Annotated in this window: 111 protein-coding genes, 2 tRNA genes, 1 other RNA gene and 1 pseudogene (2 of these 115 cut by a window edge); 72 read left to right on the forward strand and 43 right to left on the reverse strand. The window is 68.1% G+C overall.

Features of this window, described 5'->3' with window-relative positions:
- Window positions 1-888, reverse strand: the 5' portion of a protein-coding gene (locus tag H6900_09390) for an alanine--glyoxylate aminotransferase family protein (GenBank protein MCC0073489.1). It extends 240 nt beyond the left edge of the window; only the first 888 of its 1128 coding nucleotides appear in the window; it begins with the start codon at window positions 886-888; its stop codon lies beyond the left edge, outside the window.
- Window positions 889-918: 30 nt separating this feature from the next.
- A complete protein-coding gene (locus tag H6900_09395) occupies window positions 919-1638 on the reverse strand; it encodes a polysaccharide deacetylase family protein (GenBank protein MCC0073490.1) in 720 nt (239 codons plus the stop codon).
- 154 nt (window positions 1639-1792) lie between these two features.
- Here H6900_09395 and H6900_09400 point away from each other — a divergent pair.
- Window positions 1793-1866, forward strand: a tRNA-Gly gene (locus tag H6900_09400).
- Between the two features lie 12 nt (window positions 1867-1878).
- On the opposite strand, the gene H6900_09405 is transcribed toward H6900_09400, so the two are convergent.
- Both H6900_09405 and H6900_09410 read right to left on the reverse strand, forming a co-directional pair.
- A complete protein-coding gene (locus tag H6900_09405; GenBank protein ID MCC0073491.1) occupies window positions 1879-3237 on the reverse strand; it encodes a phosphomannomutase in 1359 nt (452 codons plus the stop codon).
- Between the two features lie 10 nt (window positions 3238-3247).
- Window positions 3248-4696 carry a mannose-1-phosphate guanylyltransferase/mannose-6-phosphate isomerase gene (locus H6900_09410; protein ID MCC0073492.1) on the reverse strand — a complete coding sequence of 483 codons (1449 nt, stop codon included), beginning with the start codon at window positions 4694-4696 and terminating at the stop codon, window positions 3248-3250.
- Between the two features lie 261 nt (window positions 4697-4957).
- Between H6900_09410 and recA the strand changes: the two genes are divergently transcribed.
- Together recA and H6900_09420 are read left to right on the forward strand one after the other, a co-directional pair.
- A complete protein-coding gene (gene recA / locus H6900_09415) occupies window positions 4958-6025 on the forward strand; it encodes a recombinase RecA (GenBank protein MCC0073493.1) in 1068 nt (355 codons plus the stop codon).
- Window positions 6022-6630 carry a hypothetical protein gene (locus tag H6900_09420; GenBank protein MCC0073494.1) on the forward strand — a complete coding sequence of 203 codons (609 nt, stop codon included), beginning with the start codon at window positions 6022-6024 and terminating at the stop codon, window positions 6628-6630. The genes recA and H6900_09420 overlap by 4 nt, the downstream gene beginning before the upstream one ends.
- A gap of 220 nt (window positions 6631-6850) precedes the next feature.
- On the opposite strand, the gene H6900_09425 is transcribed toward H6900_09420, so the two are convergent.
- The 3 genes from H6900_09425 to acnA all read right to left on the reverse strand — a co-directional run bounded on the left by H6900_09425 (window position 6851) and on the right by acnA (window position 12794).
- On the reverse strand, window positions 6851-7156 hold the full coding sequence (locus H6900_09425) for a DUF1330 domain-containing protein (protein MCC0073495.1): 306 nt from the start codon (window positions 7154-7156) through the stop codon (window positions 6851-6853).
- A gap of 1 nt (window position 7157) precedes the next feature.
- Window positions 7158-9818, reverse strand: coding sequence for an alanine--tRNA ligase (alaS, locus tag H6900_09430; GenBank protein ID MCC0073496.1), 2661 nt, complete (start codon window positions 9816-9818; stop codon window positions 7158-7160).
- Between the two features lie 285 nt (window positions 9819-10103).
- The gene (gene acnA, locus H6900_09435) at window positions 10104-12794 is read right to left on the reverse strand and encodes an aconitate hydratase AcnA (protein MCC0073497.1); all 2691 of its coding nucleotides are present in this window, start codon (window positions 12792-12794) and stop codon (window positions 10104-10106) included.
- A gap of 263 nt (window positions 12795-13057) precedes the next feature.
- Here acnA and H6900_09440 point away from each other — a divergent pair, with 263 nt between their 5' ends.
- A complete protein-coding gene (locus H6900_09440; GenBank protein ID MCC0073498.1) occupies window positions 13058-14047 on the forward strand; it encodes a DUF1223 domain-containing protein in 990 nt (329 codons plus the stop codon).
- 64 nt (window positions 14048-14111) lie between these two features.
- On the opposite strand, the gene H6900_09445 is transcribed toward H6900_09440, so the two are convergent.
- The 4 genes from H6900_09445 to fabG form a co-directional block, all read right to left on the reverse strand.
- On the reverse strand, window positions 14112-14999 hold the full coding sequence (locus H6900_09445; GenBank protein ID MCC0073499.1) for a lysophospholipid acyltransferase family protein: 888 nt from the start codon (window positions 14997-14999) through the stop codon (window positions 14112-14114).
- Between the two features lie 32 nt (window positions 15000-15031).
- Entirely contained in the window at window positions 15032-15949 is a 918-nt protein-coding gene (locus H6900_09450; protein MCC0073500.1) for a lauroyl acyltransferase, read from the reverse strand.
- A gap of 115 nt (window positions 15950-16064) precedes the next feature.
- Complete coding sequence (locus tag H6900_09455) at window positions 16065-16298, reverse strand: acyl carrier protein (GenBank protein ID MCC0073501.1); 234 nt, start codon at window positions 16296-16298, stop codon at window positions 16065-16067.
- 393 nt (window positions 16299-16691) lie between these two features.
- The gene (fabG, locus tag H6900_09460) at window positions 16692-17429 is read right to left on the reverse strand and encodes a 3-oxoacyl-[acyl-carrier-protein] reductase (protein MCC0073502.1); all 738 of its coding nucleotides are present in this window, start codon (window positions 17427-17429) and stop codon (window positions 16692-16694) included.
- A 153-nt stretch (window positions 17430-17582) separates the two neighbouring features.
- Here fabG and fabF point away from each other — a divergent pair, with 153 nt between their 5' ends.
- The 21 genes from fabF (at window position 17583) to cysE (ending at window position 35470) form a co-directional block, all read left to right on the forward strand.
- Window positions 17583-18845, forward strand: coding sequence for a beta-ketoacyl-ACP synthase II (gene fabF / locus H6900_09465; GenBank protein ID MCC0073503.1), 1263 nt, complete (start codon window positions 17583-17585; stop codon window positions 18843-18845).
- Window positions 18845-19996 carry an endolytic transglycosylase MltG gene (gene mltG, locus H6900_09470; GenBank protein ID MCC0073504.1) on the forward strand — a complete coding sequence of 384 codons (1152 nt, stop codon included), beginning with the start codon at window positions 18845-18847 and terminating at the stop codon, window positions 19994-19996. Before fabF ends, mltG begins: the two co-directional genes overlap by 1 nt.
- 166 nt (window positions 19997-20162) lie before the next feature.
- Window positions 20163-20510 carry a hypothetical protein gene (locus H6900_09475; GenBank protein MCC0073505.1) on the forward strand — a complete coding sequence of 116 codons (348 nt, stop codon included), beginning with the start codon at window positions 20163-20165 and terminating at the stop codon, window positions 20508-20510.
- Window positions 20419-21780 (forward strand): DNA-packaging protein, encoded by a 1362-nt coding sequence (locus H6900_09480; GenBank protein ID MCC0073506.1) that lies wholly within the window; start codon window positions 20419-20421, stop codon window positions 21778-21780. The genes H6900_09475 and H6900_09480 overlap by 92 nt, the downstream gene beginning before the upstream one ends.
- A 157-nt stretch (window positions 21781-21937) precedes the next feature.
- Window positions 21938-23149 (forward strand): phage portal protein, encoded by a 1212-nt coding sequence (locus H6900_09485; GenBank protein ID MCC0073507.1) that lies wholly within the window; start codon window positions 21938-21940, stop codon window positions 23147-23149.
- Window positions 23146-23394 carry a hypothetical protein gene (locus tag H6900_09490; GenBank protein MCC0073508.1) on the forward strand — a complete coding sequence of 83 codons (249 nt, stop codon included), beginning with the start codon at window positions 23146-23148 and terminating at the stop codon, window positions 23392-23394. The genes H6900_09485 and H6900_09490 overlap by 4 nt, the downstream gene beginning before the upstream one ends.
- A 9-nt stretch (window positions 23395-23403) precedes the next feature.
- Window positions 23404-23937 (forward strand): HK97 family phage prohead protease, encoded by a 534-nt coding sequence (locus H6900_09495; GenBank protein ID MCC0073509.1) that lies wholly within the window; start codon window positions 23404-23406, stop codon window positions 23935-23937.
- A gap of 108 nt (window positions 23938-24045) precedes the next feature.
- A complete protein-coding gene (locus H6900_09500; GenBank protein MCC0073510.1) occupies window positions 24046-25254 on the forward strand; it encodes a phage major capsid protein in 1209 nt (402 codons plus the stop codon).
- A gap of 174 nt (window positions 25255-25428) precedes the next feature.
- Window positions 25429-26016 carry a hypothetical protein gene (locus H6900_09505; GenBank protein ID MCC0073511.1) on the forward strand — a complete coding sequence of 196 codons (588 nt, stop codon included), beginning with the start codon at window positions 25429-25431 and terminating at the stop codon, window positions 26014-26016.
- The gene (locus H6900_09510) at window positions 26016-26351 is read left to right on the forward strand and encodes a head-tail adaptor protein (protein MCC0073512.1); all 336 of its coding nucleotides are present in this window, start codon (window positions 26016-26018) and stop codon (window positions 26349-26351) included. Before H6900_09505 ends, H6900_09510 begins: the two co-directional genes overlap by 1 nt.
- The gene (locus H6900_09515; GenBank protein MCC0073513.1) at window positions 26348-26755 is read left to right on the forward strand and encodes a DUF3168 domain-containing protein; all 408 of its coding nucleotides are present in this window, start codon (window positions 26348-26350) and stop codon (window positions 26753-26755) included. The genes H6900_09510 and H6900_09515 overlap by 4 nt, the downstream gene beginning before the upstream one ends.
- A 27-nt stretch (window positions 26756-26782) precedes the next feature.
- Window positions 26783-27241: a phage major tail protein, TP901-1 family gene (locus H6900_09520; GenBank protein ID MCC0073514.1), complete on the forward strand. Its 459-nt coding sequence runs from the start codon at window positions 26783-26785 to the stop codon at window positions 27239-27241.
- A complete protein-coding gene (locus tag H6900_09525; GenBank protein MCC0073515.1) occupies window positions 27238-27573 on the forward strand; it encodes a gene transfer agent family protein in 336 nt (111 codons plus the stop codon). The genes H6900_09520 and H6900_09525 overlap by 4 nt, the downstream gene beginning before the upstream one ends.
- Window positions 27570-27911 (forward strand): phage tail assembly chaperone, encoded by a 342-nt coding sequence (locus H6900_09530; protein ID MCC0073516.1) that lies wholly within the window; start codon window positions 27570-27572, stop codon window positions 27909-27911. Before H6900_09525 ends, H6900_09530 begins: the two co-directional genes overlap by 4 nt.
- Window positions 27808-28431, forward strand: coding sequence for a phage tail tape measure protein (locus H6900_09535; protein ID MCC0073517.1), 624 nt, complete (start codon window positions 27808-27810; stop codon window positions 28429-28431). Before H6900_09530 ends, H6900_09535 begins: the two co-directional genes overlap by 104 nt.
- Before the next feature lies 1 nt (window position 28432).
- On the forward strand, window positions 28433-29065 hold the full coding sequence (locus H6900_09540) for a DUF2460 domain-containing protein (protein MCC0073518.1): 633 nt from the start codon (window positions 28433-28435) through the stop codon (window positions 29063-29065).
- Window positions 29062-29925 carry a DUF2163 domain-containing protein gene (locus H6900_09545; GenBank protein MCC0073519.1) on the forward strand — a complete coding sequence of 288 codons (864 nt, stop codon included), beginning with the start codon at window positions 29062-29064 and terminating at the stop codon, window positions 29923-29925. Before H6900_09540 ends, H6900_09545 begins: the two co-directional genes overlap by 4 nt.
- Window positions 29918-30349, forward strand: coding sequence for a peptidase (locus tag H6900_09550; GenBank protein ID MCC0073520.1), 432 nt, complete (start codon window positions 29918-29920; stop codon window positions 30347-30349). Before H6900_09545 ends, H6900_09550 begins: the two co-directional genes overlap by 8 nt.
- Before the next feature lie 17 nt (window positions 30350-30366).
- Window positions 30367-34305, forward strand: coding sequence for a glycoside hydrolase/phage tail family protein (locus tag H6900_09555; GenBank protein ID MCC0073521.1), 3939 nt, complete (start codon window positions 30367-30369; stop codon window positions 34303-34305).
- Window positions 34306-34308: 3 nt separating this feature from the next.
- On the forward strand, window positions 34309-34593 hold the full coding sequence (locus tag H6900_09560) for a hypothetical protein (protein ID MCC0073522.1): 285 nt from the start codon (window positions 34309-34311) through the stop codon (window positions 34591-34593).
- Between the two features lie 73 nt (window positions 34594-34666).
- Window positions 34667-35470: a serine O-acetyltransferase gene (gene cysE / locus H6900_09565; GenBank protein ID MCC0073523.1), complete on the forward strand. Its 804-nt coding sequence runs from the start codon at window positions 34667-34669 to the stop codon at window positions 35468-35470.
- Window positions 35471-35571: 101 nt separating this feature from the next.
- Here the strand turns inward: cysE and H6900_09570 are convergent, their stop codons facing one another.
- The 4 genes from H6900_09570 to H6900_09585 all read right to left on the reverse strand — a co-directional run bounded on the left by H6900_09570 (window position 35572) and on the right by H6900_09585 (window position 40955).
- Window positions 35572-37971 (reverse strand): UvrD-helicase domain-containing protein, encoded by a 2400-nt coding sequence (locus tag H6900_09570; protein ID MCC0073524.1) that lies wholly within the window; start codon window positions 37969-37971, stop codon window positions 35572-35574.
- A 67-nt stretch (window positions 37972-38038) separates the two neighbouring features.
- Window positions 38039-38920: a fatty acid desaturase gene (locus H6900_09575; GenBank protein ID MCC0073525.1), complete on the reverse strand. Its 882-nt coding sequence runs from the start codon at window positions 38918-38920 to the stop codon at window positions 38039-38041.
- Window positions 38921-38987: 67 nt separating this feature from the next.
- Window positions 38988-39782, reverse strand: coding sequence for a class II glutamine amidotransferase (locus tag H6900_09580; GenBank protein ID MCC0073526.1), 795 nt, complete (start codon window positions 39780-39782; stop codon window positions 38988-38990).
- A gap of 180 nt (window positions 39783-39962) precedes the next feature.
- On the reverse strand, window positions 39963-40955 hold the full coding sequence (locus tag H6900_09585) for an asparaginase (GenBank protein ID MCC0073527.1): 993 nt from the start codon (window positions 40953-40955) through the stop codon (window positions 39963-39965).
- A 170-nt stretch (window positions 40956-41125) separates the two neighbouring features.
- Between H6900_09585 and H6900_09590 the strand changes: the two genes are divergently transcribed.
- From H6900_09590 to H6900_09600, 3 genes are all read left to right on the forward strand, one after another.
- Complete coding sequence (locus tag H6900_09590) at window positions 41126-41653, forward strand: hypothetical protein (protein MCC0073528.1); 528 nt, start codon at window positions 41126-41128, stop codon at window positions 41651-41653.
- An 88-nt stretch (window positions 41654-41741) separates the two neighbouring features.
- Window positions 41742-42917, forward strand: coding sequence for a 23S rRNA (adenine(2503)-C(2))-methyltransferase RlmN (gene rlmN, locus H6900_09595; GenBank protein MCC0073529.1), 1176 nt, complete (start codon window positions 41742-41744; stop codon window positions 42915-42917).
- A gap of 5 nt (window positions 42918-42922) precedes the next feature.
- Window positions 42923-43159 (forward strand): GlsB/YeaQ/YmgE family stress response membrane protein, encoded by a 237-nt coding sequence (locus tag H6900_09600; GenBank protein ID MCC0073530.1) that lies wholly within the window; start codon window positions 42923-42925, stop codon window positions 43157-43159.
- Between the two features lie 33 nt (window positions 43160-43192).
- Here H6900_09600 and H6900_09605 read toward each other — a convergent pair whose 3' ends face one another.
- Both H6900_09605 and H6900_09610 read right to left on the reverse strand, forming a co-directional pair.
- Window positions 43193-44497, reverse strand: a complete 1305-nt coding sequence (locus H6900_09605) for a trypsin-like serine protease (GenBank protein ID MCC0073531.1) — start codon at window positions 44495-44497, stop codon at window positions 43193-43195.
- A gap of 81 nt (window positions 44498-44578) precedes the next feature.
- The gene (locus H6900_09610; GenBank protein MCC0073532.1) at window positions 44579-46336 is read right to left on the reverse strand and encodes a hypothetical protein; all 1758 of its coding nucleotides are present in this window, start codon (window positions 46334-46336) and stop codon (window positions 44579-44581) included.
- 245 nt (window positions 46337-46581) lie between these two features.
- On the opposite strand from H6900_09610, the gene H6900_09615 reads away from it, so the two are divergent.
- Window positions 46582-48312, forward strand: a complete 1731-nt coding sequence (locus H6900_09615; protein ID MCC0073533.1) for a methionine--tRNA ligase — start codon at window positions 46582-46584, stop codon at window positions 48310-48312.
- Between the two features lie 87 nt (window positions 48313-48399).
- A complete protein-coding gene (locus tag H6900_09620) occupies window positions 48400-49347 on the forward strand; it encodes a hypothetical protein (GenBank protein ID MCC0073534.1) in 948 nt (315 codons plus the stop codon).
- 534 nt (window positions 49348-49881) lie between these two features.
- Here H6900_09620 and H6900_09625 read toward each other — a convergent pair.
- Window positions 49882-50103 (reverse strand): DUF1127 domain-containing protein, encoded by a 222-nt coding sequence (locus H6900_09625; GenBank protein MCC0073535.1) that lies wholly within the window; start codon window positions 50101-50103, stop codon window positions 49882-49884.
- 313 nt (window positions 50104-50416) lie between these two features.
- Between H6900_09625 and H6900_09630 the strand changes: the two genes are divergently transcribed.
- The 8 genes from H6900_09630 (at window position 50417) to H6900_09665 (ending at window position 59840) form a co-directional block, all read left to right on the forward strand.
- A complete protein-coding gene (locus H6900_09630) occupies window positions 50417-51517 on the forward strand; it encodes an Mrp/NBP35 family ATP-binding protein (GenBank protein ID MCC0073536.1) in 1101 nt (366 codons plus the stop codon).
- 704 nt (window positions 51518-52221) lie between these two features.
- On the forward strand, window positions 52222-52737 hold the full coding sequence (locus H6900_09635; protein ID MCC0073537.1) for a cell division/cell wall cluster transcriptional repressor MraZ: 516 nt from the start codon (window positions 52222-52224) through the stop codon (window positions 52735-52737).
- Between the two features lie 11 nt (window positions 52738-52748).
- A complete protein-coding gene (gene rsmH, locus H6900_09640; GenBank protein MCC0073538.1) occupies window positions 52749-53741 on the forward strand; it encodes a 16S rRNA (cytosine(1402)-N(4))-methyltransferase RsmH in 993 nt (330 codons plus the stop codon).
- Window positions 53741-54073: a cell division protein FtsL gene (locus H6900_09645; protein ID MCC0073539.1), complete on the forward strand. Its 333-nt coding sequence runs from the start codon at window positions 53741-53743 to the stop codon at window positions 54071-54073. The genes rsmH and H6900_09645 overlap by 1 nt, the downstream gene beginning before the upstream one ends.
- Window positions 54070-55845 carry a penicillin-binding protein 2 gene (locus H6900_09650; GenBank protein MCC0073540.1) on the forward strand — a complete coding sequence of 592 codons (1776 nt, stop codon included), beginning with the start codon at window positions 54070-54072 and terminating at the stop codon, window positions 55843-55845. The genes H6900_09645 and H6900_09650 overlap by 4 nt, the downstream gene beginning before the upstream one ends.
- A gap of 44 nt (window positions 55846-55889) precedes the next feature.
- Window positions 55890-57347, forward strand: coding sequence for a UDP-N-acetylmuramoyl-L-alanyl-D-glutamate--2,6-diaminopimelate ligase (locus tag H6900_09655; protein ID MCC0073541.1), 1458 nt, complete (start codon window positions 55890-55892; stop codon window positions 57345-57347).
- Between the two features lie 2 nt (window positions 57348-57349).
- Window positions 57350-58750 carry a UDP-N-acetylmuramoyl-tripeptide--D-alanyl-D-alanine ligase gene (locus tag H6900_09660; GenBank protein MCC0073542.1) on the forward strand — a complete coding sequence of 467 codons (1401 nt, stop codon included), beginning with the start codon at window positions 57350-57352 and terminating at the stop codon, window positions 58748-58750.
- 4 nt (window positions 58751-58754) lie between these two features.
- The gene (locus H6900_09665) at window positions 58755-59840 is read left to right on the forward strand and encodes a phospho-N-acetylmuramoyl-pentapeptide-transferase (protein MCC0073543.1); all 1086 of its coding nucleotides are present in this window, start codon (window positions 58755-58757) and stop codon (window positions 59838-59840) included.
- Between the two features lie 5 nt (window positions 59841-59845).
- Here the strand turns inward: H6900_09665 and H6900_09670 are convergent, their stop codons facing one another.
- The 3 genes from H6900_09670 to H6900_09680 form a co-directional block, all read right to left on the reverse strand.
- A complete protein-coding gene (locus tag H6900_09670) occupies window positions 59846-60106 on the reverse strand; it encodes a hypothetical protein (protein MCC0073544.1) in 261 nt (86 codons plus the stop codon).
- Window positions 60107-60169: 63 nt separating this feature from the next.
- On the reverse strand, window positions 60170-61090 hold the full coding sequence (locus H6900_09675) for an alpha/beta hydrolase (GenBank protein ID MCC0073545.1): 921 nt from the start codon (window positions 61088-61090) through the stop codon (window positions 60170-60172).
- Window positions 61091-61093: 3 nt separating this feature from the next.
- A complete protein-coding gene (locus H6900_09680) occupies window positions 61094-61381 on the reverse strand; it encodes an SCP2 sterol-binding domain-containing protein (GenBank protein MCC0073546.1) in 288 nt (95 codons plus the stop codon).
- A 169-nt stretch (window positions 61382-61550) separates the two neighbouring features.
- On the opposite strand from H6900_09680, the gene H6900_09685 reads away from it, so the two are divergent.
- The 8 genes from H6900_09685 (at window position 61551) to H6900_09720 (ending at window position 70537) form a co-directional block, all read left to right on the forward strand.
- A complete protein-coding gene (locus H6900_09685; protein MCC0073547.1) occupies window positions 61551-62018 on the forward strand; it encodes a tetratricopeptide repeat protein in 468 nt (155 codons plus the stop codon).
- A 36-nt stretch (window positions 62019-62054) separates the two neighbouring features.
- Window positions 62055-64955 (forward strand): helicase, encoded by a 2901-nt coding sequence (locus H6900_09690; GenBank protein ID MCC0073548.1) that lies wholly within the window; start codon window positions 62055-62057, stop codon window positions 64953-64955.
- 1 nt (window position 64956) lies between these two features.
- Complete coding sequence (locus H6900_09695) at window positions 64957-65337, forward strand: RNA-binding S4 domain-containing protein (GenBank protein ID MCC0073549.1); 381 nt, start codon at window positions 64957-64959, stop codon at window positions 65335-65337.
- A 55-nt stretch (window positions 65338-65392) separates the two neighbouring features.
- Window positions 65393-65731 (forward strand): ferredoxin family protein, encoded by a 339-nt coding sequence (locus H6900_09700; GenBank protein MCC0073550.1) that lies wholly within the window; start codon window positions 65393-65395, stop codon window positions 65729-65731.
- Window positions 65732-66000: 269 nt separating this feature from the next.
- Window positions 66001-66510 (forward strand): CarD family transcriptional regulator, encoded by a 510-nt coding sequence (locus tag H6900_09705; GenBank protein MCC0073551.1) that lies wholly within the window; start codon window positions 66001-66003, stop codon window positions 66508-66510.
- 157 nt (window positions 66511-66667) lie between these two features.
- The gene (locus H6900_09710) at window positions 66668-67408 is read left to right on the forward strand and encodes a YebC/PmpR family DNA-binding transcriptional regulator (GenBank protein ID MCC0073552.1); all 741 of its coding nucleotides are present in this window, start codon (window positions 66668-66670) and stop codon (window positions 67406-67408) included.
- A gap of 268 nt (window positions 67409-67676) precedes the next feature.
- On the forward strand, window positions 67677-69419 hold the full coding sequence (locus H6900_09715) for a DUF839 domain-containing protein (GenBank protein ID MCC0073553.1): 1743 nt from the start codon (window positions 67677-67679) through the stop codon (window positions 69417-69419).
- 119 nt (window positions 69420-69538) lie between these two features.
- A complete protein-coding gene (locus H6900_09720; GenBank protein ID MCC0073554.1) occupies window positions 69539-70537 on the forward strand; it encodes an aldo/keto reductase in 999 nt (332 codons plus the stop codon).
- On the opposite strand, the gene H6900_09725 is transcribed toward H6900_09720, so the two are convergent.
- Complete coding sequence (locus H6900_09725) at window positions 70528-72078, reverse strand: AMP-binding protein (GenBank protein MCC0073555.1); 1551 nt, start codon at window positions 72076-72078, stop codon at window positions 70528-70530. The genes H6900_09720 and H6900_09725 overlap by 10 nt on opposite strands.
- A 267-nt stretch (window positions 72079-72345) precedes the next feature.
- On the opposite strand from H6900_09725, the gene rpsA reads away from it, so the two are divergent.
- The 9 genes from rpsA (at window position 72346) to H6900_09770 (ending at window position 78792) form a co-directional block, all read left to right on the forward strand.
- Entirely contained in the window at window positions 72346-74019 is a 1674-nt protein-coding gene (gene rpsA, locus H6900_09730) for a 30S ribosomal protein S1 (GenBank protein MCC0073556.1), read from the forward strand.
- A gap of 218 nt (window positions 74020-74237) precedes the next feature.
- Window positions 74238-74525, forward strand: a complete 288-nt coding sequence (gene ihfB, locus H6900_09735) for an integration host factor subunit beta (protein MCC0073557.1) — start codon at window positions 74238-74240, stop codon at window positions 74523-74525.
- Between the two features lie 9 nt (window positions 74526-74534).
- Entirely contained in the window at window positions 74535-74900 is a 366-nt protein-coding gene (locus tag H6900_09740; GenBank protein MCC0073558.1) for a LapA family protein, read from the forward strand.
- Window positions 74897-75544 (forward strand): phosphoribosylanthranilate isomerase, encoded by a 648-nt coding sequence (locus tag H6900_09745; protein MCC0073559.1) that lies wholly within the window; start codon window positions 74897-74899, stop codon window positions 75542-75544. Before H6900_09740 ends, H6900_09745 begins: the two co-directional genes overlap by 4 nt.
- 6 nt (window positions 75545-75550) lie before the next feature.
- Window positions 75551-75886: a hypothetical protein gene (locus tag H6900_09750; GenBank protein ID MCC0073560.1), complete on the forward strand. Its 336-nt coding sequence runs from the start codon at window positions 75551-75553 to the stop codon at window positions 75884-75886.
- A gap of 107 nt (window positions 75887-75993) precedes the next feature.
- Window positions 75994-77226, forward strand: a complete 1233-nt coding sequence (gene trpB / locus H6900_09755) for a tryptophan synthase subunit beta (GenBank protein MCC0073561.1) — start codon at window positions 75994-75996, stop codon at window positions 77224-77226.
- A 267-nt stretch (window positions 77227-77493) separates the two neighbouring features.
- Entirely contained in the window at window positions 77494-77787 is a 294-nt protein-coding gene (locus H6900_09760; protein ID MCC0073562.1) for a hypothetical protein, read from the forward strand.
- Between the two features lie 102 nt (window positions 77788-77889).
- Window positions 77890-78258 carry a hypothetical protein gene (locus H6900_09765; GenBank protein ID MCC0073563.1) on the forward strand — a complete coding sequence of 123 codons (369 nt, stop codon included), beginning with the start codon at window positions 77890-77892 and terminating at the stop codon, window positions 78256-78258.
- A gap of 15 nt (window positions 78259-78273) precedes the next feature.
- Window positions 78274-78792 (forward strand): helix-turn-helix transcriptional regulator, encoded by a 519-nt coding sequence (locus tag H6900_09770; GenBank protein ID MCC0073564.1) that lies wholly within the window; start codon window positions 78274-78276, stop codon window positions 78790-78792.
- Window positions 78793-78795: 3 nt separating this feature from the next.
- Here the strand turns inward: H6900_09770 and H6900_09775 are convergent, their stop codons facing one another.
- From H6900_09775 to H6900_09790, 4 genes are all read right to left on the reverse strand, one after another.
- On the reverse strand, window positions 78796-79197 hold the full coding sequence (locus tag H6900_09775; GenBank protein ID MCC0073565.1) for a group III truncated hemoglobin: 402 nt from the start codon (window positions 79195-79197) through the stop codon (window positions 78796-78798).
- A 49-nt stretch (window positions 79198-79246) separates the two neighbouring features.
- Entirely contained in the window at window positions 79247-79624 is a 378-nt protein-coding gene (locus H6900_09780) for a DUF2237 domain-containing protein (protein ID MCC0073566.1), read from the reverse strand.
- 134 nt (window positions 79625-79758) lie between these two features.
- A complete protein-coding gene (locus H6900_09785; protein ID MCC0073567.1) occupies window positions 79759-80001 on the reverse strand; it encodes a CDGSH iron-sulfur domain-containing protein in 243 nt (80 codons plus the stop codon).
- Between the two features lie 3 nt (window positions 80002-80004).
- The gene (locus H6900_09790; GenBank protein ID MCC0073568.1) at window positions 80005-81180 is read right to left on the reverse strand and encodes a serine hydrolase; all 1176 of its coding nucleotides are present in this window, start codon (window positions 81178-81180) and stop codon (window positions 80005-80007) included.
- Window positions 81181-81371: 191 nt separating this feature from the next.
- On the opposite strand from H6900_09790, the gene H6900_09795 reads away from it, so the two are divergent.
- The 3 genes from H6900_09795 (at window position 81372) to H6900_09805 (ending at window position 86847) form a co-directional block, all read left to right on the forward strand.
- Complete coding sequence (locus H6900_09795; GenBank protein ID MCC0073569.1) at window positions 81372-82313, forward strand: methyltransferase domain-containing protein; 942 nt, start codon at window positions 81372-81374, stop codon at window positions 82311-82313.
- Between the two features lie 79 nt (window positions 82314-82392).
- Entirely contained in the window at window positions 82393-85167 is a 2775-nt protein-coding gene (locus H6900_09800) for a glutamine-synthetase adenylyltransferase (GenBank protein ID MCC0073570.1), read from the forward strand.
- A gap of 78 nt (window positions 85168-85245) precedes the next feature.
- Entirely contained in the window at window positions 85246-86847 is a 1602-nt protein-coding gene (locus tag H6900_09805; protein MCC0073571.1) for an FAD-dependent oxidoreductase, read from the forward strand.
- A gap of 46 nt (window positions 86848-86893) precedes the next feature.
- Here the strand turns inward: H6900_09805 and H6900_09810 are convergent, their stop codons facing one another.
- Together H6900_09810 and H6900_09815 are read right to left on the reverse strand one after the other, a co-directional pair.
- Window positions 86894-87598 (reverse strand): VIT family protein, encoded by a 705-nt coding sequence (locus H6900_09810; GenBank protein ID MCC0073572.1) that lies wholly within the window; start codon window positions 87596-87598, stop codon window positions 86894-86896.
- Window positions 87599-87707: 109 nt separating this feature from the next.
- Window positions 87708-88523, reverse strand: coding sequence for a crotonase/enoyl-CoA hydratase family protein (locus H6900_09815; protein ID MCC0073573.1), 816 nt, complete (start codon window positions 88521-88523; stop codon window positions 87708-87710).
- 279 nt (window positions 88524-88802) lie between these two features.
- Here H6900_09815 and H6900_09820 point away from each other — a divergent pair, with 279 nt between their 5' ends.
- From H6900_09820 to H6900_09855, 8 genes are all read left to right on the forward strand, one after another.
- Window positions 88803-90461, forward strand: a complete 1659-nt coding sequence (locus tag H6900_09820) for an NAD+ synthase (protein ID MCC0073574.1) — start codon at window positions 88803-88805, stop codon at window positions 90459-90461.
- Between the two features lie 152 nt (window positions 90462-90613).
- Window positions 90614-91816, forward strand: coding sequence for an SPOR domain-containing protein (locus H6900_09825; protein MCC0073575.1), 1203 nt, complete (start codon window positions 90614-90616; stop codon window positions 91814-91816).
- 64 nt (window positions 91817-91880) lie between these two features.
- Entirely contained in the window at window positions 91881-93029 is a 1149-nt protein-coding gene (locus H6900_09830; GenBank protein ID MCC0073576.1) for a D-alanyl-D-alanine carboxypeptidase, read from the forward strand.
- Window positions 93026-93670, forward strand: coding sequence for a dTMP kinase (tmk, locus tag H6900_09835; GenBank protein MCC0073577.1), 645 nt, complete (start codon window positions 93026-93028; stop codon window positions 93668-93670). Before H6900_09830 ends, tmk begins: the two co-directional genes overlap by 4 nt.
- Window positions 93663-94766 carry a DNA polymerase III subunit delta' gene (locus tag H6900_09840; GenBank protein MCC0073578.1) on the forward strand — a complete coding sequence of 368 codons (1104 nt, stop codon included), beginning with the start codon at window positions 93663-93665 and terminating at the stop codon, window positions 94764-94766. The genes tmk and H6900_09840 overlap by 8 nt, the downstream gene beginning before the upstream one ends.
- Before the next feature lie 11 nt (window positions 94767-94777).
- Complete coding sequence (locus H6900_09845; GenBank protein MCC0073579.1) at window positions 94778-95563, forward strand: TatD family hydrolase; 786 nt, start codon at window positions 94778-94780, stop codon at window positions 95561-95563.
- Window positions 95560-96357 carry an MBL fold metallo-hydrolase gene (locus H6900_09850; protein ID MCC0073580.1) on the forward strand — a complete coding sequence of 266 codons (798 nt, stop codon included), beginning with the start codon at window positions 95560-95562 and terminating at the stop codon, window positions 96355-96357. The genes H6900_09845 and H6900_09850 overlap by 4 nt, the downstream gene beginning before the upstream one ends.
- 18 nt (window positions 96358-96375) lie before the next feature.
- Window positions 96376-97305, forward strand: coding sequence for an AEC family transporter (locus tag H6900_09855; protein ID MCC0073581.1), 930 nt, complete (start codon window positions 96376-96378; stop codon window positions 97303-97305).
- Here the strand turns inward: H6900_09855 and H6900_09860 are convergent.
- On the reverse strand, window positions 97302-98258 hold the full coding sequence (locus tag H6900_09860) for a DUF1295 domain-containing protein (protein MCC0073582.1): 957 nt from the start codon (window positions 98256-98258) through the stop codon (window positions 97302-97304). The two genes, H6900_09855 and H6900_09860, sit on opposite strands and share 4 nt — an antisense overlap.
- A gap of 119 nt (window positions 98259-98377) precedes the next feature.
- The gene (gene efp, locus H6900_09865) at window positions 98378-98944 is read right to left on the reverse strand and encodes an elongation factor P (protein MCC0073583.1); all 567 of its coding nucleotides are present in this window, start codon (window positions 98942-98944) and stop codon (window positions 98378-98380) included.
- A 113-nt stretch (window positions 98945-99057) separates the two neighbouring features.
- On the opposite strand from efp, the gene genX reads away from it, so the two are divergent.
- Complete coding sequence (genX, locus tag H6900_09870; GenBank protein ID MCC0073584.1) at window positions 99058-100092, forward strand: EF-P lysine aminoacylase GenX; 1035 nt, start codon at window positions 99058-99060, stop codon at window positions 100090-100092.
- A 68-nt stretch (window positions 100093-100160) separates the two neighbouring features.
- On the opposite strand, the gene H6900_09875 is transcribed toward genX, so the two are convergent.
- Window positions 100161-100237 (reverse strand) — tRNA-His (locus tag H6900_09875).
- Window positions 100238-100288: 51 nt separating this feature from the next.
- Window positions 100289-100765: a GNAT family N-acetyltransferase gene (locus tag H6900_09880; GenBank protein ID MCC0073585.1), complete on the reverse strand. Its 477-nt coding sequence runs from the start codon at window positions 100763-100765 to the stop codon at window positions 100289-100291.
- 96 nt (window positions 100766-100861) lie between these two features.
- Between H6900_09880 and H6900_09885 the strand changes: the two genes are divergently transcribed.
- The gene (locus tag H6900_09885; GenBank protein ID MCC0073586.1) at window positions 100862-101089 is read left to right on the forward strand and encodes a hypothetical protein; all 228 of its coding nucleotides are present in this window, start codon (window positions 100862-100864) and stop codon (window positions 101087-101089) included.
- A 9-nt stretch (window positions 101090-101098) separates the two neighbouring features.
- Here H6900_09885 and ffs read toward each other — a convergent pair.
- Window positions 101099-101196, reverse strand: an RNA gene (gene ffs / locus H6900_09890) — signal recognition particle sRNA small type.
- Between the two features lie 156 nt (window positions 101197-101352).
- Between ffs and H6900_09895 the strand changes: the two genes are divergently transcribed.
- Complete coding sequence (locus H6900_09895) at window positions 101353-101988, forward strand: TetR/AcrR family transcriptional regulator (GenBank protein ID MCC0073587.1); 636 nt, start codon at window positions 101353-101355, stop codon at window positions 101986-101988.
- Window positions 101989-102666: 678 nt separating this feature from the next.
- Here H6900_09895 and H6900_09900 read toward each other — a convergent pair.
- From H6900_09900 to H6900_09945, 10 genes and pseudogenes are all read right to left on the reverse strand, one after another.
- Window positions 102667-103101 (reverse strand): annotated as a pseudogene (locus H6900_09900) (IS5 family transposase).
- Between the two features lie 154 nt (window positions 103102-103255).
- A complete protein-coding gene (locus tag H6900_09905) occupies window positions 103256-103489 on the reverse strand; it encodes a hypothetical protein (GenBank protein ID MCC0073588.1) in 234 nt (77 codons plus the stop codon).
- A complete protein-coding gene (locus H6900_09910) occupies window positions 103486-103683 on the reverse strand; it encodes a hypothetical protein (protein MCC0073589.1) in 198 nt (65 codons plus the stop codon). Before H6900_09910 ends, H6900_09905 begins: the two co-directional genes overlap by 4 nt.
- The gene (locus tag H6900_09915) at window positions 103673-104050 is read right to left on the reverse strand and encodes a hypothetical protein (protein MCC0073590.1); all 378 of its coding nucleotides are present in this window, start codon (window positions 104048-104050) and stop codon (window positions 103673-103675) included. Before H6900_09915 ends, H6900_09910 begins: the two co-directional genes overlap by 11 nt.
- On the reverse strand, window positions 104047-104598 hold the full coding sequence (locus tag H6900_09920) for a hypothetical protein (protein ID MCC0073591.1): 552 nt from the start codon (window positions 104596-104598) through the stop codon (window positions 104047-104049). The genes H6900_09915 and H6900_09920 overlap by 4 nt, the downstream gene beginning before the upstream one ends.
- Complete coding sequence (locus tag H6900_09925; GenBank protein ID MCC0073592.1) at window positions 104598-105368, reverse strand: ATP-binding protein; 771 nt, start codon at window positions 105366-105368, stop codon at window positions 104598-104600. Before H6900_09925 ends, H6900_09920 begins: the two co-directional genes overlap by 1 nt.
- A complete protein-coding gene (locus tag H6900_09930; GenBank protein MCC0073593.1) occupies window positions 105365-107482 on the reverse strand; it encodes a Mu transposase C-terminal domain-containing protein in 2118 nt (705 codons plus the stop codon). The genes H6900_09925 and H6900_09930 overlap by 4 nt, the downstream gene beginning before the upstream one ends.
- The gene (locus tag H6900_09935; GenBank protein MCC0073594.1) at window positions 107479-108330 is read right to left on the reverse strand and encodes a ParB N-terminal domain-containing protein; all 852 of its coding nucleotides are present in this window, start codon (window positions 108328-108330) and stop codon (window positions 107479-107481) included. The genes H6900_09930 and H6900_09935 overlap by 4 nt, the downstream gene beginning before the upstream one ends.
- A gap of 2 nt (window positions 108331-108332) precedes the next feature.
- Complete coding sequence (locus tag H6900_09940; GenBank protein MCC0073595.1) at window positions 108333-108689, reverse strand: hypothetical protein; 357 nt, start codon at window positions 108687-108689, stop codon at window positions 108333-108335.
- An 821-nt stretch (window positions 108690-109510) separates the two neighbouring features.
- Entirely contained in the window at window positions 109511-109756 is a 246-nt protein-coding gene (locus tag H6900_09945) for a hypothetical protein (GenBank protein ID MCC0073596.1), read from the reverse strand.
- A 413-nt stretch (window positions 109757-110169) separates the two neighbouring features.
- Between H6900_09945 and H6900_09950 the strand changes: the two genes are divergently transcribed.
- From H6900_09950 to H6900_09960, 3 genes are all read left to right on the forward strand, one after another.
- Window positions 110170-110541 carry a S24 family peptidase gene (locus H6900_09950; protein ID MCC0073597.1) on the forward strand — a complete coding sequence of 124 codons (372 nt, stop codon included), beginning with the start codon at window positions 110170-110172 and terminating at the stop codon, window positions 110539-110541.
- Window positions 110542-110700: 159 nt separating this feature from the next.
- The gene (locus H6900_09955) at window positions 110701-111600 is read left to right on the forward strand and encodes an SEC-C domain-containing protein (GenBank protein MCC0073598.1); all 900 of its coding nucleotides are present in this window, start codon (window positions 110701-110703) and stop codon (window positions 111598-111600) included.
- A gap of 123 nt (window positions 111601-111723) precedes the next feature.
- Window positions 111724-111999 carry the 5' end (the start) of an IS1182 family transposase gene (locus H6900_09960; protein ID MCC0073599.1) on the forward strand. 1110 nt of this gene lie beyond the right edge of the window, so 276 of the gene's 1386 nt are visible here — the first part of the coding sequence; it begins with the start codon at window positions 111724-111726; the stop codon falls past the right edge of the window.

A 111999-nucleotide genomic window follows, 5' to 3' on the forward strand; every position in this document is an offset into this window, starting at 1 on the left:
CAGCGGTTTGTGGCCATAGGCGGCCAGCAGGGCGCGCGCACCCTTGCCCAAGGCGTGCTGCGCCTGCTTGGCGGCGTCAAAGCCCATGGCGCGGGTTTCCATCATGGCGTCGCGCAGCCCGACCAGCGCGTCGGTCGGCATGGTCGCGTGATAGGCGTGGCCGCCGTCCTCATAGGCCTTCAGGATCGCGCGCCATTTTTTCAGGTCCAGCGCGAAACTGTCCGAGGTCGTCTCCTCGAGCCGCTTTTCGGCGCGCGGACCAAGCACCACGATCCCGGCCGAGGGCGAGGCGCTCCAACCCTTTTGCGGCGCCGAGACCAGCACATCCACGCCGAGCGCCTTCATGTCCACCCAGGCCGCGCCCGAGGCGATACAGTCGAGCACCATCAAGGCCCCGACGTCATGCGCCGCGTCCGCCATGGACTTGATGTAATCGTCCGGCAGGATCATGCCCGCCGAGGTTTCGACATGTGGCGCAAAGACCGCCTGCGGGGCCTCGGCGCGGATGCGGGCGGTGACTTCGGCGATGGGGGCGGGGGCAAAGGGGGCCTGCGGGTCGTTGCCGGACGGGCGCGCCATCAGCACCGAGGCGTCCTCGGTCAGGTGGCCGGCGTCGAAGATCGCGCTCCATCGAAAGCTGAACAGACCGTTGCGCACCACCAGGCATTTGCCCCGCGCGAACTGCCGGGCCACGGATTCCATGGCAAAGGTGCCGCCACCCGGCACCAGCGCCACGGCCGTGCCGTTGTAGACCTCTTTCAGCATCCCCGAGATGTCGCGCATCACCTGCTGGAACCGCTGCGACATGTGGTTGAGCGATCGGTCGGTGAAGACGACCGAGAATTCTTCCAGCCCCTCGGGGTCGATATGGTCATGAAGCGCGGGCATCGGGGTCTCCGTTTCTGGTTGCGCGTCACACTAGGGCGCGACGGGGGCCGGCGCAACGCCGCCGGCGCGCAGCAGTTCGGGCACGGTAACCAGCCGGAAGCCTCGCGCCCTGAGCCCGTCGATGATCGCGGGCAGGGCCGCGCGCGTGGCGGTGCGGGCGGCGGCCATGGCGTGCAGCAGGATGATCGACCCGGGCCGCGCCCCGGCCAGGGCCTCGCGGGCGATGGTGTCGGCGTCGGCGGCGGGGTCGGAATCGGGCTCGACATCCCACATGATCGTCAGTCGGCCCTGCCGGGCCAGAACCCAGGGCAGCACGAACAGCTTCTTGCCGTAGGGCGGGCGGAACAGGATCGGCCCGGTTTGCCCGGCGGCGCGGATCGCCGCATCGGTCAGCGCCAGTTCCTGACGCACCCACGAGGGCCGGGCCAGCACCATGCGCCGGTGGCTGAAGGCGTGGTTGCCCAGCACATGCCCGGCCGCGACCAGGGCGCGGGTCTCGGCGGGCAGGGATTCGGCTTGCTGGCCGGTGACAAAGAAGGTGGCGCGCACGCCCCGGCTGGCCAGCAGGGCGATCAGGGCCTCGGTCTGGCCGGCGGTGGGGCCGTCGTCAAAGGTCAGCGCGACCAGGGGTTCGCGGATATCCACCCGAGACACCAGCGGCGCAAAGAGCTGATAGTCGCGCGCCCGCGACAGGTGCCACAGGCCCAGTGGCACCGCGATCAGGACAAGGGCAAGCAGGACGACCTTCATCGTGCGAATCTGATCCCAACCCCTGCCGGGGTCCAGTCACACCGGGTCACAACTGCGAGGGAATGCCCGGGTGTCGGGGCCGGGCGCCAATTGCGGGCGGCGCCATTGCGCCACTTGCCCTCGGATCGCCGAGACGCTATCTGAACCCCACCTGGCGGGTATGGTGTAGTGGTAGCGCCTCAGCCTTCCAAGCTGATGGGGCGGGTTCGATTCCCGCTACCCGCTCCAGGTTTTTTCCGGTCAGGCTTGCAGCAGCGCGGTGATCGCCGCCAGATGCGCCGCAAGCGGCTGGCCGCGGCTTTCCATGTTCAGCCGCACCACGGGTTCGGTGTTGGAACTGCGCAGATTGAAGCGCCAGTCGCCCATGTCCAGGCTGATGCCGTCGGTTTCATCGACCGCGCGCGCCTGCGGTTCATGGGCGGCGCGCACCCTGGCGATGGCAGCGCCAGGGTCGGCGGGGTGAAAGTTGATCTCGCCCGAGGATGGAAAGGCCCGCCGCCGCGCCGCCACCAGGTCCGCCAGAGGGCCCTTGCGGCTGACCAGTTCGGCCAGCACCAGCCAGGGGATCATGCCGCTGTCGCAATGAACGAAATCGCGGAAATAGTGGTGGGCCGACATTTCGCCCCCATAGACTGCGCCGGTGTCGCGCATCGCCTGCTTGATGAAGGCGTGCCCGGTGCGCGCCTGCACGGCGATGCCGCCGGCCCGTGCCACGACGTCTTGCGTGTTCCAGATGACGCGCGGGTCGTGAATGATGCGCGCGCCCGGCTCGCGGCTCAGGAAGACCTCGGCCAGCAGGCCGACGATGTATTCCCCGTCCACGAAGGCGCCGGTATGGTCAAAGAAGAAGCAGCGGTCGAAATCGCCGTCCCAGGCGATGCCCATGTCCGCCCCCTCGAGGCGGACACGCGCGGCGGTGGGGGGGCGGTTTTCGGGCAGCAGCGGGTTGGGAATGCCGTTTGGAAACGCGCTGTCGGGCTGGTGGTGCATCCGCACGAAGCGCAGCGGTGCACCCTGGCGCGCCAGCGCGTCGGCGAGCGCGTCAAAGGTCGGCCCGGCCGCGCCGTTGCCGGCATTGACCACGATCGTCAGGGGTTTCAGCGCGGTGACATCGACGAATCGCAGCACCTGCGCGACATAGGCCGCGCGGGCCTCGGTCGCGATGTCGCGCCGCGTGCCCCCGGCTTTCGCGGGGCCAAAGGCGTCGCCCTCGGCCAGCGCCTTGATGCGGTGCAATCCGGTGGCGGCGTCCAGCGGTGCCGAACCCGCGCGCACCATCTTCATGCCGTTGTAATCCATCGGATTGTGCGAGGCCGTGACGCACAGCCCGCCGTCGGCTTCGAACCGGGTGGTGGCGAAATACATCTCTTCCGTGCCGGAAAGCCCCAGGTCCAGGACTTCGCACCCTTCGTCCATCAGCGCGCGGGCGACGGCGCCGGCGAGAGCGTCCGAACTGGCGCGGATGTCGCGGCCCAGGACCACGCGCCGGGCCGCCAGCACGCGGGCAAAGCCGCGTCCGATGCGATAGGCGATGGCGTCGTCGAGGTCCACGCCCAGACGGCCGCGGATGTCGTAGGTTTTGAAGCAGGTCAGGTTCATGCGCGGATTCTCATCCCTTGGCGCCCTGGCCGCGGGCATAGACGTCTTCGTAACGGATGATGTCGTCCTCGCCCAGATAACTGCCGGTCTGAACCTCGATCAGGGTCAGGGGCAGCTTGCCCGGGTTCTCCATCCGGTGCACGGCGCCCAGCGGGATATAGACCGACTGGTTCTCGCTCACCAGTTGCACGGTGTCGCCGATGGTCACGCGCGCGGTGCCCTCGACCACGATCCAGTGTTCGGCCCGGTGATGGTGCGATTGCAGGCTCAAGGCCGCGCCGGGGTGCACGACGATCCGCTTGACCTGAAAGCGCGGGCCCATGGCGAGGCTTTCGAACCAGCCCCAGGGGCGATGATCGCGCGGGAAGGTCTCGGCCTGTGGGGACCCCTTGGCCTTCAGCGCCGAGACCGCCTTGCGGACCTCTTGCGCGCGCGATTTGTGGGCGACCAGAACCGCGTCGGGCATGGCGACGGCGATGATGTCGGTCAGGCCGATGCCGACCAACTCCTGACCCGTCGATTCCGATCGCAACAGCGTATCCGTGCAATCGATCGCCTGCGCGGGGCCTTTGGTGACCACCCCGGTGGCGTTGGGCCCGGCCTCGCGCCAGACGGCTTCCCATCCGCCGAGGTCGGACCAGGCCCCGCCATAGGGCACCACCGCCAGGTTGTCGGCCTTTTCCATCACCGCATAGTCGATCGAGATGTCCGCGACCTTGTCCCAGGGGGCAGGAGCGAGCCGGGTAAAGGCCAGGTCGGATTCGGCCCCGGCGACGGAGGCGCGCACCTGGTCCAGGATCTCGGGTTGCAGCGCGGCAAAGGCCGCGACCAGCGTGTCGGCGCGGAACAGGAAGATGCCCGCGTTCCAAAGATGCCGGCCGCCATCGAGCATCGCCTGCGCGCTTGGCAGGTCCGGCTTTTCGACAAACCGTGCCAGCGGTTGCGGCACGGGGCTGAATTCGGGGTCGGGGCAGGTCGTCAGTTCAAGCCAGCCATAGCCGGTTTCCGCCCGGTCCGGCCGAATGCCGAAGGTCACCATCTGCCCTTGCTGCGCGACGGGCAGCGCGCCCAGCACGGCCTCGCGGAACCGCGCGCCGTCGGGGATCACATGATCTGACGGCGCGACCAGCATGACGGCCCCGGGGTCCTGCCGTTGCAGGATCAGCGCCGCCGCCAGGATCGCCGGCGCCGTGTTGCGCGCCGCCGGTTCGATGAGGATCGCGGCGGGATCGAGATGCGCCTGCGCGAGTTGTTCGGTGACGATGAAGCGGAAATCCGACCCCGTGACGATCACCGGTGCTGCGAAACCCGGCCCGGACAGCCGCCGGGCCGAGGCCTGGAACAGGCTCTCGTCCCCGATCAGCGACGAGAACTGCTTGGGGTAGGATTTGCGCGACAGGGGCCACAGGCGCGTCCCCGAGCCACCGCACAGTAGAACCGGATGAAGCGAAGAAGTCATAAGCGGGCCATATGCGAAAGCTGCGAACTGGTCCGCGGTATCGCTGCAAACATGGGCGAAAGCGTGGCGCGGGCGGGGTAATGGCGAGGGCCGGGGCGGGGTCGTGCCGGTGTGAACGGTTTCTTAACCCTTCGCGATCAGCGTGGGATTCGTCAAAGACTGCTTGAAATGTTCTCATTTTGTCCGCATAAGGTGAGAACATTAAGGAAACAAACACTGTATTGCCGCCCAGAATGGGCTATGGGATAAGGGGTCGAATTCATGGCAACCGCGAGCCTTCTCGACATGCAGGACAAACGTGCACAGGACAAGCAGAAGGCGCTCGACTCGGCGCTGGCGCAGATCGAACGGCAGTTCGGCAAAGGGTCGATCATGCGCCTGGGCGCGGACAATCCCGTGACCGAGATCGAGGCGACGTCAACCGGTTCCCTGGGGCTGGATATCGCGCTGGGGATTGGCGGTCTGCCCAAGGGACGGATCGTCGAAATCTACGGACCCGAAAGCTCGGGCAAGACCACGCTGACGTTGCATGTCATTGCCGAAGAACAGAAAAAAGGCGGTGTCTGCGCCTTTGTAGACGCCGAACACGCCTTGGATCCGCAATACGCCAAACGGCTGGGCGTCAACCTTGAGGACCTGCTGATCTCGCAGCCCGACACCGGGGAACAGGCGCTGGAAATCGTCGATACGCTGGTCCGTTCGGGCGCGGTATCGGTGGTGGTGATCGACTCGGTTGCGGCGCTGACGCCGAAATCCGAACTCGAGGGCGACATGGGCGATTCGAGCGTCGGCGTGCACGCCCGCCTGATGAGCCAGGCGATGCGCAAATTGACCGGTTCGATCAACCGTTCGAACTGCATGGTGATCTTCATCAACCAGATCCGCATGAAGATCGGGGTCATGTTCGGTTCGCCCGAGACAACGACCGGCGGCAACGCGCTCAAGTTCTACGCCTCGGTGCGTCTGGACATCCGGCGCATCGGATCGGTCAAGGACCGCGAGGAAGTCGTGGGCAACCAGACCCGCGTCAAGGTGGTGAAGAACAAGGTCGCGCCGCCCTTCAAGCAGGTCGAATTCGACATCATGTATGGCGACGGGATCTCGAAGACGGGGGAACTCCTCGATATCGGCGTGAAGGCCGGTGTCGTCGAGAAATCGGGCTCGTGGTATTCCTATGGGGACGAGAGGATCGGTCAGGGTCGCGAGAACTCCAAGAACTACCTCAAGGCGAACCCCGCCGTCGCGATCGAGATCGAGGACAAGATCCGCGCGGCCAACGGGCTGGATTTCCACATGAGCAGCGACGATTCCGAAGTGCTGGACGAATGAGCATGACGGCCGCGCCGAACCCGGTGTCCCGGATCGAACTGGACGCGGCCGTTCCCCATATTCTGGCCGCGCCCAAGGATGGCGCGGTCATCGAGCAATTGTGCCTGCGCCCCGGCTACAATCAGCGTCGGTTCGTGGACGCGATCGAAATGACCCGCACCGGCGGCATTTCGGGGGAACGCTGGGCAAGCGCCCCCTGGCTGCGTTTGCCCGACGGACGCCCCCATCCCGGCATTCAGGTCTGCATTTTGCAGAAGCGAGTGCTCGATCTGGTGTGGCGTGACCGCGCGCGGACGCCGCACCCCGGCGATACGTTTGTCGTGGACATGGACCTGAGTGTCGCCAACCTTCCCGAGGGCCAGTTGCTGCGCGCAGGCGAGGTGGTGTTGCGCGTATCGAGCGTGTTCAACGACGCTTGCGTGAAATGGAAGGCGCGCTATGGCGCGGATGCCAAGGACTGGATCACCGCGCCGGGCAATCCCCCGCTGCGGTTGCGCGGCGTCCTGTGCAGCATCGTGACCGACGGCACGGTGCGCAACGGCGACAGATTGGCAAAGGTGGTCACGTCGGCAGTGGCCAGGGAATCGGCCGATCCGTCAGACTGACCGCGCAGGGGCCATCGCGTCCGCGTGAATGCCTGGGTGAATGCCTGGCGGGCCCGCGTGTCAAATTGCAACGCGCCGCGCCCCCTGCGCTGGTGACCTCCGGCAGGCTCCAGGCGACCTGGGGGATACCAGATTTCCCGGATCGGGGCGGACCGCACAAGCCGCCCGCCAGGATATCCGAGGGGCTGGATCTGCCCCTTGGCCGACGAAGACCGTGGTGCTAGAGGCTCGCGTCGTCAACGAGTTCGACGATGACCAGATCCCGAACCGATGCCCCGCGGGCATGATCCAGCGCCGCCTGATAGGCCGGCGAGTGATAGCAGGCCTCGGCCGCCTCGAGGGATGGAAAAACGCTCACCACATGGCGCGCGCGATCCGCCCCTTCGAGCGTCACATACCGCGCCGCACGGGCGATGAACTTGCCGCCATGCGCCGCAATCGCCGGGCCAGCGCCCTCGGCATAGCGGGCATAGGCCTCGGCATCCGTCACGGCCACATGGGCAATCCAGAGCGCCTTTTTCGTCATCTCATACCCTCCCGACCAAGGCTTCGGCCGCGGCGATCGCCTGCTCGGCGCCGGCCATATCGGTGCCGCCACCCTGTGCGAGGTCCGCGCGGCCGCCGCCACCCTTGCCACCCAGTTCCACCACCGCGGCCCTGAGCACGTCAACCGCTGAAATCCGTGCGGTCAGGTCGGCCGTCACCCCGGCCGCGACCGCGGGCTTTGCCCCGGTGTCGGCGATCAACACCACCACGCCCGAACCGATCCGGCCTTTCAGCGCGTCCACCATGGCCGGCAGGTCCTTGCCGGTGACCCCGGTCAGGATCTGGCACAGAACCTTGATACCATTGACAGTCTTGGCCTCGACAACGCCACCGCCACCGCCGCCGCCGCCCATGGCCAGATCGCGCTTGAGTTGCGCCACCTCGTTGGCCAATTGACGACGTTCTTCGGCCAGGGATTTCACGCGGTCCACCACGTCAGACATCGGTGTCTTCAAGAGCTGGGCAACCTCGCTCAACCGGCTCTCCTGGGCCCGCAGATGGCTGAGCGCCGCATCGCCGGTCAGGGCCTCGATCCGGCGAACGCCGGCTGACGAAGCCGAATCACCCAACATCACGAACGCCCCGATGTCACCCGTGCGCGTCACATGCGTGCCGCCACACAGCTCCAGCGAATAGGTGTTGCCCTGCGCACCCTTGCCCGAGTCCAGCAGCCGGCCCATCGAGACCACGCGCACCTCGTCGCCGTATTTCTCGCCGAACAGCGCCTGCGCACCGAGCGCGCGCGCATCGTCGGGGGTCATGATGCGGGTTTCGACCGCGCCGTTCTGGCGGATGAACGCGTTCACCTCGATTTCGACGCCGGCCAGTTCCGCCGGCGACAAGGCCTTGGCGTGGCTGAAGTCGAAGCGCAGTCGATCGGGCGCGTTGAGCGACCCGCGCTGCGCGACGTGGTCGCCCAGGGCACGGCGCAGGGCCTCGTGCAGAAGATGGGTCGCCGAGTGGTTCGCGCGGATCGCGCGGCGACGGATGTGATCGACCTCGAGCTTGACCGGCGCGCCGCGCTTCAGCGTGCCTTGCAGCACCTGAGCCGCGTGGACGAAGACGCCGTTCACCTTGCGCGTGTCGGTGATCTGCGCTTCGCCGCCGTCCCAGCGCAGGAACCCGGTGTCCCCGACCTGGCCGCCGGATTCGGCGTAGAAGGGGGTCTGGTTCACCACGACCGAGACCAGGCCCGAGGCCGCGTCCACCAGCGTGTCGCCCTCGACCAGCGCCAGCACCTGCCCCTCGGCGGTTTCGGTGTCATAGCCCAGAAACTCGGTCCCGCCGTGCTTTTCGGCGACGTCGAACCAGATCGCCTGGTTCGCGGCCTCGCCCGAGCCGGCCCAACTGGCGCGGGCCTTGGCCTTTTGTTCGGCCATCGCTGCCTCGAACCCGGCGGTATCGACCGCGCGGCCCTTTTCGCGCAGCGCGTCCTGTGTCAGGTCCAGCGGAAAGCCAAAGGTGTCATACAGGCGGAACGCCGCCTCGCCGGGCAGGTCGGCGCCGTCGGCCAGCTTGTCCAGTTCGCCGTCCAGCAGCTTCAGCCCGCGGTCCAGCGTCTGGCGGAAGCGCGTTTCCTCGATCCGCAGCGTTTCGGTGATGAGCGCCTCGGCCTGTTTCAGTTCGGTGTAATGGCCGCCCATGGCGCGCACCAGCGCGGGCACCAGTTTGAACATCACCGGGTCCTGCGCGCCCAGCATGTGCGCGTGGCGCATGGCGCGGCGCATGATCCGGCGCAGCACATAGCCGCGCCCTTCGTTCGAGGGCATCACCCCGTCCGCGATCAGGAACGAGGTCGAGCGCAGGTGATCGGCAATCACCCGGTGGTGGGTCTTGCCGGGGCCGTCCGGTGCGCCATCGGTCAGGTTGGCCGAGGCCTCGATCAACCCGCGCATCAGGTCGGTGTCGTAGTTGTCGTGCTTGCCTTGCAGCAGGGCGCCGATCCGCTCCAGCCCCATGCCGGTGTCGATCGACTGGCGCGGCAGGTCGATCATCGCGCCCGAGTCGAGCTGCTCATTTTGCATGAACACGAGGTTCCAGATCTCGATGAACCGGTCGCCGTCCTCGTCGGCCGATCCGGGCGGGCCGCCCCAGATATGGTCGCCGTGGTCGAAGAAGATCTCGGTGCAGGGGCCGCAGGGGCCGGTCGGGCCCATGCGCCAGAAGTTGTCATCGGTGGGAATGCGGATGATGCGGCTGTCGGGCAGACCGGCGACCTTCTTCCAGATATTCGCCGCCTCGTCGTCGGTGTGATAGACCGTGACCAGGAGGCGGTCCTTGGGGATGTCGAAATCCTTGGTCAGCAATTCCCAGGCAAAGGGGATCGCATCCGATTTGAAATAGTCGCCGAAGCTGAAATTCCCCAGCATTTCAAAGAAGGTGTGATGCCGCGCGGTGTAGCCGACATTGTCCAGGTCGTTGTGCTTGCCGCCTGCGCGCACGCATTTCTGCGCTGTGGTGGCGCGGTTGTAGTCGCGGTGCTCCAGCCCGGTGAAGACATTCTTGAACTGGACCATGCCCGAGTTCGTGAACATCAGCGTCGGATCGTTGCGGGGAACCAGCGGCGAGCTGTCCACGACCGCATGGCCCTGGCGGCGGAAATAGTCGAGAAAGGTCGAGCGGATGTCGTTGAGGCTTGCCATCGGCGGAAGGGGCCCTTGCCTGAGGTGGGTCGCGAAACGCGCGGAGTCGGGGGTATTTACTGGATTTTCGCGCCGTGGTCCAAGGGGGAATTCAGCGGCCCCCGGGCTGCCCGGTTGCCAGGCGTGACGGGTTCGAGGGATTTCTTCGCGAATGCCCCCTCTTTGTGCCGGAAATATCCCGGGGGGTGAATTGCCGCAGGCAAGAGGGGGGCTGGCCCCCCTGCGCCGCCGGCCAAAGGAAAAGGCCCCGCCACGGGGCGGGGCCTTTCCGGAATTTCGGACCGGTCAGCTTTTGGCCAGGTCGCGCAGCACATAGTGCAGCACGCCGCCATGCTTGACGTAATCGACCTCGATTTCCGTGTCGATCCGGCACTTCAGGGTGATCGTCTTCACCGTGCCGTCCTTGTAGGTGATCGTGCAGGGCACCGCGGACAGCGGCTTGATGTCATCCGACAGCCCCTCGATCGCGATCACCTCGTCGCCGGTCAGGCCCAGCGACTTGCGGGTATCGCCGCCGGTGAATTCGAACGGGATGACCCCCATGCCGACCAGGTTCGAGCGGTGGATACGCTCGAAGCTTTCGGCGATGACCGCCTTGACGCCCAACAGGTTGGTGCCCTTGGCCGCCCAGTCGCGCGATGACCCCGCGCCGTATTCAATGCCGCCGATCACGACCAGCGGGGTGCCTTGCGCGATGTAATCCATCGCCGCATCGTAGATCGAGGTCTGCTGACCGTCGGGGCCCTTGGTATAGCCGCCCTCGACTCCGTCCAGCATCTCGTTCTTGATGCGGATGTTGGCGAAGGTGCCGCGCATCATGACTTCATGGTTGCCGCGGCGCGAGCCGTAGCTGTTGAAGTCCTTTACTGGGACCTGGCGTTCGGTCAGGTATTTCCCGGCCGGCGTCGTCGCCTTGAACGAGCCCGCGGGAGAGATGTGGTCGGTGGTGATCATGTCGCCCAGCAGCGCCAGAACGCGCGCGCCCTCGATCGGCCGGATATGGCCTTTCTCGGCGCTCATGCCCCGGAAATAGGGCGGATTCTGGATATAGGTCGAGGTCGGCGGCCAGTCATAGGTTTCCCCGCCGGCGACTTCGACCGCCTGCCATTTGGCGTCGCCCTTGAACACATCGGCGTATTTGGACTGGAAGGCCGCCCGGGTCACGACACGGTCCACCAGATCGGCGATTTCCTTGTCGGTGGGCCACACGTCTTTCAGATAGACGGGCTGGCCGTCCTTGCCGGTGCCCAGGGGTTCGGTCGTCAGGTCGATGTTCATGTCACCGGCCAGCGCATAGGCCACGACCAGCGGCGGCGAGGCCAGGTAGTTCGCGCGCACGTCGGGGCTGATGCGGCCCTCGAAGTTGCGGTTGCCCGACAGCACCGCGGTGGCGACCAGATCGCCCTCGGCGATCGCAGCCGAGATTTCCGGTTGCAGCGGTCCCGAGTTGCCGATGCAGGTGGTGCAGCCGAAGCCGACAATGTTGAAGCCGATGGCATCGAGATCGTCCTGCAGGCCGGCGGCCGCAAGGTATTCCTGCACGACTTGCGATCCGGGTGCGAGCGAGGTCTTCACCCAGGGCTTGCGGTTCAGGCCCAGTTCGCGGGCTTTGCGCGCCACCAGCCCCGCGCCGATCAGCACATAGGGGTTCGAGGTGTTGGTGCACGAGGTGATCGAGGCGATCACCACCTTGCCCGAGGTCATCGCATAGTCTTCGCCCTTGACCGCGACGGCCTTGTCCAGCGGGCGCTTGAAGGTCTCGGTCATTTCCCTGGCAAAGGCCGCCTTGGCACCGGTCAGCGGCAGGTAATCCTGCGGGCGTTTGGGCCCCGAAATCGCCGGCACGATGGTGCCCATGTCCAGGTCCAGCGTCGAGGTGTAGATCGGCGCATAATCCGCCCCGCGCCAGAAGCCGTTTTCCTTGGCGTAAGCTTCGACCAGGGCCACGCGGGCCTCGTCGCGGCCGGTGTTGCGCAGGTAGCGCAGGGTTTCGTCGTCGATCGGGAAGAAGCCGCAGGTCGCACCGTATTCGGGGGCCATGTTGGCGATGGTGGCGCGCTGAGCCAGCGGCAGATGATCCAGCCCCTCGCCGTAGAATTCGACGAACTTGCCGACCACGCCGTGCTTGCGCAGCATCTGCACGACTTTCAGCACCAGGTCGGTGCCGGTGGTGCCTTCGACCATCTTGCCGGTCAGCCGGAAGCCGACGACCTCGGGGATCAGCATCGAGATCGGCTGCCCCAGCATCGCCGCCTCGGCCTCGATCCCGCCGACACCCCAGCCCAGGACGGCCGCGCCGTTGACCATGGTGGTGTGGCTGTCGGTGCCGACCAGCGTGTCGGGATAGGCGATTTCCGTGCCGGTCTGGTCCTTGTCGGTCCAGACGGTCTGGGCCAGGTATTCCAGGTTCACCTGGTGGCAGATGCCGGTGCCCGGGGGCACCACGCGGAAGTTCTGGAACGCGCCCTGACCCCATTTCAGGAACTGATAGCGTTCCATGTTGCGTTCATATTCCAGATCGACATTCCTCTGGAATGCGCGGGGATTGCCGAACTCGTCGATCATGACCGAATGGTCGATGACCAGATCGACGGGCACCAGGGGGTTGATCTTCTGTGCGTCACCGCCAAGCGCCTTGATGCCGTCGCGCATCGCCGCCAGGTCCACCACGGCGGGCACGCCGGTGAAGTCCTGCATCAGCACGCGGGCCGGGCGATAGGCGATTTCGCGCGGGTTCTTGCCGCCGTTCGCGCCCCATTCGGCAAAGGCCTTGATGTCGTCGATCGAGACGGTGAAACCGCCATCCTCGAAGCGCAGCATGTTTTCCAGCACCACCTTCAGCGAGGCCGGAAGCTGGCTGAAATCGCCCAGGCCCGCGGCCTGCGCGGCGGGGATCGAATAATAGGCGAGGGTCTTGCCGCCGACGCTCAGCGATTTGCGCGTCTTGGCGGTGTCTTTTCCGACGATCACGGTCATGGGGAGGCTCCCTTCGGGTCAAGAGGGGTTTGGCTGAGGCTGCTCATGCCTTATCTGCTGCCGCCGATCAAGGGGGGCGGGCGTATTTTGTATACCATTGTGCACAAAAAAGCCTGGAACCCCTCGCGGTGCGTCCAGAGGGCGGTCACAGGGCGTTGCCAGGCTGTCACAAGCTGGTGTAGGCCGCTGGCCCCGGTCTTGCCCCGGCTTGCGTCGTGGGTCATTTGCCGGTTCATTAGACGCAGTCTTCAGGAGTGGGGTGCATGGCGCTGATCGCGAGATCGCGGGCTGAGGGAAAGCTGCGCAACGGTGCGCAGGCCGCGTCCGGGTGGTTGGTCGCGCTGCTGCTGGTGTTGGTGCCGCCCGGCCCGGTGCGGGCCCAGTCGGCGCCGGCGCCCGCGCCGGTCGCGGAACCGGCTGACGCCGGGTCTGGTGCCGGGTCTGGTGCGGCGGTCGTCGATCATCCCGTCCTGCTGGAGCTTTACACCGCGCAGGGCTGTGCCTCGTGCCCGCCTGCCGACGACATGATGGTGGATCTGGCGCAGCGCGACGACGTCGTCGCCCTGGCGCTGCATGTGGATTACTGGGACTATATCGGCTGGGCCGACACGTTTGCCGACCGCGCCTTTACCGAACGCCAGCAACGCTATGCGCGCCGCTTCGGTCATTCCACGATTTACACCCCGCAGGTGGTCATCAATGGCACCCAGGTGCTCGAAGGTTTCCGCGTGGACGAGGTTCTGGACACGATCCTGAGCCAGCACGCCCGCCCGCCAGAGGTCACGCTGTCGCTGACCCGCACCGATGCCGGCGCGCTGGAGATCAGTGCGGTTCCCGCCGCCGATGCCGCGCCGCAGGTGGTGATGGCGTCGCGCCGCTCGGCGGTGGCGGGTGTGCAACTGAATTCGGTCGTGGGCACGTTGAGCATGGGCGCCCCGGCCGAGACCGAAAATCGCAGCCAGCCGCAGGCCGACACCGCGGCGGTGCCGCCGCCCGTGCCCAGCGCCGGTGGTCCCTATACGGTGCAACTGGTCCGCTACCGCCCCGAGGCGACGGTCGATATCCTGGATGGCGAGAACGCCGGCCGGGTGGCCGATTACGCCAATATCGTCACCAGCTGGCAGGTGATCGCCGGTTGGGACCTGCGCGCTCCGCTCTATCTGACGGTGCCGCTCGATGGGGACGATCCGGTCGTGGTGCTGGTGCAGGAGGCCGGGCAGGGCGAGGTTCTGGCCGCGGCGCGGTTGCGCTGATCGTCACGGCCTGCGACGGTCCGGTCGGGTTTGGCCCCGGGGCCGTGTCCCCTTGGGGTGGGGGTCACCCTGCTTCGGTGTTCTTCCAGCGTCGATGCAGCCAGAACCATTGCCCGGGGTGGGCGCGCACGCGGGCCGAGGTGCTGTCATTCAGCGCCTGGGTCATCGTCAGCGCGTCGGTGTGCGGGATCGGGGCCTCGACATCGATGGTGAAGGTGATGCCGTCGGCGTTGCGCGTGGCATAGAGGGGCACGAGAAGGGCCTTGTATTTCAAGGCCATTTTCGCGGCCGAGGTCGCGGTCCAGGCGGGTTTGCCCAGAAACGGCAGCAGGTCTCCGCGCGCCATGTAATGATCGCCCAGCAATCCCAGCATGCCCCCGGACCTGAGGAAGCGCAGCATGTCGGTCATGCCTTCGGACCCGCGCGGGAACAGCGGCGCGGCGATGCTTTCGATCGTGTCCACATAGCGGCGGTTCGCCAGCGGATTGGTCATCGGCATGTAGAGCCCGCCGACCCGGAACCCCCGCGCCGCCAGACCCGCGCGCCAGGCATCGTAATTGCCGAAATGCGCCGAGACCAGCACCACGGGTTGCCCCTGGGCATGGGCCTGATCCAGCGCGGCCAGCCCCGGCCCGCCGATCGGCAGCGTGGCGGCAAAGCGGGCGAATTCGGGCCCGGAATGCAGTTCGATGAAGCTGCGGCCGAAATTGTCGGCAACGCCGGTGCAGATCGCCGCGACCTCGGTCTCGGGGAGGTCGGGAAAGACCAGCGCCAGGTTTTCGCGGACGCGCCGGTTCAGCGCCAAAGGGCCCAGGATGCGGCGGAAGAACCAGCTCATCGCCGCAAGGCGCCGGCGATAGGGAAGCAAGCGCACCGTGCCGATGATCGCCGCCGTCGCCGCGTCTTCCAGGCGGTGGCGCAGGGTTGGGCGGTCTGGGGCTGGGGTGGGCATCGGATCTGACGGACTGGGACGGTCCCGGGGTTCTAGCCCCGCGTTGGATCGCTGTCCAGCGGCGCGGCGGCGGGGTGCGTGGCCTTCCGCCGGTTGTGCCACCAGACCCATTGTTCAGGGTGCGCGCGGACCTGAGCGGCAAAGGCGTCGTTCAGCGCCTGGGTCATGCCGCGCGCGTCCGAGGGCGGCACGGGGGCGTCGATCCAGACCCGGAATCCGGGCGCGCCCCGGGTGCGGATGCCCCAGATCGGCACCAGAAGCGCGTCGTATTTCAGCGCCATTTCGGCCATCGACAGCACGGTGCGGGTGGGCTGGCCGAGAAAGTCCAGCATCACCCCTTGGGGCCGGTCCAGATCCATGAGGATGCCCAGCATCCCGCCGCCCCTGAGGAACCGCACCAGCGCCCTGAGCCCTTCGCCGGTGTCGGGGAACATCGGCGCGCCGGACGCCTGCACCGCGCGCAGGTAGCGGTCGTTCAGCGCCGGGCTGCCCAATTCCTTGAAGTAGCCGCCGACCGGGTAGCCCTGGGCGATCAGCGCCAGGCGCCAGGCGTCGTAATTCCCGAAATGCGCCGAGACCAGGATCGCCGGGCGTTTGTCGGCCCGGGCCCGGGCGAGGGCCTCGGCGCCGGGCCCCACGAGCGGAAGTCCCGCCACGCGGGCGGCCAGATCGTCGGCCGAGATCACCTCGGTGATCATGCGGGCGAGGTTGCCGGGCACGGCGGTGGCGATGCGGCGCACCTCGGCATCGGAAAGGTCGGGCAGGAAGTGGCGGACGGCCTCGGCCACGCGGCGGCGCATCGACGACAGCCGACCGATCCCGCGGCCGATCGCGCCCGCCAGGCGCACGCGCAACGGATAGGGCAGGCGCATGAGGGCCGCGACCAGCCCCAGCAACACGCGGTCGCGGGGGCGTTCTGGGCGCGGAGACTCGTCTGCGGGCAGGGTCATGGGGGCGGCGGGACCGGCGTCAAAGACGAACGCGGCCGCTCCGGGTCAGGAACGGCCGCGCGGACTGTCGTGGCGTCAATTCGGCGCATCGCGGAGCGGCCAGCGCCGCGCCGGATCACACCGCTTCGCTGATGAACTTCACCGCGTCGCCGAAGGTCTGGATGTTCTCGGCGGCGTCATCGGGGATTTCGATGCCGAACTCTTCCTCGAAGGCCATCACCAGTTCGACGGTGTCGAGCGAATCGGCACCCAGATCGTCGATGAACGAGGCGTTCTCGGTGATCTTGTCTTCTTCGACGCCGAGATGCTCGACCACAATCTTCTTCACGCGATCAGCGATGTCGCTCATGTTCTGTCCTCGTCTACCTTCGGCGGGAGCCGCCGTGATGTTGAATGCGTACTCGCAGCTGTGACGACCGCGCCGCGCTTCTGGGCGATCGGGCCGGACCAGCACGGGCGGGCCCGTCTCGATCAGCGCCGCCTATAGCACAAGCTTGACACAAGGCAAACGCTTTCCCGATTGCGTGATCGGTTCCGGCGCGGGGCGTGATCGGGGCGGTCATCAGCGGTCACAGGCGTGAAAACGTAGGGGAAAACCGCCACCGCCGCGCCGGCGTTGCGACAAAATTACCGGGCGGATCGTGATCGCGGTGGGCGGGCGGCGCAGCGAAAACCGGCTGCGCCTGTCGCGGGGTGATTCCGCGGCCCGCGTCCCCCTGCGTCGTCGCCGCCCGCGCCCGTGTCACATCATCGCCATGCCGCCGTTGACGTGCAGCGTCGCGCCGGTGACGTAGCCCGCCTCGGGCGAGGCGAGATAGAGCACGGCGGCCGCGATCTCTTCGGGCGTGCCCATGCGGCCGGCCGGGATCTGGCCGTTGATCCGGTCCTTTTGGTCGTCGGTCAGCTTGTCGGTCATCGGCGTCGCGATGAACCCCGGCGCCACGGCGTTGGCGGTGATCCCGCGTGAGGCGATTTCGGCCGCGATGGATTTGGTCAGGCCGATCATGCCGGCCTTTGACGCGGCATAGTTCACTTGCCCCGCGTTGCCGGTTGCGCCGACGACGGACGAGATATTGATGATCCGGCCCCAGCGCCCCTTCATCATCGGCCGCACCACCGCGCGGCACAGGCGCATGGTCGCGGTGAGGTTCACGTCGATCACCGAGGCCCAGTCGTCGTCGGACATGCGCATGAAGATCTGGTCGCGCGTGATGCCGGCGTTGTTGACCAGGATGTCGATCCCGCCCATCGCGTCGATCGCCTGTTTGGGCAGGGCCTCGACCGCGGCCGGGTCGGACAGGTTGCAGGGCAGGACATGGGCCCGGTCCCCCAGCTCGTCGGCCAGCGCCTTGAGCGGCGCCTCGCGCGTGCCCGACAGGCCCACCGCGGCCCCCGCGCCATGCAGCGCGCGGGCGATGGCGGCCCCGATGCCGCCCGAAGCGCCTGTGACGAGGGCGCGTTTGCCGCTGAGGTCGAACATTGCAGGGGTCCTTTCGTCTGGTCTCGGTGGTTGGAGCGGTTCTATCAACCGATTGGGAACCGCGCCAGCACGCAGGAACCTGCCGGGCGGGCTTTTCCAGCCGGGAAACAATGTGTATGTGGCTTTCAAAGGCTTTTGGTCGGAGGAACATAGATGCGCCGAGTCGTGGTGACGGGTCTGGGAATGGTCACGCCGCTGGCTTGCGGGGTCGAGGAAACCTGGAAGCGGCTCATTGCCGGGCAGTCGGGCGCGGGTCCGATCACCCGTTTCGACGCGAGCAATCTGGTGACGACCTATGCCTGCGAAATTCCGTTCGGCGACGGCAGCGACGGGACCTTCAACCCCGACGACTGGATGGAGCCCAAGGACCGCCGCAAGGTGGACGATTTCATCCTTTACGGCCTGACCGCCGCCGCCCAGGCCGTCAAGGATGCCGGCTGGACGCCCGAGGACGAAGAAAGCCGGCTGCGCACCGGGGTGATGATCGGTTCGGGGATCGGCGGGTTGACCTCGATCGCGGAAACGGCGGTCCTCATCAAGGAACGCGGCCCCAAGCGGGTCAGCCCGTTCTTCATTCCGGGCAGCCTGATCAACCTGATCTCGGGGCAGGTGAGCATCCGCTACGGGTTCAAGGGGCCAAACCATGCGGTCGTCACCGCCTGTTCGACCGGCGCCCATGCCATCGGTGACGCGGCGCGGCTCATCATGCTGGGCGACGCCGACGTGATGGTCGCGGGCGGGGCCGAGGCGCCGATCAGCGAGATCGGCATCGCCGGCTTCAACGCCTGCAAGGCGCTCTCGACCAAGCGCGGCGCGGAACCGCAAAAGGCCAGCCGCCCCTATGACGCCGACCGCGACGGGTTCGTGATGGGCGAGGGCGCGGGCATCGTCGTGCTGGAGGAATACGAGCACGCCAAGGCGCGCGGCGCCAAGATCTATGCCGAGATCCTGGGCTACGGCCTGTCGGGCGACGCCTATCACATCACCGCGCCCGCCGAGGATGGCGACGGCGGCTTCCGCAGCATGTCGGCGGCGCTGGCGCGTGCCGGGCTGACGCCGGCGGATGTCGATTACATCAATGCGCACGGCACCTCGACCATGGCCGACACGATCGAACTGGGCGCGGTCGAGCGCCTGATGGGCGATGCCGCGTCCAAGGCCACCATGTCTTCGACCAAGTCGAGCATCGGTCACCTGCTGGGCGCCGCCGGTGCCGTCGAGGCAATCTTCTGCGTGCTGGCGATCCGTGACCAGGTGGCGCCGCCGACGATCAACCTGGACAACCCGGCGGTCGCGCCGAAGCTGGACCTGGCCGCCAATCAGGCGCGCCATCGCAAGATCGACGTGGCGCTGTCGAATTCCTTTGGCTTTGGCGGCACGAACGCCAGTCTGGTGTTGGGCAAGGTCCGCGACTGATGTGGAAGCACATCGCCGCCAATGCGCTGACGCTGCTGATCGTGGCGTTCGTCCTGCTGGGTGGGTTGGTGGCGATGGGGCAGCACGCCTTCACGGCGCCGGGGCCGCTGTCTCAGGCGATCTGCCTGCGGGTCGATCAGGGCGCCAATCTGCGCAGCGTGGCGCGGTCGCTGGATACCCAAGGCGCGATTTCCAGTCCGATGCTGTTCCGGGTCGGTGCGCAATATGACGGGCGCGACAGCCGTCTGCGGTTCGGCTCGTATCTGGTGCCGGCCGGGGCCTCGATGCAGGAGATCCTGGATATCGTGACGCGCGGGGGGGCCTCGACCTGCGGCACCGAGGTGGTGCTCAGGATCGGCATCACGCAAAGCGAATACCAGGTGCGCGAACTGGATCCGGCCACCAATCGTTTCCAGGAAACGCTGGACCTGCCGCTGGACACCGCCGAATTCCCGGCCGAATACCAGCGCGTGGCGCAGGCCCCCGACACGCGCTTTCGGATTGCCATCGCCGAGGGCACGACAAGCTGGCAGATCTGGACCGCGCTCAACGGCGCCGAATTCCTGACCGGCGACCTGCCCGAGGTTCCGGCCGAGGGGACACTGGCCCCCGACAGCTACGAGGTGCGCCGCGGGGGCGACCGCGCCGCCCTGGTTGCCGAGATGGAGTCGCGCCAGTCCGCGATCCTGGCCCAGGCCTGGGCCAACCGGGTCGAGGGCCTGCCGCTGGCGACGCCGCAAGAGGCCCTGACGCTGGCCTCGATCGTGGAAAAGGAAACCGGCGTGGCCGAAGAGCGGCGCGTGGTGGCCAGCGTGTTCATCAACCGTCTGCGCGCGCCGATGCGGTTGCAGACCGACCCGACGGTGATCTATGGCATCACCCACGGGCAGGGTGCGCTTGGCCGGGGTCTGCGGCGGTCGGAACTGAATGCCCGCACGCCCTACAACACCTATCAGATCGATGGCCTGCCACCGACGCCGATCGCCAACCCCGGCCGCGCCGCGATCGAGGCGGTGCTGAACCCCGAGGCCACGGACTATCTGTATTTCGTGGCGGATGGCACGGGCGGGCATGTGTTTTCCAGCACGTTGGCCGAACACAACGCCAACGTGGCCCGCTGGCGCCAGATCGAGGCGGGGCAGGACAACTAGGATTTTAGGGATATCGGCCTTACAACCGTGGCGCGAAAAACTTGACTTTGCGCACGCCATGGTGTAAACCTTTTGGCACGCTGGAAGAATTGGGCAAGCGGTTCGGGGAATCCCGGGCCGCTTTTCCTTTTGGATCGCACGGGGCAGCGAAACAGCGGGCACACGCATGAAGCAACGAGACCCCAGGACGGGGGAGGACACGCCGCGCCATCTGGTGACGCAGGCGGAACGGCAATTGGCCGCCTACGGCGCAGAGCTGGACGCGGTGATCGAAGACATCAGGGCCGGGAAATTCGGACCGTCGCGCGAATTGGCGACGGTCGTCTCGGCGTTGCGCAAGGCATTGGAGGCCGTGTTCAGTGAGCGTGCGAAACTTGAAAAGATCGTCGAGCAATCCGGAAAGCGCGGGGGCGGAGACATGGATCTCGCCGCAGCCCGCGCCGAGGTCCGACGCCGAATGGATCGCCTGCGCGCCGCGTTCGGTGCGGGAGAAATTTCTCAAGAGCCTGAGTAGGAACGCGTTGCTGGGTCTGCCCTGGCTGTTCGACTTCTGGGCCTTGCCGCATCAACGCGCGCCCCAGGGGGACTGGCGCAGCTGGCTGTGCATGGGCGGGCGCGGCGCGGGCAAGACGCGGGCGGGCGCGGAATGGGTGCGCGCCCAGGTCGAGGGGGCGCGCCCGGGCGATCCCGGCCGCGCCCGGCGCGTGGCGTTGCTGGGCGAGACCTACGACCAGGTGCGTGAGGTGATGATCCTGGGCGACAGCGGCCTGATGGCCTGCTGTCCGCCCGATCGCCGACCGCGCTGGGAGCCGACGCGCCGGCGGCTGGTCTGGCCCAACGGCGCCGAGGCGCAGGCCTTTTCCGCGCAGGAATTCGAGGCCCTGCGCGGCCCGCAGTTCGACGCCGCCTGGGCGGATGAACTGGGCAAGTGGAAAAAGCCGCAAGAGGCCTGGGACATGCTGCAATTCGCCCTGCGCCTGGGTGACGATCCGCGCTGCGTCGTGACCACGACGCCGCGCAACCAGGGCCTGCTGAAGGATCTGTTGGCACGCGACACCACGGTGGTGACGCAGGCCCCGACCCACGCGAACAAGGCTTGGCTCGCGGCCTCGTTCCTGGCCGAAGTCGAGGCGCGCTACGGCGGCACGCGGCTGGGCCGGCAAGAACTGGAGGGCGTGCTTCTGGACGATGCCGAGGGCACGCTGTTTCCGCAGGCCCTGATCGACGGGTGCCGGGTGGACCAGGCCCCGCCGTTCAGCCGCGTGGTGGTGGGGCTGGACCCGGCGGTCACGGGCAACGCGGGGTCCGATCTGTGCGGGATTGTCGTGGTGGGCGCGGTGACCGAGGGGCCGCCGTCGGACTGGCGCGCGGTGGTTCTGGAGGATGCCAGCATCCGCGCCGCCAGCCCCAGCGACTGGGCCCGCGCGGCGTTGGCTGCGATGGCGCGGCACGGGGCCGAACGGCTGGTGGCCGAGGTGAACCAGGGCGGCGATCTGGTGGCCGAGGTTCTCAGGCAGGTGGATCCGCTGGTCGCGGTCACCGCCGTGCACGCAACGCGCGGCAAGGCGGCGCGCGCGGAACCCGTGGCTGCGCTTTATGAGCAGGGGCGGGTGCGCCACTTGCGGGGCTTGCAGCCGCTTGAGGAACAGATGGCGCAGATGACCGCGCAGGGCTTCAAGGGCCCGGGCAGCCCCGATCGCCTGGACGCGCTGGTCTGGGCATTGCACGCGGTGATCCTGGAACCCGCGGCCCGATGGCGGCAGCCACGGGTTCGGGTGCTGTAAGGGGGGCTTCGGCCCCCCCCTTTTTTATCTGCCGGTGTTGCGCGTGCGGCGGGCACCGCGCGCTGACCCCGGCCTTTCTTAGAGAATCGCTGCGATAACCCGCTTCAAGGCCGAAGCACCGGAGCCATCCGGGGCCACGCGACAAGGAGGCAGAGGCATGTTCGATTTTCTTCGCAAGCCGGCGGCGGTGACCGAGGCCAAGGCCTCGGCCGTGGGGCCCTTGACGGCGGGCGTGATCGGCGCCGGTGCGGGGCGCGCGGCCGCGGTTCAGGCGGCGACCGCGCAACCGCGCTGGACGGCGCGCGACACGGTCTCGTTGACCCGCGCGGGGTTTCTGGGCAATCCGGTGGGCTTTCGTGTGGTGCGGCTGATCTCGGAAGCTGCGGCCGCGCTGCCCCTGGTCTTGCAGGACGGCGAGCGCCGCTACGAGGTCCATCCGCTGCTGGCGCTGTTGCGCCGTCCCAACCCGGCGCAGGGCCGTGCCGAGTTTCTGGAAGCGATCTATGCCCAGCTTCTGCTGTCGGGCAACGCCTATGTCGAGGCCGTCGCGGCCGAGGTTGGCGGCGCGCCGGTCGAGCTGCATGTGCTGCGTTCGGACCGGATGGCGGTTGTGCCGGGCGCCGATGGCTGGCCGACAGCCTACGACTATGCGGTCGGCGGCCGCAAGCATCGCTTCGTGATGGCCGAAAGCGCGGCGCCGATCTGCCATGTGCGCGCCTATCACCCGCTGGACGACCATTACGGTCTGTCCCCGATCGAAGCCGCGGCGACGGCGGTCGATGTGCATAACAGCGCCTCGCGCTGGTCCAAGGCGCTGCTGGACAACGCCGCGCGCCCCTCGGGGGCCATCGTGTTCAAGGGCGCCGACGGGCAGGGCGGCATGTCGAACGAACAGTTCGAGCGACTCCAGGCCGAGATGGAGATGCACCATCAGGGGGCGCGCAACGCCGGTCGGCCGATGCTGCTGGAGGGCGGTCTGGATTGGAAGCCGATGGGCTTCAGCCCGTCCGATATGGAGTTCCACAAGACCAAGGAAGCCGCGGCCCGCGAGATCGCGCTGGCCTATGGTGTGCCGCCGATGATGCTGGGGATCCCCGGCGACGCGACCTATGCGAATTACCAGGAGGCGAACCGCGCCTTTTACCGGCTGACGGTGCTGCCGCTTGCGGCCAAGGTGACGGATTCGCTGTCGCACTGGCTGTCGGGGTTCATCGGCGAGGCGCTGGCGCTGAGGCCCGACCTGGACCAGGTGTCCGCGCTGGCGGCGGAACGCGACGCCCACTGGCGCCGGGTCGCCGAGGCCGGCTTCCTGACCGAGGCCGAGAAGCGGGCGCTTCTGGGGCTGCCCCCCCGGGCAGACGAGGCATGAGTGCACAGCGCAAGGCCGCCGTCGGGGGGTCACGGTTCCTTTACGACAGTTTCGACCTTGCGCAGGCCCGTATCGACGCCCAGCAGCGCGTCGATGACGAGCGCCGTGCGGGGCTGGAATACCGGTTGGGCAAGATCGAGGAAACGCTGGAACGGCTGGAGAAACGGCTGTGGCTGGCGGTCTACGGGGTGGCCTCGGGGGTGGTGGTGCATGGCGCGCTGGCCCTGGTGGCGGCGCGGTTCTGAGGAGGCGTCATGCAGGGACTCGAGACGAAATTCCACCAACCGGGCGCGGTTGCGCTGGACGGTGAGGCGGTGATCCGGGGCTATGCCTCGGTCTTCGGGGTGGTCGATCAGGGCGGCGACCAGGTGATGCCGGGCGCCTATACGGCCTCGCTTCGCAGGCTGAAGGCGGCGGGCGGCAAGGTGCGGATGCTGTGGCAACACGACCAGGCGCAGCCGATCGGCGTGTGGGACGAGGTCGTCGAGGACGCCCACGGGCTGCGCGTCACCGGGCGGCTGCTGACCGAGGTCGAAAAGGGCCGCGAGGCAGCGGCGCTGATGGCGGCGGGGGCGGTGGACGGTCTGTCGATCGGCTACCGCACGCTGAAGTCCGAAAAGCGGACGGACGGCGGGCGCAACCTGATCGAGCTGGAGCTGTGGGAGGTGTCGCTAGTGACCTTTCCGATGCTGCCGGTGGCGCGGGTCGCGGCCAAGACGTCGGTGCCGGGGCTGATCGGCACCTTCGCGCAAGGGATCGAGGCGGCGCGGCTGGCCCTCAGGGGATGAGGGCGGCGGCATGGCACAGGAACGGCGCACGCCCCGGCAAGGGCGTGCGATGGGGGCGGGTGCCCGGCGAGGAACCCGCGGATTGGCAACCATGAAAGGATGGATGCGATGAGCAGCGAAGTTCCCGGCCTGGGCCGGGATACGGGCGCGACGCGGGAGCCGGTCGGCGAGGCGGCGCAACTGAAGACGGCGCTGGATGGGTTCGTGACCGAAATCAAGACATTCCGCACCGATGTGATGAGCAATCTCAAAGAACAGGACGAGCGACTGACCATGCTGGACCGCAAATTCTCGACCAAGACCGCCCGCCCCGTGCTGGCACAAGCCGACGCGGGCGAGGGCCTGCATCTGAAAGCCTTTGACGCCTATCTGCGTTCGGGCGACGACGACGGGCTGCGCGGCCTGGTGCTGGAGGGCAAGGGCCTGAACACCGCCGTCAATTCCGAGGGCGGCTACCTGGTCGATCCGCAGACCTCGGACCGCATCCTGGGGGTGCTGACGTCCTCGGCCTCGATCCGGGCCATCGCCAGTGTCGTGCAAGTCGAGGCCGGCTCGTTCGACGTGCTGGTGGACCACGGCGACGTGGGGTCGGGCTGGGCGACGGAATCCTCGTCCGTCTCGGAGACGGGCACGGCGGCGATTGACCGCATCTCGATCAAGCTGCACGAGCTGAGCGCGATGCCCAAGGCATCGCAGCGCCTCCTGGAAGACAGCGCCTTTGACGTCGAGGGCTGGCTGGCCGAACGCATCGCGCTGAAATTCGCCCGCGCCGAAGCGTCGTCCTTCATCTCGGGGGATGGCGTGGACAAGCCGCGCGGCTTCCTGGACCATACCATCGTCGCCGATGGCACCGAGGTCTGGGGTGAGCTGGGCTATGTGCCCACCGGCGCGGCGGGCGATTTCGACGCCACCAACCCGGCCGACGCGATCGTCGATCTGGTCTATGCGCTTGAGGCCGGCTACCGCGCCAATGCGACCTTCGTGATGAACTCGAAGACCGCGGGCGCCGTGCGCAAGATGAAGGACGTGGACGGCCGATTCCTGTGGTCGGACGGTCTGGCGGCGGGCGAACCCGCGCGGCTGATGGGTTATCCTGTGCTGATCGCCGAGGACATGCCCGACATCGCCGCCGACGCCCACGCCATCGCCTTTGGCGATTTCCACGCGGGCTATACCGTGGCCGAGCGTCCCGACCTGCGCGTGCTGCGCGATCCCTTCAGCGCGAAGCCGCATGTGCTGTTCTACGCGACCAAGCGCGTGGGCGGCGACGTGACCGACTTCAACGCGATCAAGCTGCTGAAGTTCGCGGCGTCCTGATCCGGGCGAAATTGGGACGGCCCCATGGGCGGGGCCGTTCCGATGGCGGCGCAGGCGCGCTGGGCGGGCCAGAAGGGCCCAACGCCCCGCACCGTCCGGCTGCTCCCCTCCGTGCGAGCGGTGTCGGGGGGCGCGTCTGCGCCGGTTTTCAGCCGGGGTTCACAGGAGGCGAGCATGGACCTGATCGAAACCAGCGCGGTTCTGGACGGCGACCTGCCGGTTGCCGAATTCCGCGCGCATCTGCGGCTGGGCACGGGCTTTGCCGACGACACCTCGGGCGATGCGCTGTTGCTGCGGTATCTGCGCGCCGCCATCGCCGCGATCGAGGCGCGCACCGGCAAGGCGCTGATGGCGCGCGGTTTCCGCCTGACGCTGGACCGTTGGCGCTGGGCCGATAGCCAGGCCCTGCCCGTGGCGCCGGTGACGGCCGTCGGGGCGGTGACGCTGATCGACGCGGCCGGCGCCGAGACGGTCGTGGCGGCCGATCGCTGGCGGCTGGTGGTGGACCGCCACCGCCCGCAGATCCTGGCCACGGGCGCGGTGTTGCCGCAAGTGCCCACGAATGGCGCGGTGACGGTGGATTTCACGGCCGGGTTCGGCGCCACCTGGGACGCGGTGCCCGACGACCTGCGCGAGGCGGTGCTGCTTCTGGCCGCGCAATATTACGAAGGGCGGACGGGGGGCGACCCCATCCCGGGCTCCATCGCCGCGCTGGTCGCGCGCTGGATGCCGGTGCGGGTCACGGCCGGGGGGCATCGCTGATGGGTTACGCGTTGAACCGGCCGATGGTGCTGGAACAGGCTGGCACGGTGGCGGACGGGGCGGGGGGCTACACCACCACCTGGACGGCGCTGGGCACGCTTTGGGCCGAGGTCCGCGCGGGCGCCGGCAGCGAGCGGCGCGGCGTGATCGCGCCCGAGGGGCGGATGCTGTTCCGGGTCTATCTGCGTGCCGCCCCCCAGGGCAGCCCGCAGCGCCCACGCCCCGATCAGCGTCTGCGCGAGGGCGAGCGGATCTTCACCATCCTCGCCGTGAGCGAGGCCGACACGGCCGGCGCCTATCTGGTCTGTCACGCGCGCGAGGAGGTTCCGGCATGAGCTATCAATCGGCGGCGGCGGTGCAGGTCGCCTTGTTCGACCTGCTCCAGGGCGACGCCACGCTGGCGGGTCTGGTGCCGGGGGGGATCTTCGATGCCCCGCCGCCCGCGACGCCGCAGGGCACTTATGTGGTGCTGGGCGACGAGGATGCGATCGACCGGTCGGACGGCTCGGGGCCGGGCACCGAGCACCGCGTGCTGGTGTCGGTCCTGAGCGACGCGACCGGCTTCCTGACCGCCAAGACGGCGGCGGCCCGCATATCCGAGATCGTCACCGGTGCGACGCCCGTGCTGGGCACGGGGCGGGTCGTGGCGATCTGGTTCCACCAGGCGCAGGCGCGCCGGGCCGAAGGGGGCGTCGTGCGGCGCATCGACCTTCGGTTCCGGGTGCGCGTCGAAGGTTGAGTTTCATCGAACAAAGGAGTGGCCGGCATGGCTGTGCAAAGCGGCAAGGATCTGCTGATCAAGATGGACATGACCGGGGCCGGTCAGTTCGAAACCATCGCGGGGCTGCGGGCGACGCGCCTGAGCTTCAACGCCGAGACGGTGGATGTCACCAGTCTGGACAGCCAGGGGGGGTGGCGCGAGCTGTTGGCGGGCGCGGGGGTCAAGGCGGCGTCGATCTCGGGCTCGGGTGTGTTCCGCGACGCGGCCACGGACGAGCGCGCGCGCGCGGTCTTCTTCAACGGCGAGATCCCGGCGTTTCAGGTGGTGATCCCCGATTTCGGCACCGTCGAGGGGCCGTTTCAGATCACCGGGATCGACTATGCCGGCAGCTACAACGGCGAGGCGACGTATGAGTTGTCTCTGGCCTCGGCCGGGATGCTGGGCTTCGTTTCGGCAGTGCCGCTGGCCGCCGATCCGATGGATTACGATCCGAGCGTGCTGTGACCGGCGCGACCGCGAATCCCTGGGCGGGCGAGGTGGCCCTGATCCTGGACGGCGAGCGTCACACGCTGAAACTGACGCTGGGCGCGCTGGTCGAACTGGAGCAGGCGCTGGGCGCGGACAGCCTGATGGCGCTGGTCGAACGCTTCGAGGGGGGGCGCTTTTCCGCCCGCGACGTGATGGCGGTGCTGATGGCAGGGCTGCACGGCGCGGGGCATCCCGTCAGCGCCGCCGCACTGGTCGCGGCCGAGATCGCTGGCGGCCCGATCGAGGCCGCGCGCGCCGCCGGCCAGTTGTTGGCGCGCGCCTTTGCCCTGCCCGAGGACCAGGCATGACGGGTCTCGATTGGACCGGTCTGATGCGGGCAGGGCTGCATGGCCTGGGCCTGCGCCCGGCCGAATTCTGGGCGCTCACGCCGGCCGAACTGATGGTGATGCTGGGACGCGACGAGGCCGCGGCCGGCGGGTTCACCCGCGCGCGCTTCGACGCGCTCATGCGGCGGTTTCCGGACGTGCCGCGCAATGGAAAGGAAGCGGTGGATGGCGACGATGGACGAATTGAATGCGCAACTGGCCGAGCTGGAAACGCGGATGGCGGCGACTTCGGACCAGGTGGCGGCGCTGGATTCCGGTCTTGCCGACATGGTCCGCGGCCTGGCGGACAGCAACCGTGAGATGGCGGGCCTGTCGCGCGCGCTGGGCGGTGGGCTGAGACGCGCTTTTGACGGCGTGATCTTTGACGGCCAGCGGTTGTCCGACGCGATGCGCGGCTTGGGCAAGTCGATCTCGGATGCGATCTATTCGGCGGCGATGCGCCCGGTGCAGACCGCACTGGGCGGTGCGCTGTCGTCGGTGATCGGCGGGGTGATGTCCTCGGTCCTGCCGTTCGCGAATGGCGCGAGCTTCAGCCAAGGCCGGGTCACGCCCTTCGCTCAGGGCGGAGTCGTGTCCTCGCCGATGACCTTTCCGATGCGTGGCGGCACCGGCCTGATGGGCGAGGCGGGACCGGAAGCGATCCTGCCGCTGGCGCGCGCCGCCGATGGCAAGCTGGGTGTGCGCGCGGGGTCCGGGGGGCGGCCAGTGAGTGTGGTCATCAACGTGACCACCCCCGATGTCACCGGCTTCCAGCGGTCGCAAAGCCAGATCGCCGCGCAGATGCAGCGCCTGCTGGCGCAAGGCCAGAGGAATTACTGACATGGCGTTTCACGAGATCCGCTTTCCCGCCACGTTGAGCTTTGGCTCGCTGGGCGGGCCCGAACGCCGCACCGAGATCGTCACGCTGGCGAACGGACACGAGGAGCGCAACACCCCCTGGGCGCAGGCGCGCCGGCGCTATGATGCCGGGCTTGGATTGCGTTCGCTCGACGATGTCGAGACGCTGATCGCCTTTTTCGAAGCGCGCCAGGGCATGTTGCACGGGTTCCGCTGGAAGGACTGGGCCGACTACAAGACGTGCAAGGCCTCGGGCAAGGTCACGGCTCTGGATCAGTCGCTTGGCTATGGCGACGGCGAAACGCGCGTGTTTCAGCTGGTCCGGACCTATCGTTCGGGGGCCTGGTCGGTGAGCCGGGTCCTGACAAAGCCGGTGCCGACCACGGTTCGCGTCGCCATCGCGGGCAGCGAACTGGACGAAGGGCTGGAATGGTCTGTCGATACCGCGACCGGCCTGCTGAGTTTCGTCAGCCCCCCCGGCGTCGGCGCCGAGGTGACGATGGGCTGCGAATTCGACGTGCCGGTGCGCTTCGATACGGACCTGATCCAGGTCTCGGTCGCGAACTTTCAGGCCGGTGACGTGCCCAAGGTCCCGGTGATCGAGGTGCGTCAATGAGCGATCTGACCACCACGCGCGCCCGGGCCTGGGCGCTGACGCGGCGCGACGGGGCGGTGATGGGGTTCACCGATCACGACCGCGACCTGGCGTTTGACGGGCTGTCGTTTCGCGCGGGCACCGGCATGACGGCGGCCGCGGTGGTGCAGGGCACCGGATTGGCGGTGGACAACACCGAGGCCGCGGGGGCCCTCAGCGACGCCGGCCTGACCGAGCGCGACATCCTGGCCGGGCGCTACGACGGCGCCGACCTGACGATCTGGGAGGTGGACTGGACCGACCCGTCCTGGCGCCGGGTGCTGTTTCGCGGCACGCTGGGCGAGATCGCCCGCGCGGGCGGCGCCTTCAAGGCCGAGCTGCGCGGTCTGACCGAGCCCCTGAACAAGACCGGCGGACGGGTGTTCGGTGCGCTCTGTCCGGCGGTTCTGGGCGACGCGCGCTGCGGGTTCGATCTGTCGCAGCCCGGCTTTTCGGCGCAGGCCGTTCTGGTCGCGGCGGCGGACCGGGGTGCGATTCTGGATGTGCCGTCGTTGCCCGAATTCGCAGACGGCTGGTTCGTGGATGGCCGGGTCCGGTTCCTGTCCGGCGCCGCCGAGGGGCTTTCGGTGCCGGTGCGCCGCGAGGAGCTGCGCGCCGCGACCCGGCGGCTGCACCTGTGGTCGGCGCCCGGCATCGAACCGGCTGCCGGCGACGCCCTGCACCTCGAGGCCGGTTGCGACAAACGGTTCGTGACTTGTCGGCTCAAGTTTCTGAATAGCCTGAATTTTCAGGGCTTTCCGCATGTTCCCGGCGATGATTGGCTGCTTTCGACGCCGCGCGCCGACGGCGACAACGGCGGCGGCAGCCTGCCCCATGGATGACACGCGCGCCCGGATCGTGCGCGAAGCGCGGCGCTGGATCGGGACGCCCTATTGCCATCAGGCCTCGACCCTGGGGGCGGGCTGCGATTGCCTGGGACTGGTGCGCGGTGTCTGGCGCGCGGTTCACGGCGCCGAGCCGGTGCCCGTTCCGCCCTATGGTCCCGACTGGGCCGAAACCGGCGGGACCGAGGCCCTCTGGCAGGCGCTTGCAACCCTTTGGCCCGCGGCCACCGGGCCGATGCGCCCTGGCGAGGTGCTGCTGTTCCGCATGAGGGCGGGCAGCATGGCCAAGCATCTGGGCCTGGCGACACAGGCTGGACCCGGGGCCCGGTTCGTCCACGCCTACAGCGGCCACGGCGTCGTCGAAAGCGCCCTGAGTGCCCCTTGGGCGCGCCGGATCGTGGCGCGCTTTGACATGACCTGATCGAAAGGAGCCATGCAATGGCGACTCTGCTTCTGTCTGCCGCCGGCGCGGCGCTGGGTGCGAATTTCGGCGGCGCGGTGCTGGGCCTTTCGGGTGCGGTGATCGGCCGCGCGGTCGGTGCAACGCTTGGCCGCGCCATCGACCAGCGCCTTTTGGGGGCGGGGTCTGGCAGCGTGCAGACGGCCGGCATCCAGCGGTTGCAGGTCACCGGCGCGGGCGAGGGCGTCGCGCTGCCCCGGCTTTGGGGGCGGATGCGGGTTTCGGGCCATGTCATCTGGGCGTCGCGGTTTCAGGAGATCCCGGGCCGTTCACGGCGCACCAAGGGGGGGCTGGGACCGACGGTCACCGAACAGTCGCGCTATGTGGTCAGCCTGGCGATTGCGCTGTGCGAGGGCGAGATCGGTGGCATTGGCCGGATCTGGGCCTATGGCGACGAAATCTCCCGAAAGGATCTGAACCTGCGCGTCTATTCCGGCACGATGGACCAGGCGCCCGATCCCGTGATCGAGGCGGTCGAGGGCGCGGATGCGGCGCCAGCCTATCGCGGCACGGCCTATGTGGTGATCGAGGATCTGGACCTCGCGCCCTGGGGCAACCGGTTGCCCGCGTTGTCCTTCGAGGTGATCCGCGCGGCCGAGGCCGAGGGCGTGACCACCTTGCAAGATGCGGTGCAGGGCGTCGCCTGGATGCCGGGTTCGGGCGAATACGCGCTGGCAACCGAACCGGTGCTGCTGGGCGCGGGCGGCGGCGACGCTTTTGCCCCGGGGTTCAGCCTGGACGCGGCGACCGGGCAGGCGCAGGCGAATGTCCATTCGCCGGGCGGGCTGGCGGATTTTCCGACCGCGTTGCAGGCCTTGCAGGCAGAGCTTCCCAAGGTGCAGTCGGGATTGCTGATCGCGTCGTGGTTCGGTGACGACCTGCGCTGCGGCGCCTGCACGATCCGGCCCAAGGTCGAGTTCGCCAGCCGCGATGGCCAGAATCAACCCTGGAGCGTGGCGGGCGTCAGTCGCGCCGGTGCCGAGGAAGTCGTGCGCCTGGGCGGCGATCCGGTCTATGGTGGCACGCCGTCGGATGCATCGATCCTCCAGGCGATCGCGGCCTTGCGGGATGCCGGGCAGGCGGTGGTCTTCTACCCCTTCGTCTTGATGGAACAACTGGCTGGCAACGGCCTGCCCGACCCCTGGTCGGATGCCCCGGACCAACCCGCGCTGCCCTGGCGCGGCCGGATCACGCTGGGCAAGGCGCCAGGACAACCCGGCACAACCGACCGAACAGCCGCCGCGGCCGCCGAAGTCGCGGATTTCTTTGGCACCGCGCAGGCGGCGGATTTCACCGTCAGCCCCGGCGCGGTGGTCTACACCGGCCCCGAGGAATGGTCCTATCGGCGTTTCATCCTGCATTATGCCGCGCTCTGCGCCGCCTCGGGCGGTGTCGAAGGGTTCTGTATCGGATCCGAGATGCGGGCGTTGTTGCAGATCCGCGGGGCCGCCGACAGTTTTCCGGCGGTCGCGCAGATGGTCGATCTGCTGCACGAGGTGCGCGCGCTGCTGGGCCCGTCGGTCAAGCTGGTCTATGCCGCCGACTGGTCGGAATACGCGGGCTATGACGCGGGCGAGGGGAACCGGTATTTCCACCTCGATCCGCTGTGGTCCGACCCTGACCTCGATGCGATCGGGATCGACAACTACATGCCCCTGTCCGACTGGCGCGAGGGCGTGGACCACGCCGATTTCCGCGCAGGCTGGCGCGATATCCACGACCCGGCCTATCTGGCGGCCAACATCGCCGGCGGCGAGGGGTTCGACTGGTATTATCCCGATGCGCCCGAGCGAGACGCGCAGGCCCGCCTTGCCATTACCGACGACGAGGGCGAGCCCTGGATCTGGCGCGTCAAGGATCTGCGCGCCTGGTGGGAGAATTCCCACACCGAACGCCTGAACGGCGTGCGCGCCGCCGAGCCCACCGATTGGCAACCGCGGTCGAAACCGGTCTGGTTCACCGAATACGGCTGCGCCGCCATCGACAAGGGGGCGAACCAACCCAACGTCTTCCTGGATCCCAAGTCCTCGGAATCGCGGGTTCCCCACTATTCGACCGGCGCGCGTGACGATTTGATGCAGATGCAGTATCTGCGCGCCATGCACGGGTTCTGGACCGATCCCGCGAACAACCCGCCGTCGCCCGTTTATGGCGGGCCGATGGTCGATTGGTCGCGCAGCCACGCCTGGGCCTGGGATGCGCGGCCCTGGCCGTGGTTCCCGGCGAACAGCGATTTGTGGTCGGACGGCGCGAACTGGTTGCGCGGGCACTGGCTGACCGGGCGGGCCTCGGGGCAGCCGCTGGCGGCGGTGGTCGCGGAAATCTGTCAGCGCGCCGGCGTCGTCGCGATCGACGTGCGCGGCCTATATGGCGTGGTGCGAGGCTATTCCGCAGCCTCGACCGCGACCGGCCGCGCGGCGTTGCAACCCTTGATGCTGGCCTACGGGTTCGAGGCGGTCGAACGCGACGGCACGCTGGTCTTCCGGATGCGCGATGCGCAGGACGCCGTGGCGCTGGAGCCCGGGCTTCTGGTGGCCGATGACAAGGGCGACCTCGAGGTGGTGCGCGCCTCGGACCCGGCCACGGTCGGGCGCCTCAGGCTGACCTATGTCGAGGCCGAGGGCAGCTTCGAGACCCGCAGCGCCGAGGCGGTTCATCCCGACGATCCGGCGGGCGATGTCGCGGACAGCGAGCTGCCGTTGACGCTGACCCGAGGCGAGGCCCGCACGGCGGTGAAACGCTGGTTGAGCGAGGCCCGGATCGCGCGCGACACGGCCCGGTTCGCCCTGCCGATGTCCTCGACCCTCAGGGTCGGGGACGTGGTGACGCTGCCGCATCAGGGGCTGGCGCGGCATTACCGCATCGACCGCATGGACCTGACCGGCGCCCGCCTGATCGAGGCCGTGCGGGTCGAGCCCGGCCTCTATCGGCACCGCGACGCCTCGGACGATCTGCCGGTGACGGGGGCCTATACCGCGCCGGTGCCGGTGCTGCCGCTGTTTCTGGACCTGCCGCTCATGCGCGGGGACGAGGTGCCCCAGGCACCGCATCTGGCGGTGACCGGTCGGCCCTGGCCCGGGGTCGTCGCCTGCTACGATGCGCCGGCGTCGGGCGGCAGCTTCGATCTGAACACACTGATCGGCGTGCGGTCCACCGTGGGCCAGACCCGGACGCCGTTGTTCCGTGCCGTGCCCGGGCTGTGGCAACGCGGCGCGGGTGTCGAGGTCGCCTTTGCCGACAGCGCGGTGCTGGCCTCGACCGACGCGGCGGCGTTGCTCGACGGGGCCAATCTGGCGGCGATCGGCGCCGGGGCCGAGTGGGAACTGTTCCAGTATCAGGACGCCACGCTGGTGGCGCCGGGCCTTTGGCGGCTGGGCGGATTGTGGCGCGGCCAGTTCGGCACCGAACCGCTGATGCCAGACAGCTGGGCGCCGGGCGCGCTGGTCGTGCTGCTGAATGGCGCGCCGCGGCAACTGGACCTGCCGGACTCTGCCCAGGGCGTCGCACGGCGCTGGCGGATCGGGCCGGCGGCGCTGGCGTATGACGATCCCGTCTATGTCGAAAGCACCGAGGCCTTTGCCGGCAACGGGTTGCGGCCCTACGCGCCGGTGTTCCTGCGGGCCGAGCGCGACGGCGCCGGCGATCTGGCGCTGTCCTGGATTCGCCGCACCCGCCTGGGTGGCGACAGTTGGGACGCGCCCGACGTGCCGCTGAGCGAGGAAAGCGAAGGCTACCTGCTGCGCGTGTCGCAGTCGGGCAGCGTGGTGCGCGAGGTCACGCTTGGCGCTCCCGCGTATGTCTATACGGCCGCCGATCAGGCCGCCGACAGCGTCTCCGGCCCCTTTGTCGTCAGCATCGCGCAGGTTTCGGCCCGTTATGGCGCGGGTCTCTTTGCCGCGATCCCGGTTCCGGGCTGACCCATGCGCCCGGTCACTCTGACCGACCTGGCGGCCGCCGCGCGCGTGCTGCTGGCGCTGCCCGAAGACCGGCGCGCCGCGGGGTTGGCGGCGCTTCTGGCCCGCGCCGAGGCGGCGGATCACCACCGCCGGACCACCGGCCGGGCGCACCCGGCCTATGGCAACGGCACGCTGCTGGCCGCCGCGCTGGCCCACCCCGCGGCCGACCCCAGCTCGGCCGGCGACCGCGCCTATCTGCTGTGCCTGGCGCAGGTCCTCGACGCCGTCGTGCGCGCGAATTCGTCCTGACCGCTGCCGGCACCTCTGGAAAAATCCCGCCTATCGGCTATCTTTTCCTTCAGGAAAGACCCGGAGGTGCTTCATGCCCGAACTCAAGGCCCGCGTTGCCGCTCTCGATCCCGTGTGGCAGCGCCTCTGCGACGAGGCGCGGCAGGTCGTTCTGGACGAACCCCTGCTGGGGGGCGTCATGCACAACAACCTGCTGCACCACCCGTCGATGGAGCGCGCGCTGTCGTTCCGCTTTGCGCTGAAACTGTCCTCGCCCGAGATCAGCGCCCAGATCCTGCGCGAGATCGCCGAAGAGGCCTATGCCGATGCCGCCTGGCTGGGCGAGGCCGCGCGCGCCGATCTGGTCGCCGTGCACGACCGCGACCCGGCCTGCCATCGCTTCCTGCAACCCCTGATGTATTTCAAGGGCTACCAGGCGGTTCAGGCCTACCGCGTCGGCCACTGGCTCTGGCGCAAGGGGCGGCGCGACATGGCGCTGTTCGTGCAGATGCGGATCTCCGAGATGTTCGGCGTGGACATCCATCCTGCCGCCCGGATCGGCAAGGGCATCATGATCGATCATGCGCATTCGATCGTCATCGGCGAAACCGCGGTGGTGGGCGACAATGTGTCGATGCTGCATTCCGTGACGCTGGGCGGCACCGGCAAGGAAGACGGAGACCGGCACCCCAAGATCGGTGACGGGGTGCTGATCGGCGCGGGGGCGAAGGTGCTGGGCAACATCCATGTCGGCGCGAACAGCCGCATCGCCGCGGGTTCGGTCGTTCTGGCCGATGTGCCGTGCTGCAAGACGGTCGCCGGGGTGCCGGCGCGGATCGTCGGCGAGGCCGGCTGCGCGCAGCCCTCGCTGTCGATGGATCACCGCCTGAAGGAATGAGCGTCGGGGGGCTGCCGCCCCCCGAACCCCCCGCCCAAAGGGGGTTTTCCACCCCCTTTGGATACCCCCGAGGATATTTCCGGCACAAAGAAGGGGGGCGGTCAGAACGGCACGTCGTCCATGCCGTCCGCCGGAACGACGAAGCGCGCGACGATATGCTTGTCGCCGGCGCGGTCAAAGGCCACGCCCAGTTTGTCGCCATCGACCGAGACCACGGTTCCGGTTCCGAATTTCTGGTGGAAGACCCTCTCGCCCGGGGCATAGTGCACATCGCCGCCCTTCGGCCCCTGGGCGGGCGCTGCGGGGCGGCTGGCTGCGGCGTTGCGCTGCATGCGCTGCCAGCCGGGCGCGTTGTAGACATCGGCCTTGGCGACCCGGTCTTCCAGGGAATCGTCCTGTGTGGCTGGCATCGGTGTCGCGAAGCGTCGCGCCCCGCCCGCCAGTCCGGGCGGTGACTGGATCTCGACATGCGCGGGGGGCAGTTCGTCGATGAACCGGCTGGGGATCTGGCTTTGCCAGCGGCCGTAGACCGGGCGGTTCGCGGCGAAGGAGATCACGCAGAGCGTCTCGGCCCGGGTGATGCCCACATAGGCGAGCCGGCGCTCTTCCTCGAGCCCCTTGAGGCCGCTTTCGTCCAGGCTGCGCTGGCTGGGAAAGAGCCCGTCTTCCCAGCCCGGCAGGAAGACCACGGGAAACTCAAGCCCCTTCGCGGCATGCAGCGTCATGAGGGTGACCTTCTGCGCGCTGTCCTCGGTGTCGTTGTCCAGCACCAGCGCGACATGGTCGAGGAAATCCTGCAACGAGCCGAACTGGTCGAGCGTGTTCACCAGTTCCTTGAGGTTCTCGAGTCGCCCGTCGGCCTCGGGCGTCTGCTGAAGCTGCCACATTTCGGTGTAGCCCGATTCGTCCAGGATCGCGCCGGCGAGATCGACATGGTTCCGGCCCGGATCGGGGGTGTCGGTCTCGATCACGGCGTCGTCCCGGGCGGGTGCCACCGGGTTGCGCACCAGCGCGTGCCAGCGCGCCATGTTCTCGAGGAAGGCCCGCAGGTTGCCCGCGGCCTTTCCGCCCAGCAATCCGTCGCGCAGAACCAGCGCCGCGCCTTGCAGAAGCGACACCTCGTTTTCGCGCGCCACGCGCTGGATGGTCTGCTGGGCCTTGTCGCCGATCCCCCGCTTGGGCGTGTTGACGATCCGCTCGAAGGCCAGGTCGTCGGTCGGCGAAACAGCCAGCCGGAAATAGGCCATCGCGTCGCGGATTTCGAGACGCTCGTAGAAACGCGGCCCGCCGACGACACGATAGGGCAGACCGATGCTCAGAAACCGGTCCTCGAAGGCACGCATCTGGTGCGAAGCCCGCACCAGGATCGCCATGCCATTCGCGCCGATCGGTTCGAGCCCGCGCGCGCCGCGTTCGAGCGCCTCGATCTCGTCGCCGACCCAGCGCGCCTCGTCCTCGCCGTCCCAATGACCGATCAGGCGCAGCTTCTCGCCCTCGGTCCGCTCGGTCCACAGGGTCTTGCCCAGGCGCCCCTCGTTGGCGCTGATCACCCCTGAGGCTGCCGCCAGGATATGCGGGGTCGAGCGGTAGTTCTGTTCCAGCCGGATCACCCGCGCGCCGGGGAAATCGCGTTCGAACCGCAGGATGTTGCCCACTTCGGCCCCGCGCCAGCCATAGATCGACTGATCGTCGTCGCCCACGCAACAGATGTTGCGGTGGCCCTGCGCCAGCAGTCTGAGCAGCAGATACTGGGCGACGTTGGTGTCCTGGTATTCGTCCACCAGAAGAAAGCGCAGCCGCCGCTGGTATTGGGACAGCACGTCGGGGTGGCGCTGCAAGATGGTGACCACATGCAGCAGCAGGTCGCCGAAATCGCAAGCGTTGAGGGCGCGCAGCCGGTCCTGATAGGCGGCGTAAAGCTCGGTGCCGCGGTTGTTGAACTTGTCGGCCTCGCTGCCGGGGACCTGATCGGGCCGCCAGGCGCGGTTCTTCCAGCCGTCGATGATGCCGGCCAGGGCGCGGGCCGGCCAACGCTTCTCGTCCATGTTCCAGGCGACGATGAGCTGCTTCATCAGCCTGAGCTGGTCGTCGGTGTCCAGAATGGTGAAATTCGGCTTCAGCCCCACCAGTTCCGCGTGCCGCCTGAGGAACCGCACGCCGATCGCGTGGAATGTCCCCAGCCAGGCCATCCCTTCGGCCTCGTTGCCCAGGATGGCGCCGACGCGGGTCTTCATCTCGCGCGCGGCCTTGTTGGTAAAGGTCACGGCCAGGATTTCGCCGGGCCGGGCGGTGCCGGTGGCGATCAGATGCGCGATCCGGGCGGTCAGGGCGCGCGTCTTGCCGGTTCCCGCGCCCGCCAGCATCAGCACGGGGCCCTCCAGCGTCTCGACCGCGGCGCGCTGGGGGGCGTTCAGCCCCGCCATGTAATCGACGCGCGCAGAACCGCCCAGGACCCCCGCGAGGGCCTGCCGTGCCAGGCTGGTCGGGTTGCTGTCGCTCATCGTCGTTCCCCACTTGTTCCACAGATGCCCGTCTTGGCGCCCGGGTGCAACCCCTTTCACCGCCGGCTCAGCGGCGCCGGGCCAGATAGGCGCGCGAAAACGCGACATAACCCGGCGCCGTCACCCGAAGGTGATCGCGCATCAACCCGTGCAGCGCCGGCAGCTTGTCGAAGGGGACAGAGGGAAAGACGTGATGTTCGACATGATAGGGCATGTTCCAGGCCAGGAACCTGACCAGCCCGGTGGTGAAGGTGGTGCGGGTGTTGGCGAACATGTCGGCGACGCGCGGGCAGTCGCCATGCTCGGCCAGCAGATAGAGGCGCAGAACGGGCTGGCCCAGCAGGATCGGCACCAGCCAGACCCACAGCAGCAGCGGCGAGACGGCGAGACTGCCCAGCGCCAGCGCGAGGAGCGCCAGCAACACCCGCGCCTCGCGTTCGGCCCTTGGACGGGCACGATCCGGCAGATAGGGCGGTCGCTCGGTGCCCAGCGCCAGGCGGGCCAGCAGCCGCAGGGACGCGCCCCAAAGCGGCAGACCCGACACATGCCAGAGCCATTGCGCGCGGGTTTGCGGTTTGGCGCTGTCCAGTTCCGGGTCGCCCGGCAGATTCGTCCAGCGGTGATGGGCCAGGTGGAAATACCGAAACCACAGGAACGGATTGAGGATCAGCGCCCCGCAGACATGACCCACCGCGTCGCACAGCCAGTCGCTGGCAAAGGGCGTGCGGTGGGTGCATTCGTGCTCCAGCGTGAACAGGAAGACGATCAGCACCCCTTGCACGGGCAACAGCAGCGGCCAGCCAGGCGCGTGGGCGCCGATCAGCCCGCCGCAAACCACGATCGCACCCAGATGCCTCGCCAGGTGCCAGACCCCGCGCGCCCTAGGCCGCCTTGTCAGCGCGGCGCGGGTTTCAGGGGGCAGCGATCTCAGAAAGGCGACGTGATCCATGCGCCGACGCTGGGATCCCGCAACGCGCTTGTCAACAGGTCCCGCCCCCGGGGGATCCGCGCGCGGATCAGGCTGCCAGCGCGCGCGCCTCGGGGTCGAAGGGCCGGATCTCGAACGCCTCGCCCCGGAACGCGCAGAACGATCCCTGCGGCACCGCCTGCCAATCGGTTTCGTCCGCTTCCAGTGGCTCCGAGACGACCGCGCGGCCGCCCCGGCTGTCCGACCACCGGTGCCACAACGACGGCGCCGCCGCGTCCGAGGCGTAGCGCACCGCGTAAAGCGTTTCGCCATCGCTGAACGCGGCGGTCAGGCGCAGATGCGGCGCGGCACCCTTGGCCCGGCTCAGCGCCATCAGCCGCCCTGCCGCGCGTTCCAGCGCGCCCTGCGGGTCGTCCTGCAAGCCTTCGGCCAACGCGATCAGGAACAACGCCTCGCTGTCGGTCGCGCCCTTGCGCTGGGCGTAGAGGTCCTCGGGGATCATCATGTCGGCATCGCGTCGGAACCCGTCATAGCCGCCCACCTGGCCGTTGTGCATGAACGACCAGCGCCCCACGACGAACGGATGACAGTTGTTGCGACTGGTCGCGGTGCCGGTCGAGGCCCGGACATGCGCCAGAAACAACCCCGAGCGCACCTGCGCGGTGATCGAGCGCAGGTTCGGGTCCGACCAGGCGGGATAGATGTCGCGGTAAAGCCCGGGCTCCGGCCGTTCCCCATACCAGGCGATCCCGAACCCGTCGGCGTTGATGGCGCTGGAACACTGCGTGGCACAATGACTCTGGCGGATCAGCGAATGACCGGGGCGGCTGACGATCTCCTCCAGGAAAATCGGCGCCCCGCTATAGGCGGCCCAACGGCACATGGAACGGCTCCGGTTCTGTCTGTGACACCGTGTTTATCACGCCCCGCCCCGGCCCCGCCAGCCCGTCCTGCGGGCCGCGAACGCCCCGCGCATCATCTTGTCGTCAATACGCACGGGGTTTCCAAAGGGGGGCGTGCCCCCCTTTGGGCGGGGGGTGCGGGGGGCGGCAGCCCCCCGCCGCTAACAGAAACCGGCACTCAGCCGGACCTCGCCCCAGGCGAACCCGCGCCAGTTGCGCTGTGGCGCGCCCAGCCGCTTCAACGCCGCCGGGTGGCCCGCGTCCAGCACGCCCAGCCGCGCCAGCAGCCCGACGATCGCCGCTTCCGAGGCGCGGGTGCCGCCATCGACCACCTTCAACGCCACGCCCAGCCCCTTCGACGGCACGATCGCCACGAACACCGCCTCGGCGCCGGTCTTGATGGCGACGCCGTCCATGGCGCGCATCAACTCGGTGCAGGCCCGCGTCTCGCCCGCGACCATCTCGGGGTGGCGCGCCATGGCGCTGCGCAGACGCACCATCGCGCGACCGCGCGCGCCGGTTTCCTCCGCCGTGGCGAAGCGCGCCATCGCGCGGGCCAACCCGCCGAGCGAGGTCGCGAAATTCGGCGCCGAGCAGCCGTCGATGCCATAGCCCGGGCTGTCCTCGCCCGTGACCTCCTCGAATGCGGCGCGCACGGCCTTTTGCACCGGGTGGTCCACCTCGACGTATTCGGTGCCGCCACCAAGATGCCGGTTCAGCATCAGAAAGCCCGCGTGCTTGCCGGAACAGTTGTTGTGCAACTGGCAAAAGGCGTCGCCGGTGCAGATCAGGCGGTTCCTTTCGGGGATGTCCGTGGGCTCGTGCGCGCCGCAGCGCAGGTCCGCCTCGGCCAGGCCCATCTCGGCCAGCCAGGCCGACACCGCCGCGACATGCATCGCCGATCCCTGATGCGAGGCACAGGCCAGCGCCAGCCGCCGGTCGTCCAGCGCGGCGCCCGCTCCCGACTCCAGCAACGGCAGGGCCTGCAGCATCTTGCAGGACGATCGCGGGTAGATCACCGCCCCGGGATCGCCCCAGGCCTCGACCACACCCGAGGCATCGCAGACCACGGCGTGGCCGCGATGCTGGCTCTCCAATCGTCCGCCGCGCCAGATATCCACCAGGGGCACGGCCCCAGCCCCGACGTCGCTCATGCGGGAACTCCTTCACAGTTGCGCAATTTTCCGCCAACGGGGGTTTCTCAAACCCCTGTTTTCGCGGTATGAGGCAGTCTAGCGGGCAAACCCCTGTTGCGCCAGATCGAAGCCTTGTGCGAAAAGGCCGGCGCCGGGGAAGTGGAAACAGGCTGGAGGCTATGAGGTACATGGCAGCAACGTTCAAGTTCAGCGTGGCAGCGGCGGCTTTGGCGCTGGTGGCGGCGGGGGCCGCGACGGCGCAGGAGTCCACCAACCGCGTCGCCGTCGAAACCGCCTGGAGCGTGTTCGTCGATGGCACGCCGCGCGAATGCTGGGCGGTGTCCGCGCCTTCCGAGACCCTGAACACCCGCGACGGCCGCGCGGTGTCGGTGCGCCGGGGGGACATCCTGTTCTTCGCGACCTACCGCCAGGGGCAGGGCGCGGTCGGCGAGATCTCGTTCACCGGCGGTTACCCGTTCGCGGCCAACTCGACCGTCGATGTGGTCATCGGCTCCGACACGTTCCACCTTGTCACCGATGGCGAATGGGCCTGGGCCGCGGTCGGCGACGACCAGCGCATCCTGGACGCGATGCGCCGCGGCCAAAGCGCGGTCCTGACCGCGCATTCCTCGCGCGGGACGCAGACACAGGATACGTTCAACCTGTTCGGCCTGACCGCCGCGACCGAGGAAGCCCAGCGCCGCTGCGCCCAGTAACCGCACGCGCCGCGACAGTTTCAGGCCGCCGGGCTGTTCTGCCCGGCGGCTTTTTCCTATATCCTGCGGCGATGCCATGGAGACCCGCATGACTGCCCCGATCACGCAAGACGTCCTGACCCTGCCGCGCCAGACGCCCGCGGGGATGAAGCCCAATCTGATCGGCCTGACCCGGCCGCAGTTGCGCAAGGCGCTGATCGACGCGGGCACGCCGGACAAGCAGGCAAAGATGCGCGAGGGGCAGATCTGGCAGTGGCTCTACCACTGGGGCGTGCGCGACTTTGCCGCCATGACCAACCTCAGCAAGGACTACCGCGCCTTTCTGGAACAGACCTTCGACATCCGCGTGCCGTCGATCGTCACCCGGCAGGTGTCGGCGGACGGGACGCGCAAGTATCTGCTCAGGATCGACGGCGGGCACGAGGTCGAAACCGTCTACATCCCCGAGGAAGGGCGCGGCACGCTGTGCATCTCCAGTCAGGTCGGATGCACGCTGACCTGTTCCTTTTGCCACACCGGCACGCAGAAACTGGTTCGCAACCTGACCGCGGCCGAGATCGTCGGCCAGGTGATGGTCGCCCGCGACGATCTTGCGGAATGGTCGGTGCCCGGCCAGCCAAAGCGCGAAGAGCGCCTCATCTCGAACGTGGTCCTGATGGGGATGGGCGAACCGCTCTACAATTTCGACAATGTGCGCGACGCGATGCAGATCGTCATGGACGGCGAGGGGATCTCGCTGTCGCGTCGGCGCATCACCCTCAGCACCTCGGGGATCGTCCCCGAGATCGCCCGCACGGCCGAGGAAATCGGCTGCCTGCTGGCGATCAGTTTCCACGCGACCACGGATGCCGTGCGCGACCGTCTGGTGCCGGTGAACAAGAAGTGGAACATCGACACCCTGCTGGGCGCGCTGCGCGACTATCCGCGTCTGTCCAATTCCGAACGCATCACCTTCGAGTATGTGATGCTCAAGGGCGTGAACGACAGCGACGAGGACGCGAAACGCCTGGTCAAGCTGATCCGCGGCATCCCGGCCAAGATCAATCTGATCCCGTTCAACGAATGGCCCGGCGCGCCCTATCAGCGGTCCGACTGGGACAGGATCGAAGCCTTCGCCGACATCATCTTCAAGGCCGGCTATGCCAGCCCGATCCGCACCCCGCGCGGAGAGGACATCATGGCCGCCTGCGGGCAGTTGAAATCCGCCACCGAACGCGGGCGCAAGACGGCCGCGCAGATCGCGGCCGAAACGACGGACGGGTAAGGGTCATGCCCGGATTCGTGTTGCTCATGGTGATCGGCGCGGCGGCGGGGGTTCTGGCAACCCGGCTGATGCGGATGGACCTGGACCTGCCCACCGCGATGGTGGTGGGGGTGCTGGGCGCGCTGGCGGGGGGCGTGGTGCTACGGCTGATCGTGACCGTCGGCGGCTGGGCGATCACCTTTGCGCTGGCGGTGCTGGGTTCGATGGCGTTGCTCTGGATCTGGCAGCAGATCCGCCGATAGGGGCCGCCCGCACGAGACGGCCCCCCGATCGCGTCATTGCAAGGCGCCCGCGCGGCGCAGCGCGTCGGCAAAGCTGCGCGTATCCACGGCCAGATGCGACGAGGTCATCTGCGGATAGGGCGGCTGCGGGTCGAAGAACTGGCTGTCCACCGCGATCAGTCGCCATTCGCCGTTGATCTGCGCCATGATCGGCGACCCCGAATCGCCCCGCGTGGTGTCGCAGGTGTGGATCATCGATCCGTCGCGATAGGCGGTCAGGATCTGGCAGTTCATGTGCCCCGACAGATGCGAGCCGGTATCCCAGCTGTAACCCGCCTGGCTGACCAGGAAGCGCCCCTCGCGGATCGCCGTCAGGTCCGATTTGTCAAAGACATAGGGGCGGATATAGCCCAGTTCCGTGCCCAGGTCGCGGTCCAGGGTCAGCAAGGCCCAGTCATTGCCGTTGCCTTCGCCCGGAGGGGCGCTTTCCGACCGGTAGTCGGGCGCGACCACCGCGCCGACGACCGCGGCATGGCCCAGGTCCTGGTCATCATTGGCGCCGGCACGGAAGGTGTAGCCCTTGGGGTGGCCCGAGGTGTCGCCCTCCATGCAATGCGCGGCGGTGGCGATCAGGCGCGGGCCGATCAGCGTGGCGGTGCAGGACCCGTCCGGGAAATGCAGCAGCCCGACCGAGCGCCACGGCACCTGCGTCACATCCACAAGCTGGCGGTCGTCATGGCCGAAGAAATGGTCGCGCGCCGAGGTCGGGCGCTGGCGGCCGACGCAATCTGCGGTGTCGGTGTTTGCGCGGCACTGGCCCGTGCCCTGGCCCGGCTCGTCGCAGGTGCCGTTGAACGCCGTCGCGCAGGTGTTCGAGCGGTTGCGCAGAAAGGCCACGGGCGCGCAGTCGCTGGTATCGGTCCCCGAGATGCAGACCCCGGTTCCGATCCCCGGTTCGTCGCATTCGCCGTCATGGGCCCAGCGGCAGGTCTCGTCGCCTCCGATCGCCAGCGCGCGGCAGTCCGACGCGTCGGTGCCCGGCTGGCAGGCGCCCGTGCCGCCAAAGTTGATGTCGTCGCATTCGCGGTCGTTCGCCCAGCGGCAGGTGTCGCTGCCCAGGGACGCCCGGACGCCTTGCGGGACGGCCTCCATCAGCCGCTGCCAGGCCGAGGCCTCGGCCCGGCAATCGTTGGCGTCGGTGCCGTTCTCGCAGGCGCCCGTTCCGCCGTAGCGCGGCTCGTCGCATTCGTTGTCATTCGCCCAGCGGCAGGTGTTGGCCTGCGCCAGGACCGGGCTTGCCGGCAACGCAGTGGACAGGGCCAGCACGATCGCGGCCAGTCGGATCACGGAAAAACGCATCGCAGTCCCCCCCCGGGAAAAGGAATGGTCGAAATGCCGCCCCCGGGGACGGTTGGTTCCCCGGGGGCGGTGTCAGCCGGTTCAGTGTTCGCGGTCCATCACCCATTGCGGCGAGGCGATGGTGACGCCCAGCGTCGCCATGCCGCCGGTGCCGCTGTAGCTGCCGGCAAAGACCGCATAGGCCCCGGGCATCGGCGCGGGGATCATCACGCCGGGGTTCAGCTGCTCGAAATCGTCGTTGCAATAGAGATGCCCGTCAGGCCCCGCGACGACCAGCGTGCCGTCGCCGTCCGAGACCATGTAGATCATCAGTTGCGGCAGACCCTCGGCGGCGTCGATGACGACATCGGGCTGGCCGGGGGTGATGAAGCCCGCGCAGCCGTCACCCATGCCGAACGCCTCGGTCTGGCTGGGCTGGATGTCGAAGATCAGGCGCGGGTCGAACCGCGTCCCGGGGCCGTAGTCGATTCGCGCCACAGCCGGCTCGGCGGTGGTGTTCAGCGACGCGGGCGCCATGAACCCGCCCCCCGGCGTGGTCGATTGCCAGTTGGGCGACCCGATCGAGGCATAGAGATTGTAAAGCCCGCTTGCTCCCTGGTTGTAGGCGCCGACAAAGACCAGATAGTCGCCGCCCTGCGCGTTGGTGAAGCCGACGGCGGGGTTCAGTTCCGACGCGTCGTCGTTGCAGCTCCAGCTGCCGTCGGGGGCACGCACCGCCAACACCAGATCGTCCTGCGACCGGGCATAGATCGACAGCGTCGGCTGGGGTCCGTCCATATGCATCACCAGGTCGGGGGCCGACAGATCGGTGAAACCGGGGCAGAAGCCGCCGACGGGCAGGGCCTCCATCGGGTCGTTGGCGCTGACCGGGGCGGTGGCCAGCAACTGGCCCTGGCCGGCGGCACCCGGGTCGAACGCCACGCGGCCCGCGCGCGGCTCGGCCTCGAGGTTCAGGATCGCGTTGGTGAAGGCCGGCGCGCCCTGCGAGGTGAACAGGTCATAGCGTCCGTCGCCACCCTGGGAATAGCCGCCGACAAAGATCTGGTAATCGCCCGCCGGCGCGGCGTCCAGGGTCACGCCGGGGTTCAGCTGATAGGCATCGTCGTTGCACGTCACGCGGCCCGAGGGGTCCACGACCGCCAGCGTCAGATCGCGGTCGGACAGCGCGAAGATGCTGAACCGGTCGCTGGCCTGGTCCAGGGTCAGGACCGCGTCGGCGGCGTCAAAACGCCCGAACCCCGCGCAATACTCGGTGCTCAGGGGCCGCATTTCGCTTTCTGCGAACAGCGTGCCGCCGCTGACCAGGGTCTGGCGTCCGGTCTCGGCGCTGGCGGCAAAGACGAAGCGGCCCGCGCGCGGCTCGCCCAAACGGGCGATGTCCAGCCCGAACAGCTCGATCGGGGACACGGGCCGATCCGAGGCGAAGAGCCGCGCATCGACCTGTGCGCCCTCGTCCGCGCCCAGCCAGACCGTATAGCGCCCGGCGCCGGCGTTGCTGAGCGCGCTGGCGGCAAAGCCCTGGTCATCGGCCAGAGCGCAGCGATACAGCCCGTCCGGGGTGCCCAGCACCATGCTGCGCAGACCGTCTCCGGCGGCGGTGAAGTTCAGCTGTGCCATGGCGGCGGTCAGCTCGAATGGCACGCCGTCGCCTTCGGCCATGATCGACCCCTGGCAGCCGCGCACATAGCTGGACGCGGGTTCGCTGACCGGGCCCTGCACATGGGCACCGACGCGAACGGGGGTGTATTCGTCAGCCGCCGGGCCGACCTCGATCGCGAATCCGGCCTGCTGGGCCAGGGCGCCGACCGGCAGCATCAGGGCCGCCACGGCGGTGGTCATGGTCAAATGGCTTCGCGCAAAACGCATGTCTTCAATCCTCTTGGCAGCGGGCAAGTGCCAGCGGCAAAGACCTTGCATCCTGTGGCGGGCGGGCGTCAATCACCTTGCAGGAACCTCACGGCAAGGTGCGCGCCCGGTGAACGGGCCGTTGCCGCGCGGGCTGCGCGCCGAACGGGGGATGGAAGCGACCGCGGCGGTGTTGTAAGGACGGTCAGACATCACACGACCCCCAAGGACTGTCGGACATGGCGCGCATTCTCATCACCTCGGCCCTTCCGTATATCAACGGGATCAAGCATCTGGGCAATCTGGTCGGCAGCCAGTTGCCGGCCGATCTCTATGCCCGGTTCATGCGCGCGCGCGGGCACGAGGTGATGTTCCTGTGCGCCACCGACGAACACGGCACCCCGGCCGAACTGGCCGCGGCAAAGGCGCGCAAGCCGGTGGCCGACTACTGCGCCGAGATGCACGAGGTCCAGGCCGAACTGGCCCGCGGCTTCCGGCTGTCCTTCGATCATTTCGGCCGTTCGTCCAGCCCGGAGAACCACCGGCTGACCCAGCATCTGGCCGGCCGGCTCAAGGCCGCGGGTCTGATCTCGGAGGTCAGCGAGAAGCAAGTCTATTCCAACGCAGACGGCCGCTTTCTGCCCGACCGCTATATCGAGGGGACCTGTCCCAACTGCGGCTACGATCGCGCGCGCGGTGACCAGTGCGAGAACTGCACCAAGCAGCTCGATCCGACCGACCTGATCGACCCGCGCTCGGCGATCTCGGGCTCGACCGATCTCGAGGTGCGCGAGACCAAGCACCTGTTCCTGCGCCAGAAGGCCATGCGCGACCAGTTGCGCGCCTGGATCCAGTCGAAAACCGACTGGCCGGTGCTGACCACCTCGATCGCGCTGAAATGGCTCGATGACGGCGACGGGTTGCAGGACCGGGGTATTACCCGCGATCTGGATTGGGGCATCGCGGTGAAAGACGGCGGGCGCGACTGGCCGGGGATGGAAGGCAAGGTCTTCTACGTCTGGTTCGACGCGCCGATCGAATACATCAGCGCGACGGCCGAATGGGCGCACGCCCGGGGACTGGGCGACGAGGCCTGGGAACGCTGGTGGCGCGAGGACAAGGGCGCCGCGGATGTCCGCTATGTCGAGTTCATGGGCAAGGACAACGTGCCGTTCCACACGCTCAGCTTTCCCGCGACGCTGATGGGGGCGAATTTCGACGGGTCCGAACCGTGGAAACTGGTCGATTACATCAAGTCGTTCAACTATCTGAACTACGACGGCGGGCAGTTCTCGACCTCGCAGGGGCGGGGCGTGTTCATGGATCAGGCGCTGTCGATCCTGCCCGCCGACTATTGGCGGTGGTGGTTGCTCAGCCACGCGCCGGAATCGTCGGACAGCGAATTCACCTGGGAGAATTTCCAGGCCTCGGTCAACAAGGACCTGGCCGATGTGCTGGGCAACCTGGTGTCGCGGGTGACGAAGTTCTGCCGCTCGAAATTTGGCGAAGTGGTGCCCGAGGGCGGCGCCCCCGGCCCGCGCGAGGACAAGCTGATCGCCGATCTGTCCGAGAAGCTGCGCAGCTACGAACACCTCATGCAGGCGATGGAGGTCCGCAAGTCGGCCGCCGAACTGCGCGCCCTGTGGGTGCTGGGCAACGAATACCTGCAAGAGGCCGCGCCCTGGTCCACCTTCAAGACCGACCCAGACACCGCCGCCGCCCAGGTGCGCCTGGCGCTGAACCTGATCCGCCTCTATGCCGTGGTCTCGCAACCGTTCATTCCCGATGCGGCGCAGGCGATGATGGCGGCGATGGGGTCCGACGACTGGTCCTGGCCCGATGATGTGGCGCAGGGGCTGGGCACGCTGCAAGCGGGTCACGGCTTTGCCACGCCCGAGGTCCTGTTCGCCAAGATCACCGACGAGCAGCGCGAGGACTGGCAGACCCGCTTTGCCGGCGTGCGGACCTGACGCGCCCTGGCGGTTGACCCGAATCACCCGATGACCGACCCTTGCCCCGCCCGCTGATTTTGGCGGGGTATTCAAAGGTCGCTATTCATGCCGCATGTCTTCCCCCTGGGCGCCCTGGCCCTGGTTGCCATCCTGTCGCCCGCCGCCTCGCTCGCGCAGGTCCCCCTGTCGGCCCTCAGCCTGCAAGCGTTCAGCTATGAATCCGCCGTCAACTGGCAGGAGCGCAACTATCGCCCCGCCGGCCTGCCCGAGATCATCCGCATCCCCGGCCACGTTCTGGTCGACGTGCGCGCCGTGTTCGACGGCCCGTGGTCCGACTCGGTCGAGCGCGTCAACGTCAACGCGCGCGACATCCATCTGGTGCTGCCCGACGGCACCGAGTTGTCGCCCATCGGCGGGTATCAGAACTGGGGCCAGGTCCAATTGTTGACGCGCAGCCTGAACGGGCGCCGGCCCCGAAACTATCCCACCGAGGACGCGGACATGGCCTGGAACGGCCTTTTCCGCGTGCCGAAAGGGGTCGATACGGCGCGGCTGGTGATCGGCGGCGACGCCGCGAGCTTCAGCGCCGACGTGGCGATCCCGGGCCCCACGGCCGCGCCCGACGCCGCCAGCTTTGCCCGTTTCCGGCCCACGGGGGTGCGCCGGTTCCGCACCATCGGCTTGCAGGACGGGCGCGGCAACGAGGCGGTCACCTCGACCATCACGGCGCCGCCCGGGATGGTGCTCGCCGAGATCGAGATCGAGGTTACCGGCGTCGCCGGGAACCAGGATGACGGCAGCGACCGTTTCACCTGGCACACGCACAACTACCGGCTGGTGGATGGCGCGGGGCAGTCGATGGGGTTGGTGGGCGAACGGTTCATGCAACGGCTGCTGGACAGCCAGTACAACGGCGTCGATGTTGGGGCTTCGGCCGAACGCACCGTGGTCTGGCTGGTGCCCGAGGGGCTGGACGAGGCGCGCCTGTTGTTCGGCGAGACCGAGGTCGCGCGGGTGACGCTGGGTGGCGCGCCGATCACCGAGACGGATTGACGCCGGGGTTGGGGGACGCCGGGACTGGTTGACGGGGGGGGGGGGGGCCCCCCCCCCCCCCCCACCCCCGCTTCAAGGGGGGCACGCCCCCCTTGAAAATCCCCGTGCGTATTGCCGACAAGATGAAGGGGCGCCGGAGGGCGCTTTTTTCCGGTCCGCAAAATGGAAAAGCGCGACTGCCCAGGGAGGAGGGGCAGCCGCGCCATGGGCGGGGTTCGGGGAGGAGATCGAACCCGCGCTGTCTTTGGGGCGCGACGACCGGGGAGGAGGTCGATCGCCGCGCCACTGACGGACACCGGGGGAGGATCCGGTTTCCGCGTTCGGTGGGGCCTGGGCCCCGGAATTCGGGGCGCGGTTGCCCAGGGAGGAGGAGGGGCAACCGCGCCGGAGTGCTATTCGGCCCAGGGAGGAGGAGGGGCCTCAGCAACAGGTCGGAACCGTTCGCAGGGAGGAGGAGCGTCGGGTTCCTTGCACGATCGGCCCAGGGAGGAGGAGGGGCCGTCGTTCGGTGTCGGGCCTTTGGGGCCCGGAAAGTCAGGCGTCGCGGCCGTAGGCGGCTTCGTAGGCGAGCCGCGAGATCATCGAGCGGCTGATGCCCAGATCCGCCAGCTCGCGGCTGGTCAGCATGTTCAGTTCGTTGTAGGTGCGGACATAGACCCGCGAGCGGGCCCAGGCGGCGCGCAGCGACGCGATGGCATCGGCCAGAGGGGCGAAAACGCCGGAAGCGCGCGAGTGAGAGGCGGAAACATAAGCCATGGTCGTCGGTCTTTCTTGCAGTTCTGGGGTGGCGGCGGCGGGGCCGTTCCCTGTTGCCAGCAAGATGCCCACTATGCTGCGTATGCACAATCCCTTGCGAAAGCATTGCTGCTATGCAGCGATTACATGGCGACGCTGCGTAAACTTGGGATGCCTTTCAATGGCTTCGGCGGAAAATTGACCAAATGGCCCATTGCTGCGCTTGCACAGTGTGCATCTCTTGCCTGCGACACGTTCGAGAAGGGTCTTGTCTTGGACCCGTTGCGGCGCAGGTTATGGCGCAACCGAACCGAATCGTCAGGAGGATGACACGATGACCGCCAGCCCCACCCCCTCGCGCGAGGCGATTCTCGCCGCGCTCGGCCGTGTTGCCGTCCCCGGCGGCGGCGATCTGGTCAGCCGCGACCTGGTCCGCGCGCTGGTGGTGGATCATGGCGCCGTCCGGTTCGTGATCGAGGCGGAAAGTCCCGAGGCCGCGCGGGCACTGGAGCCCGCGCGCATCGCGGCCGAGCGCGCCGTGGCGGGATTGCCCGGGGTCGAGAAGGTCGCGGTGGCGATGACGGCGCACGGTCCGGCCCCCAGGCAGGCAGCCGGCGGACCGGCGGGGCGAGACGAGCCGCCAGCGCTGACGATCGGCCGGCATCCGACCCCGGGGCCGTCCGACGTTCCGGGCGTGAAGCGCATCATCGCGGTGGGCTCGGGCAAGGGCGGGGTCGGCAAATCCACCGTCTCGGTCAATCTGGCGGTGGCCCTCGCGCGCGAGGGGTGGAAGGTCGGTCTGGTGGATGCCGACATCTACGGCCCCAGCCTGCCGCGGATGCTGGGGGTCAGCAAGCGTCCGGCCTCGCCCGATGGCAAGACGATCATCCCGCCGGTCGCGCACGGGGTGCGCATGATCTCGATCGGGCTGATGCTGCCCGAAGAGCAGGCACTGATCTGGCGCGGGCCGATGCTGATGGGCGCGTTGCAGCAACTCATGACGCAGGTCGCCTGGGGCGATCTGGATGCGTTGGTCGTGGACATGCCGCCGGGCACGGGGGATGTGCAGATGACGCTGTGCCAGAAATTCGCGGTCACGGGCGCGATCGTCGTGTCAACCCCACAGGACGTGGCGCTGCTGGATGCGCGTCGCGCGCTGAATGCGTTTCAGACCCTCAAGACGCCGGTTCTGGGCCTGGTCGAGAATATGTCCACCTTCATCTGCCCCAAGTGCGGGCACGAGGAGCACATCTTCGGGGATGGCGGCGTCCAGCGCGAGGCGCAGAAGTTGGGCCTGCCTTTCCTGGGCGCGCTGCCCCTGGCGATCGAGGTGCGGCTGGCGGGCGACGGCGGTTTGCCGGTCGCGGCGACCGACAGCCCCGTGGCGGCCGCCTATCGCACCATGGCGCGCGGATTGATGGCGCAACTGGCCTGACAGCGCCCGCGCCCTTGTGGCCGCACGCGCGCCCCGCACGCCAGCCGGCTGCGGGGCGCAGGCCTGTCTGGGATTGCCTGGCATCGGCCCGGACGGTCGGCGCGAGGTTCGGGATTGTCCTGCACCCGGCCGGCGGTCGGGCGCCGAATCGAGGGCCGAGGACGGTGCGCCCCCTCGCCTCGGGCGGAAATTCGCGATATTCTGTGGATAACTTGCCCTCTGACGGCAAACAAAACAGTTGCCTGTAGCGTGGCGGTCACACCGGGGTGAAGTGTTGTGATTTTTCTGGGCATGAATGGCACCTGATGGCACGAGCTTCATTTGGTGTAATGTCTGTCATTAATGACTACATATAGCTATTCTGGTGGCCTCAGGGCTTGATTTTGTGGGTCTCGTCCTAAGCAATCCCAGATTCGCGGCGGAAAAATCGAAAATTCCTGCTTGAGTGCCAAGAAATGCCAGGTATAACTCAACTCACGAAGAGCGGATCAAAACAAAAAACGAAACAGGCAGTTTCATACAGGCAACCCGCGCTTCCAGAAGAGAGATCCGACGCGCTCGCGAGCAGCACCTATCCCCCCCCCAGGTGGCAGGCGCAGTTGGACAACCCAGCGATGGGACGAGGGCGGCGGTTCGGGTAGTGGCAGCAACCCGACCGCCGTTTTTCTTTGATGAACCTGGGGCGGCAAGGAGCAAGCGGTCCGGTGATCGAGAAGTTCGTCGGCGACCATGAGCAGAGCATCGACGGGAAGGGCCGCGTGTCCATCCCGACGAAACTGCGTCGTGTCGTCGAGGCCCGCGATCCCGACTGGACCAGCGGCGAACGCCCCCAGTTGATGGTCGTCTATGGCACGCGCAGCTGGAATCGGCTGGAATGCTACCCGATCGACCAATACCAGAAGATCATTGCCGGGATCGAAGTCATGCCCTGGGGATCCGAGGATCGGATCATCGCCGAAGGGGTCTTTTTCTCGCGGGTGTTTCCGGCCGAGATTCTGGACGACGGTCGCCTGCAAGTGCCGCTCGAACATCGCGAACGCCTGGGCCTGAAGGACAAGGTCCGGGTGATCGGCGTTGGCGACTTCTTCAAGATCGTCAAGTCGGAAGAGCCGGACGACATGGCCCCCGAGGACGATCTGGATGCGCTGATCGATGCCAGGGGGCGTGGCCATGCGCTGCAACTCATCCCCGACGTGAGCCAGAAGAAAACCAGCGAATAACGAACAGGACGATGCCCGCCACAGACCCGTCAGCGCCGCATATCCCCGTGCTCCTCGGACCTTTGCTGGCCGGGGTGGCGCCGGTCGCGGGGGTCTGGCTGGACGGCACGCTGGGCGCGGGTGGCTATGCGCGCGGATTGCTGGCGGCCGGGGCGTCCCATGTGATCGGCATCGACCGCGACCCGTTGGCGCTGCGGTTGGCGGCCGACTGGGGCGCGCCCTACGGGGATCGGATGCGCGTCGTGCAGGGCAACTTTTCGCAGCTCGACACGCTGGCCGGCCAGCCGCTCGACGGGGTGGTGCTGGATCTGGGCGTGTCCTCGATGCAGCTCGATCAGGCCGAGCGCGGCTTTTCCTTTGCCAAGGATGGCCCGTTGGACATGCGGATGAGCCAGCAGGGCCTGTCCGCCGCCGATCTGGTCAACACCGCCACCGAAACCGAACTGGCCGACATCCTCTATCACTATGGCGAGGAGCGGGCCTCGCGCCGGATCGCGCGCGCGATCGTTGCCGCGCGCGCCGTTCAACCGATTGAATCGACGTTGAAACTGACCGAGATCGTCAGCGGTTGCCTGCCGCGCCCCAAGCCAGGGCAAAGCCACCCCGCGACGCGCAGCTTCCAGGCGCTGCGCATCGCGGTCAATGCCGAATTCCAGGAATTGGTGGACGGGCTCGAAGCGGCCGAACGCGCGCTGAAGCCAGGGGGAATGCTGGCGGTGGTCAGTTTTCATTCGCTTGAGGACCGGATCGTCAAGCGGTTCATGCAGCAACGGGCGGGGCGCATGGGGCAGGGCAGCCGCCATGCTCCGATCTTGACCCCCGAACCCGACCGGTTCGAACTGCTGACCCGACGCGCCATCGCCGCTGACGATGCCGAATGCGCCGCCAATCCGCGCGCGCGTTCGGCGCTGCTCAGGATCGCGCGACGCACGGGCGCGCCCGCGGGGCCCGCGGATCGCTCGGCGCTGGGTTTGCCGCGCCTGGCGCAAGCGGGGGATCGCTGATGCGGGCGCTTTTCTATGTCCTGTCGGCCTTTGCGGTCATGGGGCTGGCGATCTGGGCTTATGGCCAGAACCAGAAGACCCAGGTGGCATTGCGCGATGTCCGGGGTCTGCGCGCCGAAATCCGCAGCCTGCACGAGGCGCTGGGCGTGCAGCGCGCCGAATGGGCCTATCTCAACCGTCCGCAGCGCCTGCGCGCGCTGGCCGAGATGAACTTTGGCCGCCTGGGTCTGCTGCCCCTCGAGGGCTCGCAATTTGGCCAGATCGACGAAATCCCCTATCCGCTGATGACCCAAAACGCGCCCCTGGGCGCCGTGTCCGAGGGCTCGCCATGATCCGCACCCCGCTGCGCCCGCTTGCCCGGATTCTCGATGCCCGCGCGCAGGGGATGAACCCCAAGGGGATCGAACGCGAGAACCTGCGCCTGCGCCGCGAACAGGCCCGCGACGCGGGGCGGCGGCGGGCCGAGTGGCGTCTGCTTCTGCTGGCCGCGCTGTTCTTTGCCGGTTATGCGGTGATCGGGGCGCGCATGGGGATGCTGGCAGCCACGCCGGTGGCCGAATCGGAACCCTACGCGGGCGAGGGGATCTCGGGCGAGCGCGCGGACGTGCTGGATCGCAACGGCCGGATTCTGGCGACCAACCTTGTGACGCATTCCCTCTATGCCGAGATGCGCTACATGCAGGACGGCCGGCGCGCCGCACATGAGCTGGCGCGCATCTTTCCCGACCTTGACGAAGAGGCCCTGGCCCGCCGCCTGACCGATCCTGACCGTCGGTTCTACTGGATCCGCTCGCGGGTGTCGCCCGAACAGGCCCAGGCGGCGCATGACATCGGCGAACCCGGCCTGTGGCTGGGCCCGCGCGAGATGCGCCTTTATCCCAACGGCACGCTGGCTGCGCATGTGCTGGGCGGCACCGCCTATGGCCAACAGGGCGTTACCGCGGCCGAAATTCAGGGCGTTGCCGGGCTGGAATATACCGCCGACGACCGCCTCAGTGACCCCGATCTGGCCGATGTGCCGCTCTCGCTGTCGCTGGACCTGGGCGTCCAGTCCATCGTCGAGGAGGTGCTGGGCAGCGGCATCCAGATGCTGCACGCCCGCGCGGGTTCGGCGATCATCATGGACGCGCAGACCGGGGAAGTGGTGGCGCTGGCCTCGGCCCCGACCTTTGATCCGAACGACCGCCCCGCCCCCCCGACCGAAGGGGACCCCGCCGATTCGCCCCTGTTCAACCGCGCCGTTCAGGGGCTTTACGAACTGGGCTCGGTGATGAAGGCCTTTGCCGTCGCGCAGGCCCTGGACCTGGGTCTGGTCACGCCGCAGACGATGGTGAACACGCGCGGCCCCCTGCGGATCGGGCGCTTTGAAATCAACGACTTCCATGATTACGGCGCGCAGCTCTCGGTCGAGGATGTCTTTGTCCACTCGTCGAACATCGGCACCGCGCACCTGGCCCAGATGATCGGGCCCGAGCGTCAGCGCGACTTCCTCAGGCAGTTCGGCTTTCTCGAGGCCCTGCCCATCGAACTGCCCGAGGCGCGCCGCGCTCTGCCGCAATACCCCGATCGCTGGACCGAGGTCAGCGCGATGACCATCAGCTACGGCCACGGGTTGGCGGTGACACCGATGCATCTGGCGGCGGCCTATGCGGCCCTGGTGAACGGCGGCACCATGGTGCAGCCGACGCTGTTGCGCCGCCCCGACACGACGCCGGGCCCGCGGGTGATTTCGCCGGAAACCTCGCGCATCATGCGCTCGCTCTTCCGCCAGGTGGTGACGCGCGGCACCGCCTCGTTAGGCGAGGTCGCGGGCTACGGCGTCGGTGGCAAGACCGGCACGGCGGACAAGCCGAACCCGCAGGGCGGCTACTACGACGACCGCGTCGTGGCGACCTTTGCCGGGGCGTTTCCGATGAACGATCCGCGCTATGTCATCATCGTGACCATGGACGAGCCGCAGGAAACCGTCGGCGGGGTCGAGCGGCGCACCGCGGGCTGGACGGTCGTGCCGGTCGCAGCGGAAATGGTGCGCCGGATCGCGCCGGTGATGGGGATGCGGCCGCAGGACCCGGCCGTGATTGATGCCGAGCTGCGCCTGCGGTAGGCAGCAGCCTGTGGGTTGCAAGGGGTAAGGCGGTGGACAAGAGCCTGGGAGATCTGGGGCTGACGGCGCGCGGCGGAAATGCCGGGGCGCGCGTGCGGGCGATCACGCTGGACAGCCGGGCGGTCAGGCCGGGCACCTTGTTCGCCGCGCTGCCGGGCACGCGCATGCATGGGGCCGAGTTCATCGACCCGGCCCTGCGCATGGGCGCCAGCGCCATCCTGACCGACCGCGACGGCGCGCGCATCGCCGCCAGCGCCTTGGCCCGTCACCCCGACACCGCGCTGGTGGTGGCCGAGGATGCGCGCGCCGCGCTGGCGATGGCGGCGGCATTGTTCTTTGGCGATCAGCCCGCGACCCTGGTTGCGGTGACGGGGACCAACGGCAAGACCTCGGTTGCCAGCTTCGCGCGCCAGATCTGGACGGCGATGGGGCTCAGCGCCATCAACATCGGCACCACCGGGGTCGAGGGCGCCTGGGAAATGCCGCTGGCGCACACGACGCCCGATTCGGTCACCTTGCAGCGCCTGTTGGCACAGGCCGCCGCCGAAGGGGTGACCCACGCCGCGATGGAGGCCTCGTCGCACGGTCTCGATCAGCGCCGGTTGGAGGGGGTGCGGCTGGCGGCCGCCGGCTTCACCAACCTGACGCAGGACCATCTCGACTATCACCCCAGCATGGAGGCCTATTTTCAGGCCAAGGCCGGATTGTTCACGCGCCTGCTGCCGCCCGACGGGGTCGCGGTGATCAACACCGACGATGCCTATGGCGCGCGGCTGGCGGGGCAGGTGCCGCAGTCGGTGGTGCGGGTGGGGTCCGGGCCGGATTGCGATCTGCGACTGCTGGCGCAACGGTTTTCGGCCCATGGCCAGGTCCTGCGCTTTGCGCTGAACGGGCGCGTGCAGCAGGTGGACCTGGGCCTTGTCGGGGGGTTTCAGGCCGCGAACGCCCTTGTCGCGCTGGGCCTGGTGATCGCCACCGGGGCGGACCCGATCGAGGCGGGTCAGGCCATGGCGCATCTCAAGGGCGTGCGCGGGCGGATGCAACTGGCGGCGACACGCGCGAATGGCGCCCCGGTCTTTGTCGATTACGCCCACACGCCCGCCGCCGTCGAAACCGCCCTCAAGGCGCTCAGGCCGCATGTGATGGGACGGCTGATCATCGTTCTGGGGGCGGGCGGAGACCGCGATCGCGGCAAGCGGCCGCTGATGGGCGCGGCGGCCGCGGAAAACGCGGATGTTGTATTTGTGACAGACGACAACCCTAGAAGCGAGAATCCCGCGGTAATCCGTGCAGAAATATTGAAAGCCTGCCCAGAGGCGACCGAGGTCGGCGACCGCGCCGAGGCGATCCTGCGCGCGGTGGACGCGCTGCAACCGGGCGACGCGCTGCTGATTGCCGGAAAGGGACACGAAACCGGGCAAACGGTGGCGGGCGTGGTCTATCCTTTTGACGATCTCGAACAGGCCAGTGTCGCCGTGGCCGCGCTGGATGGGGGGCTGTGACGATGGTGCTCTGGACCGGGACCGAGGCCGAAACCGCGACGGGTGGTGCTGCCACCGCACCATTTTCCGTTACCGGGATCAGCATCGACACGCGCAGCCTGCAACCCGGGGACCTGTTCGTCGCCCTCAAGGCCGCGCGCGACGGGCATGATTTCGTCGCACAGGCCTTTGAAAACGGCGCTGCCGCGGCGCTGGTGTCGCATGTGCCGCCGGGCGTCTCGGGGCCGTGCCTGGTGGTGGACGACGTGCTGCGCGGCCTGACCGCGCTGGGCGAGGCCGGGCGCGCACGGACCCGGGCGCGGGTCATCGGCGTGACGGGGTCGGTCGGCAAGACCTCGACCAAGGAAATGCTGCGCGCGATGCTCGATGCCTTTGGCAGCGTGCACGCCGCCGAGGCCAGCTTCAACAACCATTGGGGCGTGCCGATCACCCTGGCCCGTCTGCCGCGTGACACCGATTTCGCCGTGGTCGAAATCGGCATGAACCACCCCGGCGAGATCGCGCCCCTGGCCCGTCTGGCGCGCCCCGATGTGGCGATGATCACCACCGTCGCCCCCGCCCATCTGGAGGCCTTCGAGTCCCTCGAGGGCATCGCCCGCGAAAAGTCAGACATATACCTTGGCTTGCAAGACCATGGAACTGCTGTGTTTCCCAATGATCTTGACGTGACGCCGATCCTGGAATCGGCGGCGCCTCGCGCGCGGATCAGCTTTGGCGAGGGCGGCGAGGTCTGTCTGACATCCATGCGTCAGGCCAATGGGGCGACTGTGGTCTCGGCCCGGGTCGAAGGTCAGACCTATCACATCCGCCTCGCCGATGCCGGCGCCCATTTCGCGCGCAACGCGCTGGGGTGCCTGGCGGTGGCGAAGGCGCTGGACCTCGACCTGGCGCTGGCGGCACAGGCACTGGGACGGTGGCGCCCGCCGGCCGGACGGGGCAAGCGCGAAAGCCTCTTGCTGGACCCGGCAACGGATGCCCGCGCGGTGCTGATCGACGACGCCTTCAACGCCAACCCGGCCTCGCTGGCGGCGGCGCTCGATGTTCTCGCCGCGACCGATCCCGGACCGGGTGGGCGGCGCATCGCCATTCTGGGCGACATGCTGGAACTTGGCCCTGACGAGGTTGCGCTGCATCAGGCCGTGGCGCGGCATCCGGCGCTGACGGTGACGGCGGTCGTGCACTGCGTCGGCCCGCGCATGGCGCATCTGTGGCAGGCACTGCCCGAGTCGAAGCGCGGCCGCTGCGTGCCCCGGGCCGAGGACCTGGTGGACCGCGCCCACCACCTGCTGCATCCCGGCGATGTGGTGCTGGTGAAGGGCTCGAAAGGAAGTTATGTGTCGCGCGTGGTCGATGCGCTGCGGCATCTGAGCCATTCCATGCCCGAGGACCCGACGGGAGAGTGACCCTATGTTGTACTGGCTGGCCGAGTTTTCCGAATCCTTCATCGCCTTCAACCTGTTTCGCTACATCACCGTGCGCGCGGGGGCGGCGTTTTTTACCGCGCTGATTTTCGGGTTTGTCTTTGGCAAGCCGCTGATCAATTTGCTCAGGCGGCGCCAGGGCAAGGGTCAGCCGATCCGCGAAGACGGGCCGGAATCGCATCTGCTGACCAAGAAGGGCACGCCGACCATGGGCGGGCTGCTGATCCTGTCGGCGCTGACGTTTTCGACCTTGCTCTGGGCACGGCTCGACAATGTCTATGTCTGGCTGGTTCTGGGCGTCACGCTGGGTTTCGGGGCGATCGGCTTTGCCGACGATTACGCCAAGGTCAAGAAAGCCAACACCAAGGGCGTCTCGGGCAAGATCCGCATGGCGCTGGGGCTGCTGATTGCGTTGGTCGCCGCCATCATCGCGATGTATTCCCACCCGGCCGATTTGCAGGGCCAACTGGCGCTGCCGGTGTTCAAGACCGCGCTCATAAACCTGGGCTGGTTCTTTGTGCCCTTCGCGATGCTGGTCATCGTCGGATCGGCGAACGCGGTCAATCTGACGGACGGCCTGGACGGTCTGGCGATCATGCCGGTGATGATCGCGGCCGGCACGCTGGGGGTGATCGCCTATGCCGTGGGCCGGGTCGATTTCACCTCGTATCTGGATGTGCATTACGTTCCGGGAACGGGCGAGCTGCTGGTTTTCACGGCCGCGCTGGCCGGCGGCGGGCTGGGCTTTCTGTGGTATAACGCGCCGCCCGCGGCGGTCTTCATGGGCGACACCGGCTCGCTCGCGCTGGGGGGCGCGCTGGGGGCGATCGCGGTCGCCACCAAGCACGAAATCGTGCTGGCGATCGTCGGCGGGTTGTTCGTCGTCGAGGCGCTGAGCGTCATCATCCAGGTCGCCTATTTCAAGCGCACCGGACGCCGCGTTTTCCTGATGGCACCGATCCACCACCACTTTGAAAAGAAGGGGTGGGCCGAGCCGCAGATCGTCATCCGCTTCTGGATCATCTCGTTGGTGCTGGCGCTGATCGGCCTGGCGACGCTGAAGATCCGCTGAGCGCGCTACAGCCGTTCACGCAGGCGCAGCAGCATCGCGCGGTTGCGGCAGTAGCCGGGCGTGTCGTCGGCGCCCTCAGGGTGGCGGTCCAGCCAGTCCGGGCAGTCGTCGCCGCCCTCGCATCCGACGCAGGCCAGGATGGCGTTGCGCAACTCCTGGGCCGAGATCGCCTCATGGCTGAGGGCCTCGGCCAGATCGGCGTGCAGCGTCTCGCCCATCCTGTTCATCAGGTCAGCGTGACGGTCCAGTGTCTTGAGGAAACCCATGGGCAAACTCCTTGCGTGCGCAACGAGTTTGCCTGCGCTCTCCGATCTTGCCCTTGACCTGAATCAAGTGGCGTCCCGAGCGAACAGCGCCAGCACCCGCCCCAGAAAGTCGGCGCGCACCGCGTCGCGCTCCATCAGCAGTTCGTGTTTCGCGCCCGGATAGTCGGCCAGGGCCGCCTGCGGCCAGCGGGCCACCCGGTCACGGATCGCCTGCGCCGAGACGATGGCTTCCGCGCCGCCCAGCCCGAAAAGGGCCGGAACCGCGGGTGAGGGCAGGGCAGCCAGCGCGCGCATCTCGGCGATCGCGGCGCCCATCCAGCGCAGGGTCGGCCCGCCCAGCGACAGGCGCGGATCGGTGCGGATCTGCGCCTGCATCCGGTCGAACTGCGCGCGGTCGGTCGTCAGATTTCCCGTTTCGAACGCCATCGAGGGCAGGCCGAAATCGGGGCCGGTGGTCGGCGCATAGCCGCGGTCCAGCCCAAAAGGGCGCGCCGCCGCCGCGAGGGCGCCGATCAGGGCCCCGAGGGCCGGCGACTGCGCCAGTCCCAGCATCGGCGCGCTGAACGCCACGGCCGGCGGGCGCAGCCCGCGCGTCAGGCCGCGCAGCGCGATGCAGCCGCCCATGGAATGCGCCAACCACGGCAAGGGGCCGGGCGCGATCCGGCCTGCCGCGTCCAGAACGGCGTCAAGGTCGTGCTGATAGGCCGTGAAATCCGCCACATCGCCTTTGAGCGGGTCGGGCAGCGCGCGGTCGGACAGGCCCTGTCCGCGCCAGTCCACCACCAGCGCCCCCCGGCCCGCGGCCGCCAGATCGGCGATCACCAGGCCGTATTTCTCGATGTATTCGGTGCGCCCGGGCAGGATCAGCACCGGGTCGGCGCCCGGCCAATGCGCCAGCCTCAGCCGCGCGCCATCGGCGGCGCGCAACCACAGGGCGCGCCCCCCTTCGGGTGCGCCGCACACGTCAAGGGGGGCGTCATCCATGGCTCAGCCCAGGATCGAGGCGAGCTTCATCGCCTCGCCCATCGAGCCGTCGATCTTCAACTTGCCCGACATGAAGGCCATGGTGGGGTTCACCTCGCCGTTCATCATGCCCTCGAACGTCTCGGCCGAGGCGGTCAAGGTCACGCTGGTGTCCTCGTCGCCGGCGCGCACGCCTTGCGAATCGAGGACAATCGCCCCCTCGCCCTCGATGACGAATTTGGCCGAGCCGTCGAAACCGCCCGAAACCTTGCCTTGCAGGGCCTCGACGGCCTTGTCGATGATGCTGCTCATGATCTGTATCCTGTTCGTGATGCCGATTGACGTGTCCGGCGCCGCGGGGGTCTTCGCTTTCGATCCGCGCCGCGCTATTCTCGGTAGTATGAAGCAGGCGCGCAGCATCCTCAATCTTGTCGTGGCGGCAACCTTGACGTTTACGTCAACCGGGGCCTTCGCGCAGGATATGGACGCGCTTTTGCAACAGCTTGCGGACCCTGCGAACGATCGTTGGCAGCGGGTCCAGCGCCAGATCCTGCGCGACTGGGAAGATTCGGGGTCGGCGGCGCTGGACTACATCTTTCAGCGGGGCAAGGCGGCACTGGACGCGGGCGACGCGGAAACCGCGGTCGATCACTTCAGCTTCGTGCTGGAGCGCGCGCCCGATTTCGCCCAGGCCTGGGCCGCGCGCGCGAACGCCTATTACCTGGCCAACCGGCTGGGGCAATCGCTGTCCGACATCCAACAGGCGCTGCGGCTGAACCCCTTCCAGTTCAACGCACTGGCAGGGCTGGGCGCGATTTTCGAACAGCTTGACCAGCCTGAGCGTGCGCTGGCGGCCTATCACGCCTCGCTCACCATCAACCCGCATCAGCAGGCGGTGATCGAGGCCGTCTCGCGGCTGGCCCTTGCCTCGCAGGGCACGGCCCTTTAGGTCGGGCGCGGACGCCCCCTTGACGCGAGGCAATTCATGAGCAGGCAAGGGCGGGTCACGGCGGTCCTGGGACCGACCAACACCGGCAAGACGCATTATGCCATCGAACGGATGCTCGCCCACCGCACCGGCGTCATCGGCCTGCCGCTGCGTCTGCTGGCGCGCGAGGTCTACGACCGCATCGTCGCGCTGCGTGGCCCCTCGGTGGTGGCGCTGGTCACGGGCGAGGAACGTATCGTGCCCGAGCGCACCCAATACTGGGTCTGCACGACCGAGGCGATGCCGCTTGAAATCGGTGCCGATTTCGTCGCCGTGGACGAGATCCAGCTTTGCGCCGACGCCGACCGGGGCCATGTCTTTACCGACCGGCTGCTGAACGCGCGCGGCCTGACCGAGACGCTGTTTCTGGGTTCGGACACGATGCGGGGTGCCATTGCCGCGCTGGTGCCCGGGGCCCAGTTCGTCCGGCGCGAGCGTTTGTCCACGCTCAGCTACGCGGGGTCGAAAAAGATCGCGCGGATGCCGTCCCGTTCGGCCATCGTCGCGTTCTCGGTCGAGAACGTCTATGCCATCGCCGAATTGATCCGCCGCCAAAAGGGCGGTTGCGCGCTGGTCATGGGCGCGCTCAGCCCGCGCACCCGCAACGCCCAGGTCGAGCTCTACCAGAACGGCGACGTGGACTACCTGGTGGCGACCGATGCGATCGGCATGGGTCTGAACCTGGACATCCGTCACATCGCCTTTGCCGGCACCGCCAAGTTCGACGGCCGGCGGATGCGCCCCCTCAATCCCGACGAGCTGGCGCAGATTGCCGGCCGCGCGGGGCGTCATACCGCGGACGGGACCTTTGGCGTCACGGGCGAGGCCCGCCCCTTGCAACCCGACGTGATCGAGGCGATCGAATCCCACCAGTTTCTGCCGGTGCGAAAACTGCAATGGCGCAGCGCGCGGCTGGAATTCGGCACCGTGGATCGCCTGATCCACAGTCTGGAAACGCCCACGCGCGACGAGTGGCTGACCCGCGTGCGCGAGGCCGACGACCTGATGGCGCTGAAATCCCTGGCCGCGCTGCCCGAGGTGACGGGCCGGTTGCGCGACGCGCGCGACGTGCGTCTGCTGTGGGATGTCTGCCGGATTCCCGATTTTCGGGGCATTTCACACACCGAACACGCCGGACTGCTGGCGCGACTCTTCGGTTTCCTGCATGATGGGGGACGCATCCCCACCGACTGGCTGGCGCGCGCGATTGCGCGCATCGACCGGGTGCAGGGGGACATCGACACGCTGTCGCGCCGCCTTGCGTTCATCCGCACTTGGACCTACGTCGCGCAACGGGCGGGTTGGGTCGATGACGAAACCCATTGGCGCGGCGAAACGCGCGCTGTAGAAGACCGCCTGTCGGATGCCTTGCACGCGCGTCTGACCGCGACATTTGTTGACCGGCGCACCTCTGTTCTGCTGCGCCGGTTGAACCAGAAGGAGAGCCTTGTGGCCGAGGTGAACGACAAGGGCGAAGTGACGGTCGAGGGGGAGTTCATCGGCCGCCTCGAGGGATTCCGCTTCCGCCAGGACAAGACCGCATCGCCCGACGAGGCGAAGACGCTCCGCCAGGCGGCCGTGGCCGCGCTGGCGCCCGCGTTCCACCTGCGCGCGGACAAGTTCTACAATGCGCCCGATACCGAGATGGACTTCACCGAGCAGGGTGGCCTGATGTGGGGGTCGGACGCAGTCGGCAAGCTGGTCGCCGGTCCCGACGCGCTGCGCCCGCAGGCGGTGGCCTTCGTCGATGACGAGGCCGGCGCCGACGTGGCGGAAAAGGTGCGCCGCCGGCTGCAACACTTCATCGACCGCAAGGTCGCCGCGCAGTTCGAGCCGCTGGCCAACCTGCAACGCGACGAAAGCCTGACCGGGCTGGCGCGCGGCTTTGCCTTCCAGTTGGTCGAGGCGCTGGGCGTCCTGCCGCGCGACGGTGTCGCCGACGATGTCAAGGCGCTGGACCAGGATGCGCGCGGCGCGCTGCGCAAGCATGGCGTCCGGTTCGGCCAGTTCACCGTCTTTCTGCCCGCGTTGCTGAAGCCGGCGCCGACGCGTTTGCGGCTGGTGCTGTGGTCGCTGGCGCAAGGGCTCGACATGTTCCCCGAAAGCCCGCCGCCCGGGCTGGTGACCATTCCGAACCTGCCCGACGTGCCGATGCAGCATTACACGCTTTCGGGGTATCGCCCCGCCGGGTCGCGCGCGGTGCGCATCGACATGCTGGAACGCCTGGCCGACATCCTGCGCACCCGCGACGCGCGCGCCGGGTTCGAGGCCGCGCCGGAAATGCTGTCGATCACCGGCATGACGCTCGAGCAGTTCGCCGATCTCATGCAGGGGCTGGGCTATGCCGCCGAAAAAGGCGAGCGGGTCAAGGCGCGCTCTCCTGCGGCCTCGGTCGAGGCCAGCGCCGAGGAAATCGCCGCCCGCGCCCAGGCCCAGGCTGACGCCGCGCATATCGTGACCGAAGAGCCCGCCGAAGGGGTCGCCGAATCTGGCGCCGAAACCGCGGCCGAGACCGCGACTGCGGCCGAGGAGATGGAGGTCTTCTATTCCTTCCGCTGGGCGCCGCGTCCGCGCCAGACCCGCGGTCCGCGCCGCGACCATGGTCGCGACGGCCAGGCGCCCCAGGGCGAGCGCGCGCCGCGCGAAAAGCGCGATGGCGATCGCCCGCGCCGTGACCCCGCAAAGGGCGATGGCAAGGGCGACGGGCGCACCGAGGGCAAGCCGCGGGGCGACCGCAACGACCGGCCCAAGGGCGGCAAGCCCGGCAAGCGCGACGACCAGCGTCGCGACGCGCAGAAGCCGCGCAGCTTCACCTCGGGCCCGGATCGCAAGCGCGACCGGATCGACCCCGACAACCCCTTCGCCGCCGCGCTGATGGGGCTGAAGGACAAGACCTGAGGTGTCCACGGACCCCGGTTCCGTCCGGCTGGACAAGTGGCTGTGGCACGCGCGGTTCTTCAAATCGCGCAGCCTCGCCGCCGCCGCCTGCGCGGGGCCGATGCGCTTGAACGGCCAGCCGGTGGCGAAGCCCGCGCAACCCGTGCGTGCGGGCGACGTGCTGACATTCGTGCAAGGCCGCGTGGTCCGGGTGGTCCGGGTGCTGGCCCCCGGCACCCGGCGCGGCCCCGCGTCCGAGGCGCAGGCGCTCTATGAAGACCTCTCGCCCCCTGGTGCGACCGAGCCCGCCGATCCGTCCGCGCCGAGGCCCGAACCGGGCGGGCGCCCGACCGGACGCGACCGGCGCCGATTTGACGCGGGGCAAAGTGGCGCAGCGGGTTGATTGATCCGGGGAAGGGCGCTAAGTCCCCCACGAGCAACTCAGCGAGACGCCCGCCATGACCTATGTCGTGATCGACAACTGCATCGCTTGCAAATACACCGACTGCGTCGAAGTGTGCCCGGTAGACTGCTTCTACGAGGGTGAGAACTTTCTGGTGATCCACCCCGACGAATGCATCGATTGCGGCGTCTGCGAACCCGAATGCCCCGCCGACGCGATTCGCCCCGATACCGAACCGGGGCTGGAAAGCTGGGTCGAACTGAACCGGAAATACGCCGAGGTCTGGCCTGTCATCACCCAACGCCGCGACCCCCTGCCCGAGGCGACGGAGCGCGACGGCGAGAAGGACAAGCTGACCAGATATTTCTCGGAGAAACCCGGTCAGGGCAGTTGACGTAACGGCCATTGAACGGCGGATGCCGCAGTGCGGCCATTCGCGCCACGCGTCACGCCGCCGTGCGGCGACGGGTCCGATTCCGTGCTTTGATTCGGGCCCGATTCGTGTTACAAGATTGCTACAACAACGATCTGCCCGGCATCGTCAGTGCTGCTCGCCTGTGCGGTGTTTTTTTTGGCTCAAAGCTATCGCTCCAGCGGGAAACGTCGTTTCCCGTGGGGTCTTTGTCGCCGGATCACGGGCCAACTCTGTGAGGAAGTGCCAGAATGAGCAAGACCCGCAAGGCCGAATTCCGCCCCAACGAATTCGTCGTCTATCCCGCGCATGGCGTGGGTCAGATCGTCTCGATCGAGGAGCGTGAAATCGCCGGGATGCAGCTCGAACTTTTCGTCATCTCGTTCGAGAAGGACAAGATGACGCTGCGCGTGCCCACCGACAAGGCGACCGCCGTGGGGATGCGTTCGCTCAGCTCGCCGGACATCGTGTCCAAGGCGCTGGCGACGCTCAAGGGCAAGGCCCGGGTGAAGCGCGCCATGTGGTCGCGTCGTGCGCAGGAATACGAGCAGAAGATCAACTCGGGCGACCTGCTGGCAATCGCCGAGGTGGTGCGCGACCTGCACCGCACCGACGATCAGCGCGAGCAGAGCTATTCCGAGCGTCAGCTCTATGAGGCCGCGCTCGAGCGTCTGACCCGCGAAGTCGCGGCCGTTTCCGGCATCGACGAGGCCGGCGCCGCAAAGCAGGTGGACGAGGTCCTGGTCGCCCGCGCGGCCTGATCCGGCCCGGTCCCCCGGTCCGGTCCTGACGATCGCACGCGCCCCGGGGTTCCCGGGGCGTTTTTCGTGGCGCGGCCGAGGCTGGACAGCGGCCCGCGCCCTGGACTATAGCCTTGCGCGATCACGCTGACACAAATCCGTAAACCCGGAGTTACCCATGGCAGGCCATTCCAAATGGGCCAACATCCAGCATCGCAAAGGGCGGCAGGACGCCGTCCGTTCGAAGCTGTTCTCGAAGTTCTCGAAGGAAATCACCGTCGCCGCCAAGATGGGCGACCCCGATCCCGACAAGAACCCCCGCCTGCGGCTGGCGATCAAGGAAGCCAAGTCGCAGTCGATGCCCAAGGACAACATCGAACGCGCGATCAAGAAGGCGACCGGCGGTGATGCCGACAGCTACGAGGAAATCCGCTACGAGGGCTATGGCCCGGGCGGAGTGGCGGTGATCGTCGAGACCATGACCGACAACCGCAACCGCACGGCCTCGAACGTGCGCTCGGTCTTTGCCAAATACGGCGGCAACCTGGGCGAGACGGGCTCGGTCGGGTTCATGTTCGACCGTATGGGGCAGATCCTGTATCCGGTCTCGGCGGGGGATGCGGATTCGGTGATGGACGCGGCGATCGAGGCCGGGGCCTCGGACGTGGAGAGCGGCGAGGACGGCCATGTGATCTGGTGCGAATTCACCGATGTGGGCGAGGTTTCGAGCGCGCTGGAGGCAGCACTGGGCGAGTCCGAATCGACCAAGCTGGTCTGGAAGCCGCAGACCACGACCGAGCTGGACCTCGAAGGGATGCAGAAGCTGATGAAGCTGATCGACGCGCTCGAGGATGACGACGACGTGCAGACCGTCACGGCGAATTTCGAAGCCTCGGACGAGGTGATGGAGCAGCTCTGATCCCGGGCGCCGCATGGGCTGGGACGGGAAGGGGGCCACGGGGCCCCCTTTTGCGTGGCGCGCGTGGTTGCGGGGCGAAACGGCGCGGGGACGGGGCGGTTTCGCCCTCGGCCGGCAGCCTTCCAGGCCGCAGCCCTCGGGCGACCCGGCGCGGCGCTGAAGCGCCGCGCAGCCGCCGCCGGACTGTCGTGTTTCTTTCATCGCACCGTCACGGGGTTGTTACCCCTGGCCGCGACACAGCGGCGCATGTCAACCAAAGGAGCCCGACATGCTTCGCCGTTCCCTTCTTCTGGCCACCTCGGCGCTGATCGCCGCGCCGATCCTCGCTCATGCGCAGGCGCTGTCCTTTGCGCCGGTGCCCTTTGCCGCCGACGATGCCGCGCGGCGCCAGGTTCTGGCGTCCGAGAGCGTCACCCTGGACGGGCAGGTCCATGCGATCGGTTATCATGCCTTTGCGCGCAGCGGTGATGCGCATGGCGATCACCGTTTTGGCGCGCTGGTCACCCGCAGCGGCGCGACGATCACCGACGCGCAAGGCCACCCGGACCTGTCGTCCTCGGCCGACTTCACCTCGTTGATCCAGGCGAACGGGCGCCTCTATTCCATCACCCATTTCGAGAACCGCCCCGGCGCGATGTATCTGAGCGAACTCGCGCAGGCGCCGGACGGCACGCTGACCATGATCGCCACCGCGCCGATCGACTTTTCGGGCCTCAACGGTCTTTGGGTGCCTTGCGCCGGTTCGGTGACCCCCTGGAACACGCATCTCGGGTCCGAGGAATACCCCGCCGATGCCCGCCAGATCGCCGAGGCGCAGCAGCTTTCGGACATCGACGGCTATGCCTTTGACATGGTGCGCTACGAGGGGATCGACCCGGCGAGCCTGGATCTGGCGACCTTCCGCGCGGCCTATCGCCCCTATCGCTACGGCTCGCCGATCGAGGTGACGATTGACGAGGGCGGCACCGCGACGCCGGTGCGCCACCACGCCATGGGCCGGATCGCGGTCGAACTGGCCTCGGTCATGCCCGACCAGCGCACCGCCTATATTTCGGACGATGGCTCGAACGTGGGGCTGTTCCGCTTCGTGGCGGACAGGGCCGGCGATCTGTCGGCCGGGCAGCTTTATGCGGCGCGCTGGATCCAGACCTCGGCCGAGGGTGCCGGGGCCGCGACCCTCGCCTGGGTGGACCTGGGCCACGCCGACGATGCCAGTGTGCGGGCGGCCGTCGAGGCGGGCGTCGGCTTTGACGACCTGTTCGACACCGCCGCCATGGCCGAGGACGGCACTTGCCCCGCCGGTTTCCTGGCATCGAACGCCGAAACCCGGGCCGAATGCCTGCGCGTGCGCGACGGGATGGACATGTTGGCCTCGCGGCTGGAAACGCGGCGCTATGCCTCGATGATGGGCGCGACGACCGAGTTCCGCAAGATGGAGGGCATCACCTACAACCCCGAGGCCAACACCCTGTATCTGGCGATGTCCGAGGTCTCCAAGGGGATGGAGGACGCGGCGTCGCAGGACCGGGGCGGGCGCAACGACATCCGGTTGGAAAAGAACGGCTGCGGCGCGGTCTATGCGCTGACCCTGGACGCGGGCTATGTCGCCACCGCCCTGACCACGCTGGTTGCGGGCATCCCGGCGCAGTATGGCGATGACACGCCGATGGCCGGCAACACCTGCGACATCGACGCAATCGCGAACCCCGACAACCTGACCTACCTTCCGGGCCATGACACGCTCATCATCGGCGAGGATTCGGGCAGCGGGCACCGCAATGACGTGATCTGGTCGATGAACCTGACCTCGGGCGCGTTGACCCGCATCTTTTCGACCCCTTACGGCGCCGAGACGACCTCGCCCTACTGGTATCCCGATGTCGGCGGGCACGGCTATCTGATGGCGGTGGTGCAGCACCCCTATGGCGAATCGGACGAGGACCAATTGCGCGACCCCGCCGAGGCGCGCGCCTATGTGGGCTATATCGGGCCCTTCCCGGCGCTGAACTGACGGCGCGCGGTGCCGTTTGGAAAGGGGCGCCCGTGCGCCCCTTTTTCCTGTTCGGGCGGGCTTGACCACGGGGCCGACGTCCGCAACACAGAACACCGCACAGAACGGGAGAGAACGACATGCAGATGCGCAGGCTTGGCCGCAACGGACCCCGGGTTTCCCCTGTCGGCTATGGGGCGATGTCGTTTTCGGATTTCTACGGTCCGACGACCGAGGGCGCCTCGCACGCGATCCTGGACCTGATGCGCGACCGGGGCGCGAACCATCTCGATACCTCGAATGTTTACGGCAACGGGCGGTCGGAAACCTGGATCGGCAGCTATCTGGCCGCGAACCCCGGCGCGCGCGCGGATTTCGTCATCGCCACCAAGGCGGGGATCACCAAGGACGCGGACGGCAAGCGGTGCTTTTCGAACAGCGCCGCGCATCTCGAGGCCGAGCTGGACGCCAGCCTCAAGCGACTGGGTGTCGATCATGTGGACCTGTTCTATGTCCACCGCCGCGAGGCCGAGCGACCGATCGAGGAGGTGACCGAGACGCTGGCCCGGCTCAAGGCCAAGGGCAAGACCCGCGCCATCGGCTTTTCGGAAATCGCGCCCGCGTCGCTGCGCCGGGCGGCGGCGGTGCATCCGGTCGATGCGGTGCAATCCGAATACAGCCTGCAAACCCGCCTGCCCGAACTGGGCCTGGTGCAGGCCTGCGCCGAGCTGGGCACCGCGCTGGTCGCCTTTTCGCCGGTGGGGCGCTCCATGCTGACCGACCACCCGATCCGCCCGGATCGCCTGTCCGAGGTCGCGTTCCTCAAGAACAACCCCCGGTTCCTGCCCGGCAACCACGAGGCCAACCTGGCGATCACCGACCGGTTCCGCGCGCTTGCCGCCGAGTTGGGCGAACCCGCTGCTGCGCTGGCGAACGCCTGGCTGCTGAGCCGCGGACCGCACATCCTGCCGATCCCGGGCACCCGGTCGGTGGGCCATTTCCAGGAATGCCTGCGCGGCGGCGAAATCACCCTTACGCCCGAAATCCTGGCGCGGATCGACACGGTGCTGCCCGCGGGCTGGGCGCACGGCGACCGCTACGACGCCGTGCAATGGGTCGGCCCCGAGCGCTACTGCTGAGCGACCTGGTCCCTGAGCATCCGCCTGAGGATCTTGCCCGAGGTCGATTTCGGGATCGTGTCCAGCACCTGAAGCCGGCGGATCTGCTTGTAATGCGCGATCTCGGGGTCCAGGAAGGCCTGCACTTCGGCCAGCGAGGGCGGGTTGGCCGACACGATGAACGCCATCGGCACCTCGCCGGCGTCGGGATCGACGACGCCGATCACGGCGGCATCGGTGATCGCCGGGTGCTTCAGCAGCAGCGCCTCCAGCTCTGCCGGTGCCACCTGGAAGCCCTTGACCTTGATCAGCTCTTTCAGCCGGTCGGTGATGTAGAGATAGCCATCGGCATCGAAATGGCCGATGTCCCCGGTCCGCAGCCAGCCGTCCTCGACGATGGTTTCGGCAGTGGCCTTGGGGTTGTTCAGATAGCCCTTCATCACTTGCGGACCCTTGACCCAGATCTCGCCGTCGGCGCCATCCGGGGCGTCCGTCATCGTCTCGGGATCGACGATGCGGCACAACGTGTTCGGAATGGTGACCCCCGAGGCCCCCTTGCGGCCCTTGCCCTTGGGCGAGACATGGCTGCCGGGGCTGAGTTCGGTCATGCCGTAGCCCTGCGTCGCCGCGGTGCCCAGCCGCGCGCCCATCGCCTCGGCGACATCCGCACCCAGGGGCGCCGCGGCCGAGTTGATCTGCACAAGGAAACTCAGGTCGAATTTGTCCACCAGCGGGTGTTTCGCCAGCGCCAGCGCGACCGGGGGCACGATCCACATGCGCGGCGTGCGGTATTTCTGGCAAAGCGTCAGGAACATCTCCAGATCGAACCGAGGCATGGTCACCAGCGACCCGCCGGCGGCGATATACACGTTCATCAGAACGTGCAGCCCGTAGATGTGAAAGAACGGCAGGAAGGCGACGGTATGCTCGCCCCTGTGCAGATCGGCCAGGGCCAGCAACTGGTCCGCGTTCACCGTGAGGTTGCGCTGGGTCAGCATCACGCCCTTGGGCAGGCCCGTCGTGCCCGAGGAATAGGGCAGGCAGACCACATGCGCGTCCAGATCGACCGGCGCCTGCGTGTCAAGCGGCGCGCCCATGAACGCGGCCAGCCCGGGCACCTCGTCCACGCCGGGGCCGATGACCACGATCTCGCGCACCCTGGTGCCCTTGATCCCCTCTCTGGCGGTGTCCAGGAAGGGTGCGACGGTCACCAGCAACTCGGCGCCCGCGTCGTTCAACTGGTGTCGCAATTCATGCGCGGTGTAGGTCGGGTTCACCGTGGTGACCGTGCCCCCCGCCCAGGCGACGGCGTGAAAGACGGTGCAGAACTCGGGGATGTTGGGCGCCATCAGCGCGACGCAACCGCCCGGCGCATAGCCGCGCGCCGTCAACCCGCCAGCCAACGCCTTGACCCCGCCGATGAATTGCGCGCCGGTGACCTCGCGACCGGTCGGGCCGTCGATCAGGATCGCCTGCGCGGGGTCGATGCCCGCGAACACCAGTTCGGTGATCGACAGATCGCGGATCGGAACGTCGGGATAGGGGCTGCGGATGATGGTCATGTGGGGTCCTCCTGGTCGCAAAGCTTAGCACCGCGCGGCAACAGGGAAAGCGGAAAAGCAGGCCCGCCTGCGGCGCGCCCGCGCCCGGTTTTCAGGCGGTTGCGCTTGCCAGCCGGCGCCGAAGGGTCTATAGCGCGCGCATCCCGAGGCGAGGTTCTGACGGGTGCCGATCACCGGCGCCCCTTTCGGCCTTTGTTGAACGGGCAGCGAAAGACCGGCGGAACCAACCGTCTGGCCAGTGAAACAGAACCACAAGGACTGAACTGCATGAGCAACGCTATGGAAGAATTCGAAGCCCTCCTTGCCGAGAGCTTCGAGATCGACACCCCCCAGGAAGGGACGGTTGTCAAAGGCCGGGTCATCGCCATCGAGGCGGGCCAGGCCATCATCGACGTCGGCTACAAGATGGAAGGCCGCGTCGATCTGAAAGAATTCGCGAACCCCGGCGAGGCCCCCGAAGTGGCCATCGGCGACGAGGTCGAGGTCTATCTCGAGCGCGTCGAGAACGCCCGTGGCGAAGCCGTTGTGAGCCGTGAGAAGGCCCGCCGCGAAGCCGCCTGGGACCGCCTGGAGAAAGCCTACGAGGACGAGCTGCGCGTCGAAGGCGCGATCTTCGGCCGCGTCAAGGGTGGCTTCACTGTCGATCTGGGCGGTGCCGTGGCCTTCCTGCCGGGCAGCCAGGTCGATGTGCGCCCCGTGCGCGACGCCGGCCCGCTGATGGGTCTGAAGCAGCCCTTCCAGATCCTGAAGATGGACCGCCGCCGGGGCAACATCGTCGTCTCGCGTCGCGCCATCCTGGAAGAAAGCCGCGCCGAACAGCGCGCCGAGGTCATCGGCAAGCTTGCCGAAGGTCAGGTGCTGGAAGGCGTCGTCAAGAACATCACCGAATACGGTGCGTTCGTTGACCTGGGCGGTGTGGACGGCCTGCTGCACGTCACCGACATGGCCTGGCGCCGCATCAACCACCCGTCCGAAGTCCTGTCGATCGGCCAGAGCCTCAAGGTTCAGGTCATCAAGATCAACAAGGAAACCCACCGCATCAGCCTGGGCATCAAGCAGCTTCAGGCCGACCCGTGGGATGCGGTCGAATCCAACTATCCGCTGGGTTCGGTCCACAAGGGCCGCGTGACCAACATCACCGACTACGGCGCGTTCGTCGAGCTGGAGCCGGGTGTCGAAGGTCTGGTTCACGTCTCGGAAATGAGCTGGACCAAGAAGAACGTCCACCCCGGCAAGATCGTCTCGACCTCGCAGGAAGTCGAAGTCATGGTGCTGGAAATCGACAGTGCCAAGCGCCGCGTGTCGCTGGGCCTCAAGCAGACCCAGCGCAACCCGTGGGAAGTCTTTGCCGAAACGCATCCCTCGGGCTCGACCATCGAGGGCGAGGTCAAGAACATCACCGAATTCGGTCTGTTCATCGGCCTGGACGGCGACATCGACGGCATGGTGCACCTGTCGGATCTGTCGTGGGACCAGCGCGGCGAAGAAGCGATCCAGAACTACCGCAAGGGCGACGTGGTGCAGGCCGCCGTGCTCGAGGTCGATGTCGAGCGCGAGCGCATCTCGCTGTCGATCAAGGCTCTGGGCGCCGACACCTTCTCGGAAGCCGTTGACGGCGTGAAGCGCGGCTCGATCATCACGGTCGAGGTCACCGCCATCGAAGACGGCGGCATCGAGGTCGATTACAACGGCATGAAGTCCTTCATCCGTCGTTCGGACCTGGCCCGCGACCGTGCCGACCAGCGCCCTGAGCGCTTTGGCGTCGGCGACAAGGTCGATGTCCGCGTGACCTCGGTCGATTCGAAGACCCGCAAGCTGGGCCTGTCGATCAAGGCCCGCGAGATCGCCGAAGAAAAAGAAGCGGTCGAACAGTATGGCTCGTCGGATGCCGGCGCGTCGCTGGGCGACATCCTCGGCGCGGCCCTGCGCGGCAACAACTGATCGACCCTCAAGGTCGTCATCGAGCCCCGCTTCGGCGGGGCTCTTTGCTTTTCGGCGGGTGGCGACGGCACCCTCAGCTGGCCGCAATCCGCCGCAATTTCGTTGCAACATGCAGTTTTCGTTGTGCAAACCCGCGAAAAGCCTATAGTTGTCGCGTGATGTGAACGCTCGCAGAAAGCGTCTATGCTGCCACTCTTGTGCCACCTGGGGGGGAGGCCATGATCCGTTCGGAACTGATTCAAAAGCTCGCCGAGGATAATCCGCACCTGTACCAGCGGGACGTCGAGCGAATCGTCAACACCTTCTTCGATGAGATCATCGAGGCCCTCGCGCGCGGCGAACGGGTTGAATTGCGCGGCTTCGGCGCCTTTTCGGTCAAGCAGCGCGATGCGCGCACCGGGCGCAATCCCCGCACCGGCGCCACTGTCGAGGTCGAGGAAAAATGCGTCCCGTTCTTCAAGACCGGCAAGCTGCTGCGCGACCGGCTCAACGGGCTGGAGAGCTGACCAGAGACCATGAAATACCTTCGTTACGCCCTGCTGGCGATCGTTCTTCTGTTGTGTGTGACCGTCGCGCTGGCCAACCATGACCCGGTGACGCTGGCGTTGTGGCCCGATACGGTGACCGCCTTCGTCGGTTTCGGCTACACGATCACGCTGCCGCTGTTCCTGATCGTCGGCGGCGCGGCGGGGCTGGGGCTGTTGTTCGGCCTGGTCTGGGAATGGTTGCGCGAACGCGGGCAGCGGGTCGAGGGCAAGAAGGCGGTGCGCGAGCTGGAAAAGGCGCGCAGCGATCAGGTCGTCCCGTCGGCGGCCGGGGCGGCAAAGACCAATCCGCAGCGCGACCAGGTGCTGGCGATCCTCGACGAACCGACGCAATGACCCGCTTGCCGGTTCGGGTGAAGATCTGCGGCCTGACCCGGCCGCAGGACATCGAGGCCGTGGCCGCCGCCGGCGCGGGCTATGCCGGGCTGGTCTTTTTCCCGAAATCGCCGCGCGCGCTGAGCCCCGCGCAGGCCCGCGCGCTGTCGCTGGCGGCCCCGCCCGGGTTGGCGCGGGTGGGACTGTTCGTCGATGCGGACGACGCCCTGATCGACACCGTCCTGGCCGAGGCGCCCCTGGACATGCTGCAACTCCATGGTCACGAAAGCCCCGAGCGCGTCAGCGACCTGCGCGCCCGTCACGGGTTGCCGGTGATGAAGGCCGTAGGCATTTCCGGGCCGCAGGATCTGCCGGCGCTGGCCATCTATGGCCGTGTGGCGGACATGCTGCTGGTCGATGCCAAACCGCCCCGCGACGCCGTGCTTCCCGGGGGGAACGGGCTGGCCTTTGACTGGCGGCTCATCGCCGGGCGGCGCTGGCCGGTGCCCTGGATGCTGGCCGGTGGACTCGATGCGGGCAATGTGCGCGACGCGATCGCGCTGACCGGGGCGCGTCAGGTCGATGTATCCTCGGGCGTGGAAAGCGCGCCGGGGATCAAGGATGCGGACAGGATCGCGGCCTTCTGCGCCGCGGCGATGGGGTAGGGCGTCATGGGGCTGCTGAGCAAGGGTCTGGTCTATCTGGCGATCGCCACCGCGGGCGCCGCCTTTGCCACGCGCCCCGGCATCGACGAGGTGCGCGTGCTTTTTCGCGAACGCCTGGCCGCGCAGATCGCGGACGGGTCGATCCTGCCGTCCGACAACGGGGCCGCGCAGGCGTTGCTCGCGGCGTGCCAGATATCGCCCGGCCAATGCGCTCGGGTGCTCGATGGCGCGGTGGCGATGGACTATACCAACCGCTACCTCTGGGCGACGGTCGTGGCCCGCGCGCCCGGATTCGCGCCGCTGCAATGCCTGGCGGCCTTTGACCGCCTGCTCTGCCATTGAGCAGGGCCCCCGCGTTCCCCGGGCGGAACGGCCTTCGTGACCGCCTTCCCCTTGTCTCGGGCGTGGTCTCAAAGTAATTCGTTGGCAACAACCGGGGAGAGGCTCACATGCCCGACGATCTGATGAATTCCTATATGACCGGCCCCGACGAACAGGGCCGCTTCGGCATTTTCGGCGGTCGTTTCGTCAGCGAGACGCTGATGCCGCTGATCCTCGACCTCGAAGCGCGATACGAGCACGCCAAGACGGACCAAAGCTTCTGGGACGAGATGAACGACCTGTGGAAGCACTATGTCGGTCGTCCCAGCCCGCTCTATTTCGCGCAGCGCCTGACCGATGAACTGGGCGGCGCCAAGATCTATCTGAAGCGCGAGGAACTGAACCACACGGGCGCGCACAAGATCAACAACGTGCTGGGGCAGATCATCCTGGCCCGCCGGATGGGCAAGACGCGCATCATCGCGGAAACCGGCGCCGGACAGCACGGGGTCGCCACCGCGACGGTCTGCGCCAAGTTCGGGCTGAAGTGCATCGTCTATATGGGCGCGACGGATGTCGAACGTCAGGCGCCCAACGTCTTCCGCATGAAACTGCTGGGGGCCGAGGTCGTGCCCGTGACCTCGGGCCGGGGCACGCTGAAGGACGCGATGAACGACGCGCTGCGCGACTGGGTGACCAACGTGCGCGACACGTTCTATTGCATCGGCACGGTGGCGGGCCCGCACCCCTATCCGGCGATGGTGCGCGATTTCCAGGCGATCATCGGCCAGGAAACCCGTTGGCAACTCGAGGAGCAGGAAGGCAAGGGCCGTCTGCCCGACACGATCATCGCTGCCGTCGGCGGCGGGTCGAACGCAATGGGGTTGTTCTACCCGTTCCTGGACGATCCCTCGGTGCAGATCATCGGCGTCGAGGCCGGCGGCCACGGCGTGGATGAGCGTATGGAACACTGCGCCAGCCTGACGGGCGGGCGCCCGGGCGTGCTGCATGGCAACCGCACCTATCTGCTGCAAGATCCCGACGGTCAGATTCTTGAGGGGCATTCGATCAGTGCGGGCCTGGACTATCCGGGAATCGGCCCCGAACACGCCTGGCTGCACGATATCGGGCGGGCGAAATACGTGTCGATCACGGATACCGAGGCCCTCGCGGCCTTTCAGCAACTCTGCCGGACCGAGGGAATCATCCCCGCGCTGGAAAGCTCGCACGCGCTGGCGCATGTGGCCAAGATCGCGCCCGACCTGCCGCGCGACCATATCATTGTCGTCAACCTTTCAGGGCGCGGGGACAAGGACATCTTCACGGTCGCCAAGCATCTGGGCGAACAGATGAGCGTCTGACACCGGGCTCGCTTCGCCAGCCTGCCGAACGGCCCGGGTGCAACCCGGGCCGTTTGCGTTGCGGCGCGGCCAACGCGGCCGCGCGGGCTGCATAAACCCGGGTTTATCCCAAAGTTTATGGCCTTTTTCGTTCGGGTTATGCCCGCCGTTTTAACCCCTGGGTGAATGGCGCCGGTCCTCTTTTCGGGCTGATCTGCTCCCCGAGGCAACCAACCTCGTGCCTCGACAAGACCAAACCTCAAGACGATCCGAACAGGAGAAACGACCATGACCATGACCAAACTGACCGCTTCGGCCGCGCTTCTCGGCACCGTTGCCGCGCTGACCCTGGGGTCGATGGCGCTGGCCCAAACCGCCGGGCAGACGGCTGGCAACGGCAACACCGGCCTGCGGCTGACGCAGGGCGGCACGCAACAGACCGGCGCGCAGATCGGCGGCGAAGGCAACGACCACGACGGCGGCTATGGTGGCGGCAACGGTGGCGGCGACAATGACGGCGGCAACGGTGGCGGGAACGGCGGCGGTGACAGCGACGGCGGCAACGGTGGCGGCGACGACTGATCCCCACAACGTCAGGCAGGCCCGGGTTGCGCTCGGGTCTGCTTCTTGGTTTTCTGAACGCCCGCGCGGACCGGCCGCGCGGCGGCACGTCGAGGAGGCGGGATGCAGAGCCTGATCAGAGCCTCGGTGATGGTGGTGCTGGTTTCGGCTCAGGCCGCCTGGGCGACGGATGTGCAGGATCCGGTCGTGGCCCGGCTGCGCAACGAGGGGTATTCCCAGGTCGAGGTCAGCCGCACCTGGCTGGGGCGCACGCGCATCCTGGCGTCAGGGCCCCAGGGCCAGCGCGAGGTGATCCTCAGCCGCAACAGCGGCGAAGTCCTGCGCGATCACATGCTGTCGGGCCCCGGCGCCGCCCCGGACGGCGGCCCGGCCGAGGGCGAAGCCAGCCCTGGGGGTGGCCCCGAGGGCGGCGCGGAGGGCGGTGGCGGTGGCGACGGCGGCGGGGATGGCGGCGGGGGCGAGCATGACTGACGGCGAGGCGCGGGCATGAAGCGACAGTCCCTTCTGGCGATCGCGCTTTTGGTGCAGGCCTGCTGCACCGTGCTGTTCGTGGCCGATATCCTGGGCTCGGTGCTGGGGATCGAATCGGTGCTGCTCAGCTGGCAGACCCACGAGCTGCTGGAAATCGGCGCGTTGCTGGGCCTGGTGCTGGGCTTCGTGCTGGGCGCGCTGGCGCTTCTGCGGGCGCAGCGCGACGCGCGGCAGGCGGAGGCGGGCCTCAAACGCGCGCAATCGGCCTTTGCCGCCGTGATGGACGACCGCTTCGACGCCTGGGGTCTGACGCCGGCCGAACGCGACGTGGCGCTCTTTGCCATCAAGGGCATGACCACGGCCGAAATCGCCGGACTGCGCGGCACCTCGGAAGGCACGGTCAAGGCCCAGTCGAACGCGATCTACCGCAAGGCGGGGGTGTCGAGTCGCAGCCAGTTGTTGGGTCTGTTCATCGAGGACCTGGTCGGCCCCGATGCGGGCGCGCCACCCGGGACCAACGGCGCCCGGGCCTGAGCGTCAGCGCAGGCGCGGAATGCCGTCCGCGCCAAGGGTCTGCTCGACCACGCCGGCGCGCAGGCTGCGCCCGATACGGTGCGCCAGCGCCGACCAGGCGGCTGCGGCCTCGGGCGGCAGATTGCGGCGCAGCACCATGTCGAAGAGCCCCAGCCAGGGATCGAACATCCCCGGCCGCACATTGCCGGCGGCGCGGTGCACCGCCAGCGGGTTCCCGTCATAGCCCTTTTCATACAGGATCGCATTGCGCCAGAAGCGCGCGATCTTGGCCTCATGCGCGGGCCAGTCGGTGACATGGCGGGCGAACACCGGGCCCAAGCCGGGGTGTTCGCGCACAAAGGCATAGAAATCCGCGACGACGATGTCGATCTGTTCGGCGGTGACGGGGATGCGAGGTTCCAGCATGATACCCCCTAGATGCGCCCCGGCGCGCGGCGCGACAAGGGACACAAGGTCACATCCCCGGATCGTCCAGCGCGTGCAGGCGCAGCACATCCAGCGGCACCACCGTCAGCGTGCGCCTGTGCGTCGCGCGCAGCCGGATGCGCGGCGCGGCGCCCTCGTCATGGGCTTGCAGGAAACGGCCCGCGCACAGGCACCACTGGTCGCCCGGCTTCAGCCCTGCAAAGCCGAACTCGGGCCGCGGGGTGCTGAGATCGTTGCCCAGGTATTTCGACAGGGCCAGGAATTCCGCGGTCATCACCGCGCAGACCGTGTGCATGCCCTGGTCCGACGCGGCCGTATCGCAACAGCCGTTGCGAAAGAACCCCGTCACCGGGTCCTGCGAGCAGGACTCGAGGGGGTCGCCCAAGACATTGATCGACGGCTCCATCCGGCGGTGCTTTCCTGTTTTATGACATGCTTGCCCGGTTCCCGCAGGGGCGCCGAGGCGGTCGGGACCCAGCCTAGCACGAAACGCGCCGCCGACCGACCCCCGTTCGCAGGGCCCGGTCTGCCGGGGCCCGTTTACAGTGCCTTGTGGCTGCCGTCGCAGAACGGCGCCTTGGCCGAGTGCTTGCAGCCGCACAGGAAGACGCGCTTGCTGTCCTCGGCGGTGAATTTCGTCGGCGACAGGCCGGTGCCCTTGTGCGACCCGTCGCAGAAGGGCTGGTTCTGCGAACGTCCGCAGGCGCACCAGTAATAGCTTTTGCCGGCCTCGACCTCGACCGGATAGGGGGCTTTCTGGGCAATGATGGGGGCTTCGCTCATGGCTTACTCCGTAGGCTGGGATGAAAGCGAATCGACGATGGCGCGGAACATGGCGACATTCTGCGGCATGACGGGGGCGTCTTCGAACTGGCGGTCTGCGCCGTTCACGGCGATCACCACGTCATGGGTGCGGTCGATCCACAGGTTCTGGCCATAGATGCCGCGCGCCCAGACCTCGCCCGGGCGGGCGTCGGGGGGCAACCACCACTGATAGCCGTAGCCGGTGCCGAACTCGGCCGGGTAGGGGCCCGGGGCGGTCGATTCTTCGATCCAGGCCGCGGGCACCAGTTGCCGCCCCTGCCAGACGCCACCCTGCGCGACCAGTTGCCCAAGGCGGGCATAGTCCCGCGTCGTCATGTTCAACCCGCCCAGCACGAAGGCCACGCCGTCGCCGTCGGTGACATAATAGGGATCGCTGTCCAGGCCCAGGGGCGTGAACAGGCGCTCTTGCATCAGGGCGGGAATGGTGCGTCCCGTGGCGCCCCGGATCACCATGCCGATCACATGCGTATCGATCGACACATACTGCCAGTCGCTGCCGGGCGGTCCGCGCCGCGCGGTCTGGCCGGCGGCGAAACCGTCCATCGAGCCGCCCAGCGCCAGCACCCTGCCCATGCGGTTGATGTCGGACCAGAAGTCCAGGTAATCCTCGTTGAAGGCGACGCCCGATTCCATCCGCAGCACCTGGCGGATCGTCGCCCCGCGATAGGCCGAGGCCTCGAGCGCGGGCGCATACTGCGTCACCGGCGCGTCCAGATCCGCGATCGTGCCATCCGCGACCAGCGTGCCCAGCAGCAACGACAGCGCGCTTTTCGCCTCGGACCAGGAAATGCGGCGGTCGTCGCGCGCGGTGCCCAGGCGGTAATCCTCGAACACGACGGCGCCGTTGTGCAGCACGACCATGCCCGTCACCTGCCGGTCCACCGCCCAGGTGTCGAACCCGGGGGGCGGGGTCATCGCCGCGCCCTGCGGCAGCACCGAAGGCGTGCCCCCGTCCATGGTGCGGGTGAGGAACAGCTGATCCATATGCGAAAAGTTCTGCACGATTCGATCGGCGTCGAACAACCCGTTCACGGCCAGCAGGCGCGTGACCTCCTCGCGTTTCCACAGGCCCAGGGCGGCCAGCAGAATGACCAGAACCACCAGGCTCCCGCCCAGCCATTTCAACCATTTGCGCATCGCGTTCTCCTTCGCGCCTACCTTGGCAGTCTGCGCCGCGAAAGCAAGCCCCACGCGGACCTTGACGCAGGCCTGGGGCGGGCCTATCTGCCCGCCAGCACGGCCGGCTGACCCCCGGGCGGTGTGACCCGGGTGCGCCTTGCGCGGCGATGACAGCCGACGGCCCGCCCTCCTTTGGAAAGCGCGTTCACATGGCTGTCTGGACGGCGTCTTCGGGCGATCTGGTGGTGGACCGGCGTCTGGCTTTTGCCGAGGGGTATGCCGCCGAGGGCGACCTTGCCGCCGCGATCGGCATTCTGGCCGAGGCGATGGATCTGGTCCCCGGCTGGGCGGCCGGCTGGTTCCGCCTGGGCGAATGGCGGGCCGAGGCGGGCGACCGCGCCGGCGCCATCGCCGCCTGGGACCGCGCGGTGGCGGCCGACCCGTCAGACATGCTTGGCGCCGGGCTGAAGCGCGACCTGGTCCGCACCCACCCGGTGGCCGAGGCCATGCCCGCCGCTTTTGTCGAGGCTCTGTTCGACCAGTATGCGGCGCATTTCGACACCGCGCTGGTGCAGTCGCTGGACTACCGCGCGCCCTGGCTGCTGCGCGAGGCGCTGGCCGGGCGGCACTGGGGCCGGGCGATGGATCTGGGCTGCGGCACGGGGTTGGCGGGTCAGGTGTTCCGCGACGCGGTGGATTGGCTGGCCGGGTGCGACCTGTCGGCGGCCATGCTGGCGCAGGCGCAGGCCAAGGGCGTCTACGACCGGCTGGACAAGACCGACCTCGCCACGCTCGAGATCGGCGAGCGGTTCGACCTGATCCTGGCCGCCGACGTGTTCGTCTATCTGGGCGCGCTGGAGCGGATCACCGCCTGGTGCGCGGGCTCGCTGACCGCTGGCGGAACGCTGGCCTTCACGGTCGAGGCCGAGCCCGCCGCCCCGGTCACGCTGCGTGAAAGCCGTCGTTTCGCCCATTCGCGCGCCTATATCGACGAGGTGCTGACCGCGGCCGGCTTTGCCCGCGTCGTGGTGACCGAGGCCGTGCTGCGTCAGGACCGTGGCGCGCCGATTGACGGGTTCGTCGTCCTGGCCGAGGGCCTGGCGCCGCGCCTTGACCGGCAGGGCGATGGCGAGGGGTTCGCGCTGGCCTGACGCGCGCATTGGCCCGCGCCTTGCTGGACCCGGTGCCGCGGTGCGTTGACTGTCCCGTGCAGCCGGTGACAATCGCGTCATGACCGATTTCGCCCGCCGACTCACCCGCTCGCCCCTGCCGTATGACCGCGATGCCGCTGCCGACATCGCCGCCCGCTTTGCCGACCTGACGCCGGACCTGCGCGGCCTGCTGGCCGGCACCGCCGGGTGCAGCCCGTTCCTGAAGTCGTTGATGGAGCGCGAATCCCACTGGCTGCGCGGCGCGCTGGCAGGGGCGCCCGAGGACGCGCTCGACGCGACCCTCGCCGCGTTGGTGCCCGACACGCCCGAGGCCACCGGCACCGCCCTCAGGCAAGCCAAGCGGCGCGTCGCCTTGTTGGCGGCGGTCGCGGATCTGGGCGGGGTCTGGGCGCTGGAACAGGTCACCGGGGCGCTGACCCGGCTGGCCGACCGCGCCGTGCAACGCGCGCTGGCCACCCACCTGGCCGACGAGATCCGGCGCGGCAAGATCCCGGGCGCGCAGACCGGCGACGAAGAGACCGGCGCGGGCATGGTCGCCTTTGCCATGGGCAAGATGGGCGCGTTCGAACTGAACTATTCCTCGGACATCGACCTGATCTGCCTGTTCGACCAGGACCGGTTTGGCGCCGACTGGCACGATGCACGCCAGGCCTTCATCCGCGCCACCCGCAAGATGGCGGCGATGCTGAACGACCACACCGCCGACGGCTATGTCTTTCGCACCGACCTGCGGCTCAGGCCCGATGCCTCGGTCACGCCGGTCTGCATCTCGATGGAGGCGGCGGAACGCTACTACGAATCGCTGGGCCGCACCTGGGAACGCGCCGCCTGGATCAAGGCCCGGCCCTGCGCCGGGGATCTGGCGGCCGGGGCGCGGTTCACCGACACGCTGCGACCCTTCGTCTGGCGGCGGCACCTCGATTTCGCCTCGATCCAGGATGCGCACGACATGATCGTGCGAATCCGCGCGCACAAGGGGCTCAGCGCCGAGATCGACGGCCACAACCTCAAACTGGGTCCGGGTGGCATTCGCGAGATCGAGTTCTTCACCCAGACCCGCCAGTTGATCGCGGGCGGGCGCGATTCCGACCTCAGGACCCGCGACACGGTGGGGGGGCTGGCGGCGCTTGCGGGCAAGGGTTGGGTCCCCCCCCAGGTTGCCGAGGCGCTGACCGCGCATTACCGCGAGCACCGCGAGATCGAGCACCGCTTGCAGATGGTGGGTGACGCGCAGACCCAGATGCTGCCGACCGCGCCCGAGGCCTGGGACCGGCTGGCGCGGTTCCTGGGCGAGGGCGACACCCAGGCGATGCGCGACCGCCTGACGGCCCGCCTGCACGAGGTCACCGCCCTGACCCGGGATTTCTTTGCCCCGACCGATGCCGACGCCACGGACCGCCCGGACCTGAGCGATCAGCAGCGTGGTATCGTCAGCGGGTGGCGCGCCTATCCCTGCCTGCGCTCGGCGCGCGCGCAAGAGATCTTCACCCGGCTGGAACCCGATCTGCTGACCCGCCTGCTCAAGGCGCCGTTGCCCGACGACGCGGTGGTCGGCTTTGACCGCTTCCTGTCCGGCTTGCCTGCCGGCGTGCAGTTGTTTTCCCTGTTCGAGGCCAACCCGACCTTGATCGACTTGCTGGTCGATATCCTGACCACGGCCCCCAAGCTTGGCGAATACCTGGCGCGCAATGCGGGCGTGTTCGACGCGGTGATCGGCGGCGGCTTCTTCGCGCCCTGGCCGGGTGTCGCCGCGCTTCAGGCCGACCTCGACGAAAAGCTGCGCCCGATCGACGATTACGAACGCCGACTGGACGCGGCGCGCATCTGGATGAAGGAATGGCATTTCCGCATCGGCGTGCACCATCTGCGCGGGCTGATCGACGCGTTCGAGGCCGCCGGCCAATACGCGCATCTGGCGGACGCCGTGGTGGCGGGGATCTGGCCGCATGTGACGGCGGAATTCGCGCGCAAGCACGGGCCGATGCCCGGGCGCGGCGCTGTGGTGCTGGGGATGGGGTCGCTGGGCGCAGCGCGGCTCAATGCGGCATCGGACCTCGATCTGATCGTGATCTACGATGCCGCCGGGCAGGACGCTTCGGACGGGCCCCGGCCCCTGGCCGCGCGGCCCTATTATTCCCGCCTGACGCAGGCGCTGGTGACGGCGCTGTCGGCGCCCATGGCGCAGGGCCGGCTTTACGAGGTGGACATGCGGCTGCGTCCCTCGGGGCGGCAGGGGCCGGTGGCGACCTCGCTGGATGCGTTCCGCGCCTATCAGCAGACCGAGGCCTGGACCTGGGAACACCTGGCGCTGACCCGCGCACGGGCGCTGGCAGGTGCGGCCGACCTCGGGGACGAGGTCGAAGCCTTCCGCCTGGCGTTGCTGACCGAAAAGGGCCGCGGGGCAGGGGTCGCGCAGGATGTGGCCGACATGCGCGCACGGCTCAGGGCGGCGAAGCCGGCGCAGGGCGCGCTGGAAGCCAAGGATGGTGCCGGCCGCCTCCAGGACATCGAGTTGCTGGCGCAGATGGTCGCCTTGCAGGCCGGCGCCCCGGCCCGCAGAACCGAGGCGCAGCTTCTCGCCGGGCGCCGCGCCGGACGGCTGGACAAGCCGCAAGAAGACACGCTGCTCGCTGCCTATCGGCTGCTCTGGCGGGTGCAATGTTCGCTCAGGCTGCTGGCCGACCACGTCACCGACCCCCAGGCCCTGGGCGAAGGCGCCCGGGCCTTTCTGTTGCGCGAGACCGGCGCCGAAACGCTCGACGGGCTGGTCGCCCGGCTGGCGACGGCAACCGATGCCGCTGCTGGTGTCGTGGACCGCCTGTTGGCACCCTGATCGCCGCGCCGGTCGATGCGCGGGCTTGTGCCAAAGGGTGGCGCGGCGCAAGGTGATCGCACAAAGGGGAGGTCGGCCATGGACTTCGACTATGTGATCGCGGGCGGCGGCTCGGCGGGCTCGGTGCTGGCGGCTCGGCTCAGCGAGGACCCCTCGGTCCGCGTCTGCCTGATCGAGGCCGGCGGCAGCGGGCGCGACCTGGCGATCCGGGCGCCCGCACTGGTCGCGGCGATGATCTCGGGGCGGCCACGGATCAACAACTGGGCGTTTCACACCGTGCCGCAGCCGGGTCTGAACGGCCGCCGCGGGTATCAGCCCCGGGGCAAGGCGCTGGGTGGGTCGTCGGCGATCAATGCGATGCTCTATGTCCGGGGCCAGCCGCAGGACTACGACCATTGGGCCGATCTGGGCGCCGAGGGTTGGGACTGGGGCGCCTGCCTGCCCTATTTCCTGAAGGCCGAGAACAACCAGCGCGGGGCGTCCGGCCTGCATGCCGAGGGCGGACCGTTGAGCGTGGCCGACCAATCCGCGCCGCGCGCCATTTCGCGCGCCTTCGTCGAGGCCTGCGCCCAGGCGCAGATCCCGGCGAACGCCGATTTCAACGGTCCCGTCCAGGCCGGCGCTGGCCTGTATCAGGTCACCCAGTTCCACGACGGGCCGCATCGGGGCGAACGCTGCTCGGCGGCGGCGGCGTATCTGTTTCCGGCGATGCAGCGGCCCAATCTGACGGTCCTGACCCGTCGCCTGGTGGAAAAGGTCGAACTGACGGACGGGCGCGCGACCGGGGTGGTGATCCGGCAGGGCGGACGACGCCAGCGGATCGGCGCGCGGCGCGAGGTGATCGTCGCGGCCGGTGCCTTTGGCTCGCCGCAGATCCTGATGCTGTCCGGCATCGGCCCCGAGGACGAATTGCGCGCGCAAGGCATCCGGGTGCAGCACGCGCTGCCGGGCGTGGGGCAGAACCTGCAAGATCACCTGGACTATGTCATCAGCTACACCTCGCCGCGCACGGATGTCATCGGGCTGAACCCCGGGGGGCTGGCGCGGCTGCTGACCGCGGGCCTGCGCTGGCGCAAGGACGGGCAGGGGCTGTTCGCCTCGCCCATGGCCGAGGGGGGCGCTTTTGTGCGGTCCGGCGCGCAGGTGGACCGGCCCGACCTGCAACTACATTTCGTCATCGGCATCGTGGACGACCACATGCGCAAACTGCACTGGTCGAACGGGTTTTCCTGCCACGTCTGCGCACTGCGGCCGCATTCGCGCGGTTCGGTCGGGCTGAACAACGCGCATCCCGCGATGGCACCGCGCATCGATCCGGGATTCCTGACCGATTCGCGCGACCTGGCGGTGCTGAAAGCCGGCGCCCGGATGATGGAACAAGTGCTGGACGCCCCGCCGCTGGCGCCCTGGCGCGGGCGCCGCCTCTATCCGCACGACGGGTCCGAGGCCGCGATCGAGGCCGATATCCGCGCCCGCGCGGACACGATCTATCACCCGGTGGGCACCTGCCGCATGGGAACCGACGCGCTGGCCGTGACGGACCCCGCGCTGCGGGTGCACGGCGTGGCGGGATTGCGGGTCGTGGATGCCAGCGTCATGCCCGCGCTGGTCAGTGGCAACACCAACGCGCCGACAATCATGATCGCGGAACGCGCGGCGGACCTGATTCGCGGGGCCTGAGGTCCAGGCCCCGGACCAGGCCCCGGACCAGGCCCCGGCCCAGGCTTCAGACGCTGACGCCGAACAGCGACCCGATCCCGGCGGTGACCGCCATCGCGAACAGGCCCCAGACCACCACGCGCAGACTGGCGCGCAGGACCGGCGCGGCGCCGGCCTTGGCCCCCAGCGCGCCCAGGATCGCCAGGGTGATCACCGTCACCACCAGGACCACGGGGATGACCTGCCCGGCGGGCGCGGCCCAGGCGGCCAGCAGCGGGATCGCCGCCGCCAGGCTGAACGTCACGCCCGAGGCGAAGGCCGCCTGCAAGGGGTTGGCGGACAAGGCCTCGGACAGGCCCAGCTCGTCGCGGACATGCGCATCGAGCGCGTCGTGCGCGGTCAGTTCGCGGGCCACTTGCAGCGCCGTCCCCTCGGACAGGCCGCGGCCGCGATAGATCGCCGCCAGTTCGGCCAGCTCCGCCTTGGGTTGGGTGTCCAGGGCCTCGCGTTCGCGCGCGATGTCGGCGCGTTCGGTGTCGGCCTGCGACGAGACCGAGACGTATTCGCCCGCCGCCATCGACATCGCGCCCGCCGAGATCCCGGCGATGCCGGCGACCAGGATGGTGGCCGGGTTCGCATCGGCGGCCGCGACGCCGACGATCAGCGACGAGACCGACACGATCCCGTCATTCGCCCCCAGCACCGCGGCGCGCAGCCAGCCGCTGCGGGTGATGTAATGCGGATCGTCGGGATGGGCAGAGGTCTGGGGCATGGCTCGGGTCGATCTGCTGAGTCGGGCGTCGGCGCCCACCATAGGACGGGCCCCCGGCGCCGCAAGACCCCCGGGGCCGGGCTGTGCCGCCCCCCGGGGGTGGCGGATGTCATTCGGCGTTCGGTCGGACCCGCGCCGCGCTCTTGTCGGCAAAGGCGGCCAGGCGGCCGCGGCTGGCCGGCTGGGTGTTGACCACCCCGGCCACGACCGATTCCATATAGGCCGCGTCCAGTGCCGACATGTTCTGCACATGGCTGATGGCCGAGCAGATGGCGAAATTCGACAGGGGCGGGTTGCTTGCCGCGGCGCGCGCGATCTCGTAGGCCTTGGCCTCGCTGTCCTCGACCAGGTATTGCGCCAGACCGACGGCGATCGCCTCGGTGCCCTGATAGACGCGGCCGGTCAGCATCATGTCGATCATCCGCGCCTTGCCGACCAGATCGGCCACCCGGATCGTCGCGCCGCCGCCGGTGAAAAGGCCCCGCTGCCCCTCGGGGAGGGCGAAATAGGTGCTGGCGTCGGCGACGCGGACATGCGCCGACGAGGCCAGTTCCAGCCCGCCGCCGACCACCGCGCCCTTGAGCGCGGCGATGACCGGCACGCCGCCGTATTCCATCTTGTTGAAGGCCTCGTGCCAGCGCAGGCACAGGTGCATGAAATCCTCGGGGCGGCGGTCCTCGGCGTGGTGCTCGACCAGATCGAGACCGGCGCAGAAATGCGACCCTTCGGCCCGCAGCACCACGGCGCGCACCCCGCCCGAGGGACCGGCGCGGCCGATCCTGGTGAAGATGTCGATCAATTCGTCCACCGTCGCGGCATTCAGCGCGTTGCGCTTGTCGGCGCGGTTGAGGGTGACGGTGGCGATGCCGTCCTGGTCCACAGAGACGGTGGTAAAGGTCAGGCCGAGGTCGTCGAATGCGGTCATGGGGTCCTCCGATTTCGGCACGAAGGTAGGGGCGGCGCGCCGCACTTGTCCATGGGCGACGTCACGTCCCGGACGCCCGTAGGGGGGCAGGGGCGGGCGGTGCCCGGCAGTGGCGGGGGGCCAGCCCCCCGCACCCCCCGCCAAAGGGGACGCAGGCGCCCCCTTTGGAAACCCCCGGATCCGCTGGTGCGTATTTCCGACAAGATGATGGAGCGGGTTGCGGCTTTTCCTTGGGCGTCAGTCTGGTATGTAGGCGGGCAGCCAGAGTTCGGAACGCGCATGACCCGGAAATTTCGCCTGACCCTCGCCCAGTTGAACCCCACCGTCGGCGCCCTCGAAGCCAATGCCGGGCGTGCCCGGGCGATCTGGGCGCAGGCGCGCGAGGCGGGGGCCGACATGGTGGCCTTTCCCGAGATGTTCGTCACCGGCTATCAGACGCAGGACCTGGTGATGAAACCCGCGTTTGCCCGTGACGCGATGCGCGTCGTGCGCGAGTTGGCGCAGGCTTGCGCCGAGGGGCCGGCGCTGGGGATCGGCGGGCCCTATCTGGACGCGGGGCGGCTGTTCAATGCCTATTACGTGCTGGAGGGCGGCCGGATCGCGGCGGTGGTCAAGAAGCACCATCTGCCCAACGATCTGGTGTTCGACGAGAAGCGGCTGTTCACGCCGGCCGACATCGCCGGGCCGTATCGGGTGGGGCCGCTCATCATCGGCACGCCGATCTGCGAGGATGCCTGGCACGAGGACGTGGCCGAGGCGCAGGCCGAGAGCGGGGCGCAAATCCTGCTGGTGCCCAACGGTTCCCCCTATTCGCGGGGCCGGCATGACACGCGCATGGGGTTGATGGTGGCGCGGGTGGTCGAGACGGGCCTGCCGCTGGTCTATGTGAACCTCGCGGGTGGGCAGGATGACCAGATCTTTGACGGCACCAGTTTCGTGCTGAACCCGGGCGGGCAGCTGACGCATCTGTTGCCCGGCTTCACCGAGGCCGTGGCGCATGTCGACTTTGCCGAAACGCCCGAGGGCTGGCGCGCCGCGCCGGGCGAGAAGGCGCCGCTCGCCGACGACTGGGAGCGCGACTACCACGCCATGGTCACCGGTACGCGGGATTACCTGCACAAATCCGGGTTCTCGCGGGTGTTGCTGGGTCTGTCGGGGGGGATCGATTCGGCGCTGGTCGCGACCATCGCCGCCGATGCGTTGGGGCCCGAGAACGTGCATTGCGTGATGTTGCCGTCCGAATACACCTCGGCCCAGTCGCTCGAGGACGCCACCGCCGTCGCGCGCGCCCTGGGTTGCAAGCTGGATACGGTCGCCATTTCTGGCCCGCGCGCGGCCGTGACCGAGGCGCTGGCGCCCCTGTTCGCCGGTCTGCCGGCCGATGTGACCGAAGAGAACATCCAGTCGCGGATGCGCGGCCTGCTGCTGATGGCGATCTCGAACAAGACCGGCGCGATGCTGCTGACCACCGGCAACAAGTCCGAGGTCGCGGTCGGCTATGCCACGATCTATGGCGACATGAACGGCGGCTACAACCCGATCAAGGATCTCTACAAGACCCGCGTGTTCGAGACCTGCCGCTGGCGCAACACCCGACACCGCCCCTGGATGCTGGCGCCCGCCGGCGTGGTGATTCCGCCCCGGGTGATCGACAAGCCGCCCACGGCCGAACTGCGCGCCGACCAGAAGGACGAGGACAGCCTGCCGCCCTATCCGGTGCTGGACGCGATCCTGGACGGGCTGGTCGAGCGCGACGCCTCGGTCGCGGACCTGGTGGCCGAGGGGTTCGATCGCGAGACGGTCAAGCGGGTCGAGCATCTGCTCTACATCTCGGAATGGAAACGTTTCCAGTCCGCGCCCGGTGCCCGGCTCACCACCCGCGCCTTCTGGCTGGACCGGCGGTATCCGATGGTCAATCGCTGGCGCGACGAGGCGTAAGGGGTCGAATTTCGGCAAGTTGATGCCCGCGCCGCGTGCTGCGGGCTTTTCTTGACGGGCCGATGACGCTATCCTCTGCGCAAAAGAGCGCCCCGACCTGAGGGCGCCGGTTGGGTGTGCGGGCAAGACCTCGCACCGGGTACGAGGGCAGAATGAACCGAGCAGGCAGCACCGCATTCCCGCGTCTCGCGCTGGCCCTGGCGACCGTCGCGGTGCTGGGTGGATGCCAGATGACCCCCGGCACGGGCGCCGGTGTGGCCGCCGCGCCAGGCGACGCCGTGGCGACGACGGACACCCGGGGCGGGCCCTCGTCGCGCACCATCGAGCGCGATGTCGAGGCCCCCGAAGTGTTCCAGCGCGATGACACCGGGCTTTGGGACGGGCGTCCTTCGCTTGGGGGGGTCTGGGTCGCGCACCCCTCGGCCCAGGACCCCGAGCGGGTCATGATCCGCAACCAGGCGACCGGCGCCACGGTGATCGGCGCGCTGTTCCGGCGCGAACGCGACAATCCCGGGCCCCGGTTCCAGATTTCGTCCGAGGCCGCGAATGCGCTGGGCATCCTGGCCGGCGCGCCGACGCAGATTTCGGTGACCGCCTTGCGCTTGCAGCGCGTCGAGATGGAGATCGACCCCGCGCCCGCGCCCACCACCGCGGCCGACGAGACGCTGGCCATCGCCACGGCCGAGTCCCCCGCAGCCAACACCGCAGCCAACCCGGGGGCGACCCCCGCGCCCGCCGCCGCGGTGCCCGTGCCCGGTGGCGCACCGCAGGGTCAGGTCGCGGTGACCGCCGCCGACCCCGAGCCCCCGCGCCGGACGCTGCGCGACCTGTTCCGCCGCCGCGCGCCCGAGACCGCGCCCGAAACCGCCATCGCGCAGTCCACCCTGGCCCCGGCCGAGGGTATCGCCACGGCGGCCACCCCGACCACGGCGGCGACCACCGCCACCGCTGCGCAAACGGTGACCGAGATGGCCTCGGCCGCGCCTCCGCGCCAGCGCCGCAGCTTCTTTGACCGCTTCCGCCGCCAGCCCGCCGAACCGGAAGCGGACACAACCATGATCGCGCTGCCCGAAACCTCGGCCCTGGCCGCGCCCGAACCGCCCAGCCGACCCGCCGCACGGATCGACCGGCCGTTCGTGCAGATCGGCATCTTCAGCGTCGAACAGAACGCCACCAACGCCCGCGCGCTGATGCAACGCAACGGGCTCAGCGCCGAGATCCGCCGCGGTCGCATCAACGACAACCAGTTCTGGCGCGTCGTGGTCGGGCCGGCGGGATCGACCGCCGACAGGGCCGACATCCTGCGTCGGGTGCGCGCGCTGGGCTTTGCCGATGCTTACGCGGTTGTGCGCTGAGCGGGTTTGAAACCCGCCCCCGAATGACGCTAAGGTGGCGCCCGAACGAAAGCCGGAGTTGCCCATGCCCGTCCTGCGCCTGCTGATCGCCAGCGTGTTTCTAGCCGTCAGTGCCCTCGGGGCGCTGGCGCAGTCGCCCTATGGCGGTCGCGCGCCGAATTTCTATGTGCTCGACGTCGGCTCGGGGCAGGTGCTGGCACAGCAGAACGCCGATATTCCGCTGCCGCCGGCCTCGATGTCCAAGCTGATGACCCTGGCGATGCTGTTCGACGCCATCGACGAGGGGCGGGTGTCGCTGAGCTCGACATGGAATGTCTCGGCCCACGCGCACGACATGGGCGGGTCCAGCATGTTTCTGGAAACCCGCGACCGGCCCACGACCGAGGACCTGATCCGCGGCCTGGTCATCGTGTCGGGCAATGACGCGGCGGTCGTCATCGCCGAGGGGCTGGGTGGCACCGAGACGGCCTTTGCCCAGATGGCCCAGCAGCGGGCCGCGCAGATCGGCATGACGCAGACGACGATCGCCAACGCTTCAGGCTGGCCCGATCCGCGCCACCGCATGAGCCTGCATGACCTGGCCGTGCTGGCGCGCTACATCATCACCGCGCATCCGCAGCTCTACCAGTATCTGCACGAGACCCAGTTCACCTGGAACGGCATCACCCAGCCCAATCGCCTGCCGCTGCTCAGCGCCGGCGTGGGCGTGGACGGGTTGAAGACCGGCCACACCGAGGAAGCGGGCTATTCCATGGTTGGGTCCGCCGTGCAGGGCAGCCGGCGGATCATCTTCGTCTTCTCGGGGTTGAACAGCCCCGCCGAACGCAGCGAAGAGGCCGAGCGCATCGTCTCGTGGGCGTTTCGCCAGTTTGTCGAGCGGCAGGTGGTGCCGCAGGGCCACGCCATCGCCGAGGCCGAGGTCTGGATGGGCGCCGCGCCCAGCGTGCCTCTGATCGCCGCGCAGGACATCAGCGTGCTGGTGCCGGTCATGGCGCAATCGGGGATCACCGCGCATGTCGAATACGACGGCCCCCTGGCCGCGCCGGTCGCCGCCGGGCAAGAGGTCGCCGCGCTGGTGGTCGATGTCCCGGGCATGGAGCCCCGCCGCGTGCCGTTGGTGGCCGGCGCCGATGTCGCGCAAGGGGGGTTCATGCCGCGTATCCGCACCGCCGCCGCCGTGCTGGGCGAACGTCTCGGGCTGGGTCAGCCGTGACGGACGGGCGCGGCGTCTTCCTCTCGTTCGAAGGCATCGACGGATCGGGAAAATCCACCCAGGCGCGGCACCTTGCCGAGAGCCTGCGCGCACTGGGCCGTGACGTCGTGCTGACGCGCGAACCCGGGGGATCGCCCGGGGCCGAGGAAATCCGCCGCCTGGTGCTGGAAGGGGATCCCGACCGCTGGTCGGCCGAGACCGAGATCCTGCTGTTCACCGCCGCGCGCCGCGATCACCTGGAACGCACGATCCAGCCTGCGCTGGACGCGGGGCGGATCGTGATCTGCGACCGGTTCGCCGACAGCACGCGGATGTATCAGGGCCTGTCGCGCGGCGATCTGCGCGCGCTGGTCGATCAGTTGCACCGCCTGATGATCGGCCGCGAGCCCGACCTGACGGTGCTGATCGACATGGACCCCGATGTCGGCCTGGCCCGCGCCAAGGGCCGTCAGGGGACCGAGGAACGGTTCGAGGACTTCGGCCCCGACCTGCAACGCCGGATGCGCGCCGGGTTCCTGGCGCTGGCCGGCGAATTTCCCGCCCGGTTCCGCGTGATCGACGGCGCCCGGCCGGTGGCCGAGGTGGCCGCGGCGGTGTTGCAGACGGTGCAGGCCGCGCTGGCAGAGCGCGCCGATGGCTGACACGCCCGAGCCCGACCGCGTCGAGGGCGCGCCGCATCCGCGCGACACGCCGCGCCTGTTCGGCCAGAACGCCGCCGAAGACAGCTTTCTGCGCGCCTTTGGTGGCGGGCGGCTGCACCACGGCTGGCTCATCACCGGGCCGCGCGGGGTGGGCAAGGCGACGCTGGCCTGGCGCATCGCGCGCTTCCTGTTGACGCAGGACCCTGGCGGTGGCCTGTTCGGCCCGCCCGAAACGCTGGACGTATCCAGCGACCATCCCGTCGCACACCGCATCCAGGCCGGGGCCGAACCGGGGCTTCTGGTGATCCGGCGCGGCGCCGATGACAAGACCGGCAAGCTGCGCAGCCAGATCACCGTGGACGAGGTGCGCAAGCTGCGCGACTTCTTCGGACTCAGTTCTGCCGAGGGCGGGCGCCGCGTGGTGCTGGTCGATGCCGCCGACGAGATGAACGCGAACGCCGCCAATGCGCTGCTGAAACTGCTGGAAGAGCCGCCGGCGGGTGCCAGCTTGCTGCTGGTCGCGCACCAACCCTCGCGCCTGCTGCCGACCATTCGCTCGCGCTGCCGCGAGCTGCGGCTGGCGCCCTTGGGGCCCGAGGACATGGGCCGCGCGCTGGGCCAGGCGCTGGGCCATGACGAGGGCGGGGCGGAACTGGCCGAGTTGTCAGGCGGGTCGGTCGGCGAGGCGATCCGACTTCTGGCTGGTGGCGGGTTGGCGCTGTATGCCGATATTGTCGCCCTACTGGCCGAGATTCCGCGCCTTTCCAGGCCGGAATTGTTGAAATTGTGCAATTCCATGATCGGCAAGGACAGCGAGCTGCGCTTTGATCTGACGGTCCGGCTGGTCGATCTGGCCCTGGCGCGGCTGGCGCGCACCGGGGCCACCGGCACCCCGCCCGCCGAGGCCACGCCCGGCGAGGCCCGGGTGCTGACCCGTCTGGCGCCCGACGCCAGGGCCGCGCGCATCTGGGCCGAGCAGGCCTCGGATCTGGGTGCGCGGGCGCGCGGCGCGCGGGCGGTCAATCTTGACCCCGGCGCGCTGGTGCTGGATATGTTCCTGCGACTGGAATCCGCGGCGCGCATGGCGGCGGGATAGGCACGGAACCCATGACGCCCGCGATCGTAGACAGCCACACCCACCTCGATTTTCCGGATTTCGATGGCGAACACGACGCCATTCTCGAACGGGCCCGCGCCGCCGGCGTCACGCGCATGGTGACGATCTGCACGCGCCTGGACCGCGAGCCGATCTCGCGCGCGCTGGCCGAACGCTACCCCGAGGTCTACTACGCCGCCGGTGTCCACCCGATGCGCGCCCATGAGACGCCCCCCCTCGCGGTCGAGGACCTGACCCGACTGGCCGCGCATCCGAAATTCGTGGCGATCGGCGAGACGGGCCTCGACTATCACTACACGCCCGAAAGCGCGGACGCGCAGCAAGAAAGCCTGCGGGTGCATATCGAGGCCGCGCGGCAGACCGGTTTGCCGCTCATCATCCACGCGCGCGACGCCGATGCGGACATGGCCCGCATCCTGACCGACGAGTTTCGCGCGGGTGCCTTTACGGGTGTGCTGCATTGCTTCACCTCGGGGCCCGACCTGGCGCGGGCCGGGCTGGAGATCGGGTTTTACCTTTCGGCCTCGGGGATCGCCGCCTTTCCGAAATCGACCGCCCTGCGCGAGATTTTTGCCGCCGCGCCGGTGGACCGCATCCTGGTCGAGACCGACGCCCCCTACCTGGCGCCGCCGCCCCACCGCGGCAGGCGCAACGAACCGGCCTTTACCGCGCTGACCGCCGCCCGCATGGCGGAGGTCTGGGGCCTGAGCTACGAGGCCTTTGCCCGTCAGACCAGCGCGAATTTCGACCGGTTGTTCACCAGGGCGGCGTCATGACGGTGCTGCGGGCGACCATCCTGGGCTGCGGCTCGTCCGGCGGGGTGCCGCGTTTGGGCGGCGAATGGGGCGCGTGCGACCCCACCGATCCGCGCAACCGCCGCCGCCGCTGCTCGTTGCTGCTGGAACGCATCGCCGACACCGGCACGACGCGCGTTCTGGTGGACACCGCACCCGACATGCGCGAACAACTGCTGGATGCTGGCGTCGGCCACCTGGACGCCGTGGTCTATACCCACGGGCACGCCGACCATGTGCACGGGATCGACGATCTGCGCATGATCGTCTTCAACACGCGCAAGCGGTTGCAGGTCTGGGCCGATCACGCGACGCAGGATTCGCTGCTCAGCCGGTTCGGCTATGCCTTTGTGCAGCCGGCGGGCTCGCCCTATCCGCCGATCCTCGATCTCAACTCGATCACCGGAGAATTCACCATCGACGGCGCCGGCGGCCCCATGGTGCTGCGCCCCTTCCGGGTCGATCACGGCAGCATGGACGCGCTTGGATTTCGCATCGGCGGGCTGGCCTATCTGCCCGATGTCGTGCGCATCTACGAGGAAAGCTGGCCGGTGCTGGCCGATCTAGACTGCTGGATCGTCGATGCGCTGCGCTACAAGCCGCACCCGACCCATGCCCATCTCGCCCTGGCGCTGGAATGGATCGAGCGCGTCAAACCCCGGCGCGCGGTGCTGACCAACATGCACGTGGACCTCGATCACGCCACGCTCGAGGCCGAGACCCCCGATCACGTCACGCCCGCCCATGACGGGATGGTGCTGGAGGTGCCGTTGTGACCCTCGGGGGGCGCTGAGATGCAGGCCCTGATCGACGTGATCCTGCCGGTCTTTCTGGTGGTGGCGGCCGGGTATCTGGCCGCCTGGCGCGGCTGGATGACCGAGGCGAGCGTTGACGGGCTGATGAAATTCGCGCAGGGCATCGCCATTCCGGTGCTGCTGTTCCAGGCGCTGACGCGTCTGGACCTCGCGCCGATCTTCGAATGGCGGCTCCTGGTCAGCTTCTATTCCGGGGCGTTCGGCGGTTTTCTGGCCGGGCTATTCGGCGCGCGCTTTTTGTTCCGGCGATCCTGGGAGGACGCGGTGGCGGTCGGTTTCGTCTGCCTCTTTTCGAATTCGGTGTTGTTGGGCCTGGCGATCACCGAACGCGCCTATGGTGCCGATGCCCTGGGCCCCAACTATGCGATCATCGCGCTGCACGCGCCGTTTTGCTACTTCGTCGGGGTGTTGACGATGGAGGGGGTGCGCGCCAGGGGCGCCGGACTGGGCCGCACCGCGCTGAAGGTGGTGCGCAGCCTGGCCGCCAATCCGCTGATTGTCGGCATTCTTGCCGGCGCGCTGGTGAATCTGGGGGGGCTGCACCTGCCCGCAGTGGTCAGCGACGCAGCGTCGCTGATCGCGCGGGCCGGTTTGCCGGGGGCGCTGTTCGGACTGGGGGGCGTTCTTTTTCGCTACCGGCCCGAAGGGGACCTGCGGCTGATCGCCTATGTGGTGGCGGTGTCGCTGCTGCTGCACCCGGCGATCACCTGGACGCTGGGGCGCGCGCTGGACCTGGGGCCCGGGCCGTTCCGGTCGGCGGTGGTGACGGCCGGCATGGCACCCGGCGTCAACGCCTATCTGTTCGCCAGCATGTATGGCCGCGCGCTACGGGTCGCGGCCTCGTCGGTGCTGATCGCGACGGTTCTGTGCATCGTCACCGCCTGGGGCTGGATGCAGGCGCTGGGTTAGCGCCGCCGGCCCGAACGGAACCCCGGAAGCAGCCGCGGAACGAACCGGGGCACGCGCGCGGCATAGGCGTCCCAGGCCTCGGCGCCGCGGCTCTTGCGCATGTGGCGTTCGGCGCCTGGCGTGGCCGAGCCCCAGCCCATGAACCAGCTCGCATGGATCGCCCCCATCAGGCCGAGCCAGCCCAGCGGATGGATCAGCGCGACCAGGGCATAGCCCCACCACATCAGCGCCTCGCCGAAATAATTGGGATGGCGGGTCAGCGACCAGAGGCCCCGGTCCATGATCCGGCCCTTGTTTGCAGAGTCGGCCTTGAACCTGGCCAGTTGGCGGTCACCCACCGCCTGAAAGCCGAAGCCGACCAGCCAGACGACCAGCCCGGCCCAGGGCCAGATCGCTGCCGTGCCGGTCGGGGCGGCGGCCGAGGCGACAAAGGCGAAGGGCAGGCACCAGATCCAGACGACCGCCCCTTGCAGCCCGTAGACCGCGAAGAAGCTCCACCACCGCCAGCGCGGGCCGAACTTGCGGCGCAGGCTGGCGTAGGGTTCGCGTTCATGGTGCAGGTTGGTGCCCAGCAGTTGCACGAACAGGCGCGCCGCCCACAGCGCCATCAGCGCCAGCGCGGCCCAGGCCGGCACCGAGGTGCCGCCTGCGGCCAGCACCATGGCCAGCGCCGTGCCCAGTGCCAGAAGGGGATAGAGGATATCCATCAAGGCGTGGTTGTGCAGCCGGTCGCCCAGCGCCCAGCCCAGCAGCGCCAGCGCCAGCGTGGCGCCCCCGCCGAACAGCGCCGCCGTGAGCGGGGCACGCAGCGGTGGCACCAGCAGGGCCAGCGCCAGAACCAACCCCGGCACCAGCATGTGGATCTGGTGCCAGCGCCTGCCGGGGGCATCGCGGGGCAAGGCGATCCACCAGGCGCAAGCCAGCGCCAACCAGATGAGCAGGGCAGGGGTCATCGCGGGGTCCTCGGTCCGATGGACCATCCTGAACCGGGACGCCCCGCACGGCAAGAGGTCGGCGGCACCGGGCCGGCCGGAACCGGACGGGCCGCCCGACCGTCGGCGTCAGGGACGGGTCAGTCCTTGGCGCGTTCGTAATAGGTGTTGTCGGCGGTGTTGATGACCACCCGGGTGCCGACGCCGATATGCGGCGGCACCATCACGCGCACGCCGATGTTGGTCATCGCCGGCTTGTAGCTCGACGAGGCGGTCTGCCCCTTCACGACGGGCTCGGTTTCGGTGATCTCGACGGTGACGCGGGCGGGCAGTTCCAGCGACAGTGGCACGCCTTCGAAGGTTTGCAGATAGACGCGCATTCCCGGTTCGAGGAAGGGCGCGGCATCGCCCACGGTCTCGGCGCTGGCGGCCACCTGTTCGTAGTTCTCCGGGTTCATGAAATGGAACCCTTCGCCGTCCTCATACAGGAAATCCCACTCGCGTTCGTCCACATCGGCCTTTTCGACCTGTTCGGTGGTCTTCCAGCGTTCGGTGTTCTTCACGCCGTCGATGATGCCACGCATGTCCACCGAGGTCGTGGGCGTGCCCTTGCCGGGGTGGAAGTTCTCGGCCTTGAGAACGACATAGAGCTTGCCATTCAGTTCGACGACATTCCCCTTGCGCAGGGACGAGGCAATGACTTTCACAGGGTCTTCCTTGTGAGGGGCCCCGGGGTTGTGACAGCCCGCGGGGCGGATTATGCGATGGATTGCCACGCCCCTAGCCCATTCCGCGACGGATTTCCAGAGAAAGCGCACCCATGACCGACACCCCCTGGTGGAACCCCGGCCGTCATGCCGACCGCCGCCCCGTGCTGCTGGCCCGCAACCGCGCGCAGGCGGCGATCCGGGGCTTTCTGGCCGATCGGGACTTTGTCGAGGTCGATCCCGCCGCGCTGGCGATCAGCCCCGGCAACGAGGCCCATCTGCACGCCTTTGCGACCCAGGCCATCGGAAACGACGGGCAGGCGCGGACGATGTATCTGCACACCTCGCCCGAATTCGCGATGAAGAAGCTGCTGGCCGCGGGCGAGACGCGGATCGCGGCCTTCGCCCATGTGTGGCGCAACCGCGAGCGCGGGCCGCGCCACAGCCCCGAATTCACCATGCTGGAATGGTATCGCGTGGCCGAGGATTATGGCGTGCTGATGGACGACACCGCCGCCATGGCCCAACTGGCCTGCGTGGCGGCGGGCACGCGGTTGTTGCGGCACGGCGAGGTCGTCTGCGACCCATTCCTGCCCTTCGCGCGCGTCTCGGTCGCCGAGGCCTTTGCGCGTTACGCCGGCATCGACCTGTTGGCGACGATTCGCGCCGATGGCCCCGATCCGGCCGCGCTGGCCGCGCAGGCCGCGGCCGCGGGCGTGCGCTGCGCCGGCGACGACACGTGGTCCGACGTCTTCTCGCGCGTGTTGGTCGAACGGATCGAGCCGCATCTGGGCCACGGGCGCCTTACGGTGCTGGACCGCTACCCCGCCGCCGAGGCGGCGCTGGCGCGCAGTTGCGCCGACGACCCGCGCGAGGCCGAGCGGTTCGAAATCTACGCCTGCGGGGTCGAACTGGCGAACGGGTTCGGGGAACTGACCGACCCGGCGGAACAGCGTCGCCGGTTCCAGGCCGAAATGGTCGAAAAGGCCCGTGTCTACGGCGAAACCTATCCGCTGGACGAGGATTTCCTGGCCGCGCTGGCGGGGATGCCGCCGGCCTCGGGGATCGCGCTGGGGTTCGACCGGCTGGTCATGCTGGCCAATGCCGTGCCTCGCATCGACGCTGTGCTGTGGACACCCGTGCCCTGAGGCGGAGCCCGGAATCGGGTGCGCCAGACAGGCAAAAGGACCCGTGGGGGTGCCCAGGGTCCTTGCGATGGTACCGCCTCCCCGGCTCGAACGGGGGACCTCTAGATCCACAATCTAGCGCTCTAACCAACTGAGCTAAGGCGGCACGTGCGGGCCGTTTAGCGGTCCGCGTGGGCAATTGCAAGAGGGCAAAGGGTCAGAGTTTGCGCTCCCAGATCTGCGCCACGACATCTTGCCCGAACGAGCGTTTGGCCTCGCTTTCGACCAGGTGGAAGTGGTTGCGCGCATAGAGCCGCCCGGCGGCGACGTGGCTTTCATGGGTCCACAACCGCATCCGCCGATAGCCGGCCGCCCGCGCGAAATCGAGCGCGGTGTCCAGCATCCGTTGCGCCAGTCCCGTGCCGCGCGCGCCGGGTTCCAGCAGCACCAGCCGCAGCTTGGCGGTTTCGGCGTCGTCCTCGACGACAAAGATCGAGCCGACGCGCGTCTCGCCGTCCCAGGCGATCCAGCCCTGATCGCGGCCGGGGACCTGCTTGGCCAGGAAGTCGCCCAGGATCTCACGCACCAGCAGGGGGAAGGTCTCGTCAAAGCCCTCTTCCTCGGCGTAGAGCGCGCCGTGGCGGTCAACCAGCCAGTCGGTGTCGTGCGAGGCGAAGGGGCGCAATTCGATCATGCCCGCAGGCTGCGTCCGCCCGGCGCGGCTGTCAAGCGCGCTTGCGTGCCGGGGCCGGGCGCGCTACGGGATCAAAGGTCAAGCATGGGGGCCGAGATGGGTATCAACACGCAAAGCGACATCGCCGCCGATCTTCAGATCGGGCCGACCTCGGTGGGCATGGTGCGCATCTACGTTCAGGCGGACGGCATCGACCTGCCGCTGGATTTCGACCCGGACGAAGCCGACGAGATCGCCGAGGAACTGCGCAGCGCCGCCGAGGCCGCGCGCGCGCTGCGTGCCGAGGGCGGAAAGGGCGGCGGCAAACCGGGCCGGAAACGCTGAAGCGGGAGAGGGTGAGAGACCGGACACGACCCAAGCGGGATTCGTTGCGGCTGCTTCCTTCCGGACCTGACCGGGTTGGCGAAATGCCTGCCCGCGCCGATCTCTCGAGGCCCATCTATGCGTCAGGGCGCTGCGATGCAAGCCTGTTTCTGCGCCCCGAGTTGCGCAGCCGGGCCGATCTGCGATACTCGCACATCCCGCGCGCGCCCCGTCGCGCATCCCCGTAGCGCAACCCCGTGCGCATCAAGGCACCGTCCGACCCCATGAGCAAGCGTGGCTATCATCACGGCAATCTGCGGCAGGCGCTGGTCGATGCCGCGCTGGACCTGATCGCCGAAAAGGGCCCGACCGGTTTCACCATGGCCGAGGCCGCGAAACGGGCCGATGTTTCGGCGGCCGCCCCGTATCGCCATTTCGCCGGCCGCGACGACCTGATCGCCGAGATCGCGACGCAGGGCTACGATCTGTTCGCCGAGGTGCTGGACTATGCCTATGACGGCGGCAAGCCGTCGCCGCTGGCCGCGTTCGAGGCCGTCGGCCGTGCCTATCTGGCGTTCGCGCGCAAGTATCCCGGGCATTACATGGCGATGTTCGAATCCGGGGTTTCGGTGAACCAGACCGCCGATCTGGCCAAGGCCGCCGATCGGGCGACCCGGGTGCTGACCCGCGCCGCCGACGCGCTGTCGGCCCGCATTCCCGCCAGCCATCGCCCACCCGCCGCGATGTTCGCCGCCCACGTCAACGCGATGAGCCACGGTATCGTTGAACTTTATGCGCGGGGCAAACCCGGCGGGCGCACGCCCTTCACCCCAGAGGAACTGCTGGAATCGGGCATCGGCATCTATCTGCGTGGCCTGGGCCTGATCGCCCCCGACCATGACCCGACCCGCAGCGAGTAACGGGACGCGACCGACCGAGGGCGGTTGACCGGCGCGGCCCATCGCGCGGCCAAGGGGACGGGCCTGTGGCGAATGTTCCTCTTCTTGCGCCGCGGTCTGGCGCCGGGCGACAAAGGCCTTGGCCTCGGGGGGCTGGTCCCGCCGTCTGGCGGGATCCCGTGAACGGTCTCGTCCATCGGCCCCGCCCGATCGACGGGCGCCCCCAGCCGACCCGGTGCAATGGCCTGTCCTGCCAGCGATCGGCGACCCAACGCGACACCGGCGCCCCGGGTGTTGAGGGCGATCGGCAGCGGAGGGGGGAATGCAGGGTTCGTCATGCGCCGACAGTCGCGCAGGGCGGTCGGTCAAAACAGGCACAACGGTGTGCGGGGGGATTCTGGCGCTGAGCGGGCCGCTGAGCGCCCGCCTGCCCTTGGACGGCAAACGGGCCGTGCAAACCCGACAAGGGTATGAATAGGGTATTTAACGGCGCTCTGCGACCCGGTTGCGGGCGATGGGGTTGAACGAGCGGCGCTCAGACGGCATATTCAGGAGGCACCTGAGTAAAGTAGCCCGTCTAGCCGTCCTTGAGACGCGGGGGAGGTGACGTCCCCCCAGGTGCGCTATTCGCTCACCAGTGTCGCGGCACCGATCATCCGTCGCAAATGGCGTATTGAGCCTCTGGCGTAGGGTCAGGACTCATAGCCAATAGATGACGATAGAGGCGAGCATGATGGCTGAGAGGAAGACCTTCGGGCATCGGTCGTATCGGGTTGCCACACGCCGCCAGTCCTTGAGCCTGCCGAACATGATCTCGATGCGGTTACGCCGTTTGTAGCGGCGCTTGTCGTATTTGACGGGTTTCTTTCGCTGCTTCCGGCCCGGGATGCAGGCGCATATGCCCTTGTCTTTCAACGCATCTCTGAACCAATCGGCATCATAGCCGCGATCCCCGAGCAGCCAGTCGACCTGTGGCAGGCTGCTCAACAAGGCCGCCGCGCCGATGTAGTCGCTGACTTGTCCGGCGGTGACGAAGAAGCTGATTGGACGCCCTAGGCTGTCGCAGATGGCGTGCAGCTTGGTGCTCATACCGCCCTTGGTGCGGCCAATCAGGCGTCCACGCCCCCCTTTTTGACGCCCAAAGCCGGCGATCTTGCGCACGGTCTCGTCCTCGAGAAGCGCGGCGGCGGGGATCAGTTCGACCGGGACCAGCTTGCCCTTGGCGTCGGGCATGTAGGTCTTGCCGGCGACATCGATGCGGCCGTCGGAGATGGGGGCGGGGAAATGCTCAGACATCGGCGGGTCCTTTCAGGGGCGGGAGGGGGGTGTCGATCGGCGTGGCCGTGCCCGCGCCGGGGGGGATGGCGCGCAGGCCGAGGATTGCGAGCGCGCCCGCCATCGCCTCGATCTCGTCGCGGCTGACCAGCGTCGCGCCGCGCGGGCCGTGAAGGTCCACCTTGCCCATCCCGCGCGCGGCGCGCTCCATCATCGCGGGCAGGGCCCAGCGGGCGAGGGCGGTCATTCGCCGATCCCCGTGGCGGGGTGGCGCGGCGGGATCGGAGGCAAGCGGATCGCCACCGTCCTGCCGGCCTCGAGCGCCTCGAGCATCCGGTCAACGTCCGGGCTTTTGGCCTCGCGTGCCGCGCGGGCCTCCTCGACCAGCTGGCGCTGGCGCTCGGTCGCACCGAAGCGACGGCTTTTGAACTCAACCTTCATCGCGGTTGCTCCTCTGATAACGGCTGCAGAAGCGGCAGGCGCGATACATGCGCACCCGCAGGCTGTTGGTGTTCTGGAAGGCGTCGGCCTTGGCGCGCCAGGCGCGGCATTCGTGCAGGGGCAGGGTGCCCAGCGAGGGGCAGGTGACGGTCTCGGCCAGCAGATGGCCGCGCACCAGCTCCTCGACCGCCAGCATGTCGCCCGCGTAGCGGTTGCGCAGCACGGTCGAGACCAGCGCGGCCGAGCGGCCGAGCCGCGCGGCGACCTTGTTCTGGCTGCTCTGCGCGCAGGCCTCGGCGAGGGCGGCGACCCAGTCGGGCAGGGGCGCGCCCCAATGCGCGCGGGCGATGTCGATCGGGCCGCTCATGCGCCGGCCTCCGGCAGGTGGGTGAACGCGCCCAGGTTCTCGTCCCAGATTGCCCGAACCCGGCGCTCGCGCGGTGGCCGGGGACCGGTGTCGCGGATCAGCCGGTAGATGGCCTCGCGCTTGCCGGGCACTGCTGTGCGCAGGACCTTGAGATACCCCGAGCGGGTCAGCATCTGGCAGAAGCTCCGCGCCTCGTCCCGGCCGACCGCGATGACATCCGTCGAGGAATGCGCGGCGATATCGACGGCGGTAAACGGGGCGCGAAACGCGCGCATCGCCCGCCACATGTTACCCTGCGAGGATTGTTTGACCGGATCGGGGCCGGCGGGCAGTGAACGGGCCGCGCCGATCACCCGATACCATTCGGTGGTGGTGTCGCGCTTGCCCAGGGCCTCGACGGTTCCGGCGCGGACCCAGCGGCGGATCCAGGTTCCGGCAGTATCAATGCCGATCTGCGCGGCCTCGGACAGGGCGCGGCGGTCGAAGGTGACCAGTCGGCAGGCGGCCGACCAGGCGACCTGTTGCAGGATGTTCTTCTCGTCGCGCATCACGCAGCCCCCGCGAATTCGGAACGGCGCGGCGTCGGCGCGGTTCCCGTGTAGAGGCGGCGCAGGTCCACATCGGCGCCGCCCAGCCGGTTGACGCCGAGGACCTGGGCGCGCTCGTGCACCTGGGCCAGGTTGACGCAGACGCGGCGGGTCGAGCCGTGCGAGAGGCGCAGGAGGTCCGCCTTCAGCTCGGCCGCAAGCTCGACACCCGGTGCGTAGATCCCGGTCAGGTGGTTGAGGTCGCCCATGTCCGCGGGCAGCGCCGCGATCCAGTCGAGCATCCGCCCGTGGACCCGTTCCCATTCCTTGAGCTTCTGCGGCAGCAGTTCCTCGCCGATCAGGATGGTCGTCGCCTGGCTGCCCTCATAGATGTCGCGCACGATCTCGACCATCTTTCGGGCGACCAGGTGGTCGGCCTCGTCGATGATCAGCGGCACGCCGCGCAAGGTCAGTTCGGCGGCGATCCGGTCCACCATGTCGGCGGTGTTGCCCTTGGGCACGAGGCCCAGCTCGACCAGGATCGCCGCGCAGAGGTTCTTCTTCGTCCAGGCGCTCTTGCACTGCACCAGCACAGCCTGGAAGCGGTTGGCGGCGTAGATCGCCGCGGTCGACTTGCCGAAGCCCGAGAAGCCGTAGAAGCAGGCCATGCCGGGCAAGCCGATGGCGCGTTCGTTCACCCGCTCGATCAGCGCCGTGAGGGCCGCGACGTTCCGCAGCGGCGCGACGCTGTTGTAAAGTCTCTGGTCGTCTGCCATGTCCCTCTCCTTCATCCGAAATACGCATCCCCGAAATCCGACCAGAGCGCGCGCTCGGCCCGGTACTCGGGGGTTGTCTGGTAGCCTTTGAGCCAGCGCGCCTGTTCCTCGGTGATCGCCTCGCCGGCCTCGCGCGCGCGCTCCAGATCGAGGGCCCGGCGGAAGCGTTCCTTCGGCGCCTCCTCGGCGGGCCTGGGCGCACGGCGGGCCGCGAAATCGGCCACCACGGCCTTTTGCTCGGCCAACACCTCCGGCGGCAGCGGCTCGGGCGGCCGGTGCCGGGCCGCAGGTTGCACCAGCTTCACCACCTTGGCCTCGGGTGCTGCGATCGGGTCGCCGGGCGCCGTGGCGTCGAGGTCGAGCCCGAGTTCGCGGGCGGTGAGCTTCCTGTAGGCCTCGACCGCCTTCTTCTCGGCGTTCATCCAGTCCTTGCGGGCGCGGTTGTGCTCGCGCGCGGCCTCGAGCGACAGGAACCCGCCCTTCATCAGGCAGTCCGCGGCACCCAAGTAGCGGTTGTCGAAGCTGTAGACATGGACGCCCGCATGCAGATCGGCCGGGTCGAAGCGCACGACCATCCGCTTTCCGGCATGCTCGTGCAGCCAGGGTGCCCAATACTCGTTGCCGAGGAATGCGATCTTGGCGTTCACCCGGTTGACCGTGAGGCCCTTGGCACCCATCAGCCAGAGGCGGCGCTGCGCCTCGGTCGCCTTGCGGATCGGCGCCTTCTCGTAACTCTCGGCGAAGACCTCGGCGAAGGACCGGCCCCAGGCGACCTCGGACCGGCGGCCCTGGCGCAGGTTATGCTCCTCGATCCCCTCGGCCACGACCTTGAGGAAGGTCTCGAAAGGCACCGCCTTGCTCGCGTAGTTCTCGGGCTTGGCGTCGGGCCGGTTGCCGGTCCAGGCGCCGGCAAAGCGGGGGTCCTTGGCGATGGCATCGCACATATCGCGGAAGGCGCGCTCGATCGGCTTCGATTGGCCGGCATAGGGCGTGGCCCAGTGGATCTCGCAGCCGAGCGCCGTGAAGAGGCCGGGGATGTCGGCCTCCAGCGCCTTGAAGCGGTTGCGGGTCTCGGCCCGGCCGGTCACCGCCTTGGCGGCGAACTCGCGGCCGTTGTCGAGGAGGACATGCTCGGGGATGCCCCAATCCTCGATCATGTCGCCCGCGGCCAGCAGCACGTCATCGGCGTTGGCGGTGAGCGCCAGGCGCCAGGCCAGAACCCGGCCCGAATAGATATCCTGGAAGGCGACCATCTGGGGCCGCAGGGGCGTGTCGATGCCGGGCCAAGCGACGAAGACGTCGAAGCGGTGGTAGTCGGCGTTGACCACTTCCAGCGCGTGCAGCGCGGTCTTGTCGCGGCGCTGCGGCGGGTACATCCGTTTCAGCGCATCGATGCCCATCCGGGCCAGCACCTGGCTAGGCTGGCTGACGCGTGCGTCGAGATAGCGGCGCATGGTCCGCTCGGGCGCCAGGACCCAGCCGTTCGCCTTGGCCGCGCGGGTGGCGCGCCGGTAGCAGGACGAGAAGGACGGCCGCTCGAGCCGCAGGTAGTCGGACGCCAGCCAGTCGAAGGCATCCTCGTCGAACTCGGCCCGGGTCACATGGCGTGTCGCCGCGCGATGCCTGGGCGCGAGGTGCGGCAACCGGTCGTCGGGGCGCACGCCCTCGACGAGGCCGAGCCAGTTCCAGAGCGTCCGCGGGCTGACGCCCTTCAGCTTGGCCACCTCGCGCGCGGCGAGGTCGCGGCCCAACTGGAACTCCAGCGCCTCGACCGCCTGGACGCAGCCCAACCGGTGCCGGGCCTTGCCCTGCACCGCCTCGGGCAATCCCTCGAACCATTCCCAGGCCTGTCCGCGGCTGACCGCGCCGGCACCGATGCCGCCCGCGCTCCCCGGCGCCGTGACCTCGGCCAGCAGCGCCTTGCGGGCCGCGAGGGGCAGCGCCGACCAGTGGTACTCCCACCCGCCGCCACGGCCCGCGCGCTTGCGGGCAGCGGAAATGTTGGCTCGCAGGTTGATCCTGGAAATCCAGCGATCGACGCCTTGCATGGTGCTTGGCACATCCGGCAGTTCCGCGTCGGCCAACTCTTGTGCCGTCCACCATTGCTTCTGGGGGGCGAGGTCCGTCATTCCGGCACCCCCTCATAGAGAAGGGCGGAGATCTCGTTGCCGTGGTCGCGGCAGAACCGGCGGCGAGCCTCTTTCGGCGCGCGCGCCCAGGCGGCCTTGAGCGCCTTCAACGCCGCTTCAAACGGGTCTTCAACGGGGGTAGCGTTGCCCTCGCTCGCGGCGATTGCGCGGCGAGCGTCAGCGGCAGATTTTGCGCGCCCCTCGGCCAGCCTCTCGACCACCTCGTAACGTTCCGCCGCCTGCCCGATCTTGGCAATCTCGGCCAGGTCCTTGAGGGTGATCGGGCGCGGGGCTTTGCGCAGCAGGGCAACATCGCGTGGATCGAGGCGCGATCCGGCGGCGATAAGGCGGAAGATGTGGCGCTGTGAAAGGCCGAACTTCTCCGCTGTCGCGTCGGCAAACGATGCAACTGACATCGTGTCAGTTGCATCCCAACGGGCGGCCGCGCCCGCGACCCCACGCTTCGCTTCCGGATGCAGGCGTTCAAAGACCCGCTTACGCTCGGCGAGGAACAGCGCCGTGTCCAGCGGCGAGAGTTCCGCGCCGGCGATGTTGTCGTCGATCTCCATCAGCCGCGCCCAGTCGTCGGTGACGTCGGCCCAGACCTTGGCCTCGATCTCGTCCCAGCCCAGCCGCCGCGCCGCTTCCAGCCGGTGCCCGCCGGCGATCAGCACCAATTGGCCGCCCTTCTTCTGGCGCAGGTGGATCGCGTCCTTCATCACCCCGATCTCGGCGATCGAGGCCAGAAGGCTCTCGACCCCGGCCTCGGACACCGGGCGCAACCGGCCCGCGGTGGCGATGTCCGCCACCTTCACCCGGTCGATCCTGAGCAGTCTGGGTTCCGCCATGTTCAGGCCCCCGACGAACGGCGGGGTTTGCGCCCGGCGCCCGCGCCCTGGTAGCCATAGGCGCCCAACGGATCGCCGAGGCCCCGGCACGGGCCGCACATCCGGTTGTGGATGCCCTCGCTCTCGAAGACCGATCCGCAGCAAAGACCGGCCCGCGGGCCGCGCCGGGCGGCAGCGTCAGCCTGCCGCTGCAGGCTGTCGGCGCGTGCCGCCGCCAGGTCGCGGTTGCCGTAGGCGCCCGAGGCAACGCGGCCTTCGGGGTCAACGACGAAATAGCCGCGCACCGGATGGGGCCGGTATTCGACCTGGTAGACCGGGCGCTGCCCGATGTGCCGGGGGGTTGTGGCGCGCCCCCTCATCCCAGCACCGCCCCGGCGCAGAGGCCGACATACAGCAAGCCGAACAGCGCGACGGCCCCGATCAGATCGCCCAGCCAATGGTCCTCGAGCGCGCGCAGCGCCCGGATGAAGCGCGTCATGCGTCACCTCCAGGGTTCGGATTGCGGGGGAAAGACAGGGCAGGCATCGCGCCGGCCCCGATGCGGGCACAAACCCTTGTGCCTGGTCTCGCCGGAGACCAGCGACGATCATGGCGGTGCCGGAGGGCGTTCCAGCGCCCCCCGACACCTCTCATCCCCTTTCGAACACCCCGAAAGGAGACGATTTGAATGCCCGCCAATTGCTCGGCTGCCTCACGGTCACCACCCGCTGCAACGACAAGCGCCCTCTTGTGCATGGTGCGTTCAGCCTTGAGCCAGTCGCGCCTGGCCTTTGCGTGCATGCGCCCAGGGGTGCCATTGGTCCTTCTTGCCATCACGCACCCCCTTTCGGCGGGCACCGGCGCGAGGGACGAGCTGCTTTCCCCCGCGCCGGGCCGCCCCTACCATCCGGTGCGCCAACAACCGGAACGGAAGGGGATTTCGATGAGCGATCAGGGCTGGATGGAGCTTTTTCAACCCATTCACGTCGAATGGTTTGAACAAACCCAAACACACGTGGTTCGGGGAACCAGCGCCGACCTTGGCGGTCAGACAGTGCCGATTGGGTTTGCGATGCGGGGACCGGCAGCAGCGCAATTCTTGCAGCGCCTTCGGGACGCAACGCGCAACGTGGCTGCAGACGCAATAGACCCCAGACCGCGCGGTCTACAGTAAAGCCCCAAAGGTCAGACAGGATGCCCATCACGCGGCCTCCTTCTTGCCCTTGGGCGGGCGCGGGATGTCGCGCGGCCATTCCAGGTCAGCGGGCCAACGATCCGAGAAGGCCCGCAACGCGTCGTTATAGGTGTCCACCCGGCATCCCTTGCCTTCGCTCAGGCGCCGGAACAGCCGGGTGTGCACGCCGCACCATTTGGCAATGGTCGCCTCGGAGCGCCCAACGTGGGCGGCCAGAACTGCGGCAAGGGTGGTGAGGTGGTTCGTTTCCATGCACTAACGGTATCAAAATACACCGATCAAGCAATATCTTTTTACACCAAACACGAAACAAACTATCCCCGCACGGCTTGGCTTGTGCAAAATGCATCTTGGTGTATTTTTGCACCGTGCTTACTGCGGCTGAAATATACGCGTTGATCGAAAACCGCCGATCCGAACTTGGGCTGTCGCAAGCACAGCTGGGGCAGCTCGCTTTCGGGCAAAGCAACAGCGCTGCCATACAGAATTTGAGAAGAGGCTCTTCTCCGACCGCAGACAGGCTCTCTGCCCTCGCCGACGCTCTTAACCTCGAACTCTACTTCGGCCCTCGGCGCGACCTAACACCAGCACCCTCGACCACCGTCTCAGGGGAAGCCTTCGCCACCGTTGCCCGTTACGATGCCGCCGGTGCCGCGGGCGACGGGGTGATCAACCTCGACGGTCCGCCCGTCGATCACCTGGCCTTCTCGAAGCGCTGGCTCGAGCAGAACGGCATCAGCGCCGGCGACAGCATCCTGATCAACGTGCGCGGCGACAGCATGCGGCCCAGCCTCTATGACGGCGACCTGGTGATGATCGACCGGCGCAAGACGCAGATCCGCTCAGGCCAGATCTACGTCTTCCGCGAGGCAGACGCGCTCAGGATCAAGCGGCTCGAGGTGATCCCCGACGCCGCGATCATCCTGCGCAGCGACAACCCCGAGCACCCGCCGGAACACCGCACCGGCGAAGCCATGAACGCCGTCAGCCAGAACATCGTCGGCCAGGTGGTCTGGTCCGGGCACAAATGGGGGTGACCGCTTGCGGCCCAGAGCGGTCATTGGTGGCAATATCAAGTGCTGCGTTGCAGCCCGTCGTTGCAGACGTTGATGCATTGCCGCTGCATTGTCTAATCGCTAGCGTCGGCTGTGCAGAACGAAATTCTTCCGACGATGTACAAACGGAGGTGGTCAAGCATGAATGAGGTGAACAGATTTGGTTTAAGACGCCGCCCTGAATCAAGTGTTCGCAGAACAATCCGAAAGAACTCGGGATTTGGCTGCGTGGTCTGTGGCTTGGCGATTGGTGATTACGAGCACGTTGATCCTACATATGTCGACGCTGAAATACACGACCCCAACTGCATGACGTTCTTATGTATTCGCTGTCACGGTAAGGTCACTCGAGGTCAACTTTCGAAGGAAAGTGTAAAGGATGCGATGAGGGAGCCCGCTGCCTTCAAAGCAGGGTTTTCATTTGAGGCTTTGGATGTCGGATCTTCCGCACCCACGATTCATATTGGCCCTATGAGTGTCAAGAATTGTGAATCCATTATTTCAGTCAATTCAAGACCTGTTCTATGGATTCACCCTCCTGAGGAAGCCGGAGGACCAGTTCGAATTGGTGCCGAAATAAGAAATGAGCACGGAGAATTGGTATTCAGCATTGTTGACAATGAATGGCGCGTGCAAAAAGAAAGCTGGGATGTCGAAGTGATCGGCAAGACAACAACAATCCGAAATGGTCCGCGTGAGATAGCCCTTGTTATCCGCACTGAACCTCCTGGTGACTTGTATATCGACCGAATGGATATGAGCATCGAGGGCTATAGATTCTGGATTGATTCTGGAAATTTGTACATACGTCGGCCGGATGGACAGACTGACTCTGTTCAAAGGTTTGATTTCGTTGATTGCACTGCCGCCATTGTCGCTGTTAACAATACATTGATATTTGGCACCGGAGGGGGCAGAGTTTCATTCAGTCTAGCGGGTAAAGGCCGAACATCGCGGGTAATTGACACCAGCCGGAGGCGAAACTCGGTATGCGCATGCGGTAGTGGCAAGCGTTTTAAACACTGTTGCGGAGCCTTCTAAAGTAGACGTTGTTGCTGCCTGCAGCGAAGGTCCGCAATCCGCCGATGCTGTTGAAAAAGTCTTTATTGCAGTGCGGCAAGTCCTTTGATTCACTTGATTATGAGGGGATCGGAGGATTTCGACATGATGGGCACACAAACGGCACCGGCACAGCTGTTCTATGACTTCGATCTGGAGCGTCATGTTCCTTCCGGTCATATGCTTCGCGAGATCGACAGGTTTCTCGACGTGGATGGGATGCGGGAGGCCCTTCGCCCCTTCTACAGCCACCTCGGGCGTCCTTCGATCGATCCAGAACTGATCATCCGGATGCTGGTCATTGGTTACGTCATGGGCATCCGATCGGAACGTCGCCTCTGCGACGAGGTCCATCTGAACCTCGCCTATCGGTGGTTCTGT

Source organism: Rhodobacter sp. (genome assembly GCA_020637515.1).
Taxonomy (GTDB): domain Bacteria; phylum Pseudomonadota; class Alphaproteobacteria; order Rhodobacterales; family Rhodobacteraceae; genus Pararhodobacter.

Excerpts from the sequence above, each read along its gene's own strand:
- H6900_09395 (MCC0073490.1), bottom strand. The coding sequence starts at position 1,638 with ATGAAGGTCGTCCTGCTTGCCCTTGTCCTGATCGCGGTGCCACTGGGC.
- H6900_09405 (MCC0073491.1), bottom strand. The coding sequence starts at position 3,237 with ATGAACCTGACCTGCTTCAAAACCTACGACATCCGCGGCCGTCTGGGC.
- H6900_09410 (MCC0073492.1), bottom strand. The coding sequence starts at position 4,696 with ATGACTTCTTCGCTTCATCCGGTTCTACTGTGCGGTGGCTCGGGGACG.
- recA (MCC0073493.1), top strand. The coding sequence starts at position 4,958 with ATGGCAACCGCGAGCCTTCTCGACATGCAGGACAAACGTGCACAGGAC.
- H6900_09420 (MCC0073494.1), top strand. The coding sequence starts at position 6,022 with ATGAGCATGACGGCCGCGCCGAACCCGGTGTCCCGGATCGAACTGGAC.
- H6900_09425 (MCC0073495.1), bottom strand. The coding sequence starts at position 7,156 with ATGACGAAAAAGGCGCTCTGGATTGCCCATGTGGCCGTGACGGATGCC.
- alaS (MCC0073496.1), bottom strand. The coding sequence starts at position 9,818 with ATGGCAAGCCTCAACGACATCCGCTCGACCTTTCTCGACTATTTCCGC.
- acnA (MCC0073497.1), bottom strand. The coding sequence starts at position 12,794 with ATGACCGTGATCGTCGGAAAAGACACCGCCAAGACGCGCAAATCGCTG.
- H6900_09440 (MCC0073498.1), top strand. The coding sequence starts at position 13,058 with ATGGCGCTGATCGCGAGATCGCGGGCTGAGGGAAAGCTGCGCAACGGT.
- H6900_09445 (MCC0073499.1), bottom strand. The coding sequence starts at position 14,999 with ATGCCCACCCCAGCCCCAGACCGCCCAACCCTGCGCCACCGCCTGGAA.
- H6900_09450 (MCC0073500.1), bottom strand. The coding sequence starts at position 15,949 with ATGACCCTGCCCGCAGACGAGTCTCCGCGCCCAGAACGCCCCCGCGAC.
- H6900_09455 (MCC0073501.1), bottom strand. The coding sequence starts at position 16,298 with ATGAGCGACATCGCTGATCGCGTGAAGAAGATTGTGGTCGAGCATCTC.
- fabG (MCC0073502.1), bottom strand. The coding sequence starts at position 17,429 with ATGTTCGACCTCAGCGGCAAACGCGCCCTCGTCACAGGCGCTTCGGGC.
- fabF (MCC0073503.1), top strand. The coding sequence starts at position 17,583 with ATGCGCCGAGTCGTGGTGACGGGTCTGGGAATGGTCACGCCGCTGGCT.
- mltG (MCC0073504.1), top strand. The coding sequence starts at position 18,845 with ATGTGGAAGCACATCGCCGCCAATGCGCTGACGCTGCTGATCGTGGCG.
- H6900_09475 (MCC0073505.1), top strand. The coding sequence starts at position 20,163 with ATGAAGCAACGAGACCCCAGGACGGGGGAGGACACGCCGCGCCATCTG.
- H6900_09485 (MCC0073507.1), top strand. The coding sequence starts at position 21,938 with ATGTTCGATTTTCTTCGCAAGCCGGCGGCGGTGACCGAGGCCAAGGCC.
- H6900_09490 (MCC0073508.1), top strand. The coding sequence starts at position 23,146 with ATGAGTGCACAGCGCAAGGCCGCCGTCGGGGGGTCACGGTTCCTTTAC.
- H6900_09495 (MCC0073509.1), top strand. The coding sequence starts at position 23,404 with ATGCAGGGACTCGAGACGAAATTCCACCAACCGGGCGCGGTTGCGCTG.
- H6900_09500 (MCC0073510.1), top strand. The coding sequence starts at position 24,046 with ATGAGCAGCGAAGTTCCCGGCCTGGGCCGGGATACGGGCGCGACGCGG.
- H6900_09505 (MCC0073511.1), top strand. The coding sequence starts at position 25,429 with ATGGACCTGATCGAAACCAGCGCGGTTCTGGACGGCGACCTGCCGGTT.
- H6900_09510 (MCC0073512.1), top strand. The coding sequence starts at position 26,016 with ATGGGTTACGCGTTGAACCGGCCGATGGTGCTGGAACAGGCTGGCACG.
- H6900_09515 (MCC0073513.1), top strand. The coding sequence starts at position 26,348 with ATGAGCTATCAATCGGCGGCGGCGGTGCAGGTCGCCTTGTTCGACCTG.
- H6900_09520 (MCC0073514.1), top strand. The coding sequence starts at position 26,783 with ATGGCTGTGCAAAGCGGCAAGGATCTGCTGATCAAGATGGACATGACC.
- H6900_09530 (MCC0073516.1), top strand. The coding sequence starts at position 27,570 with ATGACGGGTCTCGATTGGACCGGTCTGATGCGGGCAGGGCTGCATGGC.
- H6900_09540 (MCC0073518.1), top strand. The coding sequence starts at position 28,433 with ATGGCGTTTCACGAGATCCGCTTTCCCGCCACGTTGAGCTTTGGCTCG.
- H6900_09545 (MCC0073519.1), top strand. The coding sequence starts at position 29,062 with ATGAGCGATCTGACCACCACGCGCGCCCGGGCCTGGGCGCTGACGCGG.
- H6900_09550 (MCC0073520.1), top strand. The coding sequence starts at position 29,918 with ATGGATGACACGCGCGCCCGGATCGTGCGCGAAGCGCGGCGCTGGATC.
- H6900_09555 (MCC0073521.1), top strand. The coding sequence starts at position 30,367 with ATGGCGACTCTGCTTCTGTCTGCCGCCGGCGCGGCGCTGGGTGCGAAT.
- H6900_09560 (MCC0073522.1), top strand. The coding sequence starts at position 34,309 with ATGCGCCCGGTCACTCTGACCGACCTGGCGGCCGCCGCGCGCGTGCTG.
- cysE (MCC0073523.1), top strand. The coding sequence starts at position 34,667 with ATGCCCGAACTCAAGGCCCGCGTTGCCGCTCTCGATCCCGTGTGGCAG.
- H6900_09570 (MCC0073524.1), bottom strand. The coding sequence starts at position 37,971 with ATGAGCGACAGCAACCCGACCAGCCTGGCACGGCAGGCCCTCGCGGGG.
- H6900_09575 (MCC0073525.1), bottom strand. The coding sequence starts at position 38,920 with ATGGATCACGTCGCCTTTCTGAGATCGCTGCCCCCTGAAACCCGCGCC.
- H6900_09580 (MCC0073526.1), bottom strand. The coding sequence starts at position 39,782 with ATGTGCCGTTGGGCCGCCTATAGCGGGGCGCCGATTTTCCTGGAGGAG.
- H6900_09585 (MCC0073527.1), bottom strand. The coding sequence starts at position 40,955 with ATGAGCGACGTCGGGGCTGGGGCCGTGCCCCTGGTGGATATCTGGCGC.
- H6900_09590 (MCC0073528.1), top strand. The coding sequence starts at position 41,126 with ATGGCAGCAACGTTCAAGTTCAGCGTGGCAGCGGCGGCTTTGGCGCTG.
- rlmN (MCC0073529.1), top strand. The coding sequence starts at position 41,742 with ATGACTGCCCCGATCACGCAAGACGTCCTGACCCTGCCGCGCCAGACG.
- H6900_09600 (MCC0073530.1), top strand. The coding sequence starts at position 42,923 with ATGCCCGGATTCGTGTTGCTCATGGTGATCGGCGCGGCGGCGGGGGTT.
- H6900_09605 (MCC0073531.1), bottom strand. The coding sequence starts at position 44,497 with ATGCGTTTTTCCGTGATCCGACTGGCCGCGATCGTGCTGGCCCTGTCC.
- H6900_09610 (MCC0073532.1), bottom strand. The coding sequence starts at position 46,336 with ATGACCACCGCCGTGGCGGCCCTGATGCTGCCGGTCGGCGCCCTGGCC.
- H6900_09615 (MCC0073533.1), top strand. The coding sequence starts at position 46,582 with ATGGCGCGCATTCTCATCACCTCGGCCCTTCCGTATATCAACGGGATC.
- H6900_09620 (MCC0073534.1), top strand. The coding sequence starts at position 48,400 with ATGCCGCATGTCTTCCCCCTGGGCGCCCTGGCCCTGGTTGCCATCCTG.
- H6900_09625 (MCC0073535.1), bottom strand. The coding sequence starts at position 50,103 with ATGGCTTATGTTTCCGCCTCTCACTCGCGCGCTTCCGGCGTTTTCGCC.
- H6900_09630 (MCC0073536.1), top strand. The coding sequence starts at position 50,417 with ATGACCGCCAGCCCCACCCCCTCGCGCGAGGCGATTCTCGCCGCGCTC.
- rsmH (MCC0073538.1), top strand. The coding sequence starts at position 52,749 with ATGCCCGCCACAGACCCGTCAGCGCCGCATATCCCCGTGCTCCTCGGA.
- H6900_09645 (MCC0073539.1), top strand. The coding sequence starts at position 53,741 with ATGCGGGCGCTTTTCTATGTCCTGTCGGCCTTTGCGGTCATGGGGCTG.
- H6900_09650 (MCC0073540.1), top strand. The coding sequence starts at position 54,070 with ATGATCCGCACCCCGCTGCGCCCGCTTGCCCGGATTCTCGATGCCCGC.
- H6900_09660 (MCC0073542.1), top strand. The coding sequence starts at position 57,350 with ATGGTGCTCTGGACCGGGACCGAGGCCGAAACCGCGACGGGTGGTGCT.
- H6900_09665 (MCC0073543.1), top strand. The coding sequence starts at position 58,755 with ATGTTGTACTGGCTGGCCGAGTTTTCCGAATCCTTCATCGCCTTCAAC.
- H6900_09670 (MCC0073544.1), bottom strand. The coding sequence starts at position 60,106 with ATGGGTTTCCTCAAGACACTGGACCGTCACGCTGACCTGATGAACAGG.
- H6900_09675 (MCC0073545.1), bottom strand. The coding sequence starts at position 61,090 with ATGGATGACGCCCCCCTTGACGTGTGCGGCGCACCCGAAGGGGGGCGC.
- H6900_09680 (MCC0073546.1), bottom strand. The coding sequence starts at position 61,381 with ATGAGCAGCATCATCGACAAGGCCGTCGAGGCCCTGCAAGGCAAGGTT.
- H6900_09685 (MCC0073547.1), top strand. The coding sequence starts at position 61,551 with ATGGACGCGCTTTTGCAACAGCTTGCGGACCCTGCGAACGATCGTTGG.
- H6900_09690 (MCC0073548.1), top strand. The coding sequence starts at position 62,055 with ATGAGCAGGCAAGGGCGGGTCACGGCGGTCCTGGGACCGACCAACACC.
- H6900_09700 (MCC0073550.1), top strand. The coding sequence starts at position 65,393 with ATGACCTATGTCGTGATCGACAACTGCATCGCTTGCAAATACACCGAC.
- H6900_09705 (MCC0073551.1), top strand. The coding sequence starts at position 66,001 with ATGAGCAAGACCCGCAAGGCCGAATTCCGCCCCAACGAATTCGTCGTC.
- H6900_09710 (MCC0073552.1), top strand. The coding sequence starts at position 66,668 with ATGGCAGGCCATTCCAAATGGGCCAACATCCAGCATCGCAAAGGGCGG.
- H6900_09715 (MCC0073553.1), top strand. The coding sequence starts at position 67,677 with ATGCTTCGCCGTTCCCTTCTTCTGGCCACCTCGGCGCTGATCGCCGCG.
- H6900_09720 (MCC0073554.1), top strand. The coding sequence starts at position 69,539 with ATGCAGATGCGCAGGCTTGGCCGCAACGGACCCCGGGTTTCCCCTGTC.
- H6900_09725 (MCC0073555.1), bottom strand. The coding sequence starts at position 72,078 with ATGACCATCATCCGCAGCCCCTATCCCGACGTTCCGATCCGCGATCTG.
- rpsA (MCC0073556.1), top strand. The coding sequence starts at position 72,346 with ATGAGCAACGCTATGGAAGAATTCGAAGCCCTCCTTGCCGAGAGCTTC.
- ihfB (MCC0073557.1), top strand. The coding sequence starts at position 74,238 with ATGATCCGTTCGGAACTGATTCAAAAGCTCGCCGAGGATAATCCGCAC.
- H6900_09740 (MCC0073558.1), top strand. The coding sequence starts at position 74,535 with ATGAAATACCTTCGTTACGCCCTGCTGGCGATCGTTCTTCTGTTGTGT.
- H6900_09745 (MCC0073559.1), top strand. The coding sequence starts at position 74,897 with ATGACCCGCTTGCCGGTTCGGGTGAAGATCTGCGGCCTGACCCGGCCG.
- H6900_09750 (MCC0073560.1), top strand. The coding sequence starts at position 75,551 with ATGGGGCTGCTGAGCAAGGGTCTGGTCTATCTGGCGATCGCCACCGCG.
- trpB (MCC0073561.1), top strand. The coding sequence starts at position 75,994 with ATGCCCGACGATCTGATGAATTCCTATATGACCGGCCCCGACGAACAG.
- H6900_09760 (MCC0073562.1), top strand. The coding sequence starts at position 77,494 with ATGACCATGACCAAACTGACCGCTTCGGCCGCGCTTCTCGGCACCGTT.
- H6900_09765 (MCC0073563.1), top strand. The coding sequence starts at position 77,890 with ATGCAGAGCCTGATCAGAGCCTCGGTGATGGTGGTGCTGGTTTCGGCT.
- H6900_09770 (MCC0073564.1), top strand. The coding sequence starts at position 78,274 with ATGAAGCGACAGTCCCTTCTGGCGATCGCGCTTTTGGTGCAGGCCTGC.
- H6900_09775 (MCC0073565.1), bottom strand. The coding sequence starts at position 79,197 with ATGCTGGAACCTCGCATCCCCGTCACCGCCGAACAGATCGACATCGTC.
- H6900_09780 (MCC0073566.1), bottom strand. The coding sequence starts at position 79,624 with ATGGAGCCGTCGATCAATGTCTTGGGCGACCCCCTCGAGTCCTGCTCG.
- H6900_09785 (MCC0073567.1), bottom strand. The coding sequence starts at position 80,001 with ATGAGCGAAGCCCCCATCATTGCCCAGAAAGCCCCCTATCCGGTCGAG.
- H6900_09790 (MCC0073568.1), bottom strand. The coding sequence starts at position 81,180 with ATGCGCAAATGGTTGAAATGGCTGGGCGGGAGCCTGGTGGTTCTGGTC.
- H6900_09795 (MCC0073569.1), top strand. The coding sequence starts at position 81,372 with ATGGCTGTCTGGACGGCGTCTTCGGGCGATCTGGTGGTGGACCGGCGT.
- H6900_09800 (MCC0073570.1), top strand. The coding sequence starts at position 82,393 with ATGACCGATTTCGCCCGCCGACTCACCCGCTCGCCCCTGCCGTATGAC.
- H6900_09805 (MCC0073571.1), top strand. The coding sequence starts at position 85,246 with ATGGACTTCGACTATGTGATCGCGGGCGGCGGCTCGGCGGGCTCGGTG.
- H6900_09810 (MCC0073572.1), bottom strand. The coding sequence starts at position 87,598 with ATGCCCCAGACCTCTGCCCATCCCGACGATCCGCATTACATCACCCGC.
- H6900_09815 (MCC0073573.1), bottom strand. The coding sequence starts at position 88,523 with ATGACCGCATTCGACGACCTCGGCCTGACCTTTACCACCGTCTCTGTG.
- H6900_09820 (MCC0073574.1), top strand. The coding sequence starts at position 88,803 with ATGACCCGGAAATTTCGCCTGACCCTCGCCCAGTTGAACCCCACCGTC.
- H6900_09825 (MCC0073575.1), top strand. The coding sequence starts at position 90,614 with ATGAACCGAGCAGGCAGCACCGCATTCCCGCGTCTCGCGCTGGCCCTG.
- H6900_09830 (MCC0073576.1), top strand. The coding sequence starts at position 91,881 with ATGCCCGTCCTGCGCCTGCTGATCGCCAGCGTGTTTCTAGCCGTCAGT.
- H6900_09840 (MCC0073578.1), top strand. The coding sequence starts at position 93,663 with ATGGCTGACACGCCCGAGCCCGACCGCGTCGAGGGCGCGCCGCATCCG.
- H6900_09845 (MCC0073579.1), top strand. The coding sequence starts at position 94,778 with ATGACGCCCGCGATCGTAGACAGCCACACCCACCTCGATTTTCCGGAT.
- H6900_09850 (MCC0073580.1), top strand. The coding sequence starts at position 95,560 with ATGACGGTGCTGCGGGCGACCATCCTGGGCTGCGGCTCGTCCGGCGGG.
- H6900_09855 (MCC0073581.1), top strand. The coding sequence starts at position 96,376 with ATGCAGGCCCTGATCGACGTGATCCTGCCGGTCTTTCTGGTGGTGGCG.
- H6900_09860 (MCC0073582.1), bottom strand. The coding sequence starts at position 98,258 with ATGACCCCTGCCCTGCTCATCTGGTTGGCGCTGGCTTGCGCCTGGTGG.
- genX (MCC0073584.1), top strand. The coding sequence starts at position 99,058 with ATGACCGACACCCCCTGGTGGAACCCCGGCCGTCATGCCGACCGCCGC.
- H6900_09880 (MCC0073585.1), bottom strand. The coding sequence starts at position 100,765 with ATGATCGAATTGCGCCCCTTCGCCTCGCACGACACCGACTGGCTGGTT.
- H6900_09885 (MCC0073586.1), top strand. The coding sequence starts at position 100,862 with ATGGGTATCAACACGCAAAGCGACATCGCCGCCGATCTTCAGATCGGG.
- H6900_09895 (MCC0073587.1), top strand. The coding sequence starts at position 101,353 with ATGAGCAAGCGTGGCTATCATCACGGCAATCTGCGGCAGGCGCTGGTC.
- H6900_09905 (MCC0073588.1), bottom strand. The coding sequence starts at position 103,489 with ATGACCGCCCTCGCCCGCTGGGCCCTGCCCGCGATGATGGAGCGCGCC.
- H6900_09910 (MCC0073589.1), bottom strand. The coding sequence starts at position 103,683 with ATGAAGGTTGAGTTCAAAAGCCGTCGCTTCGGTGCGACCGAGCGCCAG.
- H6900_09915 (MCC0073590.1), bottom strand. The coding sequence starts at position 104,050 with ATGAGCGGCCCGATCGACATCGCCCGCGCGCATTGGGGCGCGCCCCTG.
- H6900_09920 (MCC0073591.1), bottom strand. The coding sequence starts at position 104,598 with ATGCGCGACGAGAAGAACATCCTGCAACAGGTCGCCTGGTCGGCCGCC.
- H6900_09925 (MCC0073592.1), bottom strand. The coding sequence starts at position 105,368 with ATGAAGGAGAGGGACATGGCAGACGACCAGAGACTTTACAACAGCGTC.
- H6900_09930 (MCC0073593.1), bottom strand. The coding sequence starts at position 107,482 with ATGACGGACCTCGCCCCCCAGAAGCAATGGTGGACGGCACAAGAGTTG.
- H6900_09935 (MCC0073594.1), bottom strand. The coding sequence starts at position 108,330 with ATGGCGGAACCCAGACTGCTCAGGATCGACCGGGTGAAGGTGGCGGAC.
- H6900_09940 (MCC0073595.1), bottom strand. The coding sequence starts at position 108,689 with ATGAGGGGGCGCGCCACAACCCCCCGGCACATCGGGCAGCGCCCGGTC.
- H6900_09945 (MCC0073596.1), bottom strand. The coding sequence starts at position 109,756 with ATGGAAACGAACCACCTCACCACCCTTGCCGCAGTTCTGGCCGCCCAC.
- H6900_09955 (MCC0073598.1), top strand. The coding sequence starts at position 110,701 with ATGAATGAGGTGAACAGATTTGGTTTAAGACGCCGCCCTGAATCAAGT.